The sequence below is a fragment of the Candidatus Soleaferrea massiliensis AP7 genome, from assembly GCF_000820765.1.
Taxonomy (GTDB): Bacteria; Bacillota; Clostridia; order Oscillospirales; family Ruminococcaceae; genus Soleaferrea; species Soleaferrea massiliensis.
Map to the genome: position 1 here is coordinate 57,672 of NZ_CCYH01000016.1, position 81,385 is coordinate 139,056.

The following is an 81,385-nucleotide window of genomic DNA, read 5'->3' on the forward strand; positions in this document are numbered from 1 at the left end:
GCTGCTGGCAGATTTGGGTGTGTTCAAGATATGCGGCGATATAGTACGGTTCGCCGCCGAGCTGTACTGCGACCGAACGGTTTTCTGTCAGATAGGAGTTTCCGCCCAGCAGCGCGTCGATTTCACCATTGTCCAGTGCTCTGCCCAATTCGTCGGGATCAGCAAAGGAGCGCAGTTCACAGGAAATACTGTTGAAGGATAAAAAATATTCGAACTGCTTGATTTTATTGACCGCATTTTTAAATACCCCAATGGTTTTGCCCTTTAAGGTGCCCACATCAAAGCTCTGGATGCTGGTGTCGTCGCTGCGCTTGATCAAAAGGGAGGTTGTACTTCCAATGCTGTAACGCGGATAGAAATAAAAATCCGTATACGATTCTACATAGTACATACCAGCCATGAGGTCAAGCTGTCCAACCTTCAGCATGTCCATCAGTGTCTGTGCGTCGTCATCGATGAATTCATATTCCCATCCGGTGTATTTGGCGATTTCCACAAGCCAGTCGTAGAATACGCCGCTGCGTGTGCCGTCCTCATGGGTTTCGCTGAATCCCGGGTTTTGCGGAAAAGCCACCCTGACGACCGGATGCTTTTCTTCGGCTGCATATACGGGCGTCCAGCTGAACAGGCTGAGCAGGAGCGAAAGCAGTATTGTCCGCAGAACCGCTCGTTTTACACCTTGCTTCATGATCTACCTCCTATGCACACGCTGTGCTTCGTCTTTTTGTCTTCTGCAGGGGACGGTTATCTGTCATCGGCAGCCTGGTTCGTATCGGTGTTTCCGTCCAAATATTGCTGCAGGATGCTTCGAATCTTTTCCATGCCGACGGGCTTGGTGATATAGGCGTCCATGCCGGCCGCATAGGCCGAATCGATATCCTCCACAAATGCGTTCGCCGACATGGCGACGATCGGCGTATGCACCCTTCCCTGGGCGTGCTCGAGCTGTCGGATCTGCCGTGTCGCTTCATAACCGTTCATCTGCGGCATCTGGATATCCATAAAGATCAGCTTGTAGTACCCGTTCGTCGCATTCTTTACCATTTCGGCGGCTTCGCGCCCATTCCAGGCTTTTTCCACTGAACAGCCGCAGCGTTTGATAAATTCTTCTGCAATTTCCATATTCATCTGGTTGTCCTCCACCAGAAGCACACGGCCGTCCAGCGGGCTGTCAGCAGAATCCGCGGCTTTCGCTGACGGCTCGGATTGTTCACGAAAAACGATGTCATGCATGACATGGTAAAGGCGCGACTTGAACAGCGGTTTTGCCAGGAATGCATTCACGCCCGCCTGCTTCGCCTCGTCCTCTATTTCAGTCCAATCGTATGCGGTCAGGATGATAATCGGGGTTTCAGCGCCCACGATGCTCCGGATGCGCCGTGTAGTTTCCAGCCCGTCCATGCCCGGCATCTTCCAGTCAATGATGATGGAATGGAAATTCCGATGAATCCGATGCGCTTCGGAAACCTTTTCCACAGCCAGCGCTCCGCTGAGCACCCATTCGCTGTTCATGCCGATCTCCGCAAGCAGTCCGGTGGTATTTTCACAGACATCCTGGTCATCGTCAACGACCAGGCAGCGCAGTTCCTGCAAAGCGCTGAAGTCGATGAGTTCCTCCTCGGTTTTCTGCAGCTTCAGATGGAGGGTAATCTGGAAGCGCGTACCCTTTCCCAGTTCGCTTTGAACGGCGATCTGCCCGTTCATCATGTCCACAATGCTTTTGGTGATGGCCATTCCCAGACCGGTGCCCTCAATTTTGCTGTTGGTGGAGGTCTGTACACGTTCAAACGGTTCGTACAGCCTTTCCAGAAACGCTTCGGACATGCCGATTCCGGTATCGCTGATGACAAACTGGTAGGTTCCATAGCCTTTGTGCTGCGGCGGAAGCTCGCAGATTTTTACATGTACGCTGCCGCCCGATGGCGTGAATTTGATGGCGTTGCCCATGATATTCAGCAGAATCTGGTTGATACGCAGCGTGTCGCCGATTACCCGCTCATGCTCGATGTTGCTGATGCTGATGTCGAAATCCAGTTCTTTCGACTTTGCCTGCGGCTGAACGATGGTCACGAAACTGTGGACAAGCTCCGGCAGGATAAATTCTTCATTGTTGAGCGCAATTTTTCCGCTTTCGATCTTGCTCATATCCAACACATCGTTGATCAGGCCGAGCAGGTGCTTGGAGGAAATAGCGATCTTATTCAAACAATCCTTCACCTTGGAAGGTTCCTCGAGATGCATCCCCGCGATGGCTGTCATACCAATGATCGCGTTCATCGGTGTGCGGATGTCGTGGGACATATTGGACAAAAATTGTGATTTCGCCGTGTTTGCGCTCTGCGCGGATTCCAATGCGCTGGCAAGCGCGTTGCGCATCTCCTCCTCATGCTCGCTTTTGCATTTGAGAATATACAGGTAAACGCCCAGCGAAACGATGACGGCCAACGTCAGTACGGTCGAGAGAATGATCGTGTTGAGACGGGAATCCAGCGCGAAGTTTTTAAACGCTGCAAATGTCGTCCTGGAACCGTCGATCATGGAGCTGGTCAGCTGATTCATTTCATCGAGCTTCGGTTCTATATTTTCTTTAAAAAAGGAGGATGTGTCCTCGCTGGTGAACGCGGGGTCCTGACAGAGGACGAGCAGCTTGTTCTGCTCATCCCGCAGGGAATCGTACAGTTCGCTCAGGCGCAAAGCGTCTTCGGGAGAATGGATATATTTCTCAACAATGAAATCGAGGTTGTCCCGGACTTCCCCGTCGATGGATTCATAATGCTGGTGTACGGTATTGATCATCTCGGGGGTGTGCGAATAGACCAGCCGTTCCGGCAGGATGCGCAGCTGGGCGAGATAGGTGTCCACCTCGCCTACGGAGATGGCGACCGGATAGGGATGATCGCCGATCATCTCCACCTGGCTTGAAATGGTATTGGTGTTCACGATGGTGATGATGTAAAAAACGATCAGAAGTGCCAGCAACAAAACTGCGGTCCATCTGGAGAGTTTTTTTGTATTCTTTTTAATTCTTTCTTTTAACAAACAAGCACCCTTCCTTCCTGATGTTGTGCTGATATCCACTTGAATGAATCTTGCTGTGCTGTTGGTTTCCCAATGATCCATGGAGAAATGGGGAATTCAGCCGCGATCGCTTTTTTCTCCTTGCCTGAGACATAAAAATAACCGGTAGGCATATGATCCGCCGGTTATACTTCCATGCTCCAAAAGACTGGGCCGCTCAGCAATCAAGACGATATATCACGTAAATACAATGATTGAATCATAACGATTGGCATTGTCCTAGTTCCAGACTGCCGAAAAAATTTTAGAACAACGAAATGTGCACGCCGCCCGGAAAATAGAACCCGATGCCAGCTGCTGTTTACCGAATCCGATGGATTCCATCCATGACGGCATCATATTCCTGTTTTACTGTTTCAAAACCCTGCCGGATTTCCTCATATCTGCTTTGACGGATGTACAAGACCAGCTCCGAACAGGCTGCCTGAAGCCTGTCAAAGCCCAAATTCCCGGAAACCCCCTTCAGCGTGTGCGCGTAACCCTCAATTTCAGCGAAGCTGAAGGTTTGGACTGCTTCTGATAAATTCTGGAAAGCGGGGTCGCCGGCAAAATACAGGACAAACTTTTCAAGCATGCCTTCGTCATTTCCAAAGCGGTTCAGGACGGCTTCATAATCCGATTCAATTCTTTCATACAATTCCTCAAGCTTCATAGTTGTTCCTCTCTAAAACCAATCGGTGCTAATCAAAATATATACCTCTATTATAAGGCGGAAAGCAACAAAATTCAAGCGTATTCGTCGTTTTGCCGCGGAATAGTTCGTGTTGTCTTTTTTTAATGAACCTGGGTCCATCTGTTCAGCGTTTTTATTGGATTGTCACATCGCCAACAAGGCTTTGGGCTCCCAAAATTATAACGGTACGGATTATATCCTGTCTGGCTTTGCAGGAGCATAACGATTAAAAAGCAATGGCGGTTGGAACTGCGTGTTTTATCCGGCATAAAAGGAATCCAGTGTTGTCAGTGAACCGCATCAGCCAACGGTTCGATTTGTAAAAAACACCATGCTTATAATTATGATGCCGGGTTGAAAGATATTTGTCGGGGACCAAATATATCCATTGCCGCAAGTCCCAGGTATCGCATATCATCCGTTTGACAAAACAGATGATATGCGATACAATAAAGAACACTATTATCGTGTAAAAACGCCGGGATGCGGCGTTTTTACAACTTTATCGACAAAGAAAGGCGGAGATTCATGAAGCAGGACATGATCGTTATTTTAGACTTGGGCAGTACGGAGAACACCACGCTGGCCCGTGCAATCCGTGATTTGGGCGTATACAGCGAGATCTATCCCCACGATATCACAGCAAAGGAGTTAGCGGCGCTCCCCAATGTAAAGGGCGTCATCCTGAACGGGGGAGAAAACCGTGTTGTGGACGGCACGGCAGTGGACGTCTGCGATGAAATTTACACGGCGGGCTGTCCGGTCATCGCCGTCGACCATCCCGGCGCAAAATGTGAAGGAATCTTTGCATCGCTGCCGGATGAAGCGGCGCTCAAGGCATTTGTGTTCGACACCTGCGGCGCGCAGGCGAACTGGAATATGAAAAACTTTGTTGAAGACCAGGTCGAGCTGGTCCGCCGTCAGATCGGGGATAAAAAGGTTCTCCTGGCGCTGTCCGGCGGCGTGGATTCCTCTGTAGTGGCCGCGTTGCTGCTCAAAGCGGTCGGCAGCCAGCTGGTCTGTGTCCATGTCAACCATGGACTGATGCGCAAGGATGAATCGGAAAACGTCGTCAAGGTGTTTCAGGATGAGCTGAAGGCCAATCTGGTCTATGTGGACGCCACCGACCGGTTCCTTGGAAAACTGGCGGATGTGTCCGATCCGGAGGAGAAGCGGAAGATCATCGGCAGTGAGTTTATCCGCGTGTTCGAGGAGGAGGCCAGAAAGCTCGACGGCATCGATTTCCTCGGACAGGGAACGATCTACCCGGATATCATCGAGAGCGGCACCAAAACGGCCAAGGTCGTCAAATCGCATCACAATGTGGGAGGCCTGCCGGAAGATCTGCAGTTCGAGCTGGTGGAACCGCTGAAACAGCTCTTCAAGGATGAGGTGCGCGCCTGCGGCGTGGAGCTGGGTCTGCCCGCGGAGATGGTCTACCGTCAACCGTTCCCGGGCCCGGGACTGGGTGTGCGCTGCCTGGGCGCCATCACCAAGGAGCGCCTGGAAGCGGTGCGGGAATCCGATGCCATCCTGCGCGAGGAGTTCGAAAAAGCTGGCCTTGACAAAAAGGTCTGGCAGTACTTCACGGTTGTGCCCGACTTTAAATCGGTCGGCGTCAAAAACAATGCCAGATGCTTTGAATATCCGGTCATCATCCGTGCGGTCAACACCGTGGACGCCATGACGGCCACCATTGAACAGATTGACTGGCCTGTCCTGCTGAAGATCACCGACAGGATCCTGCATGAGGTGGAGCATGTCAACCGTGTGTGCTATGATCTCTCACCGAAGCCGACCGCCACAATTGAATGGGAATAAAGATATGAATGGTACAACCTTGGCGCAGGGACAAGCGTTTGCAAGCAGAGCAGAGATCAGCAAGCTGTTGGGAGGAAATGCTCAAAGCGGAATCACATTGGCAAGCAAAACGAAGGCAATCCTGTTGTTTAAAAATGAAAAGGAGCTGTATTCTGATTATTTTTATCCAAAAGGTTCATATGACCATTGTATGTATACTGGGATTGGCAGGACCGGACATCAAGATAGCTTAGAGAATAAAATGTATGATCTAAATACGGCGGTACTATCCCATAAGAAACAAGGGAGACCGTTGTTGTTATTTGATAAGAAGAACGGAAGTTATCATTTTATCGGAGAATATGAGTTGACCGAAACGCATCAAAATATCCAGCCGGATGACAATCATTCACTTCGCAGAGTATTTGTTTTTCACCTAAAAAAAGTTTCAGACTTTATTGAACTGATTTTTGATTAACTGCATCACAACTGAGCGGTCTTGTGTCTGGAGGGAATTTCTATGCATGGTTCTTATGTAAAACAACGGGACAGAAAAAGGGGATTTACTCTGACGGAGCTGCTCATTGTCATCGCGATCATCGCGATTCTGCTGGCCATTGCCATTCCATTCTTCAGCGATATGATCAAAAAAGCCCAGGATACTGCCTGTTCGGCCAATCGAAGAAGCGCATACGGCGAATTGAATGCGGAGAGGATGCTCAATTCCAATGCGGATCTGAACGCGATTCTTGCAAAGTATCAGGGAACCTGCCCAAGCGGCGGGCGGTACAGCTTGGTTGAGGATGAGGACAAGGTCTGGATCTACTGCACCAAACACGGCGACGACATTGTGGAAACTTTGCTGTATCAGTTCAGCGATCTGGCGGGCAACTATGCATCGGATGAGGACTACCAGAAATATTTGGAGAAGCATGGGCTTAAGTCCTATTTTAACAACGATCATTTCCGGCGGTATCTCTACGACCTGAACGGCGGATGGCCGACGCTGACCTACAAAGGCGTGACCTATTATATCCAGCCCTATGTGGAAGCTGGATGGAGCTCCGCCACGGTCTTTGCCAGAACAAACGGCACCTCGGCGGCGGGATGGTGGGCGCCGCTGGTATACTGCAACGGGACCTGGTATTTTGGCCCAAGTGCATCCATCAACGGCAAACCTCCGGAGAAGTTGGAAGCCTGGGCGCAATCGAAGAACTGGACCGCCCTGGACCCTGGTGATTATGTCATTGAGCCGCCGCAGTAAAGCTCTGCACGGTTGAGCATAAAAATCCTATCAAGTAAATGATGCCATAAAGCTTCCGCGGAAGCTTTATGGCATTTTGACTTTTTTAAGCAGCGTTTCGTACCGCATTCCGCCTTTATTTGTCCGAATTGTGCTGGTGCAAGGATGATTGCTTTACTGCGGCTTGTTAGTCTGAATACAGAGCGATATCATGAAATTTTATAACAACCGCTTTTATTAGCCGGAATTACCTGTTATAATGGGTAACATAATCTTGAAAGAACCGCAGAGATGCGGAGAAAACAGGAGGGATTCCATGGAACAGAGACTCAAACCAAAGCATGTCCGGGATTCGCGGACACAGCAGATACAGATCATCATGCCGGCGCACAACAACGGTTATGACCGGTTGTTCGGCGGACAGCTTGTGCAGTGGATTGACGTCGTGGCGGCGGTGGTTGCACGGCGGCACTGCAACCGCAATGTGACGACGGTGTTTGTTGACAATCTTCATTTCAAGGCGGCCGCCTACGCAAACGACACGGTCGTGCTGGTCGGGCAGATCACCTATGTCGGCACCACCTCCATGGAGGTGCGGGTCGAGACCTTTGTGGAATCCCTCGACGGAACACAGAAACTGGTCAACCGCGCCTTTCTTGTCATGGTGGCGCTGGATGAAAATGAAAATCCAACCGAGGTCCCGAAGCTTCTGATAGAAACGGAAGAGGAGAAAAAGGAATGGGAAGCGGGGCTTCGGCGGTATGAGCTGCGCAAACAGCGCCGGATAGAGAAATTCTAGATCAGGCGTACGCGTATCTTTATCGTTGGCAGAAATAAGGCGGCAGTGCGCCGCCGGCTGATTGCGAATCCCCGGCAGAGATCAAAAGCAAAACCGGGATTTGAAATGAACGCGCAAGCTGCACGGATGAGCAATCGTTCCGGCGCGGCAGATGTTTTTTCCAATACTCAGAATGGAGACGGGAGGCGGTCATCATGTCAATCGATCTGCCGGAGGAGGTCCGTACGGCACTCGGTTGTCTGCGTGGAAATCACCATCAGGCCTACGTGGTTGGCGGATGTGTGCGCGACCTGCTGCTTGGCAGGACGCCCGGGGACTGGGACATCACGACAAGCGCGCAGCCTCATGAGATGAAACGCTGTTTTGCGGATTATCCGGTGTCTGAGACCGGCCTGCGGCACGGCACGCTGACCGTGGTGATCGGTTCCATGCCGCTGGAGATCACCACCTTCCGCATCGACGGCAGCTATACCGACCATCGAAGGCCGGACAGCGTACGGTTTACCGCGAGCCTTCGGGAGGATCTGGGACGCCGGGACTTTACGGTCAATGCGATGGCTTACAGTGAGGAAACAGGCCTGCAGGATTTCTTCGGCGGAACAGAGGATTTAAAGCGCGGAATCCTGCGCTGTGTAGGGGAACCCCGGCTGCGCTTGTCGGAGGACGCACTGCGCATCCTGCGCGCGGTACGCTTCGCATCGGTGCTCGGCTTCAGGCTGCATCCTGAAACGGAAACGGCCGTGCATCATTTGAAGAAACTGCTTGCCGGGATCGCCCCAGAACGCATTTCAAAGGAGCTGGACAAGCTGCTGCTGGGCGATGATGCACCGCAGGTCATCGAAGCATATGCCGATGTGCTGAGCGTTTTCCTGCCGGAACTGCGGACGCTTGCCGGACTGGAACAGCATCATCCCTATCACGATCTCGACGCTTTGGTCCACACGGCCAAAAGTGTCGGCGCAGCCCCAAAAGATCGGGTCATCCGGTTGGTCATGCTGTTTCACGACATTGCGAAACCTGCCTGTTATACCGTGGATGATCAGGGAACCGGGCATTTCTACAACCATGCGGCGCTGGGGGCTGAGATGGCCGCATCCATCCTGAAACGGCTGCGGTACGACCGAAAGACAAGTGACCGGGTCGTCCGGCTGGTGCGGTACCATGATGTCCGGATCCCCTGTGATACCAGGGCGGTCCGGCGATGGCTGAACCGGCTGAGGGAGGAGGACTTCCGGGCGCTGCTGGCGGTCAGGCGTGCGGATATCCTTGCACAGGCGCCATCTTGCCAAAGGGAGCGTCTCGCAGCGCTCAGCAAGCTGGAGCTGCTGCTGCAGGAGGTGCTGGAGCGGCAGCTGTGTTTCAGCCTGCAGGATCTTAGCATCGGCGGCGGGGAGCTCATCGATGCCGGCATGAAGCCGGGGCCTGAGATTGGAAAGGTTCTGCAGGGGCTGCTGGCGCTTGTGCTGGCGGAACAGCTGCCCAACGAACCGGCTGCGCTGCTTGCGGCGGCAAAAGAGATGAGCAAAAAGGAATGACCTTTCCCATGTGTATGGGAAAGGTCATTCCTTTTATAAAGGATTCTTCGGCGGAATCATCCGCGCGGACAAAGATAGAGTTTTGCTTTTCAGATCATGTAAAAGCGCCGCTGAATCGGGCGAAAAACAGCCGTTATTTCCGCTTCATACCGCTGTACCGCATCGGCCCTTTTAAAAGATTGCCGGCAGCGAAACAGATGAAGCGGGAAAAGGCACGCAGCCATCTTTTCCGGGATGATCCTTTTGAGCTTTCTGTCTGCTTCCTGATGGAAACCATGTGTAACATGCGTTAAAACCGCATCAGGTTCAGACCTGTTTCGGCGTCTTCAAAGCGGGAGATGTCGCCTTCTATGATTCTGATAAAGATTTCAGCCGTCGCGCTGACCACCGCTTCGTTCAGATGCCCGCCGATTACCGCGCCCTGTTCATCGGCAAAGCTGCCGTGCAGATGCAGATAAACGGAACCGTCCTTCTGTGTGACATTGCCGCTGAGTCCGACAATCTCCAATGCCTTGTCGTGGGAATGGGAGATATACCGCTTCTCATCCACCCGGTAAAGCCCAACCGCGACGCGGCTGACCGCACCGATGCCGCTCACGGTGCCCATCCGGATGCCGAGCTTCTCACAGGTTTCGCCGACCGATGCGATGATCTCTTCGGAAGGCTCCAGCCGCAGGACGGCCGTATCGCCGAAACGCTTGGCATGCATAAGCATCCCTCCTTTTTTAACAGTATAAACGAAGACCGAGGAATTGACAAGCTTTTTGGACATCCTGTGTTATCATTCTGTTGTGGGATTGCATGACAGCTTTTGACCGGCGGTCGGGGATTTTGCTCGATCACATAAAAACTTGAGAAATATCTGTGTTTCGCTTTACTTTCTCAACAAAATATGATACAATAACATTACAAAATTTAGTTATAGTCGCCAGTCTTCAGGTGCGTCTGTAACGGGGCGGACAACGCCCTCCGGGTATCCGGCAGGTTTTGTGTACAAGCACAAGAAACGCGGCAAACGCCGCGAAAGGGGTGTAATTTATGAACATAACCTACACAGCAAGAAAAGTAACACTGAAAGATTCCTTTAAAGAAAGAGTCGAGAGAAAACTTAAAAAGCTGGACCGTTTTTTCTCGGACGACACGACAGCAGTGGTAATTGTATCCCTTGAAAAAGACCGGCAGACCGTCGAGATCACCATCAAGTCGCACGGCATGACCTTCCGTGCGGAGAAAACAACCCCGGATATGTTTGATTCCCTCGAAGCGGTTGTGGACATGCTTGTCAAACAGATTGTCAAGAACAAGACGAAGCTCTCCAAACGCACACATGACAATGCCTTCATGAAAGAACTGGAGGATTACGATGTCGGCGAGGTTGAGGACAGCAAAGAGTACAAAATCGTCCGCAACAAAAAGTTCTACATCAAGCCGATGGATGAGGAAGAGGCCATTCTGCAGATGAATATCCTGGGACATTCCTTCTTCATGTTCCGCAATGTGCATACCGAGGAGATCAATGTTGTATACAGAAGAAATGACGGCAACTACGGACTGTTGGAGCCGGATGGAGATATTGAATAATATTTGATGATATCATAGAGAAAGGCCTGCGGAAATTCCGCAGGCCTTTTGTGCCGCTGCTGAGTCCGCCGGCAAATCGGCGGGCTTTTTTATATACAGGATATCGTCCAGCGGGGATGTTCGCCGGTTCTATCCACCGCTCAGATACCGAACACGGTCGCTGTCGGCAATCACTGTCCGCTGAGCTTGTTGTAAAACTCGGAAAGGCTGTTGGCGATGATGTCTGAGCCCTTCTTCACCAGGGAACGCCGCGGCTGTGAGTTGTTGTTCTCCTCGCTCTCCACAAGCGGCTCATAGATATCCAGCAGATGCCGGGCAAGCGCGTCCGGGCCTTTGCTCTGCACCGACTGGATGGTGGTTGAGCGGAACTGTTCAAATTCGTCCGGCGTCATCCCCTGCAGCAGCTTGATCCTTTCATACAATTCGTCGGCGCTGCGGAAGAAATAGCCGTTGACGCCGTCGGTCACCTGGTCCTTGTTGATCTCGTCGTACAGATGCAGCACGGGAAGCCCCATCGCCATGGCCTCGAGCATCGAGATCGAGTTGGTGTCGCTCAGTGAACAGGTGATGTAGGTATCGCAGGCGCTCAGGCAGGACGGAAGCTTCTCATTCGGCAGCATGCCGGTGAAGGTCACCATCGGGCCGATGCCCAACTCCGCCGCGAGATATTCGAGCTCGTCCTTGACCGGGCCGTCGCCGAACAGCACCAGATGGAAGTTGTCCTGCGGCACGATCTTGTCGGCCAGCAGCTTGAGCATTGTGTCCACGCCCTTTTCGATGCCGAGCCTTCCGACAAAGCAGGCCACAAACGCATCCTTCGGGATGTTGTAATGCGCACGGAACGCTTCACGCGCTTCTTCGGATATTTTGGCGCGGTCGAAGCTTTCGAGATTGACCGGGTTCGGGATGACGGCCATCTCCTTTTCGAGACCGACCTCCCGCAGGAACTCGTGCGATTTTTCCGACGGGCCGGTGATCGCGTCGGCATGCTCGGCATAGCGCTTGATGACCTTGTACAGCATGCTTTTGGACGGCTTGATCAGCAGCTTGGTCGGCAGATAGCAGTTTAAATAATCGTTGTTGTAGATCGTGTGGATGGTGTAGACGACCGGGATGTTGAGCCTTGCGGCGGCCATCCGTCCAAGCTCCCCGATGCCGAATTCGGTGTGGATGTGCACGATATCGGGAGCAAAATCCATAATATATTTCAGTTTGGTGTCGGTAAACAGAAACGGTTCAAAGATCGGGTAATTGTAAATGCCGCGCGCTTTGAGCCGGACAGGGCAGTACAGCACGCCGTCCCGGATGACGAAATCCTTCTCATCGTTGCTGGCGGTGACCACCAGAACCTCGTGGCCGAAGTGCTCGAGCCCCTGTTTCAGGTTTTTGACATGTTCCACCACGCCGTTGATATAGGGGACGTAGGTGTCGGAAAATAAAGCGATGCGCATGATAACCCTCCATTGCTGTAGGTTCGTTTTCTATCGGACAAGTCCGACGACAAGGGGAAATCACCCGTATGGACGGGCTTTCCATGCCTTCTACCTTACAGGAAATGCGCGCCGAATTCAAGCGGCAGAATGTAAATTCTAACCTGCGTTTGCAGCGGGGTTTGTTCATGAAGGAAAGTATGTGCATAAATAAAAAGCATACCGTTTTTTCATCCCGGACAATGACGATTTTTCGATCCCAGCTGATGGCGGAAGGCGGCTGAACCCTTTAACGGGCAGGCATGGATTCCAGCCTCTTAAAAGCGCCGGTTAAAACGCCGCGCGGCCCTTTCGGCGGGATTCCCTGGCCCTGCAGATGAAGCCCAAAAAGGAATGCTTTTGCCCCAGTCATGAAAAAATCGAAAAATATCGTAAGAATTATTTGAAATATAAGCCTGCTTGGTGTATAATAAAACATGATATACAACGAAATTGATAATCATGCGGCGGAGCGCGTTTTCTTGAAATTGAAAACCGTCCGCATGCGCGGTATGGCGGATATGTCATCGCAGGGCCTGTCTGGGTGTCCGGACCGGTCTGCCGAGGAGGGTGCAACATGAGCGTTATCTATACGGTATCACTGAAGAAACTGATTGATGCCTTTAAACTGGAGATTATCCATCTGCCCAAGGAGGCGGACGAGATCAAGATATCCAGCGCGGATATCAACCGGCCCGGACTCCATCTGGCGGGATTTTTTGAATTTTATGACAGGCAACGTATCCAGATCATCGGCAAGGCCGAAACCGGATATCTTGAAAACCTGGACCCTCAGACAAGGCAGGACGCGATCCGCGGTTTTATGGCGCTGAAGCCGCCGGTGGTCATCGTTGCGAGAGGACTGCACATCTTCGACGAGATGATGAGCGACGCCAAGGAATTCGGCGTCGCGCTGCTTCGGACCAACGAGGGAACCTCGACCTTCTCGTCCTCGCTGATCTCCACGCTGAATGTGGAGCTTGCGCCGCGGGTGACCAGGCACGGCGTGCTTGTCGAGGTTTACGGTGAGGGCATCCTGCTGCTGGGCGAGAGCGGCGTCGGCAAGAGCGAAACAGCGATTGAGCTGATCAAACGCGGACACCGGCTGATTGCGGACGACGCGGTCGAAATCCGCAGGGTTTCCTCCAAAACGCTGGTGGGTTCGTCCCCGGCAAACATCCGGCATTTTTTGGAGGTGCGCGGCATCGGCATCATCAACGCGCGCCGCATCTTCGGTATGGGCTCCATCAAGGTCACGGAGAAGATCGACATGGTCATCCAGCTTGAAAACTGGGACGCCACAAAGGTGTACGACCGGATGGGCATGGAGAACGAATATACCGAGATTCTGGGAATCGATGTGCCGAGCCTGACCATTCCGGTCAAGCCGGGACGAAACCTCGCGATCATTATCGAGGTGGCGGCGATGAACAACCGCCAGAAGAAGATGGGCTACAACGCGGCGTATGAGCTGCTTGAAAAGCTCGGCATGTCCGAGGGGATACCGAAGGTTACAACGGTGGACTGGGACGCCTATTGATGAAGCAGTATGCCTGCCATCCTATCTGTAAACGGAGGTACCGACAGACGTGAAGATTATCGCAGAGACACACTGTCACACCATTGCGTCGTCGCATGCGTACAGCACTGTGCTGGAAAACGCGCAGGCGGCCAAACAAAAAGGGCTTTCCTATCTGGCCATCACCGACCACGGCGTGGCCATGCCGGACGCCCCGCACATCTGGCATTTTTCGAACCTGAAGACCCTGCCCGCTGAGATTGACGGCGTCAAAATCCTGAAGGGCGTGGAGGCGAACATCCTGGATACCGGCGGAAAGCTCGACCTGCCGGATTCGCTGCTCAGAAAGCTTGACTGGGTGATCGCATCGTTTCACGAGCCGACCTTCCCGCCGTCTACGGTGAAAGACCATACAGAAGCGTATCTGCGTATCGCGGAGAACCCGTATGTCGACTGTATCGGACATGCCGGGGATGAACGCTTCCGGTTCGAGCTGGACCCGGTGATCAGGGCCTTTAAAGAGCATCATAAAATCGTGGAAATCAATGCACATTCCTTTTCGGCAAGAAGGGGCGCGAAAGAAAACTGCAGACGGATTGCGGAAGCCTGTAAACGGTATGAAGTTCCAGTCGTCCTCAGTTCTGATGCGCACTTCGCATATGAAATCGGTTTTATAGAAAATTCTGTAAATTTACTGAAGGAAATTGATTTCCCGCAGGAGCTTATTTTAAATGGTGATGAAGAGCAGTTTCAAGCTTTTTTGGCATACAAAAGAAGAGAAAAAATGAAATAGCGTGGAGGAGTTACTATGAAGTATTATGTTGGGATTGACCTGGGAGGCACCAATATTGCAGTCGGCGTGGTGAATGAGGAATATGAGATTGTGGGCAGGGGAAAGCTCAAAACCAATGTGCCGCGTCCTGCCGAAGAGATCGTTGACGATATGGTAAAGGCCACGCATCTGGCGTTGGAGAACGCCGGCGTGACGATGGATCAGATCGAATGGATTGGAATCGGCTCCCCCGGCATTGCCAATAAGGCGACCGGCGTGCTGGAGTTTTCCGGCAACCTCGACTTCTACAATGTGCCACTGGTCGGCATGATGGAGGATCGGGTTCATAAAAAGGTCTATTTGGAAAACGATGCGAATGCGGCGGCCTATGCGGAGATCCTGGCTGGCAGCGCGAAGGGCTGCAGGGATGCGATCGTCATCACGCTGGGCACCGGCGTCGGAAGCGGCATCATCATCGACGGCAAGATCTACAGCGGCTTCAACTATGCCGGCGCGGAGCTGGGACACATGGGCATTGTGTACGGCGGACGCGACTGCACCTGCGGACGCAAGGGATGCTTTGAAGCGTACTGCTCCGCGACGGGGCTCATCAACATCACGAAGGACCATATGAAGAAGAATCCGGATTCCAAGCTCTGGGAGCTGGCAGAAGGGGATATCGAAAAGGTCAACGGCAGGATCCCGTACGACGGCATGCGGCTCGGCGACAAGGCCGCGACCGAAGCGGTCGACGAGTATGTCAACTATATGGCGTACGGTCTCGCAAGCTGCATCAATATTTTTCAGCCGGAAATTCTCTGCATCGGCGGCGGAATCAGCAAGGAAGGGGAAACCCTCTTAGCGCCGCTGCGTGAAAAGATCGCGAAAGAAGACTTTAACAAGGACCCGAACAAGCGAACCAAGCTTGTCGCCGCGAAGCTCGGCAACGACGCCGGCATCATCGGCTCCGCTTTTTTGGGAAACCTGGCATAAATACCGTCAAAAAAGTGTATCTTCTTAAGTGGAGATACACTTTTTCTATTTACATACCGTAAGGTGGACGCCGGGTGCACAGGAGCAGAACGCCGGATATCGGAAGACTGTCGGGCGGAACATTGGCGCGGCAGCGCTGAATGGGGGCATGATCATCGTGTATGCAAAGGCAGACCTGAATGCGCTGAGACAGCAGATAAAAGTTCTGCAGGATTATTGTGCACATACAAAGGCGGACGGTGTGATTGCATATGTCCGAGTCGGCAGGGACAGGGTTGTGTGAAAAAAGATGCAAATGGAACTGGAAAGACAAAAACAGACTGATTGTATCAATATGGATGTCCGGTTATATGCCGGTGGAAAGCGGGAAAAATCCATGAAGCGGCGCAGGGTTCTTTTTGACAAACGGGCGGATATCTGTTATCATAATCATGGAAAAGTATCGGCCGGATAACGGCCTTGCATAGAATAGGAATATCGAACCGGGTTTGACGGAATGATCGATGAAAGGGTGTTGTGGATTTGGATTACAGTGCACTGTGCGAGGAATTTGAGGGGCGGAACTGCGCGGCGAAGCTCGACGCGCCGCTGAAAAACGCTACCACCTTCCGCATCGGCGGCAATGCGCAGCTTCTTGTGAGGCCGCGGGATGAAGAGGCGGTGCGGTATGTCATCCGGCGCTGCTATGAGGAGGAGATTCCCTGCACCCTGCTCGGCAAGGGTTCCAATGTCCTGATTTCGGACGAAGGGGTCAAGGGGGTTGTCATGATCCTGAGCGCCAATTTTTCGGGCGTCGAGGTGCGGGATGGAACGACGCTGGTCTGTCTGGCCGGCACGCCGCTGGCACGCGTCTGTTATGTGGCGTATCAGCACGGCTTGACCGGGCTGGAATTCGCCTGGGGCATTCCCGGCACAGTCGGCGGCGCCGCCTATATGAACGCCGGCGCCTACGGCGGGGAGATGAAGGATGTCATCCGCCGCTGTGAGCATGTCACGCCGGACGGTGAAGCGGGCAGCCTTGAAAAGGATGACCTGCAGCTTTCCTACCGGCACAGCGCCTACACCGACAACGGATGCTGCATCACCAGGGTGGTCCTGCAGCTTGAGAAGGGCGGCCGGGATGCGATCCGTGCAAGGATGGACGATCTGATGCACCGCCGCAAAACCAAGCAGCCGCTGGAATATCCGAGTGCGGGCAGCACCTTCAAGCGGCCCGAGGGCGCCTATGCGTCGGCGCTGATCGACCAGTGCGGACTCAAAGGGTTCTCCCACAACGGCGCGCAGGTCAGCGAAAAGCACGCGGGCTTTGTGATCAATCAGAACGGCGCGACCGCAAAGGATGTGCTGGAGCTGATCCGCATCGTGCAGGAAGTGGTGCTTGCAAAGACCGGCTTCTCGCTCGAATGCGAGGTCAAGATCATCAAATAGAGAAGAATCAGGCCGAACGGCCATGAAGATAAAGAGAGGGATCGGGCTTTAGGCCCGAAGAGATAAAACAGAGGAAGAATGGAGACCGATCCGATAGATTGGAAGTGAAGGTATGCAGTTTTTGATTGTGACCGGCCTTTCGGGCGCCGGAAAGTCCCGCGCAGTGGTTGCGCTTGAGGATATCGGCTTTTACTGTGTGGACAATATGCCGCCGGAGCTGATCCCGAAATTTGCGGAGGTCTGTGTGCAGTCCCAGGGCAAGATGGATAAAATCGCGCTGGTGGCCGACGTGCGCAGCGGCGACATGTTCCACGCGCTGTTCGCCGGGCTGCAGGGGCTCAGGGAGAAGAACATCGACTATAAAATCCTGTTTCTGTCCGCCAGCGACACGGTGCTGATCCGCCGGTTCAAGGAGACACGCCGCAAGCATCCGCTGATGGACAGCATGTACTGTTCTTTGGAACAGGCGATCCAGCGGGAACGGGAGATGCTGAAGTCGGTCAACATGAACGCCGACTATGTCATAGACACCTCTCTGCTGTCGGTTTCCCAGCTCAAGGAGCGGATTGTCAGCCTGTTTCTGGAGAATACGAAGGACAGCCTGTACATCAACTGTATGTCGTTCGGCTTCAAATACGGCATCCCGCCCGATGCGGACCTGGTGTTCGATGTGCGGTGCCTGCCGAACCCGTTCTATATCCCGGAGCTGAAACACAAGACCGGTTTGGATGTGGAAGTGCGGGATTATGTGCTGAGCTTTGACCAGTCGAACGAGCTGCTGTCGCGGCTCATCGACCTGATCGATTTTCTGGTGCCGCTCTATGCCAAGGAGGGCAAGAGCCAACTGGTGGTCGCAATCGGATGCACCGGCGGCAAGCACCGTTCCATCCTGTTTGCGGAGATGATCAACGAGCATCTGTGCAAGATCGGCAACAATTCCCGCGCGACCCACCGCGATAAAGGCAAGGAGTAAGCATCCGGCCTCGGCGGGCGTTATGGAATAAAAGCGGCGAGGACAGGGGCTTTTCAGCGGTTCCGTATTGTGAAAAGTGGTATGGATGGAGCTTCTCAGTGGTCTCATATTGTGAAAAGCGGTGTGAATAGAAGCTTTTTTGGCGATCCCGTATTATAAGTAGCAGCGTGGATAGAGCTTTTACAGCAGTTCCGCATTATGAGAAGCGGCATAAATGGGCTTTTCAGTGGTTCTGCATCATGAAAAGCGGTGTGGACAGAACCTTTTCAGCGGTTCCACATCATGAAAGCGGGTGGAATAAGCCTTTTTCAGCGGCCTGGTATAATAAGTGGTTTGGATGAAGTCTTTTAGGCGGCCTTGTATAGAACATTTCTTTACAAGAGCGTTTCAGAAACAGCAAGTCATATTTTAACAAAATAGACCGGGAGCATACAGGTTTGCCAAAGCGGGGCTTTCGCGAGAAGCTTCGGCGGCTTCTCACCTGTATCAGACAGTGGAAAACAAGCAGAAGGAAGATGACAATGTCTTTTGGATATCAGCTCAAAAGGGAATTAAGCAGTATCAAGCTATGCCTGCCCGAACTCATCTTGGGGCAGGCATATGGCATATTATTGTTTGGTAAGAGCTTCAGCGCACAGAGCATCTCGATCCAGACTGAGAACGAGCATGTCGCAGATGCCTATGCCCAGCTGCTGGAAGCTTCCACCGGCGTCAAAGCACGCATGGACGTTTCGGCGCGGGATGCGCAGAGAGCCTACACTGTATTTGTGGAGGATGCGGCCGACCGGCAGCGGGTGCTGGCGCGGTTCGGGCACGAAACCAAAGAGGTCACACTGCGCATCGGGCGCGCAAACCTCGAGGATGAGGAGAGCATGAAGGCGTTTCTGCGCGGCGCGTTTCTGGCCTGCGGCAACGTCACCGACCCCCAGAAGGGCTATCATATCGAGTATGTGCTGCCGCATTACAAGCTCAGCCGCGATTTGCAGTATCTGATTGGGGAGCTGCTGGACAAGCCCAAGGACACCGTCCGGCGCGGCCAGTATGTGCTGTACTACAAGGAGAGCGAGCATATCGAGGACCTCCTGACCATGCTCGGCGCCGTGAACGCGTCGCTGCAGCTCATGGAGGTCAAGGTGGTCAAGGACATGCGCAATCGCATCAACCGCACGACCAACTGCGAAACCGCGAACATCTCAAAGACGGTCAACGCGGCCCAGCAGCACATCCGGGATATCCGGCTGATCATGAAGCACGGCGGCCTCGAGCAGCTCGACGAACCGCTCAGGGAGCTGGCGGAGCTTCGGCTGCGGGAGCCGGATTTATCACTGAAGGAACTCGGGGAAAGCCTGTCCGAGCCGATCTCGCGCTCGGGGGTAAACCACCGGTTACATAAATTAGGCAGGATTGCCGAGGAATACCGGGAGAGGGGAGGAGATGGAGAACATGCCTGAAAACTTTGTACATCTGCATGTGCATACCGAATACAGCCTGCTCGACGGCGCGTGCCGGATCGAACGGCTGGTCGAGAAGGTCAAGGCGATGGGGCAGGAAGCCGTGGCGATCACCGACCACGGCGTGATGTACGGCGTCATCGATTTCTACAGGAAGGCAAAGGCCGCGGGCGTCAAGCCGATTATCGGCTGCGAGGTGTATGTGTCGCGCCGCACGCGGTTCGACAAGGTGCATCAGCTCGACCGGCAGCCGTACCATCTGGTGCTGCTGTGCAAAAACAACACCGGCTACCAGAACCTGATCAAGATGGTGTCTGCCGGCTTCACCGAGGGATTTTACGCCAAGCCGCGCATCGACCGCGAGCTGCTCGAACAGCACCATGAAGGGCTGATTGCGCTCTCCGCGTGCCTGGCCGGGGAGATTCCGCAGCGGCTGATGGACGGGGACTACGAGGCGGCCAAGGAAACCGCGCTCTACTTCGAAAACCTGTTCGGCCACGGCAACTATTACATAGAACTGCAGGACCACGATATCAAGGAGCAGAAGGAGATTCTGCCCGACCTCATCCGCCTGTCCAGGGAGACCGGCATCCCGATGGTTGCGACCAACGACGCGCACTACATCGACAAGAAGGACAGCCGCATGCAGCATGTGCTGATCTGCATCCAGACCAACCACACGATCGATGAGGAGGGCGGCCTGGAATTTTCGACCGAGGAATTCTACATCAAGAGCCGCGAGGAGATGCTCGAACGGTTCTCGTTTGTCGAGGAAGCGCTGGACAACACCGCCAAGGTCGCCGAGATGTGCAACGTCGAATTCGAGTTCGGCGTGACCAAGCTGCCATATTTCGTCGCGCCGGACGGCCGGGAGAACAGGGAGTATTTCTACGATCTGTGCCGCAGGGGCCTTCACCGCCATTACGGGGAGAATCCGGACAGGGAGATCGCCGAGCGTCTGGAATACGAACTGGACGTCATCACCAGGATGGGGTATGTCGACTACTTTTTGATTGTCTGGGATTTCATCAACTATGCCAAGAGCCACGACATCCCGGTCGGCCCCGGAAGGGGCTCCGGCGCGGGTTCGCTGGCGGCCTACTGCATCGGCATCACCGACATCGACCCGCTGCGGTATAACCTGCTGTTCGAGCGCTTTTTAAACCCCGAACGGGTCAGCATGCCGGACTTCGACATCGATTTCTGCTATGAGAAGCGCCAGAAGGTCATCGACTATGTCGTGGACCGGTATGGGGCGGACCATGTCGCGCAGATCATCACCTTTGGAACGATGGCGGCGCGGGCGGCCATCCGCGACGTCGGACGCGCGCTGGGCATGTCCTACCAGGCGGTGGACAACGTCGCGAAAATGATCCCGATGGAGCTGCATATGACCATCGATCGGGCGATGAAGACCTCGTCCGAGCTGCGCAGCGCCTATGAGGACGACACTGCCGTGCACGATCTGATCGACACGGCGCGGGAGCTGGAGGGCATGCCGCGGCACGCCTCGACCCACGCGGCCGGCGTGGTCATCACGCGCGACCCGGTCGACAGCTATGTCCCGCTGGCGAAAAATGACGAATCGGTGGTCACGCAGTTCACGATGACCACATTGGAGGAGCTGGGCCTTTTAAAGATGGACTTCCTGGGGCTTCGCACCCTCACGGTCATCGATTACGCGCAGAAAATGGTGCGGCGGCACACGCCGGACTTTGACCTGGAACAGATGACGCCCGACGACCCGGCGGTCTACGAGATGCTCTCGACCGGCGCGGCGCAGGGGGTGTTCCAGTTCGAGTCGGCGGGCATGCGAAACGTCCTGGTCGGGCTTAAACCGGAGGGCTTTGAGGACCTCATCGCGGTCATCTCGCTGTACCGCCCCGGCCCCATGGACTCGATTCCGAAATATATAGAAAACCGGCATCATCCGGAGAAGATCACCTACAAGCATCCGCTGCTGGAGCCGATTTTGAAGGTCACCTACGGCTGTACGGTCTATCAGGAACAGGTCATGCAGATCTGCCGCGCGCTGGCCGGGTATTCCTATGGACAGGCCGACCTTGTGCGCCGCGCGATGAGCAAGAAGAAGATGGACGTCATGCAGAAGGAGCGGCACAACTTCATCTACGGCAAGGTGGATGAAGACGGAAACGAGGAATGCTGCGGCGCCATCAAGAACGGCGTGGATGAAAAGACAGCCAGCGAGCTGTTCGACGAGATGATCTCGTTCGCGTCCTATGCGTTCAACAAATCCCATGCGGCGGCCTACGCGATGGTGGCTTACCGCACGGCCTACCTGAAATGCCACTATCCGAAGGAATTCATGGCGGCGCTGCTGACCAGCGTGCTGGACAACACGAGCAAGGTCACCGAGTATATCGGCGAATGCGTCAAGCTGGGCATCAAGGTGCTGCCGCCGGACATCAACGAGAGCTTCGAGGGCTTCACCGTCACCGACGAGGGCATCCGGTTCGGGCTGCTGGCAGTCAAGAATGTCGGCCGCGCGGTCATCGAATCGATCATCCGGGAGCGGGAGGAGAACGGCCCGTTCGACAACTTCTTCACCCTGTGTGAACGGATGTACGACAAGGACCTCAACAAGCGCACGATGGAAAGCTTCATCAAATGCGGTGCGCTCGACCATCTGGGCGCGTCCCGCCGCCAGATGCTGATGACCTTTGAATCGGTGCTCTCCTCGATCGCCGAAACGCGGCGCAAGAACCTGGAAGGCCAGATGAACCTGTTCGACACGGGTTCGGACACCGCGCCGGCCGCTGGGGTCTACCATCTGCCGGATGTCGAGGAATTTTCGGTCAAGGAAAAGCTTGCGATGGAGAAGCAGACGACAGGGCTTTACCTGTCCGGCCATCCGATGATGGAGTATATGGATTTGATTGAAAAGTATAAGACCGCGCAGATTAATGAGATTGCCGTGTCGCTCAAGGAGCGCGACAACTTCTACCATGAGAATGACAGCGTCACAATCATCGGCGTCATTGAAACCCGCAAGCTAAAAACCACCAAAAACAACGATATGATGGCCTTCGCGACCCTCGAGGACGTCGCCGGCTCGATGGAGCTGGTCATCTTCCCGCGGGTGCTCGAGCAGTTCAGCACGGTCATCCAGGTGGGGGCCGCCGTGGCGGTTTCCGGGCGCATCAACCTGCGCGAGGAGGAGGAACCGAAGCTGATCTGTGAAAAGGTGCTGACCATCGAGCAGTACAAGCAGATGAAGGACCCGTCCAGCGCACCGGCGGAAGGGGCTAAGACCAAGCGCAAGGGAGTCTATCTGCGGGTGAAGGACAAGGAGGACCCGAAGCTGCTGAAAGCGGAAAAGGTGTTCCGGGTGTTTGAAGGCATCACACCGGTCTATGCGCTGTTCACCGATTCGAACAAGTTGGTCATGTTGCCCAAAAAACTCTGGATTGATGTGAATGATATCATGTTAAATGAATTGCGGGGTATACTTGGTGAAGAAAATATCAAATATATTCTATAATTTTGCCGGATTAGACTTGAACTTTCAAGTGCGGATGTATTATAATGTATTCTAGTTTCGAATTGCTATATATGGAAAGCAAGCTGTGTGAAATTACGCGATTTTGTCCGGATGGCCCGGCCATCCTTTTGGTAATAGAGGATTCATGAACTGTATATTTGTGAAAGGAATGGTAAGTATTATGAGTGACAAGGTGAAAACAATCGGCGTCTTAACCAGCGGAGGGGATGCCCCGGGCATGAACGCGGCTGTGAGAGCGGTTGTGCGCTCAGCAATCTATCATGGCATGAATGTCATCGGCATCAAAAAGGGCTACAACGGCCTAATTAACGGTGATATGGAGCAGATGAGCCTGCGCAGCGTTTCCGAAATCATCCATAAAGGCGGCACAGTCCTTTATACGGCCCGCTGTGAAGAATTCCGCTATGATGAAGGCATCGAAAAGGGCAAGCAGAGCTGTCTGGACAACGGCATTGACGGTATCGTGGTCATCGGCGGCGACGGTTCGTTCCGCGGCGCGAGAGACCTGTCCTTAAAGGGCATTCCGTGCGTCGGCATCCCGGGAACCATCGACAACGACATCTCTTCCACCGAATATACAGTCGGTTACGATACAGCGATGAACACCGCGATCGATATGATCGACAAGCTGCGCGACACCTCCCAATCCCACGACCGCTGCTCGGTGGTCGAGGTCATGGGCCGCCACGCGGGACACATTGCGCTGAACGCGGGCATCGCCTGCGGCGCAACGGCCATCCTGGTTGAAGAGGTTCCGTACAGCATGGAGGAGGTTGCTCAGCGCATCAACAACACGATGAAGACCGGCAAGCATCATTTCATCGTCGTGGTATCCGAGGGCGTCGGCCATGTCGATGAGATTGCGAAGGAAATTGAAGAGCTGACCGGCGTCGAGTCCCGCGCAACGGTGCTGGGACACGTCCAGAGAGGCGGTTCCCCGACGGTCCGCGACAGAGTGGTCGCCAGCGAAATGGGTTGCTATGCGGTCGGCCTGCTCGAAAAGGGCATCGGCAACCGTGTTGTCGCCATGCAGAACGGCAGGATCACCGACTTCGATATCCTCGAAGCGTTGAATATGAAGAAGGAATTTGACCACAATCTCTATAAGATGGCAATGGAAATCTCCATCTAACCGAAAGAACAGGCGGGTACCCCGCCGTGCGATAAGCTCAGGGAAGAAACCTGTCCTACCGGCGAACAGCGGGACAGGTTTCCTTTCATTCCATCGGGATGGCTTCGGGTATTTAGTTTTATACGTAACAGCGTGCATGGAATTCCAACATCGTGCCATGCAGGTTATGACAGCACGATAAAGCGGGGATATGCAGAAGATATAGATGCATAGACGCATTGCAGTAGTTAGGAACAATTCCCGCCATGGCGTGGAGAAATCTATGAGGCTGGACGAGACAATACTACGGATGTGTGGGTGTTGCCTGCCGCGACAGCACATTGCTTCGGTAGAGCGGCGTGCTGCGCAGTGCCTCTGAACCGAGCCATTGCGGGCATCCCCGCCGTCATCTAGAAGCAGAAACTGCCCAATTCCAGAATAGCTGCGTGATTGGGGGATTTTTAAGGGGGCGGCAGACCCCTTGAACGGCCTTTCTTGGCTACTTCTTTGGCCGGCAAAGAAGTAGCTGCCACCTTGCCGAGGTACCTTGGCAAAACAAAAGAAAACCGCCGCGTGCCGGCGCAAAAACACCCCGCGCAGAAACCCGCCATGGCCGGAAGCCATTCACAAAAGATAAAAATGAAGATCCGCCGCCACCGGCGGCCAAAACCGCTTTTCTTTGGTTCCTATCTCAAGCCAAAATAAAGAAGGAACCCCCATCGTCAAGAACCATTATCACAGGAAACAATTAAAAACCAGGGCAAAACAGAACATCCGTTTTTTGAATATTGTTGGAGGTGCAGCTTAGTGAGCAAGAACAAAAAGAAAATGCCGTCGGAGATATTCGGGATCAACGTCTTTGACGACCGCGTCATGAGACAGCGTCTTCCCAAGGAAAAATATAAGGAGCTCAAACAGGTCATCGATTACCGTCTGGATTTGAACCGCGACCTGGCCGAGGTGGTTGCAAACGCCATGAAGGATTGGGCGATCAGCAAGGGCGCCACCCATTATACCCACTGGTTCCAGCCGCTCAACGGCTTCACCGCCGAAAAGCACGAATCGTTCATCCGCCCGATGCACGACGGCGGCGCGATCATGGAGTTCTCCGGCAAGATGCTCATCAAGGGCGAATCGGACGCATCCAGCTTCCCGTCCGGCGGTCTCAGACAGACCTTCGAGGCGCGCGGCTATACGATGTGGGACCCGACCTCCCCGGCCTTCCTCAAGGAGGATAAATCCGGCGTGACGCTCTGCATCCCGACCGCGTTCTGCTCCTGGGGCGGAACCGCGCTGGATGAGAAGACGCCGCTGCTGCGTTCGGTCAAGGCCATCAGCAACCAGTCGCTGCGCGTGCTGCGCCAGTTCGGCGAATACACCGTCAAAAATGTCAAAACCAACGTCGGCGCGGAGCAGGAGTACTTCCTGATCGACGCGGACATCTATAAACACCGCATGGACCTGGTCCTTTCCGGCCGCACACTGTTCGGCGCGAAGCCGCCGAAGGGACAGGAGATGGATGACTATTACTTCGGGCTCATCTCCGAGAAGATTTCCCCGTTCATGTCCGAGCTCGACGAGGAGCTTTGGAAGATGGGCGTATCGGCCAAAACGAAGCACAACGAGGTCGCGCCCTGCCAGCATGAGCTTGCGCCGATCTTCTCGGTGGAGAACATCGCGGCCGACCAGAACCAGCTGATCATGGAAACGCTCGATAAGCTCGCGGCCCGCCATGGGCTCAAATGCCTGCTGCACGAGAAGCCGTTCGCCTACATCAACGGCTCCGGCAAGCACAACAACTGGAACCTTGCAACCGACACCGGGCTCAACCTGATGAACCCGGGCGACAATCCGTACGACAACGCGAAGTTCCTGGTCTTCCTGTGCGCGGTCATCAAGGCAATCGATGTGCATGCGGGCCTGCTGCGGGTCTCAGCGGCCAGCGCCGGCAACGACCACCGTCTGGGCGCCTGTGAAGCGCCGCCGGCGATCATCTCGATCTGCCTGGGCGAGGAGCTGACCAACGTCCTGAAAAAAATCTCCGGTGACATCGGTGAAGATGATGTGGTTGTGGACGATATGAAGCGTCTGGTCGATTTCGGCGTGCCGAGCCTGCCGATGCTGTATGCCGACGCGTCCGACCGGAACCGCACCTCGCCGTTTGCCTTTACCGGCAATAAATTCGAGTTCCGCATGATCGGCTCGTCGATGACGATCTCCTGGGCGAACACCATCCTGAACACGATCGTCGCGTCGGTGCTGGATGAGTTCGCGACCCGGCTCGAGAACACGACTGATTTCGACAATGAGATCACCTCGATTATCGCGGACACCTACAACAACCACGGCAGGGTCATCTTCAACGGCAACGGCTATTCCGACGAATGGGTGGAGGAAGCTGTCAGAAGGGGACTGCCGAACTATAAGGATACCGTCGAATGTGTCAAGGAGCTCATCAGCGACAAGACCATCGAGCTGTTCGAGAAGTATGAGATCTACACAGCCGAGGAGATGCACGCGCGCTATGAGATCACGCTGGAGGCGTACAACAAGCGCCGCATGATCGAGGCGAAGACGATGGTCATCATGGCCGAGGAACAGATCTATCCGGCGGTCAACCGCTATGTCATGGAGCTGGCCGATTCGGTCAAGGTGCTGGAAAAGGTGTTCGACTGTACCTGCGCGCAGAAAAAGAAGCTGAAGGAATATTGTTCGAACATCGACCGGTTCCAGCGTTCCACCGACGCGCTTAAAGAGAGCATCGCGAGAATCGAAGAGATCCACGATGAATACGAGAAGGCATTCAAAATCAAGGAAGAGATGCTGGTCATTATGGATCAGCTGCGGGAAGCAAGCGACGAGCTTGAGCAGAGTACCGACCTGAACCAGTGGCCGTTCCCGACATACTGTGAAATTTTGTACGACATCCAGGCATAGATCAAATGATGCGGCCGCCGCTTTGCATACGCAGAGCGGCGGCCTGTCCATTTCTATCAACTGCGTCATAAGTGCTCCCCGGCTCAGCAGGCCGGTATCTCAGGATGGATGTATCCCCGGACCTGTCCGGCCATGAAATCAAAGGCGGGATGTAACCGCCAAGGTTCCGGCAATGAGCGCGTGAAGGGGCAGAAGAATGCACAGATACGGTTTGGATAGAGAATGTACAGATATTGTTTTAATAGGAGATCCATCAGTAAGATTCGGATATGGGAGGTACGGATGGGATCCGAGCGGATGCGCAGATGGCGTTCGGATAGAAGGATACAGGCGTATTGTACCGGAAACAATACCCGGCAGGTTTCCGGCAATAGGGAAACGCAGGGAATCCCGCAGACACGACATCCATTTGGGACACGTCTGCATGTTTCAAGAGTTTTCGTCATATAATGGGGACATGAATCCATGAAAGATGGGGAAGTGTTGTGATTGTCTAAACGAACGGGGCAGAGCTTTCTGCATGGCGCGCTGATTCTGGTGGCGGCTACGATTGTCGTCAAGCTGATCGGGGCGCTGTTCAAGATACCATTGACCAATCTGATCGGCGGCACCGGAATGGGCTATTTCATGACGGCGTACACCTTATTCAATCCAATCTACGCGCTGTCGATCGCCGGGCTTCCGGTCGCGGTGTCCAAGCTGGTCGCCGAACATGCGGCCCGCCGGCAGTACCGGGATGTGCGCAGGATCATGAAGCTGTCCTGCACGCTGTTTTTCATTCTGGGCCTTGGCGGCTTCCTGCTTCTGTTTTTCGGCGCGCCGCTCTTTGCGAAGCTGGTCGGCAACCAAGACGCGCTTCTGAGCATCCTGATGATCTCGCCGGCGGTTTTCTTCGGCTGCATGATGTCCTCCTACCGCGGCTACTATGAAGGGCTGCGCAACATGTACCCGACGGCGGTGTCGCAGATTGTCGAGGCGGTGGCGAAGCTCGGCTTCGGCATCTTCGGCGCGGCCTACCTGATGCAGCTCGGCATGCAGCAGTATGAGACCACCGGACTGGTGTTCGGCACCCTGGTAAACAGCCTGGACGACGCAAAGGCGCATATCCTGCCGTTTGCGGCGGCAGGCGCCATAGCGGGTGTCGCGCTCAGCACCATGATGGGCGCACTGTTCCTGATTCTGCGCCACAGGCTGAAGGGGGACGGCATCACAAAGGAACAGATGGCGGCGTCCCCGCCTGCCCAGCGCCGCCGCGTGCTGATGCGCAGTATCGTGAAGATCGCGCTGCCGGCCTGTCTGGGCGCCGTTGTGATCAACATCACTTCGCTGATCGATGTCGTCACGATTATGAACCGTCTGCAAAGCGCCATCCAGGAGGCACCGGATGTGATTTTGTCGATGTACCGCGCGTTTCTGCCCGAAGGCATGAACCTGTCAGAGATTCCGAACTACCTGTACGGTTCCTATAACGGAACGGCGGTCACGATCTTCAACCTGGTGCCGGCCATCACGGTTTCATTCGGCATCAGCGCGCTGCCGGCCGTCGCGTCGGCCTGGGGGCTGCGCAATAAAAAGCAGATCCAGCACAGCATCCAGTCGGTGCTGCGCATCACGACGCTGATCGCCATCCCGGCCGGCGTCGGGCTGTCGGTGCTCGCGCAGCCGATTCTGGAGCTGCTTTATTCCGCGAGGCCGGATGAATGCATGATCGCGGCCCCGCTGCTGCAGATGATGGGCATCGGCGCCATCTTTGTCGCGATCACCACGCCGGTCAACAGCATCCTGCAGGCGGTGGGACGCGCGGGCATCCCGGTAAAGCTGATGATTCTGGGCGCGTCACTCAAGCTGGCGACCAATCTGGTGCTGATCTCCATCCCATCCGTCAACATCAAGGGCGCGCCGATCGGCACCATCCTGTGCTATGTGCTGATCGTCCTGCTGAGCCTGTGGATTCTCAAGCGATCCACAAACGTTTCGCTGAACGTCTCCGGCGTGTTTCTGAAGCCGGGATTTGCGGCGGCCATAATGGGTGTGACAGCGTTTGTCTCGCATGATATTCTGGCGAGAATCATCGATGGGAAGCTTGCAACCCTGTGCGCGATTGCGTTATCTGGAATAATCTATATTTTCGTCTTGTTCCTGATCCGGGGAATCGTGAAAGATGACGTTATAATGTTACCAAAAGGCGAAAAAATTGCAAAAGCACTTGAAAAATATAAACTGATAGGGTAATATAAGTAGTGTTGCCGCTTGCGGGCCGAAAGCCCCATATATGGGGAAAAACTGCGGGCGGTTGGGATAATGAGGCCCCATTCCGGGAAGATTACTTTTTAAGGACTGTTGGTGAGGACGTATGGCAGAAAACTTTACTTTTAAGGAACGGTACGGCATCGATGATCTCAGGACCATCATGGCGCTGCTGCGCAGCCCGGGAGGCTGTCCGTGGGACAAAAAGCAGGACCACCATACCATCCGCAACAATTTTCTGGAGGAAACCTACGAGGTTCTGGAAGCGATCGACCAAAACGACGCCGAACATCTCAAAGAAGAGCTTGGCGACGTGCTTTTACAGGTGGTCTTTCATGCACAGATGGAACAGGAGATCGGTTCCTTCAATTTTGACGATGTCTGTGACGGCATCTGCCAGAAGCTGATTCTGCGCCATCCGCACATCTTTGCGGATGTGAAGGCGGATGACAGCGAGACGGTGCTCAAAAACTGGGATGCGATCAAGAAGGTCGAGAAGGGCCAGGAATCCGCAACCGATACGCTGCTGAGCGTGCCGAAGGTGTTCCCGTCGCTGATGCGCAGTGAAAAGGTGCAGAAGCGTGCCGCAAGAACCGGGTTTGACTATCCGGGTGTCGGCGATGCGCTGTGCGATCTCAAGAGCGAGGTACGGGAACTGGAACAGGCCATTGAAACGGGAGACCGGGAGAACCAGAAAGAGGAGCTTGGCGACCTGTTGTTTGCCTGTGTCAACGTCAGCCGGTTTTTAAAGACCGACGCGGAGGAAGCGCTTGGATGCTCGTGTGATAAATTCATCAGGCGGTTTGCCGCGGTGGAGCGTTTGGCAGAAGAACAGGGCATCGATATGGAGCAGGCTTCGCTCGACAAGCTGAATGCATTGTGGGCGCAGGCCAAAAAGGAACTGAAAACGGAAAGATAAAGATGTGAATTCACAGGGTCCCAAATCCTGTTGAATATATAAAAAATGGAGGCGTTTTAAAATGACAAAGGTAGATTTAGTCAATAAAATAGCGGAAAAACTGGACTATTCCAAAAAGGATTCTGAAAAGGCGCTGAATGCGGTCCTCGAATCCATCACCGATTCCCTGGCAGCCGGCGAAAAGGTCGCGCTGGTTGGATTCGGAACCTTCGAAGTAAAAGAACGTGCAGAGAGAACCTGCAAGAATCCGAGAACCCAGGAAGAAATGATCGTTCCGGCATGCAAGGTACCGGGCTTCAAAGCAGGCAAGGGACTCAAAGACGCAGTTGCGAAATAAGATATTTCCTGATAGAACCGGATGTCTGCTAAAAGACGCCGGTTTTATTTTTTGACCGGCTTGGAAAGGAAGGAATCCCATGCGATTGGACAAATATCTGAAGGTGACCAGACTCATCAAGCGCCGGACCGTCGCAAACGAAGCCTGCGATGCGGGCAGGATCGCGGTAAACGGAAAGGCCGCCCGCGCCTCCTATGACGTCAAGGAGGGGGATATCATTGAAATCAACCTCGGGTCAAGGCCCATCAAGGTCAAGGTGCTGAAGGTCAGCGAATATGCGAATAAAGAGACAGCCTCCACGCATTATGAAGTCGTGGAGGGCTGAGGATGAGAATCCCGCTGCAAGCGTCGGGTTTGCAGCGGGATTTTTGTGTTTTGATTGCTGCAGCGCAGCGGTCTTCTTTTGTTTACCAAGTACCACTTGGCAGGGTGGAAGTTCTTCTTTGCGCGGCCAAAGAAGAACCAAGAAAGGCCGCCAAAGGGGGAATGCCGCTTCGGTACAGTCAGTATGGACGTCATTCCCCCTTTGGAAACCCCCTCTGCCCGTCCGTATCATATTTAGGGCAAGGAAGCACAGCGTTCGCTGGGTTCGGACGTCCATTGCATTGACAAGTATATCTATATCTCTGCTCGCTCTGGATTCCAAATCCATCAGCAGAGCAATCAATACTATGCTGTGCGAGAAAGGTTTTGTTTTGTGCTCTAAATAAACAGGGTGGTTGCCCGACGTGCCTGTCGGAGAAAGTTGAGTCCCTGTAGATTTCCTGTAAGATGCTTGATCGAAGATTTGTGGTGTTATTCATGTCCGACGAAATCCACAAAAATCGATGTCAGTTAACGAACCAGCTAAAGTATTGGGGTACTATGAGAGTAACCTGTAAGCGGGAAAGCGTCCGCTGCTAGCTACGCCCAACCACCCAGCCAAAAACAAAACGCCGCCCGCAGGCGGCCGAAGCGGAAAGCGGGATATCATAGGGGATTTTCAAGGGGGCCATCTGGCCCTAAGCGGCACAGTGCATGGCCCCCTTGAACGGCCTTTCTTGGTTACTTCTTTGGCCGCGCAAAGAAGTAACGACCACCTTGCCAAGTGGTTCTTGGCAAACAGCGTGAAGCCGCTACGCAACAGCGGAGTAACGACCAGATTGCCAAGGTGCCTTGGCAAACAAAGTGATACCGCTGTGCCACAGCGGAGTAACGACCAGATTGCCAAGGTGCCTTGGCAAACAAAGCGAGACCGCTGTGCCACAGCGGTACAGCAGCCACCTTGCCAAGTGTCACTTGGCAAACAAAATTTAACGAAGTGTTACACAACACCAGTTTCGTGTTAAACGAAATTCTCTTCTGAGTGCTGGAACAGCTTCAAAGGTAAATTCACGATAAGGTGGATTGCTTTTTCTGAGAAGACAGCAAATAATCTATAAAATCCAAAAGCAATTTACGTTTTTCTGGGTCTGTCAATAGCATAACATGACAGGAGCTGGATTGGTATGTCCTCAGAGTCTGCAAAAAATGACTCTTATTCTGCATTGGAATTTTGATGATGGGAAACAGATAGTCCGCCTGAAAAACATTTTCTGTCAGAAAGTTAAAACACGCGCGTTTCGGACGTTTGATCACGATTTTGGGACAATCGCATCCGCAATGTTTCCTCACACCAACTCTCTGCTTTTCATATAGTAGGGAGAGGTGAAAGCTGTCATGAGTGATTTTTTGTACTGTATTGTGTTTGCTTTGGTGAATAATCTGGATAATATCGGCGTAAGAATAGCGTATAGTTTAAAAGGCATCCGAATCAGCATCGGAAAAAATCTGTGGATTTCGGTCATTACCTTTGCCATCTCATTCCTGTTTGCTGAATGCGGCGGCTTTATCGGCAATTACATGAATGCGACCATCGCCAATATCATCAGCATGGTGTTCCTGTGCGCCATCGGCATCTGGATGATCCTGTCGGAGTACCTTCCAAAGCGGGAAAAGAAGAATAAAAAGCACACCAATCCGCTGCATATTGCGCAGGAGTGCGAGCTTGCGGACGCGGACCATTCAAATCACATCGATTTTAAAGAGGCGACGCTGCTGGGTGTTGCACTTTCCTTAAATAACGTAGGCGGAAGCCTTGGCGGAGGGCTTGCGGGACTCAATGCGTTTCTGATCGGCATCCTGTCCGCTGTCATCAGCTTTTTGGCGCTGCTGGCCGGCAACTATCTGTCCGGCGTGTTTTCACGCTTCAATCTTGGCCGGAAGGCGTCGGTTATCGCGGGGCTGGCGCTGGTGGCAATCGGCGTCAAGCAGCTTTTCTAGATGCAAAGGCCAATGGGAATCATGGATGCGTTCTGCTGAAAACCGCTGCCGAAGCCCATTTCACCAGAACGGGAGCGCCAATCCCATCAGATTGCAGGAGTCAACAGAAAACAACAGCGAATATCCCTGAAAACTGACAACGCGTTTCGATCGAAAAATACAGTTCCATCATTTATAATAAGAGCAGACACAAAATACACCTGTGCTTGACATTAATTTTTACACAGAATCCGTAAAAGTTGGAGCTTTGCCGAAATGAAACGAACCATCAAACAGATCCTGATCCGTACGCTCTGCGCGGCAGTTTTGCTGGCGGCAATCCTGCTTATCCTGTATCTTCTCATTGCGCCGACCTTTTCCGTCATTGCCGAACTCATAAAAACCGGGGATCAGGCTGCGGCACAGGTCTACATACGATCCTTTGGATGGCGCGGCATCCTGGCGACCATTCTGCTGCAGGTGCTGGCCATCCTCAGCATTGTGATCCCGGCTCCGACCGTCCCGCTTCTCGCCGGCGTCACCTATGGATGGCTGGGCGGCCTTCTGGTCTGCATGGTCGGCACCTTTCTTGGAAACAGCATCGTTTTCAAGCTTGCGCAGCGGTATGGGCAGCGGATTGTACCGATGCTGTTCAGCGAGAAGCGCATCGACCGGGTCAGATTTCTGCAGAACGAACGGCATTTGACCCTGATCCTGTTTATCGTGTATCTGATTCCAATCGTCCCAAACGGCATCATCCCTTACCTGTGCGCGCGCACCAAAATCACTTATGAACGGTTTATCGGTGTGATCGTATGCGCCAGCGTACCGTCCATCCTGTCCAGCACCTTTATCGGCAACAATCTGGCAGGCGGCAATATCGAACTGGCGGTGATTGTCGCCGCTGTGCTGCTGGTGCTGTTTCTGATCGTGATGAAATTTTCCGGCCGCATTGTTTCGCTGCTGGAACGACTGTCCGCATCGGGCAGAAGATCATAACGCCGGTTCTATGTCCCAACAGCAGGGCCTCCGAATTTCGGCGGCCCTGCTTTCCTGTATCTGATCATAGAAATGCGGGATACGGAAAACCCGGTGGACGGCATTTCAATGGATTGTAATTTGCGGCAAACTCTGATACAATAGAGAAAATAAATGTACAGCATAAAGGAGGTACAAAACAATGGCAAAAACGATAAATTGGGGCATCATCGGCACCGGATGGATTGCCGATAAGATGGCCACGGCGCTCAATTTTTTAGAGGATGCAAATCTGGCTGCCGTCGGTTCCAGAACCCTGGAAAAAGCACAGCGGTTCGCACAGCAGTTTCAGATTCCGCGCGCCTACGGTTCCTATGAGGAACTGGCCGCGGATCCCGATATCGACATCATCTACATTGCGACGCCGCATTCCGAACATTACGCAAATGTCAAGCTCTGCCTGGAGAACGGCAAGCATGTGCTGAATGAAAAGGCGTTCTGTGTGAACAAAAAGCAGGCCGAGGAGGTCATAGAGCTTGCACGCGAAAAGAAGCTGTTTTTGATGGAAGCGCTCTGGACGCGGTTCCAGCCGGCGGCGAACGCATTGGTGAAGACCATCCGGGACGGCGTGATCGGGGATGTGCATATGCTCAAGGCGGAGCTGTGTTTCCTGCTGAACCGCGATAAGGAATTCCGGCTTCTCAACCCGAACCTGGCCGGCGGCGCGCTGCTGGATGTCGGTATCTATCCGATTACGATGGCAAGCCTTGTATTCGGCAGCCGTCCGCAGAAGGTTGTCACCCATGCGGTGATGGGGGAGACCGGCGTGGATGAGCGCGACTGCATCAACCTGTTTTATGAAGACGGCAAATTTGCTTCGCTGGTTGCGGCGATCGACACTGAGGGTTCAAATACCGCATACATTTACGGTACCAAGGGACAGATCATGGTACCGCAGGACTGGTGCCCGGAAAGCTTTACGGTCAAGACCTATGCGGATAACAAAGAGACGACCTATAAGCTGCCATTTTCCTGCAACGGATATGAATATGAGGCGGCCTGCGCGATGGACTGCATCCGGGAGGGCAAACTCGAAAGCGAAATCATGCCGCACAGCACAACCCTGGAAATCATGGAACTGCTTGATTCGATCCGGGATCAGTGGGGGCTGCGGTACCCGTTTGAATAAAAAGGCGGTTTTTTCGGCAGAACCATTGACAAAACATCAAAAAAGGTGTATTCTGTAGGAGAAGCAAAGGCGCCGTCAGTTCCAGACTGGTGGTGCCTTTTCGCTCCCTGCATCGACTTCTTCTTACTTATTGATATGATGATACACTCCCCTTTGACGAATCGGTCAAACAAAGGTGGAACGGCGGGCAGTTTGATCCTACTGCTCGCCGTTCTATCTATTTATATGGAGTCTGCCTGGTGAGGATGTCTGCGGCCGGGCGGCATCGGACAATTTGTATGAAAAATACCTGGGAAACAAGCTCCGCGCGCCAGAAATCACAGCCAGGAAGCCGTCTTGTATGCCGCATCTTTTTAGCATACCATGTGTCTGGACGCCGAATCTTTTCAAAATGCAATCCCTTTCGAAGGCATATCTTTTTGAAATAAATGCTGGCAGGACGTCGTACCTTTTCAGAAAACAAACTGCCCGGCTGCGGTTAATCATAATACCGTGAAGCCATGGGTTTTGGCTTATATGAGGAGATTTTTCTTGACTTTATGTGGATTTATGGTATAATTAATCTGTTGTTTTAAGCTCAGACAACATTCCTTACCCTGCACAATGATGCAGGGTCTAAAGTCCATAAGGAGGTGTTTAAAAATGGCTAAAATTCTTGAAAGCTATGAGACTGTTATGATCATCAATACCCAGCTTGGCGAAGAGGGTATTGCAGCTCTGATTGAAAAATTCAAAAACCTGATCACCAGACATGAGGGTACCGTAGACAATGTCGATGAATGGGGCAAGAGAAGACTTGCTTATGAGATCAACGACGAGACCGAGGGTTACTATGTCCTGATCGATTTTACCTGCACACCGGAATTTCCGGCGGAGCTTGACCGCAGGTATAAGATCAACGACAACATCCTGCGTTCTCTGATCGTCAAAAAGTAAGTTTGGGGGAGATAGCATGATTAACAGAGCAGTTATCGTCGGCCGGCTGGTCGCCGAACCCGAATTGCGTTACACCCCGAGCAACACTGCTGTCCTGTCGTTTACCGTCGCCTGCAACCGTTCCTACGTTTCGAAGGACGGACAGCGGCCGACCGATTTTATCGACTGCGTCGCATGGCGCAATCAGGCCGAATTTGTTTCCCGTTATTTCCATAAGGGAAACGCGATCGGCATTGAGGGCCGGATTGAAACCCGCATGTATCAGGATAAGAACGGAAACAATCGCAAAGCGGTTGAAGTGGTTGTGGACAATGTGTCCTTTGTCGAGAGCAAAAGCGCTTCGGCAGGCAATTCTTCTTCCATTCCGTTCCCGACCGAGCCGCCTGCATCCGCTGGAGCACAGCCTGCAGCCAGCGCGCCGGTCACCTATGCGAACGGTGATGTGGACGATTTCAAGGAAATCGACATGGATGACGATCTTCCGTTCTAATCCATCAAGTTTTGAATTTTTGAATGAAGGAGGTTTCTCATAATGGATAGACCAAACCGTGGTAACAGAAAAGGCCGTAAAAAGGTCTGTGCGTTCTGTGTTGACAAGGTAGAGGAGATCAACTACAAGGACGTGCCGAAGCTCAGAAGGTATTTATCTGAAAGGGCTAAGATTGTACCGCGCAGAGTGACCGGCACCTGTGCCCGTCATCAGCGTCAGCTGACTGTCGCGATCAAGAGAGCAAGACATCTGGCTCTTCTTCCGTATATCAGCGACTAATCGGAGATTTCCGATAAAAATAGACGGCTGTCAACTGTTTTTCAGTTGGCAGCCGTTATTTTTTGCTGGAGACTCGGCTCTGCGGTGGGAGATACCCCAACCGATTTTCTCTTTGTGCACTGAGTGAAACGAGCCGGCGATAAAGAAGCTCAGCCATCCATAAAACGGACGGCAAACAAATATACTGGATCGTGCGCTGTAAAGCATATGCTGAATTTTTCGCTGCATACCTGATGAAGCCGTTTAAACCGGAGACGACAGGATTCATCTTTTTACTTTTAATTCTGCCAATGCCGCATAGTGCCGCACCTCAAAACTGTCCGGCGCGGTTTCTTCCAGCAGTTTTGTGTGCTCCGTTTCCCAGCTTGCGAGCTTTTCCGCCGGCAAAGATGCGCCCACACCTCTGCAGGCTTTCATGCGTCCGTGCCAAGTTTCTCTGGTGAACTCAATCATGATATCATACTCTTCATGGAATACCGGATCAAAGTATTCATACACGCAGTCCGGAATATGAATGGGATGTTTGGTTTCACCTGCGCCGCTCCACGCCGGGTTATATTTTAACACCAGTTCTTCACTTGACCGGGCAATTTCATCCTGGAAGGGAAGCCATGCCATGTACAGAATCAGAAGACGGCCGTCTTTTTTCAGCATACCGGCAAGCATCGGCGCCACCTTTTGATGATCGAAGTACCAGAAGCATTGGCAGGCGGTGATGACATCAAATGTCGCAGGTGGGAAATGAATGTCCTCTGTCGGTGAAGCCATATATTTGATATGCATCCCATGCTCTTTGGACAGCCTTTCGGCCTCCGCAATCTGATTTTCAGAGATATCCGCGCCGGTCCATTCCGCGCCGTACCGATACATATTTCGTGGAAGAACGCCGGTTCCGGTTCCCAAATCCAGTACCTTCTGCCCCTTTACGCAAAGATTTCTTGCTAGAATCCGTTCGTAGAACGCATCGGGATAGATGTCCCTGTACTTGGCATATTCCTTAGAGGTACGGCCCCAGTCGAATGTGTTCCCGCCGTCGATATTTTTATTCGTTATTTCCATATGTCCCTCCCATGACATCCATCTTTCTGTATGGTTTGTGATGGATGGTTATTTTTTTCTAAGAAAAGCATACCTCTTATACTCTAACGCCATATGCTGCAGTTGTCAAGGCACACCGTGCCGCATCGGATGTAATATTTTAAAATATTTCCTGATGTATGCAGTTTTTACGATTGCCAGAAAAAAAGTAGTATGATAGGTGAAGAAACCTGTGTAAAATGGAAAAAGATGCACAAATGAACAATTATGAATGTTTCATAGATATTTTTTTTATTTTATTTGGTTGTATATATTGAAAACTGTAGATTTGTTGTGCTATAGTATAATAAAAGTTAGGGATTATAACAACATTTCCGGATATGTCTATGAATAATCATACAAAATATTCCGGATTTTTCTACCAAGAAGAAAGAAGGTAAATGAAACAGAAATCCTACCTTGCAGTTTTAGGCAATTTTAAAGAATGAAGAATGGGGACGTTACGATTGAACAGTCAAATACCTGGCATCAGTATTTTGGACATCAAAAAAAGGAACCGACAAAAGATATTGGAGCTGCTCAAGCACAATGGGCCGATGTCCCGCAAGGATATCGCAGAGAGGCTGATGCTTACGCCCGCCGCTGTGACCATCATTGTGACAAATCTGATCGAGGAAGGCATTGTGTATGAGCGCGGCAACGAAGTGAACACAACAAAGATTACCCGGGGCCGCAAAAAGGTACTGATCGACATTGCGTACGACTACCGGTATGTATTCGGCCTGTACCTTGATCGAAAGGTTGCCAACATTGGACTCTGCAACCTCAAAGGGGATGTGGTCGGGGAGGTCAGCATCGCGAACCCATATAACAGCAACATCATTCAGAAAGCGCAGGAAATAAAAGATGCGGCTTTCAGCCTGTTGGACCACACATCGGTGCGGCTGGATCAGGTTATCGGCGTCGGCGTGGCGATGGAATCCTCCATTCCGGAACAATATCTGGTGGAACCACTTGTTGAGAAGATTTTTGGTCTGCCGGCGGTTGCTGAAAACAGCATGACGGCATTGATCAACGCCGAAATCGATCTGTTTCGGGAACGGTATCAGGACTGCGGCAATGCCTTTTTCCTGAGTTATATGGAGGGTATCCAGGGGATCAGCTTGATCAACAACACCGTATATCAGGCCGATCCCACCAGATACGGACACTTTATCGTTGATCCGAACGGGATGCAATGCGTCTGCGGAAGGACAGGATGCATCAATACCTTCGCACAGGGCTCCAATATTGTGGCAGCTGCCAGTTTGATTTATTCCAGGGAGAAAACGCCGGCATTGTATGAAATCACCGACGGTTATATCGAACGGATCACCATCGATAAAATTATGGAGGCCTCCCATTATGGGGACGACGCGGTTTCACAGCTCCTGCTGGAGGTCTGCCGGAAAATCAGCCTGCTGATTGCCAACATCATTGTCGTCAACAATCCGCAGAGAGTCATTCTGTATGGAACCTACCTGCAGACCGAGCTGCATCTGCATTACATCGTCAGCATGGTTTCGAACTATCTGCAGACAGATGCGACCGATTTGATCATGGCAAGCTCGATCCGCGAAAATACGCGGTTTGTGGCCGGCGCGAACATTGCGATCAGGAAGCTGTTCTACGACTTTGGCGGTGCCCTGTCCCGGGAGGAAACAGAAGACCCAGAATTATCATGAGAAAATCCGGCCCAACAATCAGGCCGGATTTTCTCATATAAAAAAGGGATAAGCCGCCTGCTTATCCCTTTCGGTTATGTTGTATGACAGGATATTATTTGGAGCCTGAACGTCGGCCGCCGTTCCCGCCGCGGCGGGAATCCATCGAGCGTTTTAAATCACCCATCTTTTCGTCGCTGGTCTGCTTAAACTTGGAAAGCATATCTTCAAACGTCAATGGTTCGTTGCTGCGCCGGTTGCCGCGGCCAAAATTGCCGCCGTTTCTCGGCGGTGCGCCGCGCCGCTTCATCGGCGGACGCTGATCATCGAGCGCCCGTTTAATCGACAAACTCACCTTGCCGTCGTCGGATACGCTCAGAATTTTGACCTTGACCATCTGGTTTTCCTGCAGATGATCCTTGATCTCTTTAACGTATTCGTTTGAAACCTCAGAAATATGTACCATACCGGTCACGCCGTCTCCCAACTCCACAAACGCACCGAATTTTGTGATACCTGTGACTTTACCTTCTACGATCTTTCCAACTTCAAGCTGCATACTTTAAAAAAGTCCTCCTTAAAATAATACCGGCATTGACCGATTTAGACATAAAAATGGGAACCGATAAATGGGGAACGCCGTTTCTTCCTGTTGTCCTTCGTGAAAACCATCAGCTTCCCGCCATATCGATGTAAACACGTTCATCCGGATAGGCAAAACCCAGCCGGTCGCGCGCAAACCGCTCGATATAGGCCTTATCATTGCCCAGGGCAAGAAGGCTTTTCAGTTCCTTGTTCTGCTGATCCTGGTCGCTGATCTTTTTGTCGATCTCCGTTAATTCCTGTTTTCGGGCGCTGATCTCAATCTGCAGTTGTATCAAAGTAATGACCATGGACAGCGAAAGTATACACATAACAATCTTGAAGATGGGAATTCTTCGTTTTGTTTTTCTTCTATTCATTGTTTTTTAGACGGCCTCTCTTTTTAATTGGCAATGTTAAGCCCCTAAAGAACCGATAAATAACCGCTTCTTACACTTCACTGTCAGCATGGGAAGCGTCATCAGGCGCATCTCCCCGCTTTTTCTTTCTGTTGATTAGATTATACAACACAATGCGCCGCTCTTTCAAGCTAAATTTCGCTTTCTTCTCAATTTTTTTGCAGTTTCCTGATATTTTTTTAAATACGGGAGATATTTTTCGAAACAGGAATCGAAAGAAGATCACAAACGGGCGAATAAATATTTTGTATAACAGCAGAAACAGGCGGCGGATAAAGTTGATGATCAGTTTCGAGATCTTCATGACCAGAGCGCCGATGGTAAAGTAGTAGAGGATAAATCCGATCACTTCACCGAGCAGGATGAAGAAACGAATCTGCCCGTCGTTGCTCATCAGCATGAAGCAGAAGGTCAGCACCGCGCAGATGATGAAAAAAAGCGCATCCTCCAGAAAAATCAGGATGCTGCCGTTTTTAAAGCTGATCCGCAGGATGCGGAACACATCGTAAATGACACCCAAAACGGCGCCCAGAAGACATGATTGTAAAAACAACAGCGTTTGAGCCGATACCTGCAGTTCCAATGTGTTCATCCCATCCTTTTTTACCGGCTTTATAGGGGCAGAGGAAAACCTTCCAGCCGGATCGTTGAGGTTTTGCATGGCTTCAGAAGACCGGAAGATAAAAGCCGTCTTCATAATACTGCTATTACGAAGACAGCTTTTAAGCGCGTATCTTCCGCCGGTCCGCGGTTATTTAAACAGTTTGGACAGGAATCCGCCTTTGGACGGCTGTTCATCGGCATAGACCAGAGAATAGATTTCTCCTTCCACTGAAAGCTCGCCGGTATCAACATTCAGTTTGTTGATATGCAGATTGTATCCTTTGATCGTCAGTTCTCCCATATCGGTATAGAGGATGACGGTCTGTTCATCAAAGCTGTCGATATCCGCCACGCCGGATACGGTGACAATCTTGCGGTCCTCCATAATGACATTATGCGGCTGTTTAATCACTTTTCTTTCTTCCTGCACAAAGCTCACACCTTTCCGTTTCTTTGTACATGTGTATGTCCCTGTGAAAAGGTTTATGCCAGATTTTCGGACACATCGATGCCGAAAAGCATCAAACATGCGGTCATCGAAATGCTGTAAGAGGATGGGGCACGATCTATTGTGTATCATAGGTCTCCGTGTAAGCGGCCTTCTGTCTACAGATAAATACAACGATGCCCCAGCAAAGGAAAAAATAAACCGCCGGGATCAAAGAATCCCGGCGGTTCACTTTATAGATGCAGTTTTCCTGTGATACGCTGTACAATCTGAGAGATATCGCCGGAGCTGTCCACCTCGATGTCACAGCAGCTTCGATAGTTTTTCATCCGTTCCCGGTAGATCTGCAGAAGCTGTTCTTTGGAGTTCCGCGCAACCAGCGGCCGCGCCGAATGCTTGATGCGTTCAAAGCAGACCATAAACGGACAGTTCAGAAAGATGATGGTGTTGTTCCGTTCTTTCAAGGCCTGTACGTTCCGGTTGTAGTTCATAGCGCCTCCGCCGGTTGCGATGACACAGTCCCGGAGGCCGCTGAGCTCCCGGCAGACCTGATGTTCGATATCCCGGAATCCGCCCTCTCCCAAACGGTCAAAGATGACCGGGATGGACAGCGCGGATTTGTGTTCGATGTAGTGATCCATATCGATGAAGGTGACCTGCAGTTTCTTCGCCAGCGCCCTGCCGACCGCGGACTTTCCACAGCCCATGAAGCCGCAGAGAATCAGATTGTTCATAGTTATCGCCATTCCTGTTCTGTTATTTATTCGTTTTATGTATCTTCGTTTTAACGCCGTCACGGCAGAGGATTCGCCGATGCGTCACGCATACCGTGCGTGCAGCTCTTTTATCATCTCTTCAATCAAGCTGTTGATATCCCCGGTCCGATACCGCACGCCGTCCCAGATTTCATGCGCGGCGACTGCCTGCCAGACCAGCATGCTCATGCCGCCGATCACCTTGCAGCCGGCTTCCTGCGCCTGCCGCATCAGCAGGGTGACGGACGGGTTGTAAACGATGTCGAAGACCGCGCCGCAGTTTTTTAGGATGGACGCGTCCACAGGGGAAGCGTCGACCTTCGGATACATGCCGACCGGCGTCGTGTTAACCAGCAGGTCGTACACGCCGTCGATGCCGCCGAGCGTGGTCACGCGCACGGACGCATCCGGCTTGAGGGAAAGGATGTAGCCTTTGAGCTTATCAGCTTCCTGTATGCTGGATTCCCGGTCGCGCACCGCTATCGTGAGGCCGGCTCCCTGCAGCGCAAGCTCGATGCAGGCCATGCGACCCGCGCCGCCCGCGCCCATCACGCAGATGCGTGAATCGAGCGGAATGCCGTTTTCCACAATGCTGCGCGTAAAGCCGTCCACATCGGTGTTGTAGCCGGTCCATCCCTGCGCGTCGTGGTGGACGACATTGACCGCGCCGTAGAGCTTTGCTTTTTCGTCCAAACGGCTCAAATGGGGAATAATCGCGCACTTATGTGGAATTGTAACATTAAATCCGCACAAGGCCTTGAGCTGCGCGATGCGCTGGTCAAGCTCCCCGGATGGAATTTCGAGAACCTGATAAACGCCCTTCCTGCCGGACAGCGCAAACAGCCGTTCATGTATCGGCGCGGACATGCTGTGAACCAGCGGATATCCGGTAATTGCAAATTGTCTCATGTAACCGCCTTCCTTATCATAAAGGTGTTGATCGCTCCGCCGTCAAGCTGCAGGTATACATCAGGCCGATCATGAATTCCTGCGTTTTGATGCGGCACACCTTTTGCTTCCCTATTCGCTGAGCGCCTCTGCCGCTTTTTCGAGCGTCTTTTGGTTCTCGATGTTCAGCGCTTTGACACCCTTGAGCGTCTTTTTGACCAGGCCGGTCAGCACCTTGTTCGGCCCAAGCTCGATGAAGGTGTCGATGCCGTCGGCCGCCATCCGCTGCAGCTCGTCGGTAAAGCGGACCGGCGAAACAATGTGGCGTGTCAGATATTCCTTCGGTTTTTCAATCTCCGCTTCCCGTTTGCCGGAGATGTTCGAATAGAACGGAAGCTCCAGGCTGCCGAACCGGATGCCGTCAAGCTTCTGATAGAACGTATCCGCTGCCGGCTGCATCAGTGCGGAGTGGAAGGCCGCGCTGACCGCAAGCTGGATGACCTTTGCGCCCTGCTCCTTCAGCTGTCCTGCGGCATTCGCTGCGGCTTCAGCCTCACCGGCAATGACCGTCTGCGCCAGGCTGTTGTAGTTGACCGGCTGCACATAGCCCTCCTGCGCGTCACAGACCGATTGAATCGTATCGGCATCCGCGCCGATGACCGCGTACATGGCCCCCGGATGCGCTTCGGCGCAGGCCTGCATGCAGGCGGCGCGTTCCTTGATGGCCTTCATGCCGTTCTCATGGTCGAAGAGACCGGCGGCGGTCAGCGCCGCGTATTCGCCCAGCGAATGGCCGGCGACGGCAGCGGGCGCGGGTAGGATGCTTTTCGCGGCCTCCAGGCAGCAGAGAGAGGTAGTGTAGATCAGCGGCTGTGAGATTTTCGTCTGCGCAAGCTCTTCGGCCGGCGCTTCAAACGCGGTTTTGGCCACATCGAAGCCCAGCACATCGCTTGCCAGCTCATAGATTTCCCGGCAGCTTTCGAAAGCGTCGTAGAATTCCCTGCCCATGCCGGTATACTGGGAACCCTGTCCGCTGAATAAAAAGGCGATCTTTTTCATAGACTGTCCTCCAAATTGTTCACAAAAAATTAATTGACAAAAAAATGTACAACCCATATCATATACTTTATATGGGTATGCTGATAGGACCCGTTTTGGATCACTGGTGGTTACGCGGCCGGTGTGTTATTTTTTTGACGAGTGTGTCGGCCGGACATGCTCTAGTATACGCCCATTTTCTTAGGAAACCATGAAATAACCGAAAAATTAATTCCTATTTTACCGAATGTAACATAGTTTCGTCACTTCTTTCGTATAACATTGGAAAGATATCTGATTTAGGGACGATATAATCTGGAAAGAACAGAGGAGGGGACAGGTTTATGGAGGGTATCTGCATCAGGGGAACCGGAAGCTATTTGCCGCCGAAGCTTGCAACGAATGAGGATTTTATGAAGATCGTGGACACGTCGGATGAGTGGATTGTCTCCCGCACCGGCATCAAACAGCGGCACATCGCCTGCGAGCCGGTCTGGCAGATGGGCGTCAAGGCGGCGAAGGCGGCTTTGGAGGACGCCAGGATTCCGGCTTCGGAGCTTGATCTGGTGCTGAGCACCTCCGTGACGTCGGACTTTTCAACACCGGGAGCCTCCTGTATGATCGCGCAGCACATCGAAGCGGTCAACGCGGTCTGCATCGACATCAACGCCGCCTGCACCGGCTTTGTCTACGCACTGGACATGGCGCGGATGTACCTTACAAGCGGCGAATACCGAAACGTGCTGATCGTGAGTCCGGAAAAGCTTTCGCGCATCACCGACTACACCGACCGTTCGACCTGCGTACTGTTCGGCGACGGCGCGGGCGCGGCGGTGATTTCCGCATCCGAGGAGAAGAAACGGTTCGCCTCCTATCTGCGGACCGACGCGACCGGCACGAAGGTGCTGTTCGCCCGCCATGTGGATAAAGGAAACCCATTCCAGGAAAAGCAGAAGGCCAACGAATTCGACGGGTTTGAAGAGCACGACAACGAATATCTCTACATGAACGGCAAAGAGGTCTACAAGTTTGCCACCCGTGTCCTGCCGCTGGCCGTCGAAGAGGCGTGCAAAAAATGCGGCGTCGCGGTGGAGGAGCTCAAATACATCATCCCGCATCAGGCCAATATCCGCATTGTCAAGACGGCCTGCGAGCGGCTCGGCGTACCGATGGATAAGATGTACCTGAACGTCGAGCGGTTCGGCAACACCTCCAGCGCAAGCATCCCGATCTGTGTGGATGAGGTCAACCGCAGGGGGCTTCTGCAGCGCGGCGACCTGGTCGCGGTGGTCGGCTTCGGAGCGGGACTCACCTACGGTGCGGCGGTGTTTGAGTGGTAAACAATCTTACATATGGGGAAATGACAGTCAGTCATTTATATGGCGATTGAGTGGCAATCGGTCCAGCATGCGGCATTTGCTTGGCAACCGGTTTTACATACGGTGTTTGGGTGATATTCGTTCCCGTATGCGACATTTGCCTGACAATCGGGCTTAATATATGATGATCAAACGGTAATGGGACTTACATATGGTGTTTGTTTGATAAACAATCTGCCATAACATAAAAGGAGTTGTTCATTTTGGCGAAAACAGCATTGATTACAGGTTCCTCACAGGGCATCGGCGCATCCATTGCGCTGCGGCTTGCAAAGGATGGATTCAATATTGCGGTCAACTGCCGTTCCGAAGCGGAACTGGAAAACGGCGGCAAACAGATCGCGGCGCAGTGCCGGGAGTTCGGCGTGGACGCCGACTGCTTCGTCTGTGATGTCACGGATTTCGAGGCCTGTGGAGAGATGGTTAAAAAGATTGCCGCACGGTTCGAAAGTCTCGATGTGCTGGTCAACAATGCGGGCATCACGAAGGACGGTCTGCTCGCCAGAATGAGCGAGGAGCAGTTCGGTATGGTCATCGACGTCAATTTGAAGGGCGTGTTCAACATCACTCGCCATGTGAGCGCGCTGCTCATCCGCCAGAAGAAGGGCGGACGGATTATCAACATCTCCTCGGTAGCCGGCCTTTACGGCAACGCGGGACAGTTCAACTATTCGGCTTCGAAGGCGGGCGTCATCGGCATGACCAAGACCGCCGCGAAGGAGCTTGGAGCGAGAAACATCACGGTCAACGCGGTTGCGCCGGGCTTTATCGAAACCCCGATGACCGATGTGCTCCCGGAGAAGGTCAAGGAGCAGATCAAGGGCCAGATTTCTCTGGGCCGCTACGGCAGGCCGGAGGAGGTCGCGTCGGTCGTGTCGTTCTTAGCTTCGCAGGACGCTTCCTATGTGTCCGGACAGGTCATCGCAATCGACGGCGCGCTGAGAATGTAACGGCGGAAACAGCATCTAAGATAAGGCGTCCTGTTTGCGGGGATTGTTAGCCCGTATGGGACGCATGATTCATTGGATGCGCGGTTGAATACATGGTCATTCCCGGTTCATCAAATTAGAAATAGAAGAAACCGCATCAAAAGAGCGGATGCTTGGTTGGTGCGGCCAGGAATATGGAGAAGAAACAGGATAGCGGAAGGAGCGTTTTATGAGAAGGGTTGTCATCACCGGAATGGGGCTTGTCACACCGGTCGGTTCGACGGTGGAGAAGTTTTGGAGCAACATCCAGGAAGGAAAACATGGCATTCGTGAAATCGAAGCGTTTGATACATCGGAGTTCGATGTGAAGCTGGCGGCGGAGGTCAAAGATTTTGACCCGGTTGACCGTCTGGGCAAGCGGGAAGCGAGAAGAATGGACCGTTACTGCCAGTTCGCGGTGGCTGCGGCACAGGACGCGATGGCGGACTGCGGCACCGACTTTAAGGACTTGGATCCGTACCGGGTCGGCGTCATCACCGGAAGCGGCATCGGCGGACTCACAACCATCGAGAACGAGCACACCAAATATATGGAAAAGGGCTGGAAGCGCCTGAGCGCGCTGTTCATCCCGATGATGATCTCGAATATGGGCGCCGGCAACATCTCGATCCAGTACGGCTTCAAGGGCACGAACTTCACGGCAGTCACGGCCTGCGCATCGAGCGCGCATGCGATCGGCGAAGCCTACCGCCAGATCAAATATGATTATCTGGACGCATGTGTGTCCGGCGGCTCCGAAGCGACCATCACCAAGTTTGCGCTGGCCGGATTTGTCAACATGGGGGCGCTGTGCAAGTCGACCGACCCGGACCGCGCATCCATCCCGTTTGACAAGGAACGCTGCGGCTTCGTCATGGGTGAGGGCGGCGCGATGCTGGTCCTCGAGGAGCTTGAGCACGCAAAGGCGCGCGGCGCGAAGATCTATGCCGAAATCGTCGGCTGCGGCGAAACCGGCGACGCCTACCACATCACCAGCCCGGACCCAACCGGAGAAGGCCCGCGCAAGGCGATGGAATTCGCGCTGCGGGAAGCGGGCGTTTCCACCGGCGAGGTCGACTACATCAACGCGCACGGCACCTCGACCGGCCCGAACGACAGGACCGAGACGATGGCGGTCAAGGAGCTTTTCGGCGACGCGGCGAATAAGATCGCCATGAGCTCGACCAAATCGATGACCGGCCATCTGCTGGGCGCGGCGGGCGCGGTGGAATCGATCATCTGCGCGCTTGCGGTGCGCGACGACATCGTTCCGCCGACCGCAAACTTCCGTGTCAGGGACGAGGAATGTGACCTCGACTATGTGACCGAAGGCGCAAGAAAACAGACCGTGGATGTCGCGCTCTCCAACTCGCTTGGCTTCGGCGGACACAACGCGGCGCTGTGCTTTAAGAAATATCAGGATTAGGGACAGAAAAAGGGAACCATACAGTTTTGAAGAGAGGTGTGTACCCGATGTATAGTGTGGAAGAAATCATGACGCTGATGGATAAGCTCGCACAGACAGAACTGGACAGCGTGCAGATCAAGGATCAGGATATGAGCCTGACCATCAAAGCGAAGCGGCCGCGGGTCGTCGAAATCGGCGCTGTGCAGACCGTCGCCGCAGCTCCCTGCGAGCCGGCCGCGGAAACCCAGCCGAAGCAGGAGAAGGAGGAATCCGGAAAGCCGGTCAAATCCCCGATTGTCGGAACCTTCTATGAGGCGCCGAGCCCGGATAAGCCGCCGTTTGTCAAGGTTGGCCAGCAGGTCAGGAAGGGCGACGTGCTGTTCATCATCGAATCGATGAAGCTGATGAACGAGGTCATCAGCGAAGCGGACGGCGTGATCAGCAAAATCTGTGTTGAAAACAATTCCCCGGTCGAATACGGCCAGGTCATCATGTATATGGAATAATGGGTGAGGAGTTGGGAACGATGGCAATTATGAATAAGCAGCAGATCGAGGAGATCATCCCGCACCGCGACCCGTTTATGCTGATCGATGAGGTCATCGAGCTGGAGCCGGGCGTGCGCGCGGTCGCGAACAAGCATCTGAAAGAGGATGAATTCTGGTTTAAAGGTCATTTTCCGGGCATGCCGGTGCAGCCGGGCGTGCTGACGCTCGAGATGCTCGCGCAGACCGGCGCGGTGTGCGCGCTCTGCCTGCCGGAGAACAAGGGCAAGATCGGCATGTTCGCGGGCATTGAAAAGGCGAAATTCCGCCGCCAGATCCTGCCGGGCGAAACCATCCGGCTGGAGATCGAGATGGTCAAGCAGAGAGGCCCGATCAGCGTCGCGAAGGCGACGGCGAGTGTGGACGGCAAAAAGGCCGTGACAGCGGAGCTTTCGTTTGTCGTTGCCGAACGCACCGAATAGGCGAATACTGTCGCTGTGCGTGGAGGAATATCCGGCGTGCGGCGAATCATCCATCGAGCCATCATATCAGAGAGGGTGATACTTATCTTTAACAAGGTATTGATAGCGAACCGCGGCGAGATCGCCGTGCGCATCATCCGGGCCTGCCGGGAGCTGGGCGTGCGCACCGTCGCCGTCTGCTCCGAAGCGGACCGTGACGCGCTGCACGCGCAGATCGCGGATGAGACCATCTGCATCGGCCCGGCTTCTTCGCGCGAAAGCTATCTCAATATGCGTGCCATCCTGGCTGCCTGCCAGACCAGCGGCGCGGACGCGGTCCATCCGGGCTTCGGCTTCCTGTCGGAGAACTCACAATTTGCGCGGATGTGCGAACGCTGCGGCGTCAAATTCATCGGCCCGGACCCGAAATCCATCGACCTGATGGGGGACAAGGCCAACGCGAAGTCGACGATGAAGAACGCCGGCGTCCCGGTTGTGCCGGGCTCGGACGGCGTCATCACCAGCACGGCCGAAGCCGTGCGCATTGCGGACGAGCTCGGCTATCCGGTGCTGGTCAAGGCGAGCGCCGGCGGCGGCGGACGCGGTATCCGGCTGGTCCGGGAAGCGGGTGAGCTTGAAGGCGCGGTCATCGCGGCTCAGCAGGAGGCGCTGTCCTTCTTCGGCAACGACGGCGTGTATCTCGAAAAGTTCATCGAAGGCCCGCGCCACGTTGAAATTCAGATTCTGGCAGACCAGTACGGCAACACGATCCACCTTGGCGAGAGGGACTGCTCCATCCAGCGCAGGAACCAGAAGATGATGGAGGAATCCCCGTCACCAAGCCCCATCATGACGCCGGAGCTTCGCCGCAAGATGGGCGAGGCCGCGGTCAACGCGGCGAAGGCCGTCGGTTACTACAACGCCGGCACCATCGAATTCCTGCTGGACAAGTACGGAAACTTCTACTTCATGGAGATGAATACCCGCGTGCAGGTCGAGCATCCGATCACCGAGCTGGTGACCGGCGTGGACATTGTCAAGCATCAGATCCTGATCGCGGCGGGCGAGCGGCTGACGCTCTCACAGCAGGATATCCAGATGACCGGACACGCGATCGAGTGCCGCATCAACGCGGAGAACCCGGCCTGCGGCTTCAGGCCGTCGCCGGGCACCATCAAGGCGCTACATATGCCGGGCGGACCGGGTGTGCGCATCGATGCCGCGGTCTACGCGGGCTACACGATCCCGCCGTACTACGATTCGATGATCGCGAAGCTGATCGTCTATGCGCCGACCAGGGCGGAGGCCATCATGAAGATGCGCTGGGCGCTGGCGGAGTTCATCGTGGACGGCGTCGATACGAACATCGACTTCCAGCTGGACCTGCTCAAAAACCCGGATATCGAGGCCGGAAACTACGACATTGCGTTTTTATCCCACCTGAAATAGGCGCGGTGCGCCGGTCAGGCACAGCATTCGAAAAAAATTGCAGATAAGTCTTGTATATAGATGGGTGGTATGATAAAATTGCTAGAGGATTTGTTTAAAAAGGTAAAGACCCGGCTTGAGGATTCCTCCGAGGACGAGCATAAGAACCATGTGCATATCCCGGACGATCTGCTGTATAAGTGCCCGCGCTGCCAGAAGGTCACCTTCATGGACGCGTTTGTGGATAACAGCAAGGTCTGCCCGGAATGCGGCTACCACGCGCGCATCTCCTGCCGCGAGCGGCTGGAAATGCTTGCGGACAACGGCAGCTTCATCGAGTACGACAAGCACATGAAGTCTCAGAATCCGCTGCAGTTTCCGCAGTATGCGGAGAAGGTCGCGCAGCTGAAGCAGCTGACCGGCCTCAACGACGCGGTCATCACCGGGGAATGTGAGATCATGGGGCGGAAAACCGTCGTCGGCATCATGGATTCGCGGTTCATGATGGCGTCGATGGGATCGGTGGTCGGCGAAAAGATTACCCGCGCGTTTGAGCGGGCGACCCGGCAGAACCTGCCGATCATCCTGTTCACCGCTTCGGGCGGCGCCAGAATGCAGGAGGGCATCCTGTCCCTGATGCAGATGGCCAAAACCTCCGGCGCGGCCTCGCTGCACAGCGAGAAGGGGCTTCTGTACATCACGGTGCTGACCGACCCCACCACCGGCGGCGTCACGGCGTCCTTCGCGTCGCTCGGCGATATCATCATCGCGGAGCCGAAGGTGCTGGTGGGCTTTGCGGGCAGGCGGGTCATCGAGGGCACGATCAAGCAGCGTCTGCCGGACGACTTCCAGTCGGCGGAATTTCTGCTGGAGCACGGCTTCGCGGATATGATCGTCGAGCGTAAAGAGATGCGCAGGACGCTCGCCGAGCTTCTGAAGCTGCACGCAAGGGAGGTGGTCTGATGGCATTGACCGCATGGAACCGCATGGAGATTGTGCGGGAAAAGAACCGTCCGACCATCCGGGACTACATCCCGATGATCTTCGACGCGTTCTACGAGATGCACGGCGACCGGTATTACCACGACGACAAGGCGATTGTCGGCGGCATCGCCGTCTTTAAGGGCCGGCCCGTCACGGTGGTCGGCCAGGTCAAGGGAAAGAACCTCGACGAGAACAAGGAGAGCAACTTTGCGATGGCGCATCCGGAAGGCTACCGCAAGGCGCTCAGGCTCATGAAACAGGCCGAAAAATTCCACCGCCCGGTCATCTGCTTCATCGATACGCCGGGCGCGTTCTGCGGCGTTGAGGCCGAGGAACGCGGGCAGGGCGAGGCGATTGCCAAAAACCTGTTCGAGCTGATGCGCCTGAAAACGCCGATCCTCTCGGTCGTGCTGGGAGAAGGCGGCAGCGGCGGCGCGCTGGCGCTCGGCGTCTGCGATGAGCTTGCCATGCTCGAAAACGCGACCTATTCGGTCATCTCGCCGCGCGGATGCGCGAACATCCTGTGGAAGGATTCCGCCAAGGAGAAGGAAGCCGCGCAGCTTTTGAAGATCACGGCGCAGGATCTCGTGAGCTTCGGCGTCGCCGAGGAGATCATCGCGGAGCCGGCCGGCGGCGCGCACGAAAACCCGCATCTGGCCGCGGAGAATATTTCAAGCTATCTTGCATATGCTTTAACAAAGCTTAACAAAAAAGACATTGATATCTTACTGGAGGACCGATATAATAAGTTCAGAAAAATCGGCGTATTTTCCGAGTAAGATCGGCAAAGCCTATGATGTGTTGCATCATGGCCCGACGCGGCGGCGGGACCGCCGGGACGGCTGGAGGGACATATTCAGATAAGATTATTCAACAATGATAAAGGAGGCCATTTATTATGGTATTTGAAAAGGTAAAAGAAGTTTTATGCGACCAGCTGGATGTAGAAGAGGATAAGGTTACCATGGACGCGGAGATCATCGAGGACCTCGGCGCCGACTCGCTGGATTTTGTGGACCTTGTCATGTCTCTCGAAGAGGAATTCGACAAAGAAATTCCGGATGAAGAGGTTGAGAACCTCAAAACGGTCGGGGATATCGTAAAGTATATTGAGTCTTTGATGTAATTTGGGACTTCAAGATAAAAAAGACGGCGTGAACACGGGGTTCACGCCGTCTTTTTCATTGTCAGCATAGAAAATCGGACAGAAAAATCCGGACTTTTAAGGGATAAAAGTCCGGATCAGCTTATAAATCTGAGGTGTGTTTTTTTGAGGAGGGTAGAGTACATCAAAATCGTTGCGGCGACGCTTTTGAGTACATCCTTATTATACACCAAACGGTTGGTTTGTTGTTACTCTCCTGTTAATAAGAGTTAAAAAAACATGGGGACATACGTGAAGATTTTTGTGTGTTTTATATAAAAATCACGAAGACTGCCCGTTGTATACCAAACGGACTTGATAGGTGTTCAGCACCCGCTGGTCCTCGTAGCAGGTTACGGAAAGAAAGAGCTCCTGCTCCATCAGCCGGTCGACAAAATCCGACACGATTCTTGGATCGGAGCAGGATACCTGCATCGTGATGATCGGTGCGTCCTTGCCGATGTCGTCGATCTCCATGTCCTTGGGCAGGCAGTCGAGCAGCGTCAGGAAAACCTGCGCGTCCTGCAGCGGGATGCCTTTGAGGTCCGCGATTTCCTGGCCGATCGCGTTCGCGTAGAGGGTCAGGAGCTGGTACGCGTTCTTCTGAAACACGAACTTTGTGAGATCCTCGAAGCGGATCTGGCCGAAGGAGGTGCTCAGCAGCTTTGCCTGCGCGGTCTTGCCCAGTTCAATGATCCTGCCGCGCACCATCCAGCCGGCGGCGAAGCCCGCAGCCAGGACCGAAAGGGAGACAAGCAGCGCGAGAATGGTGTTTGAGAGTCTTTTCATAACGTCCTACCGCAGTTTCCGTCTTTATTTTTGATCCAGGAATTCTTCCAGGCACAGGCCGCTCTGCTGAATCTCAGCGGCATAATCCCTGCCGACATAACGGTAATGCCAGGGCTCGAAGATGATCTTGGTGATATCCTCTTTGTCCTTGGGGTAGCGCAGGATGAAGCCGTATTTGTACGCGTTGTTTTTGAGCCATTTTCCAGCGGCCGTGTCGGCGTAGCCGTCGTCCAGCGTTTGATAATCCGGCGTCACGATGTCAAGGGCAAGGCCGGTGTTGTGCTCGCTGCGGCCGGGAATCGCATAGGACTGCCCCGTGATGCGCCTGGCTTCGCTTTCTGAATAGCCTTCCTCCATCAGTTCCTGTACATTTCCTTCAAACAGGCTGGTCTGTTTTTCGATGCTGCGGTAGGCCGAGCAGACCAGCAGGTCCACGCCGTCGGCTTCCGCCGCGCTTTCCATCTGCTGGAACGCGTCGTAGATGCGCGCGTCGATCTCATAGCCGCCCTGTATCTGGGCGAGCTCCGGCACGGTGAAGCCGTCCGGAAGCGGATGATCGGCGTTTGCCAGAATGAGTCTCCAGTCGTCATCCTGAAAATCCTCTCCGCCGGTCGGCTTTGCGTCTTCCGAGCTGGTTTGCCCGGAGCTTTCGGACCCTTGAGCGTTGGAAGAAGCCTGTGAACTTACAGTGCTGTTGTCGGATGCATCCTGGGAGGATGCCTGATGATTCTGATTCATAGAACACCCCGTCATTGATATGATTGTCATGATGGTCATAAGACACAACAATAAGGTTTTTTTCATATATATGCGGACTCCTTTTATTTTATTTCCTTAAGGCTCCCAACTAGAGCCGGATATTATACTTCCATTGCTTTTTGACGGCATATGGCGCGCAAAAATAAGTGCTATCAAAAGTATAGCAGGAATTTGAAGCATTGAAACCGTTAAATAGAAAAATTTCTAATAATTTTTGGATGCACGCGCTGCACCACGCAGGATAAACGCTGGCGGCGGCCCTGCCTGAATGTCCAGATTAAGATTGCAGAATGCTGCTGCCGGGGTAAAAGATGCTTTCTGTTTCAGAATTCTGCGCTTATAGGATTGAGCGGCAGGATGAAAACAGTTGATGCACACAGCGTTCATATTCCAGGTTAAACATGGAAGTAAAGGATGAAATATAAAATCAGTACAGGATATAGATGACAGATGGAAAGAAAACTGTTTAAGAACGCAGAAAAATAGATAAAGAGGCGGCTAAAAATTTGTGAATCCCTACAAAGTTGGTGGGATATAAAAATAAAGATTGACCTGGAAAAATTTTATGCTATAATGGGTATAAACCATACGGAATTACTCGAGTTTAATTCGTGGTTCCCCCAATTGAATAATGGGCAAACTTACTGAAAGGTAAGGACGCAAAGCCATAGGGTCTACAGCCGTAAGGGTATGACAGCCGGTTGCAATTGAAGCCACAGAGCCGAAAGGGGAGTCTGTGCGTTTGGATTACCTGCCGTCCGCCCGCATTCTATGCGTTATGGGGACGGTTTTTATTTTGCAGAAAACCAGCTAAAGGGAGTGCCCCTCATCTTTGCATTCCTTCCATCAGGATCATGAAAGGAAGAGGAACATGAACAAAAAGAGATTTTATCAGAAGTCGGCAGCGGCCCTGCTCACCGTGGGCGTTCTGCTGACCCAGCTGCCGGCCGCCGCGCTGGGAGCGACTCCTCAGACGGAAAACACTACCACAACAGTAGGCGAAACCGCACAGCCGGTTACGTATGACTCGGTTTTCAAAATTCCAAGAGAGGCGATCACCTCTATCACGAACAACGCCGGCCACTACGGCGGCAGCGTCATCGCCAACGCGATTGACGGCAGCAGGTCCACCCATTGGGAGACCAATAAACCGAATAACGCATCTTTCAACAATGCCGTGACCGTGACGTTCGACGGCCTGTATGAAATTGCCACGCTGAAATACCTGGTGCGTCAGGACGGCGGCCGTCCAAAGGGCTTCCCGCTTGAATACAACATCTATTACAGCACCAGTGAGAGCGGCGAGAATTTCAAACTGCTCAGGCACGGTACCTATGCTTCCGCCTCGGGCAGTGAGGTTTCGATTCAGGTGGAGCCGACCGAGGTGCGCAGGGTGCGCTTCGAATTTGTGCGCGCCCAAGGCAACTGGGCAAGCATGGCGGAGCTTTCCTTCTACCGGTATGACGAGCTGGCCGAGCGCATCGACGATGTGTTCACCGACAAGACCTATTCCGCCCTTTCGGAGGAGTACAGAGATGCCGCAAAGCTTGACAGGCTGGCGCAGCTTGCTAAGGTCCATCCGGACAAGGCAAAGTATGAGCGGTTCTTAAACGCCGCGTACGAGCTGCTGGAAAACCCCGGTGCGTTTGACAGCCGGGTGTTCACCGCATCTCAGCGCGGCAACTTCGACAAGGAGAAGAACCGGTCGAAGATCTCCTGGACGATGTATTCCTACGATTCCACCGGCTACTACGTCACGCCGGGCGAAACCATCTATGTCTATGTCGATGCCGACCAGAACAGCGTGATGCCGAAGCTGCTGTTCGGACAGATTGCGAAGGACAAGAACGACTGGCGCCGCTGGTTTACGCTGAAGCCGGGGCTCAATGTCATCACGGCGCAGACCATAGACAAGATGAACCCTGCGGCCATCTATATCTACAACCCGGCGCTTCCGGAGGATCAGGCGTACGCACCCCGTGTCCGGATCGAAGGCGGCACCAAGTTCCCGCTGTATGTGCACGGCAAGACCGACCCGCAGGACTTTGAAAATGAACTGCGTGAATACCTGAAAAATGTCAGCTACAACGACAACGACTTCGCCGACGGCAACCCGAACGGCTACTATTACAACATCGCCGAGGTGGCGTCGGAGAACTGCACCATCACGACAAGCGCGGCGGGCTGCCTGAACGGCATCACCAACAGGCCGGGCAAGACCATCGCGGATACGATGGACATCTGGGAAGACATGTACTACAGCTATGCGAAGTATTCCGGCTTCGACACCGAGGATCCCACATCGGATGACTATATGCCGCGCATCAAGTTCAACTGCCGCGTCTTCTGCCAGGGTCCGTTCGGCTGGGCGGATACCGGCTATAACGGCTTCAACGGCGGAAACAGCCAGAAGCGCGACAACAATTTCTTCTCCAGCATCGTTTCCTACAACACCATCACCTCCGGCGGATGGGCACTGTTCCATGAAATCGGACATTCCTATGACTCCGCGCCGCTGGGCGTCAGCGAATCCACCAACAACCTGTATTCCCTGATGATGCAGGATAAATACATCCCGAACAACCGTCTGGTAACCGGACAGCTCTGGAAGAACAATATTGAGCCGTTCCACAATATCGCGGACCGTTCCACCAGGGATGCAAAGAACATCTGGACCTACCTTGCCGTTGTCAACCAGCTCGAGCTGGTCTACGGACGCGAAACCCTCTACGGACAGGCGCAGAAGATCGCGCGCCGCGATACGACAGGCATGCTGGGCGGCCTCAACAAATATGAGAGAATGGCAGTCACCATGAGCAAGGCGGCGGGCTATGACCTGACCGGACATTTTGAGTATTACTGCCTGCCGATCGGCGAAAAGGCTAAAAGCCTGGTTGCCGATCTGCCGAAGGACGGCAAGAAGACCTACTATGTCAACAATAAATACATAGCAGACGATGCTGCGGCCTTCTCCAACCCGGATGCAAAGCCGGTTGTCACGACTGCCGGAAGCGGCGAAATCCGGCTGAACCTCTCGATTGACGAGCCGGACAACGCGGTCCTGTGCTACGAAATCTACCGGAACGGCGAGAAGATCGGCGTGACCTATTCCGACACCTATGTGGACAAAAATACCGAGGCGAACACCGTATACACCTATGCGGCCATCGCCTATGACCGCAAGCTCGGCGCGTCCCAAATGAGCGAAGGTGTACAGAAGAATTCCAGCGAACCGGCGCTGATGACCACAGGAGACCCGGTTGTCTCGCTGCGCGCGGACTTTGACCCGATGCGCTTCATCACGGCTAAAGATGCGGCGGGCGTGAGCATCACCGACCGTGTCGTGGTGGAAGCGGACAATGTCAACACAAGCGAAAAGGGAACCTATGAGGTTGCCTACCGCGTAGCCGACACATTCGGAAACGAGAGCACGCTCAAGCTGCCGGTCCGGGTTGTGAGCGACAGCACCTATCTCAGCGATATGAACTGGAAATCCGCGCAGACCGGCTGGGGATCGATCCGCAAGGACAAGAGCGTAACCCAGAAGGCCATCTCGCTGCTCAGCGAAAAAGGGGAGCAGACCTTTACCAAGGGCATCGGCACACACGCGAATTCCACGATTGTGTACGACATCTCGAAGTCAGGCGCGCAGACCTTTGAGGCCTATGTCGGCGTTGACGGCGCGATGCGTTCGGCAAATGCGTCCTCGCTGACCTTCGAAGTCTATGTCGACGGCGTCAAGCAGTATGAAAGCGGCGTCATGAAGAAGGACACGCCGGCCAAATTTGTCAGCATGAACGTCAAGGACGCGAAAGAACTCAAACTGGTCGTCACCGACGGCGGCAACGGCAATGGAAGCGACCATGCCGACTGGGCCGACGCAAAGCTGATCAACGACGACGCGCGCCCGACCATCAGCGGACTGTCCTATCAGAGCTGCAGGGTCGGCGGATCGGTCGACCTGATGTCCGGCGTCACTGCGTATGACATCGAGGACGGCGACCTGACCGGTTCGGTTGAGATGAGCACCGATTTCACATCCGAGCAGCCCGGCGTCTATGACGTGCGTTACAGCGTCACCGATTCGGACGGCAACACCACGGTGGAAACCAGAACGGTTGCGGTCACCAACGCGGCGGTGTATGCAAGCGACGTCAGCTGGCAGCAGGCCTCCATCGGCTGGGGCTCGATCGGAAAGGACAAAGCGGTTTCCGGAAACGCCCTGCGCCTGAATGCGGGCGACGGCAGCTGGAAGACCTACGAAAAGGGCATCGGCACCCACGCGTATTCCCAGATCACCTATGATTTGACCGGCAAGGGCTTCTATGCGTTCGAAAGCTACATCGGCGTCGACGGCGCGATGAAAAACTCGGGCGTTTCCTCGATCACCTTCGAGGTCTATGTCGACGGTGTCAAACGGTATGACAGCGGGCTGATGAAATCCAACACCCCGCAGAAGTTCGTTTCGGTCAACCTGAACGGCGCGTCCACGCTCAAGCTGGTGGTGACCGCCGCGGGCAACGGCAACGGAAGCGATCATGGCGACTGGGCCGATGCGAAGTTCCTGACCGTTCTGGACAAATCCGAATTGGAGCAGGTTCTTCTGGAAGCGGAGAGCAAACGGGAATCCGATTATACAGAGGAGAGCCTTGCGGCGTTTACCCAAAGCAGGCAGCAGGCCCGCGAGGTGCTGGAAAACGAGACGGCTACCGCGCAACAGGCAGCAGAGGCCGTCCAGGCCCTGCGCAGCGCGATGGACGGACTGGTCCCGGCGATTGACCGGCAGGCGCTCCAGGACATTGTGGACTATGCCAGCCGGATTGACAGTGTATCCTATGTTGATCCCACTTGGAAGCACAGGGATATCCGGTATGAAAACTTTGTAGCCGTCATGGCTGACTATGCTTGGGTGCTGGAATCTCCCGATGCAACCCAGCAGAAGGTAGACGACACCGTTAAAGTCCTGCAATATTTTGTTGAAGAGCTGGGCCAGACCTACCAGGCTGGCGGAACTCCGGTTAAATTTCAATAGTCTTATTCTCTAAAACAGACCGGCGCACCAACAGGTGCGCCGGTCTGTTTTTATATGTCTGCTCAGTCGATCTGCTGAAATCTGGGCTGGATGGTTTTGGCCGCAGATACGCTGTCAACCAGCATGCCCTACGTCGGTTTTCCCCGTTCGAAAATGCCCGGGTACGATTTATCGATTGGACACAGTGGTGTCCAATATAAAAACAACCGTCCCAATATCAGGCTTTGGTGTGCGTATTGGCTGTGACGGGGTTCATGCGGTTGTTGATCAGCACATTGACATGGAAGCGGCCTTCCTCAGCCGTGAAACTGATGCTGCCGTCATACTGCTTTACAATGTTCTGGATGATCGAGATGCCCAGTCCATGACTGTCCTTATCTAATTTGGTTGTTTCCAGCTTGGGATTGTTCTGCAGGACGTCCTGAGCCGCTTCGTTGGACACGGCTATCTGCAGGCACTGCTGAAACGATGCGATTTTAACCTTGATATTCGGTTCCTTTATGTTAGCCGACGCTTCAATTGCGTTGTCCAGAAGATTGGAAAGAATCGCGCATAGATCCAGATTGCGGACATGGATCTCAGGCAGTGCGGAAAGCTGCAGCTGCATCGGGATTTTCTTCGCATGCGCCAGAGCGCTTTTGTTGTTGAGCACCGCGTCGATCGCCGGGTTGCCGGTCCGTATCTGCGTGAGGAACGGCGACGCTTCGCCGGCCAGATCATCGAAGTAGTTGCGCAGCTCGTCATACTGTTCCTTTTCAAGCAGGACACGCATACAGAGAAGCTGGTTTTTAAAATCATGCCGGATGGATTTCAGCGTGTCAAAGGACCGCTTGCTTTCCTTGTAATCCTGCATTTGAAGCTGCAGATATTGCGTATTCAGATAAAAACGGATCTTGTCCTCATAATCATTTACAATTTTTGCAAAGATCACATACAATAGCAGGTTGATGACCAGAGTGCTTGCAAAAAACATCAGCAGGATTTTTTCCGGTACGGATACACGCAGAAACAGGAAGACGGAAGAAAAGTTCAGCACCGGAACGATGATCAGGATGCTCAGGTAAGAAAACGGCAGGTCATAACAGCTCTTCATCCGGTATTTTGACATCAGGTAAGCGCACAGCACCAGCAGGGATTTGGACAGGATGAAGGTGGCCGAGCTGTTGCTTTCGATGCCAAGGGAATCGGTGATCAGGTTCAGGGAGGTTTCGGTGATGCGCTGGATGGAGACCAGCGAGCACAGGTAGACGGTGATGGCGGTCAGCTTGTAGGGGAGCCGGTCCTGCAGGAACAGGACGCTCAGCAGGACGGTCGAAACAAAGAGGATGCCAAGATATCCCCAAAAGCTGTTCCAGGTGTTGAATCGATGGTTGATCATGAGCAGAACCGATTCGGCCAGGCAGAAAACGGACATCCAGACACGAACAAAACGGATCTGTTCCCTGGGCTGGTAAAGCTTCTGCAGGATGTATGCGGCCGCGCCGGTTTCGGCGATGAAGGACAGGAACACAATGATATCGGAAAACATATTCAGATCAGCCTCCCAAACTCCTCAAATACCTGAGCCGCCCGTTTCCGGCTGACCGGCAGGCATTCTCCGGATTCCAATACGATCTCGTAGTTGTTGCCGATGTTTTTGATGCGGTTGATATACCGGTAGTTTACAAGATACCCCTTGTGAATTCGGATAAATCCGTAGCCCTGCAGCTTTTCCTCGATGTCCATCATGCGGTAGCGCAGCTCGGTGGTATCCGTTGGGGATACGATTTTCAGCGTCTTGTTGTTGCATTCGATGTATTTAATCCGGCTTGGCGCGATGCGCAGCTGATAATTTCCATTGGAGAGCACGATATGATCCTTCGAGCTGCACAGCTCGGTCGCCAAAGCCCGAACCGTTTCATCGATTTCCTGTTCGAAGCAGCTTTTGCGAATGAAGCGGAACGGCTGGAACTGGAACGATTCGTAGACGGTGTCCTCCTTATTCGAGACAAAGATGATGAGGCATTCATGTGTGGAACGGCAAAGGTACCGGCTGATGTCGAAGCCGCTGACCTGCGGCATATCGATGTCGAGAAAGACAGCGTCATAAAAATCGGTCTCCAGCTTTGTGACAAATTCGGCGCTGTTCCCGAACGTGTCGATGGTCACCGCCATCTTCTGCTGGTCGAAGGATTCTTTGACCCTGTCGGCAATGTAGGCAAGAATTCTCTTTTCATCATCGCAGACTGCTATCTTCATACTAACCGCTCCCAAAATTCATTAAGCTTATCTTACTATATAAAGGAAACAGTTGTCAAGTTAAGACCGAATGTGACAGGAAAATTTTATAGCCGCGATGCTCTCAGTAGAGTATCCAGGACTTTTTTTATCATTGTGTTAGGAAAAAAGTGTTTTTCCGCGGTATTAAAGCAGGTGCATATCCAGTTACAGCAGAGATCAGTGTTTTTTATAAAAGTAAGAAACAGCGGTTTCGATTTGAAATGTTCAGCTCTCTGTATATGGTCTGAGCAGAAGAATTATAAAGTCGAGCGACCAAAGGAATGAATTTTCCGCGTCCTTTTGCCGCGGTTTTGTAAGGTTGGTTTTTTTATTTGCAGAGAATCCCTGTGCCGCATGGTGCAGAAAGAGCCGGCCGCAGAATGCGGACCGGCTCTTTTTATGAAAGGGTTCTAAAAAGAAAAAGAGGGAACAAATGTTAGTCTATCGTTTTTTCAGTGTTTGTTTGTGAGAATCGCTGTGAGACTGCCGACTGCGGCAGGCGACAGAACAACCGCGGTCGACATCATGTCCCCGGTGCCGGCGTTGTCCTTTGCCGCTATTATGTGAGGTTGTTTTTTTATTTGAAAGAATCCCCATGCCGCATGACGCAGAAAGAGCCGGCCGCAGAATGCGGACCGGCTCTTTTTATGAAAGGATTCTAAAAAAGAGAAAGAGGAAACAAATCAAAGTTTACTGTTCTTTTCTGCGTTTCTTCGCGAGAACTGCCGTGAGGCCGCCGACTGCGATAAGCGACAGAACGGCTGCGATCGGCGTTGTGTCGCCGGTGTTGACGTTCTTTTTCTTGTTGCCTGCCGCGGTGCTGCCGGTAGAGACATCGCCGGTGCCGGCCACGTTGCTGGACGGTTTCTTGCTGGAGTTGTCTGTCTGATTGTCGTCCGGCTTGCTGTCGTCCGGATTTACCGGATCCTTGCTCGTGTTAGAATCGTCGCCGCCGTTGTCGGAGATCAATTCCAGATTGTTCAGCGCCTTCTGCAGTTCGATTTCCTGTACGGCGACCTTGCTCTGATCGTCCACGCTCAGGTCTGCGGCCATTACATCTTCCGCATCTGCGATGGCGGTCCGCAGCATCTGTACGCTGGCTGCGGTGTAGAGACTCAGATCCTTGGATTTCGCCTGTTTGAGCAGTGCATCCAGGTTGGATTTGTTGGCCTTGAGCCGCAGCTCCAGGATGGCGTTCATCAGACGATCGGTAGCGTCGTCGATCTCGGTCTGCGTTGCGAAGTCCTCTTCATAGAGTTCCTGCGCGGCGGACAGAGCATCTTTGAATTCCTGTTTGCCGTTTTCCACATAGTTGTCGAGGTTGTAGGTGCCCGCTGCCGTGATGGCATCCAGAAGGAGGGTCTTGTCCCCGCTCTGCAGGCCCAGTCCATGAATCCATTTGACCAGATCGGTCCAGGCGTCGAAGACTTCTTCCTTGGTGGCGTTCTTGTCTGCATATACCGTCTCAGCGGCTGCCAGGGAGGCTTCGAAGCCCTTTCTGACATCTTCGATCACATACTTGTAATCAGCGTCTTTCTGGCGGTCCTTTGCATAGTTGATGGCGCTTTCGAGAAGCTTTTTGTTGACCTGTGTATCCGGATCAGGCTCTTCGCCGCCCTCTTTGCTGACGTTGACAACCTTGGTCTCAACGAAATTATCGGAGGATTTGCCGACGTAGAAATTGCGGTCGCCTTCGATGACGGTGTATTTGTCTTTGGTTCCGTCGGAACGGACATAGTATTCGTCCAGATCGACATTCCAGTAGGACAGCGCGCGCTGGCTGACATGAATGGTGACGGTTTCGCTCTCGCCAGCATCCAGGATGCCGGTGCGCTCATAGCCTACCAGCTGGTATTTCGCCTGCTGTACGCCGTCGATCAGCGGGAAGTAATCCGCCTCGAGGACATTGGTTTCGTCTGCGCCGTCGCTGAAGGAATATCTCCAGCTGTCGCTGACATCGTATGGGCTGTATACGCCGTTTTCAAGATCTGCCGCGCCGATATAGATCTGCGGAGCGTCGGAGCCGCTGGCTGTGCCGTTGTTGGTGACCTTGACCTTGAAGTCGTAGCCGTATTCATCCACGCCTGTGGTGGACGGTTCTACGCCGACCAGCTCATAGTCGAAGTCGGTGTAGGAGAGACCGTAGCCGAAGTCGTACAGGACTTTATCCTGCTTGTCCGCTGCGTCGTACCATTTGTAGCCGTTGAAGATACCTTCCTTGATTTCGCTCTTGGTGACGAACGGGCCGGTGGATGCGCCGACATTTCCTCTGCCGTTGGTGGCGATTTCGCTCTGGTCCGCGCTGAAGTCGTTCGGCCAGGTGACGGAGAGCTTACCGGACGGATTGGTTTTGCCGGAGAGCAGGTTTGCGACTGCAGTGCCGCCGCCCTGACCCGGGAGCCACATTTCCAGGATTGCGTCAACGTCGTCCACCCATGCGGAGATGTCAACCGGAAGCGCGGTGTTCAGCACGAGGGTGACCTTGTTGCCGGCTGCCTTTGCTGCCGCGATGGATTCGTTCAGAAGCTGGGTCTGGTCGCTGTCCAGTGTCAGCGATTCGGTGGAATGTGCGAACAGTACAACAGAGGTGCCTTCGGCGCCTGCTGCCGCGATGGCGTCATTGTAGTTGTTTTCTTTCTGGGACGGGGTGATCCAGGCGAGACGGACCTGCATGTCCTTGATGCCTGCCTGATAGCTGTAGTTCTCTGCATAATTGCCGTTTGCACTGACTGTGATTTTATAGGTTTTACCTGCTTCCAGTGTAAAGGAATTGCTTGCAGAAGGTTTGCTGGAGCCGCCTGGGAAGCCGCCGCCACCGCCGCCGGCTTTCGGGATGTCAAGTCCGGTATCGGTGGAAACGATGTTGGTGCTGGCGTAGGTGCCGATTTCCAAAGAACCGCCTGCGCTGCTGACGTTCTTTTCTTCGCCGTCGATTTCAATGGTTGCGCTGATGCTCGGCGCCGCGATTGCCTGCACATCCAGCGTGTAGGTGCCGGATTCCGGAGCCTTCAGGTAGGTGGTCCAGGTGTAGTTCGCACCCTGTTCACCATACGGGAATGCATTGCCGTCCTCGGCGTTGACATAGTCTAAGGAGTTGGTGACAAAGTTGATGTTTGCGTCCACGCCGTTGTTTTCAGCGCCGTAGCCGTCTGTTCCGGTGCGGATTACGCCCTGTTCGGTCGTGTCGGCATCCTGATAGAGGACATCGGACGGTACCGCTTCGCCGACGATATCCTGTGCGACGTAGGATTTGACGTTTGCATCCGAGAAGATTTCGCTGAGCGCGTCATACGGGCTGACCGAGAGTCCTCTCAGGGAGCCGAAGGAGCACTCATGCATATGGCCGGCAACCAGATGGGTGGAGCCGAGACCGATCATTGCGATGTTTTCATTCGAAGAGAGCGGGAGAGTCTCGTTTTCGTTCTTGACGAGGACGGCGCCCTTCTCAGCGAGCTCGATCGCTTTTTCATTGTTCTTGTTGAGCAGTGCCTCTCTGGCCTCACCGACCAGAACGTCCGGCAGCTCGATGGTGTCCGGCGGGTTTACATCCGCTGCTGCGGTGCCGTCGCGGCTGACCTGAACCATGTACAGATAGCCGACTTCACCCAGTGCGCGCAGATTTGCGCGGACGGCTGTGTTGACGTCGTCCATCGTAATGGTGCCGTCTTCGAGGTTCTTTTTGATGGCGTCCGCATTGTTGTGCGTGCCGTTCGGGGTTTCCATGGTGACGCCGTTGTCGACCGTGAATTCATAGTTGCCGCCCCAGTCGGTCATGACCAGGCCGTCATAGCCCCACAGCTCCCGCAGAACGGTGCGCAGCAGGTAGGTGTCGGCGCAGGCGCTGACGCCGTTGACGTTGCCGTAGTTGGTCATAATGGCGGAAGCGCCGCCTTCTTTGATGGCCATCTCGGTGCTGGAGAGGTAGTTTTCATACAGTGTCTGCTCATCGACGTTGCCGATGCCGCCGAAGTGCTTCAGGGTCGCCATGGTGTTTTCAGACTGCATGCCCTGCGTCACAGCTGAGGAGATTTTGCCGGACAGGTACCAGTCCTCGCCGAACATATCCCTTGCGCGGCTGGTGGACAGCTGGCGGACGATGTCGTTCTGGTCGCCGAGCTGGTTGTTGCCGGAGTTCGCCTTGTTTTCCGCGCCGTACAGGACGCCGTATTCATAGGCGAGTTCATTGTCGAACGAGCTTGCGACGGAGATTTCGCTCGAAGGACGGGTCGTCTCGTAGCCGGCGTTTCCTTTGACGCCCATCGGGCCGTCGTACATGCGGATAACCGGAATGCCGAGTCTTGCAACGCCTTTCCAGTAGCCGGTTCCGTATGGCCGCTCAATATCCATGGCCGAGGTGTCCCAGCCCATGATGCCGTCTGCGCTGAGCATTTCGAACTTCTCTTCGTCGGTCAGTGTCTTCATCAGCGCGTCGATCTTCTGCTCGATCACGGTGTCCGATTCAATGACCAGAAAGTCCGAGGGATATTCCTCCGGGAAATCCGCCGTCAGGTTTCCGTAGCCGTCGTTGTGGATGTAGTCGCTCAGTTCCGAAGCGGAGGCCGGCAGACAGGTGAACATCGAAAATACCATAGCCGAAGCCATCACCGCGCAGAGAATCCTTTTTGAAAGTTTCTTCTTTGCATTCATTTTTTCATACGCTCCTTTACAAGATGGTTGTTGGTTTACAGATCAATATGTAAGCCCGGCCCCCTTTCGGTCAAAAGTTATAGCAAATCTCATCTCAAAATGAATAAATGTGGGCCCGCAGCGACCACGGCGCCCTTCGAGAGATGACGGCCCAATTATAGCATGTGCATTTTTTCAAAACAACCGGTTTGCGCAACGTGTCGCACAGCGGAGTCAAGAGAAAGGGGGTGACAAAAAAACAAAAGAGTTTTTGTTGATTTTGACCAAATAGTTTGTGAATAAATGAACAAACCTATGAAACTATCCGATGAACGGCTGTGAAAAAGTACATATCAGCTCAGAAAAAAGATGCTTTTTTACAAAAATCCATAGAATCACATAAAAAATGCACATGCGGTCAGATGTAATATTTCACCATGATATTGATATTGCAACATTGAAAGCATAAAATTGGAAATTCATTTTGAAATAATACATTTTATGGTGAAATGGTTCAACTTGCTGGGATTTCGTTTCGTTGTTTATTTGTGAAGAAATTGATATAATCATTTTGTCGATTACTTCTGAAATATAAAATGATCACAAAATATTTTTATTTTGCCTCTGCTTGATTTTTCAAGCCTTCATCCTGTGAAAATTTTATGATGGAAGAAAGAATCGTAACGGAAGTACACCTGAAAACCATGGAAAGAGAAAAGGAAGTGGTAACGAAATCTTGGAAAACAAAAAAATCGGTTACCAAAACTCTCAAGCGTATCGTTTATCTTATTAAGGAGGGAACTTAGGAAAATGAGTAAAAAAATGTCAAGAGCAATGAAATCGGTACTGGCTTGTGCTTTAAGTGCAGCACTCGTACTGCCAACACTCCCTGTTTTTGCAGGAAACCTGCATCCGGACGGAAACGCGAAAGCTGTAGCCATTGAAGCTGCGGCCGAAGGCATCACGCTGATCAAAAATGAGGACAATGTCCTCCCGCTCAGCAAGGATCCGACCTATCCGGTATTCGGACAGGGCTGTATCACCCATGTTCCGGGCGGCGGCGGCTCCGGCGATATGAACATCGCGTCGACGAGCGTCCATGAGAGCGTCCTCGAGGGTATGAGGGATGCAGGCCTTAAATACGACGACACAACGCTCCGTATTTATAAAGAAGACGGAGACCCGGACTGGTACAACGGCGGCAGCAGCAGAAACTTCGCGAATGAGGTTGCGTTAACGGCCGAGCAGGTGGCTGCGTCGAAGGAAAGCTCCAAATCGGACACCGCGCTTTATGTTCTGCGCAGGGGCTCTTCGGAAGGCTCCGACCGCAACGCGACCAATAAGGAAGCGACAGCCGGCGGTTCCAGCGCCAATACCACCAGAGCCGCTACGAACTACGAGCTCACCACAGTGGAACAGAACAACTTCGATCTGATCTGCGAAGAGTTTGACAACGTCGTTGTCATCATGAACGTTGTCGGCGTTACAGATTTGAGCTGGACGGAAAATTATCCGCAGATCAAAGGCATCATCTGCCCGTATACACCGGGAAGCTACGGCATGATCGCGCTGGGCCAGATTCTGGCAGGCGACGTGAATCCGTCCGGTAAACTGGTTGACACCTGGGCGAAATCGCTCTCCGATTATCCGGCAAGGGCAATCGAAGGCTCCACCTTCGGCACAGGCGTCCAGAACCCGGTCTATGCCGAGGACATCTATGTCGGATACCGTTACTTTGAAACCTTCGCACCGGACAGAGTCCTGTATGAGTTTGGTTTCGGCCTGTCCTACACTTCTTTTGACATTCAGACGCTCGAAACCAAAGCGGACGCGGACAATGTCACCGTTACCGTAAAGGTTACCAACACCGGTAAAACCTATTCCGGTAAAGAAGTTGTGCAGGTTTACTACTCCGCACCGCAGGGCGTTCTTGGAAAAGCTGCCAAAGTGATGGGCGCTTACGCCAAAACGAAGGATCTCGCACCTGGTGAAAGCCAGAGACTCGAGATTTCCTTTAAGACAAACAACATGGCTTCTTATGACGACGCTGGTTTGACCGGCAATAAGAGCTGCTATGTCCTGGAAGCTGGAAACTATGACATCTATGTCGGCAATTCTGTCAAGAATGTCGATAAGGTAACCACATACAATGTGCCGGAACTGAAAGTAACCGAGGAATGCACCGAAGCCATGACACCGGTTGCCAACAATCAGGGCACTCCGTTCAACAGACTGACCCCTGACCAGAACGAAGACGGCACCTTCACAGCAAACATTGACCAGCAGGCTCCGTATATCGAAGGCGACGAAGCGCGTGAAGCCCGCGTACAGGAAAGACGCGACACCGATCTGCCGTGGGTGGAGCTTACCGGCGAAGACAAGGGAGTCCAGTATGTGGATGTCCTGAAGGAAGGTAAGGATCCTGAAACAGGCGCTTACAATTGGGGCGATTATATGGCCCAGATCCCGATGTCTGAACTGGTACAGATCGTTGGAAACAGCACCACCATGGGTACCAACAAGACTTTGGAAGATTTGACTGACGAACAGCGCGAAACGCTGCTTGCGAAATATCCGAACCCGACCCCTGCACAGATCTGCGTGACATACTACCACACCCTGACAACCGTTGGAAGCGCCGGCTGGTTCGGTACCAGAGGCACTGACACCTCCGCTCTGGAGAAATACGGCATTCCTTGCCTGGCTACCATCGACGGACCGGCAGGCATGCGCACCACCCAGAATCCTGGAGAAGACGGCAATACCTGGTTCCAGTCCGGCACCCTGCGCGCTTCGATGTGGAATCCGGAAATGGGAGAAAAGCTCGGCTATGAAATCGGCCTGGAAGGCGTTATCAATAACTGCGACGTATGGCTTGCTCCTGGTATGAACATCCACCGCGACCCGCTGTGCGGACGTAACTTCGAGTACTACACCGAAGATCCTCTGCTCTGCGGACAGACCGCAGCGGCTGAGACAAAGGGCGTACAGTCCGCGGGCCAGGCGGTTACACTCAAGCATTTCGCCGCGAACCAGCAGGAAACAAGCCGTATGGGCGGCAACTCCCAGGTTTCCGAGCGTGCTCTCCGCGAAATCTACCTCAAGGGCTTTGAAATCGCTGTTAAGACGGCGAACCCATACTGCATCATGACTTCCTACAACAGGATCAACGGCAGCTATGCGTGCTCCAACTTCGACTTGTGCCAGACGATTGCCCGCGATGAGTGGGGCTTCACCGGCATGTTCATGAGTGACTGGGGCGCAGGCAAGGACGCCGGCGCAAACTTCGGCGGACTCACCGGAAACGCTCTGATGCTCCGTGCAGGACACGACATCTGGATGTCTTACGGCAACTCCATCAACAGAAACGGCAACTCCGGCGCTCCGGAAGCGGGCGTCTATGACAGCAGCGTTGTTTACCGCAAGGACAATGCCAACGGCGAACTCAGCTACTACACCAAGGATGGCGACAAGTACCTCTTCACCGTAGCGGAAGCTGACGCTGATACAACCGGTATCCTGCGTCCGATCGTAAACGGACAGCTGACCATGGGCGAGTTCCAGAGAGCGGTCACGAACATCCTCAACCTGATGAGCAAAAACATCTACTACAGAACCGCACGCTGGGATATCGGTCTGGCAGAGTACACCTACAGCCACGATTCCGATTTCACCACGGTAACAGACATCGGCGCAGGCCCGAGCTGGAGATCCGTCCTGCTTGACATGATCAACGAAGCCGAAGCGCTGGTGGGCTCTGAAGAGTACAACAGCACCTATGAGTTCATCCGTGAAAACCTCGACACCGCAATCAAGAATGCCTGGGCGGTTTACAACGATACCTCTTCGACCGTCGAAGAGATCACAGACGTATGGTACGATCTGGTCGACGCTATCGGCTACCTCTCCGCAAAACCGGCGGATACCTCCAAGCTGGAGAACCTGATTACCCTTGCGGTGGGTCTCGACACGACGAAGTACAACACTGGCGTCGAGGAATTCGAAGCCGCTCTGGACAATGCAAAACAGGTGCTCCAGGCAGCTCTGGAAGATATGTTTGCAAGCCAGGATGAAGTGGACCAGGCATACAACACGCTGCTCACCGCGATCCGCAACATGAGATACACGGTCAACAAAGACATGCTGCAGTCGCTTTATGACGAAGTAAACGGAATCGACACCTCGTTGTATTCCACTGCCAGCGTAGCGGCATTCCGTTCCGCAATGGCCTTTGCAGAAACCGCTCTGACGAATGACAATGCTACACAGGAAACAGTTGACAAAGCGTATTTGGATCTGAATAATGCTTATGCCGGACTGGAACTGATCTCTGATCCGGGCAAGGATCCGGAAAAACCGGATGACAGCAAACCGGATGACAACAAGCCGGACGACGGAAAATCGGATGACAATTCGAGCATCTCTGCTGACAACAGCAAGAAGCCTTCCAGCAACGTAGCTGGTGCTGGAAATGCCTCCACCGGCAGCACCGCCGCAAACAGCAAGAAGAAGAATGTCAATACCGGCGACAACGGTTCTCTGGCAATCCTGCTTCTGATTGTAGCTTCGGCTGGCGCAGTTGTCGTAACCCAGAGAAAGAGAATCCGTTCCAAATAATTCGATCTTCCCCTTTTTCTAACACCATAATACATCATAACGGTAAGGCGGCGGGTAAAATACCCGCCGCCTTGCTTATTTTAACCCGGTCTTCCTTGACTTGCCCGCAGTTCATCATTTTATTGGATATCCAAAACAGCAATAACAGAAAAAATGACAAAATATATGGATATTTGATGGATAAATACGGACAAATCGTTCATTTTGTGTTATAATGATCCATACAGCCTGAAAAGCAGGCAACGGTGATTATGATGGCACAAGAAGAAGGGGGATCGGCATGATCAAAGTCTTATTGGCGGATGACAACAAACTGGCACTGGATCACCTGACACAGCTGGTCCGTGAACGGGATGACGAATTTGAAGTGGTCGCCTGTATGGAAAACGGTGCGGGCGCGCTTGCCGCATTCGAACGGTATCAGCCGCAGCTGGTGATCACGGATGTATGTATGCCGGGCATGTCCGGCATTGATCTGGCCAGGGAGATCAAACGCATGGCGCCGGAAACGGTTATTATCTTCTTATCCAACTATGAGGAATTTGAATATGTCCGTTCCGCTATGGATCTGGGCGTGTTTGACTATATCCTGAAGCATGAGAACATCCAGAAAAAGCTGGGCGAGAAGCTCACGGCGGTGAAAAAAATATTGCGCCGCAAACCGCAGACCGTCAAGTTTTCGGAGGAGGGCTGGCTGCAGTCGTTCTGGTCCCAGATGGAGCATGACGGCAGCCAGGCGATCAGGGAACAGGCGCAGGAGATTTTCCCTGAACAGTACGACTTTTTCCTGATGGAACAGGACTGCTTCCTGCCGCCGATCTGCGAGCTGCTGCAGACGGAAACACAGGAGGTTTCGGACCGGAATGTCAAGGACATCTGTTATCTGCATTTTAAGCAGGCGGTTGCCGTTGTCCGGTATGAGAAGTACCGGTATCTACTGATGATGCGCCGCGGGAAAGAAGAGAACGCCGCCGCGTACAAGATCAAGGAGAAACTGCAGGAAAACCTGTACACCAGCTTCTCGGTGCTGATCGTCTGCGAGAACGCCCCGATTCTGGAGGGACTTTCGCTGAGCTGGTCCAGCAGGGATATGCTGGACCAGCGGTACTTCTACCCGATGTCGGTCGTGCTGAACCGCTCGACCATGCAGAGGGCGAAGGAGAAGGGCAGTCCCACGCAGTATCTTGACGGGAAAAAATTTGAATACAACCTGCTGAAAAACAGGATCCATGAGCTGTGTGAACAGATGGACGCGGCCTATCTGGACATCATCCGCAAACGGGATATCCCGGGTCTCTTTGAATTTCTGCGGACGCTAATCTCCTTTCTGCTGCCCTACCATCAAAAGGTGATGGATTACAAGAAGGGCGGTTCGTTTGTGCTGTATCAGGAAACCACTGTGGAGAGCTGGTATTCTGCGGACGACACCTTTTACTGGCTGAAGCAGAAGTACATGCAGCTCGCGCAGATACAGGAGAACAATTCGTTTTTCAGCTATTCCGCGCAGGTCCAGGCCGCCATCAAGTACATCAACGGCCATTACATGGAGGTCGATATCGGCGCGGAGGATGTGGCTGAACAGGCCGGACTCAGTGTAAACCGTCTCAACACCCTGATGAAGGAGGAGACCGGCAGCACGGTTTGGAAGTTTTTGACCAAGGTGCGGGTGGAGAAGGCGAAACAGCTTCTGGACAGCACCGGATACACGATAGCAGAAATCTGCCCGATGGTGGGGTACAGCACGTCGTCCTATTTTTCGAAGATCTTTAAAAAGACGAACGGCGTCTCCCCACAGAAATATAGGAGTATGAAAGATGACGCACAAAAAGCTGAAATTTAAGTCCATTATAGCCCGCTGCATCACATATTTTCTGCTGGTCAGCGTCGTGCTGCTGCTCGTCATCGGCATGATTTTTCCAACGCTGTTCTATCAGATGATGAAGCCGTACTTCAACAACAACATCGAAGGCCTGATGAGCGCGAGCGCGACCAGGGTGAGTTATATCTTAGGAGGAAAAAACGGCGCGGTGTACACGAGGTTCCCCAACGATTCCGAGCTGCACGAGCTGCTGGCGGACTATTATGACCCGGAGCAGGAGGCGCGGCATGACGAGATCAGGCGGCAGCTTGACGGGTATTATGAATTCAAAAGCTACAAGGATAAGAAGATCATGAATGAAACCGGGATCATCTCGTTTGTGGCAACCAACATGGTCGTGGTGAACGAACGCGGAGACATGTTTTACAATCCTCAGCTTGAGGACTGCGTCGAAACGGTCACCTCCTCGGAATGGTTCCAGAACTTTAAAAAATACATGGATGTTCCCAAGTCTTCGCTGCCGCCCGCCTATGCCAATCGGGAAAGCGGCATATATTCGCCGATATTCGAGGTTGAATGCGAAGGGCGGCAGATGGAGATCTTCTGTCTGACCGCCGTTTATGAAATCAACGGCATGATGTACTATCCGATCCTGATGACCGATTTTGCGGACCTCCAGCGCCAGTGGGAAGCGTTGGTCAATCTGGGGCTTGAGGACTACGCGCTGCTTGGTTCGGGCAACCGGGTGCTGTACAGCAACCTTGGCCCGGAGGCGTCCGATATCAGGCTGGATGAGCTCGACATCCTGGAGGGCAAGCAGTACGAGGTTCTCATGCAGGAGGACAACAGGGGCATGAACTACTCCGTTATGTTCTCCTACCCGGCGGAAGGCCTGCGCCTGGTCATCCATGCGGGGCCCGATGTGCTGTTTAGTCCGTACACCAGCGTCTATTGGATGCTGATGGTCACCTTTGTCATCGCGTTCTCGGTCTTTCTGCTTCTGATCAGCTGGGTTCTGAAGAAGATTCTGGGCAGGCTGACAAAGCTGTCCCGTACCATGAAGCGGGTCAAAAACGGTGATTACAGCGTGGTGGTCAAGGACGATTATGAGGATGAGATCGGGGATCTGTCCCAAACCTTCAATGTGATGGTTTCCCGCATGCAGTACCATATCAAGAACACGCTGGAGCAGGAGAAGCGGGAACGGCAGATCCAGTACAACCTGATGGTGGCGGCCATCAATCCGCATTTTATCTACAACACGCTGAATACCGTCACCTACCTCGCCGAGCAGCAGCGGATGGAGGAGGTTTCCCAGGTCAATCAGGCGCTGGTGGACATCCTCAAGGACCGGCTTAAAACCAGCACCGACCATTCCTTCGACAAGGTGAAGAACGAGCTGCGGATCCTCAGGCAGTACCTCTACATCCAGAACCATCTCTGCCACAACACGACCGATCTGGTGTTCAATGTGTCGCCCGAGGATATGGAGCTGTCCATCCCGAAAAACATCCTGCAGCCGCTGGTGGAAAATTCGCTGCTGCACGGCATCCTGCTGCGCAGCAGGGAGGAGATGGGGAACGGCAGAATCGAGATCACCGTCAAGAAGGTGGAAAACAGCATCCTGGTCAGCATTTCAGACAATGGAATCGGCATGGATCAGGAAACGATCGACCGGTATTTCGGCTGCCATGATATCCCGGAGAACTGCGGGGAGAATGGAACGGATCACATCGGCGTTTACAATGTGAGACAGCGTCTGTCCTACCTTTACCAGGGACGGTGCAGAATCACCGTTCAGTCCGTCGTGGGGCAGGGAACCGAAATTATGATCATCCTGCCGGAATATTAAAGGGATGGGAGAGACTGCCGGCTTTTGAATCATAGTGGAAAGACACCGGGTGCGAAAGCGGCACACCGGTGTCTTTTTTGTGTCGGCCATCGGACTGGCAAAGAAGCGGACTGGCGATATCTCAAAACCGGTTTCTGCTTTATAAAAGGGGAAACCGATTCATGGAGTTTAAAATATACTCTGAATTGCAATGAACGTGATGTTTGAATTCTGCAGCATCATTTGTGCTGGTTCAAAGTCTGCAGCTGTATGTTCAGCAGGATTTTGTGACACTTTTCTATATATTTCTAAAACGATATCATGACTTTCAGTGAATTCATCGTTTGTATTTTCCAGAGAGATATGCTATACTTATACGATAGATAAAAATATACAGCGGGAGCAGCAAAGGTGAAGAAAGAATGCATACATATAAAGGTGGAGAAGCGTAATGGCCACGGAACAAACTGATAAGACGCATGGGCGGAACGACGTGATCGAAGTGTATACCCTGGGCGGCTTCTCGATCAGATATCACGGGAATGTTTTATCGGAAAATACCGGACGGACAAAAAAGGTGTGGGCGCTCATCGAGCTGCTGCTCGCAAACAGCGGCAGCGATGTTTCACAGGAAAAGCTGATGGAAGCTTTGTGGGCGGATGAGGACTGCGACAATCCGCTCAACGCCCTGAAAAACCTTGTCTATCGCGCAAGGAATCAGCTGAAATCCTTATTGAACAACGGGGATCCGGCCGTTGATTTCATCAAGTTCGAGCGCAATACCTACGCGTGGAACCCGGATTTGCCCTGCCGCGTCGATGTGGATGAGTTCGAGAAGCTGATCCGGGAGGCGTCCGGCGCGGATTTGCCGGATGAGGAGAAGCTTCGCGCGTACCGGAAAGCGGCATCCCTTTATAAAGGACAGTTTCTTCCGAAATCCTCCTTTATGGACTGGGTGATTGTAAAGGATGCGTATTACAGCTCCCTTTACAACCAATGTGTCGTCAAGCTTGTCAGCCTGCTGATGCGGCATAAGAAATTCGAGGAGGCCGTTCAGGTCTGCGAGCGGGCCGTTTTCTTCAGCCCGTTTGAGGAGGAAATCCATCAGCTGCTTTTATGCGCCTATTCGGAAACGGGACAGCAGAAGAAGGTTGTCGAGCACTATAAGCGGATCAGCGAGACGTTCTACAATGAGTTCGGCGTGAATCTGGCGCCGGAAACCGTCCAGCTCTACAAGAAGCTCATGAAGGCCATGCACAATGTGGAGATGGACCTCATGGCAATCAAGAACGACCTGCGGGAAACCGATAAAAAAAACGGTGCGTTCTTCTGCGACTATGACATCTTTAAAAATATTTACCGCCTGCAGGCGCGCACCATGCTGCGCACCGGTTATCCGGTACATATCGGCCTCATCACCTTCACGGATTTGGATGGGGAGCTGCCGCCGGCCGAGGTCATCCGGCAGGTGATGACCGCATTCCGGGAGCATGTCGTCCGCAAACTGCGCAGGGGCGATGTGATTGCCGCATACAGCTCCACGCAGTATGTCATCATGCTGCCGATGGCCACCTATGAGAACTGCAAGAAGGTGATCCACCGGCTTGTCATGGATTTCGAAAAAGGGATCTCAAAAATGGGGATAAAGGTCAGCACCATGCTGCACGAGATTGAACCGGTTGAAACGGACCGGTAGGTGTTTATTCTCCATAGAAGGAGTAGATTATGCGAAAGAAATGGGATATCATCTGTCCAATCGCGTTTGCTGTCATTTCGATGATCCTGGTGTTTGGACTGATTGCATACAGATGTTTCTACGGGCCGGATTCTCCGGCATCGTCTCCCGGCCTGTCGGCTTCGGACAGCTCGAAGGAGACGTCCAGCCAGACCAGCTCCGCGGAGAGCAGCGCGGCGAGCTCATCGTCTGCGTCTTCGGAAAGCAGTGATGAGAGTAAGGACAGTTCGAAAGCGTCCTCCTCCGAAGAGTCTGCCGCATCGGACGGAAACGACGGCGAAGATGGCGATGACGGCGATACCGACGACCGTGCCGACGGAAACGGCGGCGGTTCAGGCGGCGGAGGCGGAAACAAGCCGTCGTCCTCTGAGGAGAAGGTCTATAACGGGCCGATTTCGGTCATGACCCCCTACGCGGGCGGAACAGAGGTGTACGGAGAGGACGGCACGGTCATCGACGCGAGCAACTCCTCGCAGGGCTATGTCATGGTGAAGCAGGACGGCTACAGCAGCCGCCTGAAATGCCAGGTCATCAACGAAGGCACCGGGGAGACCTACAACTATGATCTGAACAACCAGGGCTGGTACGAGGTGTTCCCGCTCCAGATGGGCAGCGGCACCTACCGGGTTTCGGTTCTCGAGAATATCGGCGGATCCAGCTATCTGGAGATTTCCTCCGGATCGTTCAGCGTGAGTTTGGCAAGCAGCGAGATACCGTTCCTGTATCCAAACCAGCGCGTGTGGTATACCTCCGATTCGAGCGCGGTCAAAAAGTCCTATGACCTGTGCGTCGGCGCAGGCAGCGACGGCGAAAAGATCAGCGCAATCTATAACTATATCATCAACAACATCAGCTACGATTACGGGAAAGCAAGCTCGGTGAGCAGCGGCTATATCCCAAGCCCGGATTCGACCCTTTCGTCCGGCAGCGGAATCTGCTACGATTACGCCGCGCTCATGGCGACCATGCTCAGAGCGCAGGGAATCCCCGCAAGGCTGGTCATCGGCAGCGCGTCGGGTTCCAGGCACGCCTGGAATATGGTGTACGGGCAGCTGTACGACCCGACCTTCGCGGCGGCGGGGTCATCGGGCTCGGGTTATTCGCAGTCCCAGGTATTTTAGTAAAATTAGTTTATATTGCGGTTCGGCAGGCTGAACCAAACGATATCAGACAGCTTAAAACAGCGGGAGGCATTGCAATGCAAGAGAATGAAAAGACACGTACGCTGCCGGCAGGGGAAACGGCTTTGTTCTGTGCGCAGATTTCCCTCATCCTGAAATCCGGCATCCCACTCTATGACGGCATCTCCACACTGTGTGAGAGCGGCGAGGACGCGAAGGCCAGAAAGGTCTTTGAGCAGATCACCCATACCGTCGAGAAGACAGCATCCCTTTACGAGGCCGTCAAGGAGGCCGGCGTATTCCCATCTTATATGGTGAACATGGTGCGCATCGGCGAGAAGGTCGGAAAGCTTGACGACGTGATGGAATCGCTGTACCAGTACTATGAACGAGAGGCCAAGACCAAGAAGTCGATCAAAAACGCCATCCTCTACCCGACGGTGCTGATTTTGATGATGGCTGTGGTCATAGCCATCCTGGTTGTACAGGTCATGCCGATCTTTACGCAGGTTTTCCAGAATCTCGGCGCGGAGATGTCGGCGGCCGGAACGATGGTTATGCAGTTCGGCCTGATGGCCGGCAGGATCGCGCTGGTGCTGATCGCACTGATTGTCGCGGTGCTTCTGGTGCTGTTCATCGTTTCCAGGACAAAGTCGGGCAGCGTCAAGCTGGAACGCTTCAGCGGATGGTTCCCGCTGACGAAGAAGCTCAGCCGGAAGATTTCTTCCGCAAGGTTCGCGTCGGTCCTGGCCATGATGCTTTCGAGCGGCTATCATCTGGAGGAAGCGCTTGAGCTCGCTCCGGGTATCGTGTCCGATCCGGCGACGCGCGATAAGATCAGGGAATGTCAGGAGCTCATGGACAAGGGCGTTTCATTTCCGGAAGCGCTTGTCAGAATCAAGATGTTCTCCGGCGTGTACAACAAGATGATCCGGGTCGGCTTCCAGGCCGGCCAGCTCGATACGGTCATGAACAAGCTCACAGATATTTACGAGGAAGAGGTCGACGATTCGATCAGCCGTCTTGTCTCCATCATCGAACCGACGATGGTGGCCATCCTTTCGGTGGTGATCGGCGTCATCCTGCTGTCGGTCATGCTGCCGCTTGCGGGAATCATGTCCTCGATTGGATAGGAGATGTCCACATGCATCTGTACAAACAAAAACGGCTCCATATCAAGGGGCTGGTCATCACGGTCACGGTGTTTGCCGTCGTCGTCGCGATATTCCTGTACGGCTTTATCAGCGCGACCAATACGGTCCGGTCCCAGCAGAAGGCACTGCTGGAGAAGGCCATCGACAGGGCGGTGATCAACTGCTATGCGATCGAAGGCAGCTATCCCGAAAGCGTTGCCTATCTGGAGGAGCATTACGGCGTTGTGATCAATCATGAGAAATACCTGGTGGATTACGAAGCCATCGGCAGAAACGTCAAGCCGTCGGTCCGTGTGACCGATCTGGAAGGGGGTGGACAGGATGCGCAGCAGATCCCACTCGATTGACGTGTTGTTCAGCTTTGTCCTGTTCGGCCTGTTTACGGTCTTATCCTTTATGCTGGTGCTCATCGGCGCGAATGTGTACAGCGGCGTCGTAAAGGCGTCGGACGGCAACGACGAGGTGCGCGCCTCGCTGTCCTATGTCTCAAACAAGGTGCGCGCGGAAAACCGCCGGGAAGGCATCCGTGTGGAGGAACGCAGCGGTGTCCGGACGCTGGTCATCTCGCAGGAGATCGAAGGCAGAACCTATGAGACGCTGATCTATTATTATGACGGCAGCCTGCGGGAAATCCTGCGGCGGCCGGACCAGAGCTTCGACCCGTCGCGTGGGCAGGAGATTGCGGAACTGAAAAGCTTTGATGTTTCTGAGAACGAACAGAAAAGCCTGCTTACTTTGACAATTATGACGACGCAGGACCGGGAATACACCTCCCGGATTGCGTTGCAGCTATAGGATGTGCCGAACGGCCCTGTTCCAGCAGCGGGCCGGGACGCTGAGAAGATACTGCTGGAGAAATGGAAGTGTGTATGAAAAGCGCGGGAAAAACCAACACCCTATTGATGGAACTGATCATTGTGATTTTATTCTTTTCCCTGTCGGCCGTGATCACGCTTCAGCTGTTTGTCACTGCGCACGAACAGAGCACCTTAAGCCATGACAAGACCATGGCGCTGCTGCGGGCGCAGAATGTTGCGGAAGAGCTCCGGGCGGATGAGAGCAGCGTCCTGACTGGCTTCAGCGAACTGGAAGAGGACCGGTATATGATCTGCTACAATGAGGACTGGGAACCGTCCGGTGAAACGGGAGCCTATGAGATGTCGGTTCAGGTTGAACGGAAGCCGTCCGAATACGGCACCATGATGGAGCTGGATGTCCGGGTAAACAAGGGCGGTCAGGAGCTCTGCAGCCTGCAGACAAGCCGTTATCTTCCTGCAAAGGAGGATGTGTGATGAAACAGCAGAAAACGAGAACGAGAATGTATCTGGGAACGGGGGCATCCTCAATCCTGATGATCTTTATTGTGCTCTGCCTGACGACGTTCGGCGTGCTTTCCTATACATCGGCCCGTGCCGACCTCAAGCTGACCGAGAAAAATGAGGACGCGGTTTATGCGTCCTATCAGGCTGAAACGCAGGCCCAGGCCATCCTGCAGCAGATTGATACCGTCCTGGGACAGGCAAGGAAAAACAGCGCTGAAACCGGGACAAACGATAAAATGCTTAATCTGTCCAGGCTTTCAGAGATCGAAGGTCTGACGATATCTGAGGACACCGTGTCCTTTTCGGTTGCATGCGGCGATCGAAAAGCCCTGCAGGTTTTGTTGAAGCTGACCTCACCGGAGGAAGAGAAGCGGTATGAGCTGATCAGCTACCGGTATGTCGATACGGGAGAATGGCAGGCCGAGGAATCCGGGGAGCTGTGGCAGGGTGAAAACAGGGAAGGAAGTTAATCAAATATGAATGTAGCCGAGGTGCTGAGACAGGCGGTGGAGCGGGATGCATCGGACATTCTGATCGTTTCAGGGTGTCCCTTATCGCTGAAGATCAAGGGAAGCATCGTTCCGCTGCTGGATGAAAAGCTGTGTCCGGACGATACAAAGGATTTGATCGAACAGATATACGGATTGGACGAGGTCAAGGATATCCAACGCCTGCTGGAAACCGGGGACGACGATTTCTCCTTCTCGGTCAGAGGCCTTGGCAGGTTCCGGTGCAACGCCTATAAACAGCGCGGCTCGCTGGCGGCGGTGCTGCGGGTCGTGAAATTTGACCTGCCCGAGTTTCAGAACCTCCACATCCCGCAGACCGTCATAGACCTGTATCAAAAACAAAAGGGACTTATCCTGATCACCGGGCCGGCCGGCAGCGGCAAATCCACGACGCTTGCCTGCCTGATCGACCAGATCAACCACAACCTCAACAACCATGTGATCACGATCGAGGACCCGATCGAATACCTGCATACCCACCGCAAGAGCATCGTCAGCCAAAGGGAGCTGGAGAGCGACACCGAGAGCTACGACCAGGCGCTGCGCGCCGCGCTCAGGCAGTCGCCGAATGTCATCCTGCTGGGCGAGATGCGGGATTTTGAAACGATCCAAACGGTTCTGACAGCGGCGGAAACCGGTCAGCTGGTCTTTTCGACGCTGCACACGATCGGAGCGGCCAAGACAATTGACCGCATCATCGACGTCTTCCCAGCTAATCAGCAGCAGCAGATCAGGGTACAGCTTTCCATGGTCCTGCAGGCGGTGGTTTCACAGCAGCTGATTCCGACACTGGATGGGGGAATCATCCCGGCGTTTGAAATCATGATCGTGAACAGCGCGGTCCGTAATATGATCCGGGAATCGAAAATCTATCAGCTCGACAATGTCATCTATTCCGGCGCTTCGGAAGGGATGGTCACGATGGATGCGGATCTTCTCCGGCTTTACCGGGAAGGAAAGATCAGCCGTGAAAACGCACTGCTCTATTCAAGCAATCTGGACACCATGAGCAAAAAAATCTGATCAGTAAATATATAAAATGCCCTGTACAAACTTGTTTGACAGGGCATTTTATTGTAAGCGAAAACCCCCGGCATTGCCGGGGGTACCGAAAAAGCAGAGACTTAAAATAGGCAAAGAGAGAGCAATTATGCAAAATAAAAACGGTTATAGCAAAAGTTTACGTTAAAAGGATGTGACAGGGCTAACATTAGGACGTGAACCGCGCTAACTAATATAAAAAGTCTGCCCGTCTGCAATTGTCTACCGGATATGAACCTTTGCGAACCTCGCTCGTAATATGCGTCTTGAGACGCTGCCAGTATCATAGGGCTTTGCCCGCATATGTAGAACCACCAGCTAAGCTGGTGGGTTCCTATTGTTATGGCGGATATTTTGCTACAGCGCAGCGGTTTTTTTATGGTTGCCAAGTGACACTTGGCAGAGTGGAAGTTCTTCTTTGCGCGGCCAAAGAAGAACCAAGAAAGGCCGCCAAAGGGGGAATGCCGCTTCGGTAGAGTGAGAATGGACGTCATTCCCCC

At 53.4% G+C, this 81,385-nt stretch carries 67 protein-coding genes and 1 riboswitch (1 of these 68 running past the window's edge); of the genes, 49 read left to right on the forward strand and 18 right to left on the reverse strand.

Annotated features, from left to right (window positions below; translation table 11 throughout):
* The 3 genes from BN348_RS03095 to BN348_RS03105 all read right to left on the reverse strand — a co-directional run.
* On the reverse strand, nucleotides 1-688 hold the 5' end (the start) of the coding sequence (locus BN348_RS03095) for an ATP-binding protein (RefSeq protein WP_052446661.1). It extends 2,096 nt beyond the left edge of the window; only the first 688 of its 2,784 coding nucleotides appear in the window; it begins with the start codon at nucleotides 686-688; its stop codon lies off the left edge, out of view.
* 56 nt (nucleotides 689-744) lie between these two features.
* Nucleotides 745-2,982, reverse strand: coding sequence for a response regulator (locus tag BN348_RS03100; RefSeq protein ID WP_197068270.1), 2,238 nt, complete (start codon nucleotides 2,980-2,982; stop codon nucleotides 745-747).
* Nucleotides 2,983-3,379: 397 nt separating this feature from the next.
* Nucleotides 3,380-3,730, reverse strand: a complete 351-nt coding sequence (locus tag BN348_RS03105; protein WP_040196114.1) for an Hpt domain-containing protein — start codon at nucleotides 3,728-3,730, stop codon at nucleotides 3,380-3,382.
* A gap of 549 nt (nucleotides 3,731-4,279) precedes the next feature.
* Between BN348_RS03105 and guaA the strand changes: the two genes are divergently transcribed.
* From guaA to BN348_RS03135, 6 genes are all read left to right on the forward strand, one after another.
* On the forward strand, nucleotides 4,280-5,572 hold the full coding sequence (gene guaA, locus BN348_RS03110) for a glutamine-hydrolyzing GMP synthase (RefSeq protein WP_040196115.1): 1,293 nt from the start codon (nucleotides 4,280-4,282) through the stop codon (nucleotides 5,570-5,572).
* Nucleotides 5,573-5,576: 4 nt separating this feature from the next.
* The gene (locus BN348_RS03115; RefSeq protein ID WP_040196117.1) at nucleotides 5,577-6,029 is read left to right on the forward strand and encodes an SRA domain-containing endonuclease; all 453 of its coding nucleotides are present in this window, start codon (nucleotides 5,577-5,579) and stop codon (nucleotides 6,027-6,029) included.
* 42 nt (nucleotides 6,030-6,071) lie between these two features.
* Nucleotides 6,072-6,815, forward strand: a complete 744-nt coding sequence (locus BN348_RS12915; protein ID WP_052446663.1) for a prepilin-type N-terminal cleavage/methylation domain-containing protein — start codon at nucleotides 6,072-6,074, stop codon at nucleotides 6,813-6,815.
* Nucleotides 6,816-7,110: 295 nt separating this feature from the next.
* Nucleotides 7,111-7,593 (forward strand): acyl-CoA thioesterase, encoded by a 483-nt coding sequence (locus BN348_RS03125; protein ID WP_040196118.1) that lies wholly within the window; start codon nucleotides 7,111-7,113, stop codon nucleotides 7,591-7,593.
* 194 nt (nucleotides 7,594-7,787) lie between these two features.
* Nucleotides 7,788-9,128, forward strand: a complete 1,341-nt coding sequence (locus BN348_RS03130) for a CCA tRNA nucleotidyltransferase (protein WP_040196120.1) — start codon at nucleotides 7,788-7,790, stop codon at nucleotides 9,126-9,128.
* Nucleotides 9,129-9,136: 8 nt separating this feature from the next.
* On the forward strand, nucleotides 9,137-9,421 hold the full coding sequence (locus BN348_RS03135) for a hypothetical protein (RefSeq protein ID WP_040196121.1): 285 nt from the start codon (nucleotides 9,137-9,139) through the stop codon (nucleotides 9,419-9,421).
* On the opposite strand, the gene BN348_RS03140 is transcribed toward BN348_RS03135, so the two are convergent.
* Nucleotides 9,418-9,837, reverse strand: a complete 420-nt coding sequence (locus BN348_RS03140) for a PPC domain-containing DNA-binding protein (RefSeq protein ID WP_040196210.1) — start codon at nucleotides 9,835-9,837, stop codon at nucleotides 9,418-9,420. The two genes, BN348_RS03135 and BN348_RS03140, sit on opposite strands and share 4 nt — an antisense overlap.
* Nucleotides 9,838-10,166: 329 nt before the next feature.
* On the opposite strand from BN348_RS03140, the gene hpf reads away from it, so the two are divergent.
* Nucleotides 10,167-10,709, forward strand: a complete 543-nt coding sequence (gene hpf, locus BN348_RS03145) for a ribosome hibernation-promoting factor, HPF/YfiA family (RefSeq protein WP_040196122.1) — start codon at nucleotides 10,167-10,169, stop codon at nucleotides 10,707-10,709.
* Nucleotides 10,710-10,879: 170 nt separating this feature from the next.
* Here hpf and BN348_RS03150 read toward each other — a convergent pair whose 3' ends face one another.
* Nucleotides 10,880-12,160 carry a glycosyltransferase gene (locus BN348_RS03150; protein WP_052446664.1) on the reverse strand — a complete coding sequence of 427 codons (1,281 nt, stop codon included), beginning with the start codon at nucleotides 12,158-12,160 and terminating at the stop codon, nucleotides 10,880-10,882.
* Between the two features lie 595 nt (nucleotides 12,161-12,755).
* Here BN348_RS03150 and hprK point away from each other — a divergent pair.
* From hprK to rpsR, 20 genes are all read left to right on the forward strand, one after another.
* The gene (gene hprK, locus BN348_RS03160) at nucleotides 12,756-13,718 is read left to right on the forward strand and encodes an HPr(Ser) kinase/phosphatase (protein ID WP_040196125.1); all 963 of its coding nucleotides are present in this window, start codon (nucleotides 12,756-12,758) and stop codon (nucleotides 13,716-13,718) included.
* A 49-nt stretch (nucleotides 13,719-13,767) separates the two neighbouring features.
* A complete protein-coding gene (locus BN348_RS03165) occupies nucleotides 13,768-14,490 on the forward strand; it encodes a phosphatase (RefSeq protein WP_040196126.1) in 723 nt (240 codons plus the stop codon).
* 15 nt (nucleotides 14,491-14,505) lie between these two features.
* Nucleotides 14,506-15,462 (forward strand): ROK family protein, encoded by a 957-nt coding sequence (locus BN348_RS03170; protein ID WP_040196128.1) that lies wholly within the window; start codon nucleotides 14,506-14,508, stop codon nucleotides 15,460-15,462.
* Nucleotides 15,463-15,984: 522 nt separating this feature from the next.
* Entirely contained in the window at nucleotides 15,985-16,890 is a 906-nt protein-coding gene (murB, locus tag BN348_RS03180) for a UDP-N-acetylmuramate dehydrogenase (protein WP_052446665.1), read from the forward strand.
* A gap of 112 nt (nucleotides 16,891-17,002) precedes the next feature.
* On the forward strand, nucleotides 17,003-17,863 hold the full coding sequence (rapZ, locus tag BN348_RS03185; protein WP_040196133.1) for an RNase adapter RapZ: 861 nt from the start codon (nucleotides 17,003-17,005) through the stop codon (nucleotides 17,861-17,863).
* 521 nt (nucleotides 17,864-18,384) lie between these two features.
* On the forward strand, nucleotides 18,385-19,314 hold the full coding sequence (gene whiA / locus BN348_RS03190; protein ID WP_040196135.1) for a DNA-binding protein WhiA: 930 nt from the start codon (nucleotides 18,385-18,387) through the stop codon (nucleotides 19,312-19,314).
* The gene (locus BN348_RS03195) at nucleotides 19,298-22,816 is read left to right on the forward strand and encodes a DNA polymerase III subunit alpha (RefSeq protein ID WP_040196136.1); all 3,519 of its coding nucleotides are present in this window, start codon (nucleotides 19,298-19,300) and stop codon (nucleotides 22,814-22,816) included. Before whiA ends, BN348_RS03195 begins: the two co-directional genes overlap by 17 nt.
* A 181-nt stretch (nucleotides 22,817-22,997) precedes the next feature.
* Nucleotides 22,998-23,969 carry a 6-phosphofructokinase gene (gene pfkA, locus BN348_RS03200; RefSeq protein ID WP_040196138.1) on the forward strand — a complete coding sequence of 324 codons (972 nt, stop codon included), beginning with the start codon at nucleotides 22,998-23,000 and terminating at the stop codon, nucleotides 23,967-23,969.
* A gap of 474 nt (nucleotides 23,970-24,443) precedes the next feature.
* Nucleotides 24,444-24,653, forward strand: coding sequence for a hypothetical protein (locus BN348_RS13820; RefSeq protein ID WP_156136396.1), 210 nt, complete (start codon nucleotides 24,444-24,446; stop codon nucleotides 24,651-24,653).
* 123 nt (nucleotides 24,654-24,776) lie between these two features.
* The gene (locus BN348_RS03205) at nucleotides 24,777-26,885 is read left to right on the forward strand and encodes a glutamine synthetase III family protein (RefSeq protein ID WP_040196215.1); all 2,109 of its coding nucleotides are present in this window, start codon (nucleotides 24,777-24,779) and stop codon (nucleotides 26,883-26,885) included.
* A 489-nt stretch (nucleotides 26,886-27,374) separates the two neighbouring features.
* Nucleotides 27,375-29,117, forward strand: a complete 1,743-nt coding sequence (locus BN348_RS03210; protein WP_040196140.1) for a putative polysaccharide biosynthesis protein — start codon at nucleotides 27,375-27,377, stop codon at nucleotides 29,115-29,117.
* 121 nt (nucleotides 29,118-29,238) lie between these two features.
* Entirely contained in the window at nucleotides 29,239-30,051 is an 813-nt protein-coding gene (gene mazG / locus BN348_RS03215) for a nucleoside triphosphate pyrophosphohydrolase (RefSeq protein WP_040196141.1), read from the forward strand.
* Nucleotides 30,052-30,112: 61 nt separating this feature from the next.
* On the forward strand, nucleotides 30,113-30,388 hold the full coding sequence (locus tag BN348_RS03220; RefSeq protein ID WP_040196142.1) for an HU family DNA-binding protein: 276 nt from the start codon (nucleotides 30,113-30,115) through the stop codon (nucleotides 30,386-30,388).
* Nucleotides 30,389-30,467: 79 nt separating this feature from the next.
* Nucleotides 30,468-30,713 carry an RNA-binding S4 domain-containing protein gene (locus tag BN348_RS03225; RefSeq protein WP_040196144.1) on the forward strand — a complete coding sequence of 82 codons (246 nt, stop codon included), beginning with the start codon at nucleotides 30,468-30,470 and terminating at the stop codon, nucleotides 30,711-30,713.
* Between the two features lie 1,373 nt (nucleotides 30,714-32,086).
* Nucleotides 32,087-32,689, forward strand: a complete 603-nt coding sequence (locus tag BN348_RS03230; protein WP_040196145.1) for a manganese efflux pump — start codon at nucleotides 32,087-32,089, stop codon at nucleotides 32,687-32,689.
* A gap of 255 nt (nucleotides 32,690-32,944) precedes the next feature.
* The gene (locus BN348_RS03235; RefSeq protein WP_040196146.1) at nucleotides 32,945-33,667 is read left to right on the forward strand and encodes a TVP38/TMEM64 family protein; all 723 of its coding nucleotides are present in this window, start codon (nucleotides 32,945-32,947) and stop codon (nucleotides 33,665-33,667) included.
* A 181-nt stretch (nucleotides 33,668-33,848) separates the two neighbouring features.
* Nucleotides 33,849-34,835: a Gfo/Idh/MocA family protein gene (locus BN348_RS03240; RefSeq protein ID WP_040196147.1), complete on the forward strand. Its 987-nt coding sequence runs from the start codon at nucleotides 33,849-33,851 to the stop codon at nucleotides 34,833-34,835.
* 642 nt (nucleotides 34,836-35,477) lie between these two features.
* A complete protein-coding gene (rpsF, locus tag BN348_RS03245; protein ID WP_040196148.1) occupies nucleotides 35,478-35,771 on the forward strand; it encodes a 30S ribosomal protein S6 in 294 nt (97 codons plus the stop codon).
* A 16-nt stretch (nucleotides 35,772-35,787) separates the two neighbouring features.
* The gene (locus BN348_RS03250; protein ID WP_040196149.1) at nucleotides 35,788-36,261 is read left to right on the forward strand and encodes a single-stranded DNA-binding protein; all 474 of its coding nucleotides are present in this window, start codon (nucleotides 35,788-35,790) and stop codon (nucleotides 36,259-36,261) included.
* A gap of 42 nt (nucleotides 36,262-36,303) precedes the next feature.
* Nucleotides 36,304-36,540 (forward strand): 30S ribosomal protein S18, encoded by a 237-nt coding sequence (gene rpsR / locus BN348_RS03255; RefSeq protein WP_040196150.1) that lies wholly within the window; start codon nucleotides 36,304-36,306, stop codon nucleotides 36,538-36,540.
* 264 nt (nucleotides 36,541-36,804) lie between these two features.
* Here rpsR and BN348_RS03260 read toward each other — a convergent pair whose 3' ends face one another.
* Entirely contained in the window at nucleotides 36,805-37,599 is a 795-nt protein-coding gene (locus BN348_RS03260; protein ID WP_040196151.1) for a class I SAM-dependent methyltransferase, read from the reverse strand.
* Nucleotides 37,600-38,114: 515 nt separating this feature from the next.
* Here BN348_RS03260 and BN348_RS03265 point away from each other — a divergent pair.
* On the forward strand, nucleotides 38,115-39,302 hold the full coding sequence (locus tag BN348_RS03265) for an ROK family transcriptional regulator (RefSeq protein ID WP_197068271.1): 1,188 nt from the start codon (nucleotides 38,115-38,117) through the stop codon (nucleotides 39,300-39,302).
* A 94-nt stretch (nucleotides 39,303-39,396) separates the two neighbouring features.
* Here BN348_RS03265 and BN348_RS03270 read toward each other — a convergent pair whose 3' ends face one another.
* From BN348_RS03270 to fabD, 7 genes are all read right to left on the reverse strand, one after another.
* On the reverse strand, nucleotides 39,397-39,840 hold the full coding sequence (locus BN348_RS03270) for a S1 RNA-binding domain-containing protein (RefSeq protein WP_040196153.1): 444 nt from the start codon (nucleotides 39,838-39,840) through the stop codon (nucleotides 39,397-39,399).
* Nucleotides 39,841-39,952: 112 nt separating this feature from the next.
* Nucleotides 39,953-40,243, reverse strand: coding sequence for a septum formation initiator family protein (locus BN348_RS03275; protein WP_040196154.1), 291 nt, complete (start codon nucleotides 40,241-40,243; stop codon nucleotides 39,953-39,955).
* A gap of 70 nt (nucleotides 40,244-40,313) precedes the next feature.
* Nucleotides 40,314-40,874, reverse strand: a complete 561-nt coding sequence (gene yabQ, locus BN348_RS12920; protein WP_052446666.1) for a spore cortex biosynthesis protein YabQ — start codon at nucleotides 40,872-40,874, stop codon at nucleotides 40,314-40,316.
* Between the two features lie 159 nt (nucleotides 40,875-41,033).
* The gene (gene yabP / locus BN348_RS03285) at nucleotides 41,034-41,297 is read right to left on the reverse strand and encodes a sporulation protein YabP (protein WP_242844294.1); all 264 of its coding nucleotides are present in this window, start codon (nucleotides 41,295-41,297) and stop codon (nucleotides 41,034-41,036) included.
* A gap of 269 nt (nucleotides 41,298-41,566) precedes the next feature.
* A complete protein-coding gene (locus tag BN348_RS03290; RefSeq protein ID WP_040196156.1) occupies nucleotides 41,567-42,067 on the reverse strand; it encodes a shikimate kinase in 501 nt (166 codons plus the stop codon).
* 84 nt (nucleotides 42,068-42,151) lie between these two features.
* Entirely contained in the window at nucleotides 42,152-42,997 is an 846-nt protein-coding gene (locus BN348_RS03295; protein WP_040196158.1) for a shikimate dehydrogenase family protein, read from the reverse strand.
* A 111-nt stretch (nucleotides 42,998-43,108) separates the two neighbouring features.
* Nucleotides 43,109-44,035, reverse strand: coding sequence for an ACP S-malonyltransferase (gene fabD / locus BN348_RS03300; RefSeq protein WP_040196160.1), 927 nt, complete (start codon nucleotides 44,033-44,035; stop codon nucleotides 43,109-43,111).
* A gap of 323 nt (nucleotides 44,036-44,358) precedes the next feature.
* Here fabD and BN348_RS03305 point away from each other — a divergent pair, with 323 nt between their 5' ends.
* The 9 genes from BN348_RS03305 to acpP all read left to right on the forward strand — a co-directional run bounded on the left by BN348_RS03305 (nucleotide 44,359) and on the right by acpP (nucleotide 52,253).
* Entirely contained in the window at nucleotides 44,359-45,354 is a 996-nt protein-coding gene (locus tag BN348_RS03305) for a beta-ketoacyl-ACP synthase III (RefSeq protein ID WP_040196162.1), read from the forward strand.
* Between the two features lie 242 nt (nucleotides 45,355-45,596).
* Nucleotides 45,597-46,343: a 3-oxoacyl-[acyl-carrier-protein] reductase gene (gene fabG, locus BN348_RS03310; RefSeq protein ID WP_040196164.1), complete on the forward strand. Its 747-nt coding sequence runs from the start codon at nucleotides 45,597-45,599 to the stop codon at nucleotides 46,341-46,343.
* A gap of 208 nt (nucleotides 46,344-46,551) precedes the next feature.
* A complete protein-coding gene (gene fabF / locus BN348_RS03315; RefSeq protein WP_040196166.1) occupies nucleotides 46,552-47,787 on the forward strand; it encodes a beta-ketoacyl-ACP synthase II in 1,236 nt (411 codons plus the stop codon).
* A gap of 47 nt (nucleotides 47,788-47,834) precedes the next feature.
* Entirely contained in the window at nucleotides 47,835-48,275 is a 441-nt protein-coding gene (gene accB / locus BN348_RS03320; RefSeq protein ID WP_040196168.1) for an acetyl-CoA carboxylase biotin carboxyl carrier protein, read from the forward strand.
* Between the two features lie 20 nt (nucleotides 48,276-48,295).
* Entirely contained in the window at nucleotides 48,296-48,736 is a 441-nt protein-coding gene (gene fabZ / locus BN348_RS03325) for a 3-hydroxyacyl-ACP dehydratase FabZ (RefSeq protein ID WP_040196170.1), read from the forward strand.
* Nucleotides 48,737-48,820: 84 nt separating this feature from the next.
* Nucleotides 48,821-50,164 (forward strand): acetyl-CoA carboxylase biotin carboxylase subunit, encoded by a 1,344-nt coding sequence (locus tag BN348_RS03330; protein ID WP_040196217.1) that lies wholly within the window; start codon nucleotides 48,821-48,823, stop codon nucleotides 50,162-50,164.
* 69 nt (nucleotides 50,165-50,233) lie between these two features.
* Nucleotides 50,234-51,106, forward strand: a complete 873-nt coding sequence (gene accD / locus BN348_RS03335) for an acetyl-CoA carboxylase, carboxyltransferase subunit beta (protein WP_156136398.1) — start codon at nucleotides 50,234-50,236, stop codon at nucleotides 51,104-51,106.
* The gene (locus BN348_RS03340) at nucleotides 51,106-51,906 is read left to right on the forward strand and encodes an acetyl-CoA carboxylase carboxyltransferase subunit alpha (RefSeq protein WP_040196171.1); all 801 of its coding nucleotides are present in this window, start codon (nucleotides 51,106-51,108) and stop codon (nucleotides 51,904-51,906) included. The genes accD and BN348_RS03340 overlap by 1 nt, the downstream gene beginning before the upstream one ends.
* Before the next feature lie 119 nt (nucleotides 51,907-52,025).
* A complete protein-coding gene (gene acpP / locus BN348_RS03345; RefSeq protein WP_040196172.1) occupies nucleotides 52,026-52,253 on the forward strand; it encodes an acyl carrier protein in 228 nt (75 codons plus the stop codon).
* A 300-nt stretch (nucleotides 52,254-52,553) separates the two neighbouring features.
* On the opposite strand, the gene BN348_RS03350 is transcribed toward acpP, so the two are convergent.
* Together BN348_RS03350 and BN348_RS03355 are read right to left on the reverse strand one after the other, a co-directional pair.
* A complete protein-coding gene (locus BN348_RS03350) occupies nucleotides 52,554-53,060 on the reverse strand; it encodes a hypothetical protein (protein WP_040196173.1) in 507 nt (168 codons plus the stop codon).
* Nucleotides 53,061-53,084: 24 nt separating this feature from the next.
* Nucleotides 53,085-53,798: a M15 family metallopeptidase gene (locus tag BN348_RS03355; RefSeq protein ID WP_052446667.1), complete on the reverse strand. Its 714-nt coding sequence runs from the start codon at nucleotides 53,796-53,798 to the stop codon at nucleotides 53,085-53,087.
* A gap of 645 nt (nucleotides 53,799-54,443) precedes the next feature.
* A riboswitch (cyclic di-GMP riboswitch) is annotated at nucleotides 54,444-54,528 on the forward strand.
* A gap of 162 nt (nucleotides 54,529-54,690) precedes the next feature.
* Here BN348_RS03355 and BN348_RS03360 point away from each other — a divergent pair.
* Nucleotides 54,691-58,851, forward strand: a complete 4,161-nt coding sequence (locus tag BN348_RS03360; RefSeq protein WP_040196176.1) for an NPCBM/NEW2 domain-containing protein — start codon at nucleotides 54,691-54,693, stop codon at nucleotides 58,849-58,851.
* A 217-nt stretch (nucleotides 58,852-59,068) separates the two neighbouring features.
* Here BN348_RS03360 and BN348_RS03365 read toward each other — a convergent pair whose 3' ends face one another.
* The 3 genes from BN348_RS03365 to BN348_RS03375 all read right to left on the reverse strand — a co-directional run bounded on the left by BN348_RS03365 (nucleotide 59,069) and on the right by BN348_RS03375 (nucleotide 65,757).
* Entirely contained in the window at nucleotides 59,069-60,379 is a 1,311-nt protein-coding gene (locus tag BN348_RS03365) for a sensor histidine kinase (protein ID WP_040196178.1), read from the reverse strand.
* 2 nt (nucleotides 60,380-60,381) lie between these two features.
* On the reverse strand, nucleotides 60,382-61,089 hold the full coding sequence (locus BN348_RS03370; RefSeq protein WP_040196179.1) for a LytR/AlgR family response regulator transcription factor: 708 nt from the start codon (nucleotides 61,087-61,089) through the stop codon (nucleotides 60,382-60,384).
* A 711-nt stretch (nucleotides 61,090-61,800) separates the two neighbouring features.
* Nucleotides 61,801-65,757: a beta-glucosidase gene (locus BN348_RS03375; RefSeq protein ID WP_040196180.1), complete on the reverse strand. Its 3,957-nt coding sequence runs from the start codon at nucleotides 65,755-65,757 to the stop codon at nucleotides 61,801-61,803.
* 789 nt (nucleotides 65,758-66,546) lie between these two features.
* On the opposite strand from BN348_RS03375, the gene BN348_RS12925 reads away from it, so the two are divergent.
* The 11 genes from BN348_RS12925 to BN348_RS03435 all read left to right on the forward strand — a co-directional run bounded on the left by BN348_RS12925 (nucleotide 66,547) and on the right by BN348_RS03435 (nucleotide 80,867).
* Nucleotides 66,547-70,353: a glycoside hydrolase family 3 protein gene (locus tag BN348_RS12925; RefSeq protein WP_082020762.1), complete on the forward strand. Its 3,807-nt coding sequence runs from the start codon at nucleotides 66,547-66,549 to the stop codon at nucleotides 70,351-70,353.
* A gap of 280 nt (nucleotides 70,354-70,633) precedes the next feature.
* Nucleotides 70,634-72,193, forward strand: coding sequence for a response regulator transcription factor (locus BN348_RS03385; protein WP_040196182.1), 1,560 nt, complete (start codon nucleotides 70,634-70,636; stop codon nucleotides 72,191-72,193).
* On the forward strand, nucleotides 72,168-74,024 hold the full coding sequence (locus BN348_RS03390) for a sensor histidine kinase (RefSeq protein ID WP_040196185.1): 1,857 nt from the start codon (nucleotides 72,168-72,170) through the stop codon (nucleotides 74,022-74,024). The genes BN348_RS03385 and BN348_RS03390 overlap by 26 nt, the downstream gene beginning before the upstream one ends.
* Nucleotides 74,025-74,454: 430 nt before the next feature.
* Nucleotides 74,455-75,699 (forward strand): AfsR/SARP family transcriptional regulator, encoded by a 1,245-nt coding sequence (locus tag BN348_RS03395; protein ID WP_040196187.1) that lies wholly within the window; start codon nucleotides 74,455-74,457, stop codon nucleotides 75,697-75,699.
* 29 nt (nucleotides 75,700-75,728) lie between these two features.
* Nucleotides 75,729-76,859, forward strand: coding sequence for a transglutaminase-like domain-containing protein (locus BN348_RS03405; RefSeq protein ID WP_052446669.1), 1,131 nt, complete (start codon nucleotides 75,729-75,731; stop codon nucleotides 76,857-76,859).
* A gap of 77 nt (nucleotides 76,860-76,936) precedes the next feature.
* Entirely contained in the window at nucleotides 76,937-77,992 is a 1,056-nt protein-coding gene (locus BN348_RS03410; RefSeq protein ID WP_052446670.1) for a type II secretion system F family protein, read from the forward strand.
* Between the two features lie 11 nt (nucleotides 77,993-78,003).
* Nucleotides 78,004-78,360, forward strand: coding sequence for a hypothetical protein (locus tag BN348_RS03415; RefSeq protein WP_040196191.1), 357 nt, complete (start codon nucleotides 78,004-78,006; stop codon nucleotides 78,358-78,360).
* The gene (locus BN348_RS03420; protein WP_040196193.1) at nucleotides 78,335-78,808 is read left to right on the forward strand and encodes a DUF4860 domain-containing protein; all 474 of its coding nucleotides are present in this window, start codon (nucleotides 78,335-78,337) and stop codon (nucleotides 78,806-78,808) included. The genes BN348_RS03415 and BN348_RS03420 overlap by 26 nt, the downstream gene beginning before the upstream one ends.
* A 74-nt stretch (nucleotides 78,809-78,882) precedes the next feature.
* Entirely contained in the window at nucleotides 78,883-79,305 is a 423-nt protein-coding gene (locus BN348_RS03425) for a type IV pilus modification PilV family protein (protein ID WP_040196194.1), read from the forward strand.
* A complete protein-coding gene (locus tag BN348_RS12930) occupies nucleotides 79,305-79,805 on the forward strand; it encodes a hypothetical protein (RefSeq protein ID WP_052446671.1) in 501 nt (166 codons plus the stop codon). Before BN348_RS03425 ends, BN348_RS12930 begins: the two co-directional genes overlap by 1 nt.
* A 6-nt stretch (nucleotides 79,806-79,811) precedes the next feature.
* Complete coding sequence (locus BN348_RS03435) at nucleotides 79,812-80,867, forward strand: type IV pilus twitching motility protein PilT (protein WP_040196195.1); 1,056 nt, start codon at nucleotides 79,812-79,814, stop codon at nucleotides 80,865-80,867.
* The last annotated feature ends 518 nt before the right edge of the window (nucleotides 80,868-81,385 follow it).

What these genes read in the sequence shown, in the direction of transcription:
- whiA (WP_040196135.1), top strand. Translation starts at nt 18,385, where the DNA reads ATGTCTTTTGGATATCAGCTCAAAAGGGAATTAAGCAGTATCAAGCTA.
- rapZ (WP_040196133.1), top strand. Translation starts at nt 17,003, where the DNA reads ATGCAGTTTTTGATTGTGACCGGCCTTTCGGGCGCCGGAAAGTCCCGC.
- BN348_RS03130 (WP_040196120.1), top strand. Translation starts at nt 7,788, where the DNA reads ATGTCAATCGATCTGCCGGAGGAGGTCCGTACGGCACTCGGTTGTCTG.
- BN348_RS03205 (WP_040196215.1), top strand. Translation starts at nt 24,777, where the DNA reads ATGCCGTCGGAGATATTCGGGATCAACGTCTTTGACGACCGCGTCATG.
- BN348_RS03240 (WP_040196147.1), top strand. Translation starts at nt 33,849, where the DNA reads ATGGCAAAAACGATAAATTGGGGCATCATCGGCACCGGATGGATTGCC.
- acpP (WP_040196172.1), top strand. Translation starts at nt 52,026, where the DNA reads ATGGTATTTGAAAAGGTAAAAGAAGTTTTATGCGACCAGCTGGATGTA.
- BN348_RS03370 (WP_040196179.1), bottom strand. Translation starts at nt 61,089, where the DNA reads ATGAAGATAGCAGTCTGCGATGATGAAAAGAGAATTCTTGCCTACATT.
- BN348_RS03135 (WP_040196121.1), top strand. Translation starts at nt 9,137, where the DNA reads ATGTGTATGGGAAAGGTCATTCCTTTTATAAAGGATTCTTCGGCGGAA.
- BN348_RS03275 (WP_040196154.1), bottom strand. Translation starts at nt 40,243, where the DNA reads ATGAATAGAAGAAAAACAAAACGAAGAATTCCCATCTTCAAGATTGTT.
- BN348_RS03340 (WP_040196171.1), top strand. Translation starts at nt 51,106, where the DNA reads ATGGCATTGACCGCATGGAACCGCATGGAGATTGTGCGGGAAAAGAAC.
- pfkA (WP_040196138.1), top strand. Translation starts at nt 22,998, where the DNA reads ATGAGTGACAAGGTGAAAACAATCGGCGTCTTAACCAGCGGAGGGGAT.
- yabQ (WP_052446666.1), bottom strand. Translation starts at nt 40,874, where the DNA reads ATGAACACATTGGAACTGCAGGTATCGGCTCAAACGCTGTTGTTTTTA.
- accD (WP_156136398.1), top strand. Translation starts at nt 50,234, where the DNA reads ATGATAAAATTGCTAGAGGATTTGTTTAAAAAGGTAAAGACCCGGCTT.
- BN348_RS03150 (WP_052446664.1), bottom strand. Translation starts at nt 12,160, where the DNA reads ATGCGCATCGCTTTATTTTCCGACACCTACGTCCCCTATATCAACGGC.
- BN348_RS03355 (WP_052446667.1), bottom strand. Translation starts at nt 53,798, where the DNA reads ATGAATCAGAATCATCAGGCATCCTCCCAGGATGCATCCGACAACAGC.
- BN348_RS03385 (WP_040196182.1), top strand. Translation starts at nt 70,634, where the DNA reads ATGATCAAAGTCTTATTGGCGGATGACAACAAACTGGCACTGGATCAC.
- BN348_RS03220 (WP_040196142.1), top strand. Translation starts at nt 30,113, where the DNA reads ATGACAAAGGTAGATTTAGTCAATAAAATAGCGGAAAAACTGGACTAT.
- BN348_RS03170 (WP_040196128.1), top strand. Translation starts at nt 14,506, where the DNA reads ATGAAGTATTATGTTGGGATTGACCTGGGAGGCACCAATATTGCAGTC.
- BN348_RS12925 (WP_082020762.1), top strand. Translation starts at nt 66,547, where the DNA reads ATGAGTAAAAAAATGTCAAGAGCAATGAAATCGGTACTGGCTTGTGCT.
- BN348_RS03425 (WP_040196194.1), top strand. Translation starts at nt 78,883, where the DNA reads ATGAAAAGCGCGGGAAAAACCAACACCCTATTGATGGAACTGATCATT.
- fabZ (WP_040196170.1), top strand. Translation starts at nt 48,296, where the DNA reads ATGGCAATTATGAATAAGCAGCAGATCGAGGAGATCATCCCGCACCGC.
- BN348_RS03140 (WP_040196210.1), bottom strand. Translation starts at nt 9,837, where the DNA reads ATGCATGCCAAGCGTTTCGGCGATACGGCCGTCCTGCGGCTGGAGCCT.
- BN348_RS03195 (WP_040196136.1), top strand. Translation starts at nt 19,298, where the DNA reads ATGGAGAACATGCCTGAAAACTTTGTACATCTGCATGTGCATACCGAA.
- BN348_RS03420 (WP_040196193.1), top strand. Translation starts at nt 78,335, where the DNA reads ATGCGCAGCAGATCCCACTCGATTGACGTGTTGTTCAGCTTTGTCCTG.
- BN348_RS12915 (WP_052446663.1), top strand. Translation starts at nt 6,072, where the DNA reads ATGCATGGTTCTTATGTAAAACAACGGGACAGAAAAAGGGGATTTACT.
- fabF (WP_040196166.1), top strand. Translation starts at nt 46,552, where the DNA reads ATGAGAAGGGTTGTCATCACCGGAATGGGGCTTGTCACACCGGTCGGT.
- BN348_RS03235 (WP_040196146.1), top strand. Translation starts at nt 32,945, where the DNA reads ATGAAACGAACCATCAAACAGATCCTGATCCGTACGCTCTGCGCGGCA.
- BN348_RS03415 (WP_040196191.1), top strand. Translation starts at nt 78,004, where the DNA reads ATGCATCTGTACAAACAAAAACGGCTCCATATCAAGGGGCTGGTCATC.
- BN348_RS03295 (WP_040196158.1), bottom strand. Translation starts at nt 42,997, where the DNA reads ATGAGACAATTTGCAATTACCGGATATCCGCTGGTTCACAGCATGTCC.
- BN348_RS03270 (WP_040196153.1), bottom strand. Translation starts at nt 39,840, where the DNA reads ATGCAGCTTGAAGTTGGAAAGATCGTAGAAGGTAAAGTCACAGGTATC.
- hpf (WP_040196122.1), top strand. Translation starts at nt 10,167, where the DNA reads ATGAACATAACCTACACAGCAAGAAAAGTAACACTGAAAGATTCCTTT.
- BN348_RS03250 (WP_040196149.1), top strand. Translation starts at nt 35,788, where the DNA reads ATGATTAACAGAGCAGTTATCGTCGGCCGGCTGGTCGCCGAACCCGAA.
- BN348_RS03305 (WP_040196162.1), top strand. Translation starts at nt 44,359, where the DNA reads ATGGAGGGTATCTGCATCAGGGGAACCGGAAGCTATTTGCCGCCGAAG.
- BN348_RS12930 (WP_052446671.1), top strand. Translation starts at nt 79,305, where the DNA reads ATGAAACAGCAGAAAACGAGAACGAGAATGTATCTGGGAACGGGGGCA.
- BN348_RS03405 (WP_052446669.1), top strand. Translation starts at nt 75,729, where the DNA reads ATGCGAAAGAAATGGGATATCATCTGTCCAATCGCGTTTGCTGTCATT.
- BN348_RS03435 (WP_040196195.1), top strand. Translation starts at nt 79,812, where the DNA reads ATGAATGTAGCCGAGGTGCTGAGACAGGCGGTGGAGCGGGATGCATCG.
- hprK (WP_040196125.1), top strand. Translation starts at nt 12,756, where the DNA reads ATGAGCGTTATCTATACGGTATCACTGAAGAAACTGATTGATGCCTTT.
- BN348_RS03375 (WP_040196180.1), bottom strand. Translation starts at nt 65,757, where the DNA reads ATGAATGCAAAGAAGAAACTTTCAAAAAGGATTCTCTGCGCGGTGATG.
- BN348_RS03260 (WP_040196151.1), bottom strand. Translation starts at nt 37,599, where the DNA reads ATGGAAATAACGAATAAAAATATCGACGGCGGGAACACATTCGACTGG.
- BN348_RS03390 (WP_040196185.1), top strand. Translation starts at nt 72,168, where the DNA reads ATGACGCACAAAAAGCTGAAATTTAAGTCCATTATAGCCCGCTGCATC.
- rpsF (WP_040196148.1), top strand. Translation starts at nt 35,478, where the DNA reads ATGGCTAAAATTCTTGAAAGCTATGAGACTGTTATGATCATCAATACC.
- BN348_RS03350 (WP_040196173.1), bottom strand. Translation starts at nt 53,060, where the DNA reads ATGAAAAGACTCTCAAACACCATTCTCGCGCTGCTTGTCTCCCTTTCG.
- BN348_RS03225 (WP_040196144.1), top strand. Translation starts at nt 30,468, where the DNA reads ATGCGATTGGACAAATATCTGAAGGTGACCAGACTCATCAAGCGCCGG.
- BN348_RS03125 (WP_040196118.1), top strand. Translation starts at nt 7,111, where the DNA reads ATGGAACAGAGACTCAAACCAAAGCATGTCCGGGATTCGCGGACACAG.
- BN348_RS03115 (WP_040196117.1), top strand. Translation starts at nt 5,577, where the DNA reads ATGAATGGTACAACCTTGGCGCAGGGACAAGCGTTTGCAAGCAGAGCA.
- BN348_RS03290 (WP_040196156.1), bottom strand. Translation starts at nt 42,067, where the DNA reads ATGAACAATCTGATTCTCTGCGGCTTCATGGGCTGTGGAAAGTCCGCG.
- BN348_RS03395 (WP_040196187.1), top strand. Translation starts at nt 74,455, where the DNA reads ATGGCCACGGAACAAACTGATAAGACGCATGGGCGGAACGACGTGATC.
- fabD (WP_040196160.1), bottom strand. Translation starts at nt 44,035, where the DNA reads ATGAAAAAGATCGCCTTTTTATTCAGCGGACAGGGTTCCCAGTATACC.
- BN348_RS03360 (WP_040196176.1), top strand. Translation starts at nt 54,691, where the DNA reads ATGAACAAAAAGAGATTTTATCAGAAGTCGGCAGCGGCCCTGCTCACC.
- BN348_RS03410 (WP_052446670.1), top strand. Translation starts at nt 76,937, where the DNA reads ATGCAAGAGAATGAAAAGACACGTACGCTGCCGGCAGGGGAAACGGCT.
- accB (WP_040196168.1), top strand. Translation starts at nt 47,835, where the DNA reads ATGTATAGTGTGGAAGAAATCATGACGCTGATGGATAAGCTCGCACAG.
- mazG (WP_040196141.1), top strand. Translation starts at nt 29,239, where the DNA reads ATGGCAGAAAACTTTACTTTTAAGGAACGGTACGGCATCGATGATCTC.
- rpsR (WP_040196150.1), top strand. Translation starts at nt 36,304, where the DNA reads ATGGATAGACCAAACCGTGGTAACAGAAAAGGCCGTAAAAAGGTCTGT.
- BN348_RS03230 (WP_040196145.1), top strand. Translation starts at nt 32,087, where the DNA reads ATGAGTGATTTTTTGTACTGTATTGTGTTTGCTTTGGTGAATAATCTG.
- BN348_RS03105 (WP_040196114.1), bottom strand. Translation starts at nt 3,730, where the DNA reads ATGAAGCTTGAGGAATTGTATGAAAGAATTGAATCGGATTATGAAGCC.
- guaA (WP_040196115.1), top strand. Translation starts at nt 4,280, where the DNA reads ATGAAGCAGGACATGATCGTTATTTTAGACTTGGGCAGTACGGAGAAC.
- BN348_RS03365 (WP_040196178.1), bottom strand. Translation starts at nt 60,379, where the DNA reads ATGTTTTCCGATATCATTGTGTTCCTGTCCTTCATCGCCGAAACCGGC.